General features: G+C 34.0%; 115 protein-coding genes. 57 read left to right on the top strand and 58 right to left on the bottom strand.

Annotated elements, in window-relative coordinates:
* Nucleotides 1-141 precede the first annotated feature (141 nt).
* Together AA088_RS01375 and mfd are read right to left on the bottom strand one after the other, a co-directional pair.
* Complete coding sequence (locus AA088_RS01375; protein WP_052752738.1) at nt 142-1,470, bottom strand: thioredoxin-like domain-containing protein; 1,329 nt, start codon at nt 1,468-1,470, stop codon at nt 142-144.
* Between the two features lie 45 nt (nt 1,471-1,515).
* A complete protein-coding gene (gene mfd / locus AA088_RS01370; protein WP_046743130.1) occupies nt 1,516-4,857 on the bottom strand; it encodes a transcription-repair coupling factor in 3,342 nt (1,113 codons plus the stop codon).
* A 127-nt stretch (nt 4,858-4,984) separates the two neighbouring features.
* Here mfd and AA088_RS01365 point away from each other — a divergent pair, with 127 nt between their 5' ends.
* Nucleotides 4,985-5,416, top strand: a complete 432-nt coding sequence (locus AA088_RS01365) for a tellurite resistance TerB family protein (RefSeq protein WP_046743129.1) — start codon at nt 4,985-4,987, stop codon at nt 5,414-5,416.
* 118 nt (nt 5,417-5,534) lie between these two features.
* On the opposite strand, the gene AA088_RS01360 is transcribed toward AA088_RS01365, so the two are convergent.
* From AA088_RS01360 to fbp, 5 genes are all read right to left on the bottom strand, one after another.
* On the bottom strand, nt 5,535-7,070 hold the full coding sequence (locus AA088_RS01360; protein WP_052752737.1) for an ATP-binding response regulator: 1,536 nt from the start codon (nt 7,068-7,070) through the stop codon (nt 5,535-5,537).
* 2 nt (nt 7,071-7,072) lie between these two features.
* Complete coding sequence (locus AA088_RS01355; RefSeq protein ID WP_046743128.1) at nt 7,073-7,564, bottom strand: Rab family GTPase; 492 nt, start codon at nt 7,562-7,564, stop codon at nt 7,073-7,075.
* Nucleotides 7,551-8,384 carry a hypothetical protein gene (locus tag AA088_RS01350; RefSeq protein WP_046743127.1) on the bottom strand — a complete coding sequence of 278 codons (834 nt, stop codon included), beginning with the start codon at nt 8,382-8,384 and terminating at the stop codon, nt 7,551-7,553. The genes AA088_RS01355 and AA088_RS01350 overlap by 14 nt, the downstream gene beginning before the upstream one ends.
* 28 nt (nt 8,385-8,412) lie before the next feature.
* Nucleotides 8,413-8,781, bottom strand: a complete 369-nt coding sequence (locus AA088_RS01345; protein ID WP_174442394.1) for a fructose 1,6-bisphosphatase — start codon at nt 8,779-8,781, stop codon at nt 8,413-8,415.
* 69 nt (nt 8,782-8,850) lie between these two features.
* On the bottom strand, nt 8,851-9,855 hold the full coding sequence (gene fbp / locus AA088_RS01340; protein ID WP_046743126.1) for a class 1 fructose-bisphosphatase: 1,005 nt from the start codon (nt 9,853-9,855) through the stop codon (nt 8,851-8,853).
* A 113-nt stretch (nt 9,856-9,968) separates the two neighbouring features.
* On the opposite strand from fbp, the gene AA088_RS01335 reads away from it, so the two are divergent.
* The 5 genes from AA088_RS01335 to AA088_RS01315 all read left to right on the top strand — a co-directional run bounded on the left by AA088_RS01335 (nt 9,969) and on the right by AA088_RS01315 (nt 15,657).
* Nucleotides 9,969-10,451, top strand: a complete 483-nt coding sequence (locus AA088_RS01335; RefSeq protein WP_046743125.1) for a GNAT family N-acetyltransferase — start codon at nt 9,969-9,971, stop codon at nt 10,449-10,451.
* 81 nt (nt 10,452-10,532) lie between these two features.
* The gene (locus AA088_RS01330; RefSeq protein WP_046743124.1) at nt 10,533-11,783 is read left to right on the top strand and encodes an aspartate kinase; all 1,251 of its coding nucleotides are present in this window, start codon (nt 10,533-10,535) and stop codon (nt 11,781-11,783) included.
* Nucleotides 11,784-11,839: 56 nt separating this feature from the next.
* On the top strand, nt 11,840-13,645 hold the full coding sequence (locus AA088_RS01325; protein ID WP_046743123.1) for a GNAT family N-acyltransferase: 1,806 nt from the start codon (nt 11,840-11,842) through the stop codon (nt 13,643-13,645).
* A gap of 61 nt (nt 13,646-13,706) precedes the next feature.
* Nucleotides 13,707-14,468 carry an exodeoxyribonuclease III gene (locus AA088_RS01320; protein ID WP_046743122.1) on the top strand — a complete coding sequence of 254 codons (762 nt, stop codon included), beginning with the start codon at nt 13,707-13,709 and terminating at the stop codon, nt 14,466-14,468.
* Nucleotides 14,469-14,622: 154 nt separating this feature from the next.
* Nucleotides 14,623-15,657: an NADP(H)-dependent aldo-keto reductase gene (locus AA088_RS01315; protein WP_046743121.1), complete on the top strand. Its 1,035-nt coding sequence runs from the start codon at nt 14,623-14,625 to the stop codon at nt 15,655-15,657.
* 79 nt (nt 15,658-15,736) lie between these two features.
* On the opposite strand, the gene radA is transcribed toward AA088_RS01315, so the two are convergent.
* The 5 genes from radA to panC are packed head-to-tail and all read right to left on the bottom strand — an operon-like array spanning nt 15,737 to nt 20,469.
* A complete protein-coding gene (radA, locus tag AA088_RS01310) occupies nt 15,737-17,095 on the bottom strand; it encodes a DNA repair protein RadA (RefSeq protein ID WP_046743120.1) in 1,359 nt (452 codons plus the stop codon).
* A gap of 1 nt (nt 17,096) precedes the next feature.
* Nucleotides 17,097-18,248, bottom strand: coding sequence for an alpha/beta hydrolase (locus AA088_RS01305; protein WP_046743119.1), 1,152 nt, complete (start codon nt 18,246-18,248; stop codon nt 17,097-17,099).
* 37 nt (nt 18,249-18,285) lie between these two features.
* On the bottom strand, nt 18,286-19,242 hold the full coding sequence (locus tag AA088_RS01300; protein WP_164484229.1) for a lysylphosphatidylglycerol synthase transmembrane domain-containing protein: 957 nt from the start codon (nt 19,240-19,242) through the stop codon (nt 18,286-18,288).
* Nucleotides 19,243-19,593 carry an aspartate 1-decarboxylase gene (gene panD / locus AA088_RS01295; RefSeq protein ID WP_046743117.1) on the bottom strand — a complete coding sequence of 117 codons (351 nt, stop codon included), beginning with the start codon at nt 19,591-19,593 and terminating at the stop codon, nt 19,243-19,245.
* Between the two features lie 27 nt (nt 19,594-19,620).
* The gene (panC, locus tag AA088_RS01290) at nt 19,621-20,469 is read right to left on the bottom strand and encodes a pantoate--beta-alanine ligase (protein ID WP_046743116.1); all 849 of its coding nucleotides are present in this window, start codon (nt 20,467-20,469) and stop codon (nt 19,621-19,623) included.
* 107 nt (nt 20,470-20,576) lie between these two features.
* Between panC and AA088_RS01285 the strand changes: the two genes are divergently transcribed.
* From AA088_RS01285 to AA088_RS01270, 4 genes are all read left to right on the top strand, one after another.
* Nucleotides 20,577-21,392, top strand: a complete 816-nt coding sequence (locus tag AA088_RS01285) for a glycogen/starch synthase (protein ID WP_046743115.1) — start codon at nt 20,577-20,579, stop codon at nt 21,390-21,392.
* 15 nt (nt 21,393-21,407) lie between these two features.
* Nucleotides 21,408-23,048 carry a DUF4270 domain-containing protein gene (locus AA088_RS01280; RefSeq protein ID WP_046743114.1) on the top strand — a complete coding sequence of 547 codons (1,641 nt, stop codon included), beginning with the start codon at nt 21,408-21,410 and terminating at the stop codon, nt 23,046-23,048.
* Between the two features lie 22 nt (nt 23,049-23,070).
* The gene (gene glmS / locus AA088_RS01275) at nt 23,071-24,918 is read left to right on the top strand and encodes a glutamine--fructose-6-phosphate transaminase (isomerizing) (RefSeq protein WP_046743113.1); all 1,848 of its coding nucleotides are present in this window, start codon (nt 23,071-23,073) and stop codon (nt 24,916-24,918) included.
* 80 nt (nt 24,919-24,998) lie between these two features.
* Complete coding sequence (locus AA088_RS01270) at nt 24,999-27,842, top strand: TonB-dependent receptor (protein ID WP_046743112.1); 2,844 nt, start codon at nt 24,999-25,001, stop codon at nt 27,840-27,842.
* Between the two features lie 94 nt (nt 27,843-27,936).
* Here AA088_RS01270 and AA088_RS01265 read toward each other — a convergent pair whose 3' ends face one another.
* From AA088_RS01265 to AA088_RS01250, 5 genes are all read right to left on the bottom strand, one after another.
* Nucleotides 27,937-28,125, bottom strand: a complete 189-nt coding sequence (locus AA088_RS01265; protein ID WP_046743111.1) for a hypothetical protein — start codon at nt 28,123-28,125, stop codon at nt 27,937-27,939.
* Between the two features lie 446 nt (nt 28,126-28,571).
* Nucleotides 28,572-28,703: a hypothetical protein gene (locus AA088_RS18765; RefSeq protein ID WP_262494918.1), complete on the bottom strand. Its 132-nt coding sequence runs from the start codon at nt 28,701-28,703 to the stop codon at nt 28,572-28,574.
* Between the two features lie 139 nt (nt 28,704-28,842).
* Nucleotides 28,843-31,953: a CHAT domain-containing protein gene (locus tag AA088_RS01260; protein WP_046743110.1), complete on the bottom strand. Its 3,111-nt coding sequence runs from the start codon at nt 31,951-31,953 to the stop codon at nt 28,843-28,845.
* Complete coding sequence (locus AA088_RS01255; protein ID WP_046743109.1) at nt 31,954-32,748, bottom strand: hypothetical protein; 795 nt, start codon at nt 32,746-32,748, stop codon at nt 31,954-31,956.
* A complete protein-coding gene (locus tag AA088_RS01250; protein ID WP_046743108.1) occupies nt 32,745-33,311 on the bottom strand; it encodes an RNA polymerase sigma factor in 567 nt (188 codons plus the stop codon). The genes AA088_RS01255 and AA088_RS01250 overlap by 4 nt, the downstream gene beginning before the upstream one ends.
* Nucleotides 33,312-33,654: 343 nt before the next feature.
* On the opposite strand from AA088_RS01250, the gene atpD reads away from it, so the two are divergent.
* The 9 genes from atpD (at nt 33,655) to bioA (ending at nt 41,110) form a co-directional block, all read left to right on the top strand.
* On the top strand, nt 33,655-35,163 hold the full coding sequence (gene atpD, locus AA088_RS01245; RefSeq protein WP_046743107.1) for a F0F1 ATP synthase subunit beta: 1,509 nt from the start codon (nt 33,655-33,657) through the stop codon (nt 35,161-35,163).
* 80 nt (nt 35,164-35,243) lie between these two features.
* On the top strand, nt 35,244-35,537 hold the full coding sequence (locus AA088_RS01240; protein WP_046743106.1) for a FoF1 ATP synthase subunit delta/epsilon: 294 nt from the start codon (nt 35,244-35,246) through the stop codon (nt 35,535-35,537).
* A 176-nt stretch (nt 35,538-35,713) separates the two neighbouring features.
* The gene (locus tag AA088_RS01235; RefSeq protein WP_156168344.1) at nt 35,714-36,430 is read left to right on the top strand and encodes a hypothetical protein; all 717 of its coding nucleotides are present in this window, start codon (nt 35,714-35,716) and stop codon (nt 36,428-36,430) included.
* A 98-nt stretch (nt 36,431-36,528) separates the two neighbouring features.
* Complete coding sequence (locus tag AA088_RS01230) at nt 36,529-37,161, top strand: SanA/YdcF family protein (RefSeq protein WP_046743104.1); 633 nt, start codon at nt 36,529-36,531, stop codon at nt 37,159-37,161.
* Nucleotides 37,162-37,209: 48 nt separating this feature from the next.
* Nucleotides 37,210-37,713, top strand: coding sequence for a hypothetical protein (locus AA088_RS01225; RefSeq protein ID WP_046743103.1), 504 nt, complete (start codon nt 37,210-37,212; stop codon nt 37,711-37,713).
* Nucleotides 37,710-38,858, top strand: coding sequence for an aminotransferase class I/II-fold pyridoxal phosphate-dependent enzyme (locus AA088_RS01220; RefSeq protein ID WP_046743102.1), 1,149 nt, complete (start codon nt 37,710-37,712; stop codon nt 38,856-38,858). Before AA088_RS01225 ends, AA088_RS01220 begins: the two co-directional genes overlap by 4 nt.
* Nucleotides 38,848-39,225 carry a putative signal transducing protein gene (locus AA088_RS01215; RefSeq protein ID WP_046743101.1) on the top strand — a complete coding sequence of 126 codons (378 nt, stop codon included), beginning with the start codon at nt 38,848-38,850 and terminating at the stop codon, nt 39,223-39,225. Before AA088_RS01220 ends, AA088_RS01215 begins: the two co-directional genes overlap by 11 nt.
* 8 nt (nt 39,226-39,233) lie before the next feature.
* A complete protein-coding gene (gene bioD, locus AA088_RS01210) occupies nt 39,234-39,848 on the top strand; it encodes a dethiobiotin synthase (RefSeq protein WP_046743100.1) in 615 nt (204 codons plus the stop codon).
* Nucleotides 39,845-41,110 (top strand): adenosylmethionine--8-amino-7-oxononanoate transaminase, encoded by a 1,266-nt coding sequence (bioA, locus tag AA088_RS01205; protein ID WP_046743099.1) that lies wholly within the window; start codon nt 39,845-39,847, stop codon nt 41,108-41,110. The genes bioD and bioA overlap by 4 nt, the downstream gene beginning before the upstream one ends.
* A gap of 8 nt (nt 41,111-41,118) precedes the next feature.
* On the opposite strand, the gene AA088_RS01200 is transcribed toward bioA, so the two are convergent.
* On the bottom strand, nt 41,119-41,547 hold the full coding sequence (locus tag AA088_RS01200) for a cytochrome c oxidase assembly factor Coa1 family protein (protein ID WP_046743098.1): 429 nt from the start codon (nt 41,545-41,547) through the stop codon (nt 41,119-41,121).
* 142 nt (nt 41,548-41,689) lie between these two features.
* Here AA088_RS01200 and AA088_RS01195 point away from each other — a divergent pair, with 142 nt between their 5' ends.
* The 6 genes from AA088_RS01195 to AA088_RS01170 all read left to right on the top strand — a co-directional run bounded on the left by AA088_RS01195 (nt 41,690) and on the right by AA088_RS01170 (nt 47,591).
* Entirely contained in the window at nt 41,690-42,871 is a 1,182-nt protein-coding gene (locus tag AA088_RS01195; protein WP_046743097.1) for a beta-ketoacyl synthase N-terminal-like domain-containing protein, read from the top strand.
* Nucleotides 42,872-42,890: 19 nt separating this feature from the next.
* Nucleotides 42,891-43,511, top strand: coding sequence for a hypothetical protein (locus tag AA088_RS01190; protein ID WP_046743096.1), 621 nt, complete (start codon nt 42,891-42,893; stop codon nt 43,509-43,511).
* 25 nt (nt 43,512-43,536) lie between these two features.
* Nucleotides 43,537-44,931, top strand: a complete 1,395-nt coding sequence (locus AA088_RS01185; RefSeq protein WP_046743197.1) for a flotillin family protein — start codon at nt 43,537-43,539, stop codon at nt 44,929-44,931.
* Between the two features lie 62 nt (nt 44,932-44,993).
* A complete protein-coding gene (locus tag AA088_RS01180; protein WP_046743095.1) occupies nt 44,994-45,476 on the top strand; it encodes a hypothetical protein in 483 nt (160 codons plus the stop codon).
* A gap of 28 nt (nt 45,477-45,504) precedes the next feature.
* Nucleotides 45,505-46,614: a biotin synthase BioB gene (gene bioB, locus AA088_RS01175; RefSeq protein ID WP_046743094.1), complete on the top strand. Its 1,110-nt coding sequence runs from the start codon at nt 45,505-45,507 to the stop codon at nt 46,612-46,614.
* 107 nt (nt 46,615-46,721) lie between these two features.
* Nucleotides 46,722-47,591: a cupin-like domain-containing protein gene (locus AA088_RS01170; protein WP_046743093.1), complete on the top strand. Its 870-nt coding sequence runs from the start codon at nt 46,722-46,724 to the stop codon at nt 47,589-47,591.
* On the opposite strand, the gene AA088_RS01165 is transcribed toward AA088_RS01170, so the two are convergent.
* Nucleotides 47,592-48,068 (bottom strand): regulatory protein RecX, encoded by a 477-nt coding sequence (locus AA088_RS01165; RefSeq protein WP_046743092.1) that lies wholly within the window; start codon nt 48,066-48,068, stop codon nt 47,592-47,594.
* A gap of 101 nt (nt 48,069-48,169) precedes the next feature.
* Between AA088_RS01165 and AA088_RS01160 the strand changes: the two genes are divergently transcribed.
* A complete protein-coding gene (locus AA088_RS01160) occupies nt 48,170-51,778 on the top strand; it encodes a T9SS type A sorting domain-containing protein (protein ID WP_156168342.1) in 3,609 nt (1,202 codons plus the stop codon).
* A 169-nt stretch (nt 51,779-51,947) separates the two neighbouring features.
* Here AA088_RS01160 and AA088_RS01155 read toward each other — a convergent pair whose 3' ends face one another.
* Nucleotides 51,948-53,495, bottom strand: coding sequence for an Rne/Rng family ribonuclease (locus AA088_RS01155; RefSeq protein ID WP_046743090.1), 1,548 nt, complete (start codon nt 53,493-53,495; stop codon nt 51,948-51,950).
* 320 nt (nt 53,496-53,815) lie between these two features.
* Nucleotides 53,816-54,106 (bottom strand): HU family DNA-binding protein, encoded by a 291-nt coding sequence (locus tag AA088_RS01150; protein ID WP_007095511.1) that lies wholly within the window; start codon nt 54,104-54,106, stop codon nt 53,816-53,818.
* Between the two features lie 130 nt (nt 54,107-54,236).
* On the opposite strand from AA088_RS01150, the gene mutY reads away from it, so the two are divergent.
* The 4 genes from mutY to gldD are packed head-to-tail and all read left to right on the top strand — an operon-like array spanning nt 54,237 to nt 57,671.
* The gene (mutY, locus tag AA088_RS01145; RefSeq protein ID WP_046743089.1) at nt 54,237-55,274 is read left to right on the top strand and encodes an A/G-specific adenine glycosylase; all 1,038 of its coding nucleotides are present in this window, start codon (nt 54,237-54,239) and stop codon (nt 55,272-55,274) included.
* Nucleotides 55,275-55,315: 41 nt separating this feature from the next.
* Nucleotides 55,316-55,780 carry a single-stranded DNA-binding protein gene (locus AA088_RS01140; RefSeq protein ID WP_046743088.1) on the top strand — a complete coding sequence of 155 codons (465 nt, stop codon included), beginning with the start codon at nt 55,316-55,318 and terminating at the stop codon, nt 55,778-55,780.
* 26 nt (nt 55,781-55,806) lie between these two features.
* Entirely contained in the window at nt 55,807-57,111 is a 1,305-nt protein-coding gene (locus tag AA088_RS01135; RefSeq protein ID WP_046743087.1) for a gliding motility-associated protein GldE, read from the top strand.
* Nucleotides 57,108-57,671 (top strand): gliding motility lipoprotein GldD, encoded by a 564-nt coding sequence (gene gldD / locus AA088_RS01130; protein WP_046743086.1) that lies wholly within the window; start codon nt 57,108-57,110, stop codon nt 57,669-57,671. Before AA088_RS01135 ends, gldD begins: the two co-directional genes overlap by 4 nt.
* A 75-nt stretch (nt 57,672-57,746) precedes the next feature.
* Here gldD and AA088_RS01125 read toward each other — a convergent pair whose 3' ends face one another.
* On the bottom strand, nt 57,747-58,235 hold the full coding sequence (locus tag AA088_RS01125) for a heavy-metal-associated domain-containing protein (RefSeq protein ID WP_052752743.1): 489 nt from the start codon (nt 58,233-58,235) through the stop codon (nt 57,747-57,749).
* Nucleotides 58,236-58,357: 122 nt separating this feature from the next.
* On the opposite strand from AA088_RS01125, the gene AA088_RS01120 reads away from it, so the two are divergent.
* On the top strand, nt 58,358-59,239 hold the full coding sequence (locus AA088_RS01120; RefSeq protein WP_046743085.1) for a DMT family transporter: 882 nt from the start codon (nt 58,358-58,360) through the stop codon (nt 59,237-59,239).
* Between the two features lie 61 nt (nt 59,240-59,300).
* On the opposite strand, the gene AA088_RS01115 is transcribed toward AA088_RS01120, so the two are convergent.
* Both AA088_RS01115 and AA088_RS01110 read right to left on the bottom strand, forming a co-directional pair.
* Complete coding sequence (locus AA088_RS01115; protein WP_046743084.1) at nt 59,301-61,391, bottom strand: insulinase family protein; 2,091 nt, start codon at nt 61,389-61,391, stop codon at nt 59,301-59,303.
* Between the two features lie 7 nt (nt 61,392-61,398).
* Nucleotides 61,399-62,736 (bottom strand): M16 family metallopeptidase, encoded by a 1,338-nt coding sequence (locus tag AA088_RS01110; protein WP_046743083.1) that lies wholly within the window; start codon nt 62,734-62,736, stop codon nt 61,399-61,401.
* A 183-nt stretch (nt 62,737-62,919) separates the two neighbouring features.
* On the opposite strand from AA088_RS01110, the gene AA088_RS01105 reads away from it, so the two are divergent.
* The 3 genes from AA088_RS01105 to rpmA all read left to right on the top strand — a co-directional run bounded on the left by AA088_RS01105 (nt 62,920) and on the right by rpmA (nt 64,386).
* Nucleotides 62,920-63,369 carry a DUF4199 domain-containing protein gene (locus AA088_RS01105; RefSeq protein ID WP_046743082.1) on the top strand — a complete coding sequence of 150 codons (450 nt, stop codon included), beginning with the start codon at nt 62,920-62,922 and terminating at the stop codon, nt 63,367-63,369.
* Nucleotides 63,370-63,447: 78 nt separating this feature from the next.
* The gene (rplU, locus tag AA088_RS01100; protein ID WP_046743081.1) at nt 63,448-64,083 is read left to right on the top strand and encodes a 50S ribosomal protein L21; all 636 of its coding nucleotides are present in this window, start codon (nt 63,448-63,450) and stop codon (nt 64,081-64,083) included.
* A 42-nt stretch (nt 64,084-64,125) separates the two neighbouring features.
* Nucleotides 64,126-64,386 (top strand): 50S ribosomal protein L27, encoded by a 261-nt coding sequence (gene rpmA, locus AA088_RS01095; RefSeq protein ID WP_046743080.1) that lies wholly within the window; start codon nt 64,126-64,128, stop codon nt 64,384-64,386.
* 51 nt (nt 64,387-64,437) lie between these two features.
* On the opposite strand, the gene AA088_RS01090 is transcribed toward rpmA, so the two are convergent.
* The 3 genes from AA088_RS01090 to AA088_RS01080 form a co-directional block, all read right to left on the bottom strand.
* Nucleotides 64,438-64,881 (bottom strand): DUF6265 family protein, encoded by a 444-nt coding sequence (locus tag AA088_RS01090; RefSeq protein WP_046743195.1) that lies wholly within the window; start codon nt 64,879-64,881, stop codon nt 64,438-64,440.
* A gap of 70 nt (nt 64,882-64,951) precedes the next feature.
* Complete coding sequence (locus AA088_RS01085; protein WP_046743079.1) at nt 64,952-65,755, bottom strand: helix-turn-helix domain-containing protein; 804 nt, start codon at nt 65,753-65,755, stop codon at nt 64,952-64,954.
* Between the two features lie 64 nt (nt 65,756-65,819).
* Entirely contained in the window at nt 65,820-67,952 is a 2,133-nt protein-coding gene (locus AA088_RS01080) for a M3 family metallopeptidase (protein WP_046743078.1), read from the bottom strand.
* A 121-nt stretch (nt 67,953-68,073) separates the two neighbouring features.
* Between AA088_RS01080 and AA088_RS01075 the strand changes: the two genes are divergently transcribed.
* Nucleotides 68,074-68,829 (top strand): hypothetical protein, encoded by a 756-nt coding sequence (locus AA088_RS01075; RefSeq protein WP_046743077.1) that lies wholly within the window; start codon nt 68,074-68,076, stop codon nt 68,827-68,829.
* A 96-nt stretch (nt 68,830-68,925) separates the two neighbouring features.
* On the opposite strand, the gene AA088_RS01070 is transcribed toward AA088_RS01075, so the two are convergent.
* The 4 genes from AA088_RS01070 to ahcY all read right to left on the bottom strand — a co-directional run bounded on the left by AA088_RS01070 (nt 68,926) and on the right by ahcY (nt 72,797).
* Nucleotides 68,926-69,141 carry a hypothetical protein gene (locus tag AA088_RS01070; protein ID WP_046743076.1) on the bottom strand — a complete coding sequence of 72 codons (216 nt, stop codon included), beginning with the start codon at nt 69,139-69,141 and terminating at the stop codon, nt 68,926-68,928.
* A 98-nt stretch (nt 69,142-69,239) separates the two neighbouring features.
* Nucleotides 69,240-69,437 (bottom strand): hypothetical protein, encoded by a 198-nt coding sequence (locus AA088_RS18515; protein WP_046743075.1) that lies wholly within the window; start codon nt 69,435-69,437, stop codon nt 69,240-69,242.
* A 78-nt stretch (nt 69,438-69,515) separates the two neighbouring features.
* Complete coding sequence (locus AA088_RS01060; RefSeq protein WP_046743074.1) at nt 69,516-71,210, bottom strand: helix-turn-helix domain-containing protein; 1,695 nt, start codon at nt 71,208-71,210, stop codon at nt 69,516-69,518.
* Between the two features lie 270 nt (nt 71,211-71,480).
* On the bottom strand, nt 71,481-72,797 hold the full coding sequence (gene ahcY, locus AA088_RS01055) for an adenosylhomocysteinase (protein ID WP_046743073.1): 1,317 nt from the start codon (nt 72,795-72,797) through the stop codon (nt 71,481-71,483).
* Nucleotides 72,798-72,932: 135 nt separating this feature from the next.
* Here ahcY and AA088_RS01050 point away from each other — a divergent pair, with 135 nt between their 5' ends.
* The 6 genes from AA088_RS01050 to AA088_RS01025 are packed head-to-tail and all read left to right on the top strand — an operon-like array spanning nt 72,933 to nt 77,381.
* Nucleotides 72,933-73,571 (top strand): 4'-phosphopantetheinyl transferase family protein, encoded by a 639-nt coding sequence (locus AA088_RS01050; protein ID WP_046743072.1) that lies wholly within the window; start codon nt 72,933-72,935, stop codon nt 73,569-73,571.
* Nucleotide 73,572: 1 nt separating this feature from the next.
* On the top strand, nt 73,573-74,304 hold the full coding sequence (locus AA088_RS01045; protein ID WP_046743071.1) for a geranylgeranylglyceryl/heptaprenylglyceryl phosphate synthase: 732 nt from the start codon (nt 73,573-73,575) through the stop codon (nt 74,302-74,304).
* A gap of 57 nt (nt 74,305-74,361) precedes the next feature.
* Nucleotides 74,362-74,622, top strand: a complete 261-nt coding sequence (locus AA088_RS01040) for a YkoF family thiamine/hydroxymethylpyrimidine-binding protein (RefSeq protein WP_046743070.1) — start codon at nt 74,362-74,364, stop codon at nt 74,620-74,622.
* Nucleotides 74,606-75,322, top strand: coding sequence for a nicotinamide riboside transporter PnuC (gene pnuC / locus AA088_RS01035; RefSeq protein WP_046743069.1), 717 nt, complete (start codon nt 74,606-74,608; stop codon nt 75,320-75,322). The genes AA088_RS01040 and pnuC overlap by 17 nt, the downstream gene beginning before the upstream one ends.
* Nucleotides 75,265-75,834 carry an AAA family ATPase gene (locus AA088_RS01030; RefSeq protein WP_046743068.1) on the top strand — a complete coding sequence of 190 codons (570 nt, stop codon included), beginning with the start codon at nt 75,265-75,267 and terminating at the stop codon, nt 75,832-75,834. The genes pnuC and AA088_RS01030 overlap by 58 nt, the downstream gene beginning before the upstream one ends.
* Complete coding sequence (locus AA088_RS01025) at nt 75,831-77,381, top strand: DUF4301 family protein (protein WP_046743067.1); 1,551 nt, start codon at nt 75,831-75,833, stop codon at nt 77,379-77,381. Before AA088_RS01030 ends, AA088_RS01025 begins: the two co-directional genes overlap by 4 nt.
* A gap of 68 nt (nt 77,382-77,449) precedes the next feature.
* Here AA088_RS01025 and AA088_RS01020 read toward each other — a convergent pair whose 3' ends face one another.
* Nucleotides 77,450-77,686 carry a hypothetical protein gene (locus tag AA088_RS01020; RefSeq protein ID WP_046743066.1) on the bottom strand — a complete coding sequence of 79 codons (237 nt, stop codon included), beginning with the start codon at nt 77,684-77,686 and terminating at the stop codon, nt 77,450-77,452.
* Nucleotides 77,687-78,073: 387 nt separating this feature from the next.
* Between AA088_RS01020 and AA088_RS01015 the strand changes: the two genes are divergently transcribed.
* The gene (locus AA088_RS01015; RefSeq protein ID WP_082106498.1) at nt 78,074-80,464 is read left to right on the top strand and encodes a TonB-dependent receptor; all 2,391 of its coding nucleotides are present in this window, start codon (nt 78,074-78,076) and stop codon (nt 80,462-80,464) included.
* Nucleotides 80,465-80,535: 71 nt separating this feature from the next.
* Here AA088_RS01015 and AA088_RS01010 read toward each other — a convergent pair whose 3' ends face one another.
* A complete protein-coding gene (locus AA088_RS01010; RefSeq protein WP_046743193.1) occupies nt 80,536-80,979 on the bottom strand; it encodes a Rieske (2Fe-2S) protein in 444 nt (147 codons plus the stop codon).
* Nucleotides 80,980-81,168: 189 nt separating this feature from the next.
* On the opposite strand from AA088_RS01010, the gene greA reads away from it, so the two are divergent.
* Entirely contained in the window at nt 81,169-81,645 is a 477-nt protein-coding gene (greA, locus tag AA088_RS01005; RefSeq protein WP_046743192.1) for a transcription elongation factor GreA, read from the top strand.
* A 109-nt stretch (nt 81,646-81,754) separates the two neighbouring features.
* Nucleotides 81,755-82,144, top strand: a complete 390-nt coding sequence (locus AA088_RS01000; RefSeq protein ID WP_046743065.1) for an HIT family protein — start codon at nt 81,755-81,757, stop codon at nt 82,142-82,144.
* On the opposite strand, the gene AA088_RS00995 is transcribed toward AA088_RS01000, so the two are convergent.
* Nucleotides 82,141-83,319 (bottom strand): sensor histidine kinase, encoded by a 1,179-nt coding sequence (locus AA088_RS00995; RefSeq protein ID WP_046743064.1) that lies wholly within the window; start codon nt 83,317-83,319, stop codon nt 82,141-82,143. The genes AA088_RS01000 and AA088_RS00995 overlap by 4 nt on opposite strands.
* A gap of 157 nt (nt 83,320-83,476) precedes the next feature.
* A complete protein-coding gene (locus AA088_RS00990; protein WP_046743063.1) occupies nt 83,477-83,698 on the bottom strand; it encodes a hypothetical protein in 222 nt (73 codons plus the stop codon).
* 161 nt (nt 83,699-83,859) lie between these two features.
* Between AA088_RS00990 and AA088_RS00985 the strand changes: the two genes are divergently transcribed.
* The 5 genes from AA088_RS00985 (at nt 83,860) to AA088_RS00965 (ending at nt 87,745) form a co-directional block, all read left to right on the top strand.
* Complete coding sequence (locus tag AA088_RS00985; RefSeq protein ID WP_046743062.1) at nt 83,860-84,720, top strand: flavin reductase family protein; 861 nt, start codon at nt 83,860-83,862, stop codon at nt 84,718-84,720.
* A 5-nt stretch (nt 84,721-84,725) separates the two neighbouring features.
* On the top strand, nt 84,726-85,100 hold the full coding sequence (locus AA088_RS00980) for a DUF3127 domain-containing protein (RefSeq protein WP_046743191.1): 375 nt from the start codon (nt 84,726-84,728) through the stop codon (nt 85,098-85,100).
* Nucleotides 85,101-85,267: 167 nt separating this feature from the next.
* Nucleotides 85,268-86,659 (top strand): short-chain fatty acid transporter, encoded by a 1,392-nt coding sequence (locus AA088_RS00975; RefSeq protein WP_046743061.1) that lies wholly within the window; start codon nt 85,268-85,270, stop codon nt 86,657-86,659.
* A 190-nt stretch (nt 86,660-86,849) separates the two neighbouring features.
* Complete coding sequence (aat, locus tag AA088_RS00970) at nt 86,850-87,482, top strand: leucyl/phenylalanyl-tRNA--protein transferase (RefSeq protein ID WP_046743060.1); 633 nt, start codon at nt 86,850-86,852, stop codon at nt 87,480-87,482.
* A 68-nt stretch (nt 87,483-87,550) separates the two neighbouring features.
* Nucleotides 87,551-87,745 (top strand): hypothetical protein, encoded by a 195-nt coding sequence (locus tag AA088_RS00965; protein ID WP_046743059.1) that lies wholly within the window; start codon nt 87,551-87,553, stop codon nt 87,743-87,745.
* 73 nt (nt 87,746-87,818) lie between these two features.
* On the opposite strand, the gene AA088_RS00960 is transcribed toward AA088_RS00965, so the two are convergent.
* Genes AA088_RS00960 through AA088_RS00950 form a run of 3 tightly spaced genes read right to left on the bottom strand, consistent with a single transcriptional unit; the run spans nt 87,819 to nt 89,654 of the window.
* Entirely contained in the window at nt 87,819-88,505 is a 687-nt protein-coding gene (locus AA088_RS00960) for a DUF2490 domain-containing protein (protein ID WP_046743058.1), read from the bottom strand.
* Nucleotides 88,486-89,073: a hypothetical protein gene (locus AA088_RS00955; RefSeq protein WP_046743057.1), complete on the bottom strand. Its 588-nt coding sequence runs from the start codon at nt 89,071-89,073 to the stop codon at nt 88,486-88,488. Before AA088_RS00955 ends, AA088_RS00960 begins: the two co-directional genes overlap by 20 nt.
* A complete protein-coding gene (locus AA088_RS00950) occupies nt 89,070-89,654 on the bottom strand; it encodes a DNA-3-methyladenine glycosylase I (RefSeq protein WP_046743056.1) in 585 nt (194 codons plus the stop codon). The genes AA088_RS00955 and AA088_RS00950 overlap by 4 nt, the downstream gene beginning before the upstream one ends.
* A 120-nt stretch (nt 89,655-89,774) precedes the next feature.
* On the opposite strand from AA088_RS00950, the gene AA088_RS00945 reads away from it, so the two are divergent.
* Nucleotides 89,775-90,386, top strand: a complete 612-nt coding sequence (locus tag AA088_RS00945) for a thioredoxin family protein (RefSeq protein WP_046743055.1) — start codon at nt 89,775-89,777, stop codon at nt 90,384-90,386.
* Nucleotides 90,387-90,403: 17 nt separating this feature from the next.
* Here AA088_RS00945 and truB read toward each other — a convergent pair whose 3' ends face one another.
* From truB to AA088_RS00910, 8 genes are all read right to left on the bottom strand, one after another.
* A complete protein-coding gene (truB, locus tag AA088_RS00940) occupies nt 90,404-91,090 on the bottom strand; it encodes a tRNA pseudouridine(55) synthase TruB (RefSeq protein ID WP_046743054.1) in 687 nt (228 codons plus the stop codon).
* The gene (locus tag AA088_RS00935) at nt 91,090-91,887 is read right to left on the bottom strand and encodes an undecaprenyl-diphosphate phosphatase (RefSeq protein WP_046743053.1); all 798 of its coding nucleotides are present in this window, start codon (nt 91,885-91,887) and stop codon (nt 91,090-91,092) included. Before AA088_RS00935 ends, truB begins: the two co-directional genes overlap by 1 nt.
* A 3-nt stretch (nt 91,888-91,890) precedes the next feature.
* Nucleotides 91,891-92,169 carry a DUF3098 domain-containing protein gene (locus AA088_RS00930; protein ID WP_046743052.1) on the bottom strand — a complete coding sequence of 93 codons (279 nt, stop codon included), beginning with the start codon at nt 92,167-92,169 and terminating at the stop codon, nt 91,891-91,893.
* Nucleotides 92,170-92,228: 59 nt separating this feature from the next.
* Entirely contained in the window at nt 92,229-92,588 is a 360-nt protein-coding gene (locus tag AA088_RS00925; protein ID WP_046743051.1) for a hypothetical protein, read from the bottom strand.
* Between the two features lie 192 nt (nt 92,589-92,780).
* Complete coding sequence (locus AA088_RS00920) at nt 92,781-93,386, bottom strand: MarC family protein (RefSeq protein WP_046743050.1); 606 nt, start codon at nt 93,384-93,386, stop codon at nt 92,781-92,783.
* 5 nt (nt 93,387-93,391) lie between these two features.
* Complete coding sequence (locus AA088_RS00915; RefSeq protein WP_046743049.1) at nt 93,392-93,916, bottom strand: DUF3124 domain-containing protein; 525 nt, start codon at nt 93,914-93,916, stop codon at nt 93,392-93,394.
* Nucleotides 93,917-93,964: 48 nt separating this feature from the next.
* Nucleotides 93,965-94,141: a hypothetical protein gene (locus AA088_RS18125; RefSeq protein WP_156168340.1), complete on the bottom strand. Its 177-nt coding sequence runs from the start codon at nt 94,139-94,141 to the stop codon at nt 93,965-93,967.
* Between the two features lie 19 nt (nt 94,142-94,160).
* Nucleotides 94,161-95,039, bottom strand: a complete 879-nt coding sequence (locus tag AA088_RS00910; protein ID WP_046743048.1) for a cell division protein FtsX — start codon at nt 95,037-95,039, stop codon at nt 94,161-94,163.
* Between the two features lie 208 nt (nt 95,040-95,247).
* Between AA088_RS00910 and AA088_RS00905 the strand changes: the two genes are divergently transcribed.
* The 3 genes from AA088_RS00905 to AA088_RS00895 all read left to right on the top strand — a co-directional run bounded on the left by AA088_RS00905 (nt 95,248) and on the right by AA088_RS00895 (nt 99,618).
* The gene (locus tag AA088_RS00905) at nt 95,248-98,223 is read left to right on the top strand and encodes a leucine--tRNA ligase (protein WP_046743047.1); all 2,976 of its coding nucleotides are present in this window, start codon (nt 95,248-95,250) and stop codon (nt 98,221-98,223) included.
* Between the two features lie 23 nt (nt 98,224-98,246).
* Complete coding sequence (locus tag AA088_RS00900) at nt 98,247-98,825, top strand: hypothetical protein (protein WP_156168338.1); 579 nt, start codon at nt 98,247-98,249, stop codon at nt 98,823-98,825.
* Nucleotides 98,826-98,922: 97 nt separating this feature from the next.
* Nucleotides 98,923-99,618, top strand: coding sequence for a zinc metallopeptidase (locus tag AA088_RS00895; RefSeq protein ID WP_046743045.1), 696 nt, complete (start codon nt 98,923-98,925; stop codon nt 99,616-99,618).
* A 70-nt stretch (nt 99,619-99,688) separates the two neighbouring features.
* On the opposite strand, the gene AA088_RS00890 is transcribed toward AA088_RS00895, so the two are convergent.
* Together AA088_RS00890 and AA088_RS00885 are read right to left on the bottom strand one after the other, a co-directional pair.
* Nucleotides 99,689-100,159: an Lrp/AsnC ligand binding domain-containing protein gene (locus tag AA088_RS00890; protein WP_046743044.1), complete on the bottom strand. Its 471-nt coding sequence runs from the start codon at nt 100,157-100,159 to the stop codon at nt 99,689-99,691.
* Nucleotides 100,160-100,289: 130 nt separating this feature from the next.
* The gene (locus tag AA088_RS00885) at nt 100,290-101,654 is read right to left on the bottom strand and encodes a saccharopine dehydrogenase family protein (RefSeq protein WP_046743043.1); all 1,365 of its coding nucleotides are present in this window, start codon (nt 101,652-101,654) and stop codon (nt 100,290-100,292) included.
* A 90-nt stretch (nt 101,655-101,744) separates the two neighbouring features.
* Here AA088_RS00885 and AA088_RS00880 point away from each other — a divergent pair, with 90 nt between their 5' ends.
* Nucleotides 101,745-102,143 carry a DUF423 domain-containing protein gene (locus AA088_RS00880; RefSeq protein ID WP_046743042.1) on the top strand — a complete coding sequence of 133 codons (399 nt, stop codon included), beginning with the start codon at nt 101,745-101,747 and terminating at the stop codon, nt 102,141-102,143.
* 68 nt (nt 102,144-102,211) lie between these two features.
* Nucleotides 102,212-103,810 (top strand): phosphoenolpyruvate carboxykinase (ATP), encoded by a 1,599-nt coding sequence (pckA, locus tag AA088_RS00875; RefSeq protein ID WP_046743041.1) that lies wholly within the window; start codon nt 102,212-102,214, stop codon nt 103,808-103,810.
* Between the two features lie 83 nt (nt 103,811-103,893).
* On the opposite strand, the gene AA088_RS00870 is transcribed toward pckA, so the two are convergent.
* Nucleotides 103,894-106,275 (bottom strand): GAF domain-containing protein, encoded by a 2,382-nt coding sequence (locus tag AA088_RS00870; RefSeq protein ID WP_046743040.1) that lies wholly within the window; start codon nt 106,273-106,275, stop codon nt 103,894-103,896.
* A 271-nt stretch (nt 106,276-106,546) separates the two neighbouring features.
* On the opposite strand from AA088_RS00870, the gene AA088_RS00865 reads away from it, so the two are divergent.
* Nucleotides 106,547-107,446: a metallophosphoesterase family protein gene (locus AA088_RS00865; protein ID WP_046743039.1), complete on the top strand. Its 900-nt coding sequence runs from the start codon at nt 106,547-106,549 to the stop codon at nt 107,444-107,446.
* 75 nt (nt 107,447-107,521) lie between these two features.
* Here the strand turns inward: AA088_RS00865 and AA088_RS00860 are convergent, their stop codons facing one another.
* From AA088_RS00860 to trmB, 7 genes are all read right to left on the bottom strand, one after another.
* On the bottom strand, nt 107,522-107,854 hold the full coding sequence (locus tag AA088_RS00860) for a 2Fe-2S iron-sulfur cluster-binding protein (RefSeq protein ID WP_046743038.1): 333 nt from the start codon (nt 107,852-107,854) through the stop codon (nt 107,522-107,524).
* 106 nt (nt 107,855-107,960) lie between these two features.
* Nucleotides 107,961-109,016 carry an NAD(P)/FAD-dependent oxidoreductase gene (locus tag AA088_RS00855; protein WP_046743037.1) on the bottom strand — a complete coding sequence of 352 codons (1,056 nt, stop codon included), beginning with the start codon at nt 109,014-109,016 and terminating at the stop codon, nt 107,961-107,963.
* A 70-nt stretch (nt 109,017-109,086) separates the two neighbouring features.
* Entirely contained in the window at nt 109,087-109,326 is a 240-nt protein-coding gene (locus AA088_RS00850; RefSeq protein WP_046743036.1) for a NifU family protein, read from the bottom strand.
* A 22-nt stretch (nt 109,327-109,348) separates the two neighbouring features.
* Entirely contained in the window at nt 109,349-110,476 is a 1,128-nt protein-coding gene (locus AA088_RS00845) for an Mrp/NBP35 family ATP-binding protein (RefSeq protein WP_046743190.1), read from the bottom strand.
* Nucleotides 110,477-110,671: 195 nt separating this feature from the next.
* On the bottom strand, nt 110,672-111,007 hold the full coding sequence (locus AA088_RS00840; protein WP_046743035.1) for an MGMT family protein: 336 nt from the start codon (nt 111,005-111,007) through the stop codon (nt 110,672-110,674).
* On the bottom strand, nt 111,004-111,648 hold the full coding sequence (locus AA088_RS00835; protein ID WP_046743034.1) for a LysE family translocator: 645 nt from the start codon (nt 111,646-111,648) through the stop codon (nt 111,004-111,006). Before AA088_RS00835 ends, AA088_RS00840 begins: the two co-directional genes overlap by 4 nt.
* Nucleotides 111,648-112,322 carry a tRNA (guanosine(46)-N7)-methyltransferase TrmB gene (gene trmB, locus AA088_RS00830; protein WP_046743033.1) on the bottom strand — a complete coding sequence of 225 codons (675 nt, stop codon included), beginning with the start codon at nt 112,320-112,322 and terminating at the stop codon, nt 111,648-111,650. Before trmB ends, AA088_RS00835 begins: the two co-directional genes overlap by 1 nt.
* A 71-nt stretch (nt 112,323-112,393) precedes the next feature.
* Between trmB and AA088_RS00825 the strand changes: the two genes are divergently transcribed.
* The gene (locus tag AA088_RS00825; protein ID WP_046743032.1) at nt 112,394-113,464 is read left to right on the top strand and encodes a glycosyltransferase; all 1,071 of its coding nucleotides are present in this window, start codon (nt 112,394-112,396) and stop codon (nt 113,462-113,464) included.
* Here AA088_RS00825 and AA088_RS00820 read toward each other — a convergent pair.
* Together AA088_RS00820 and AA088_RS00815 are read right to left on the bottom strand one after the other, a co-directional pair.
* Nucleotides 113,429-114,472: a sensor histidine kinase gene (locus AA088_RS00820; protein WP_046743031.1), complete on the bottom strand. Its 1,044-nt coding sequence runs from the start codon at nt 114,470-114,472 to the stop codon at nt 113,429-113,431. The two genes, AA088_RS00825 and AA088_RS00820, sit on opposite strands and share 36 nt — an antisense overlap.
* A gap of 3 nt (nt 114,473-114,475) precedes the next feature.
* The gene (locus AA088_RS00815; RefSeq protein WP_046743030.1) at nt 114,476-115,159 is read right to left on the bottom strand and encodes a response regulator transcription factor; all 684 of its coding nucleotides are present in this window, start codon (nt 115,157-115,159) and stop codon (nt 114,476-114,478) included.
* Nucleotides 115,160-115,343 lie beyond the last annotated feature (184 nt).

Below are 115,343 nucleotides of genomic sequence, written 5' to 3'. Positions count from 1 at the left end.
AGTTACTAGGTAGATCTTAAGGGTAATTTTTCTAAAGGAAAATTGATTTATCAGATTTGAAATTCAACCTCTAAAGCGTAATTTTAGTTTTACGAGAAATCCCGCTCATTGAGCGGGATTTTATTATTATTCTAAATATTTTTATTCTTCTTCGGTATAAAATTCAACCAATTCTTTTACTCCATAAGGCTTTCCTATAATTCGCTTTTCTTTATTGAGCACAAAAAATGTTGGTGTAGCGCTAACATCATAGATGTTTCCAATCTCGTTATCCCATTTTTCTAATCCTAAAATATGAATAAAGTCAGGATAAAAAGAACTTTCGTTTGCCCAATTGGCGCGTTCATCTTCTAAACCAATTGCGATGACTTGAAACTTTCCTTTTTCTTGTGTTGCTATAAATTCTTTTAGTTTAGGTAATTCTTCTAGACAGTGCGAGCATGTACTACTCCAAAAAACAATAACATAATTTTCTGCAGTATCCAATTCACTTAATTTATGAGTTTTATTGTCTTTAATCCAAGTAATTTCGGGAGCTACTTCTCCAAAAGAAAGTCTTTTATATTTTTTCAATTTTTCTACAAGAGCGGAGTCATTTTCTTGAGATGCAAGTTCAATCAAATAGGTATCTGCTATATAATTGGCAATGTCTTGATTTTCCAATACAACCATTTGTTCCCATAGAACACCTAAGAGTGTTTTTTGATAGTCTTTTGCTACAGGTTTTATTTTTTCAATGATTGTAGCAATGTTTATTTTATATTCTTTTTCTAGCTCTTCACCAGTAAATTCTTTCATTGGTAAAGCTGTAAACACATAATTAGAAATTTTGTTTGCAATAAAATCAGAGTTTTGTAATACAGGGTCTGAAAAGTTTACATAATCAAAGTAATGCTTTTTAATATGATTTACCATTACTTCTGGAGTTTCGTAACTCGTTGGAATATATGTTTTGCTAGCTTTGATGAAATGACTTGCGATAGTGCCTTCTGCTTCTTTTTCAAAAACCGTTTGTGTTTCTTTAAGTGTATTGAAAATTGTTAAAAACATGTTTTCGTCGGCTTCTCCGTTTTGGTAGAAGGTGTTGATTTGCCGTTTTACTGTATTGACACTAGAAAAGTAGGAAGTATATAATTTATTTTCTTTCGAAATTGTGAAGTCAACATTACCTTCTTCAAAAGTAAATACAATGTCTTCGTCTCCACTGTATATAAAATCAAAGTTTTCTGACTCTTGCGGCAATCCATAAACAAGTCGATACATTCCTTTTTCTGCCGTAGGCGAAAATGTATAACTCATTTTGCCTTCGGTTAATTTCCCATTACCTATATATTTTTGAAATGTAGGAGTAAGTTTATAGATGATAAACCACTCATATTTCTCTGCAGGAGAAAATGTACCTGAAATAGTTTTCTGCGCCTGAAGAAACAAAGGTGTCGCTAACAGGATAAGAAGTATTTTTTTTATCATTTGATTGTTTTTTTAAAACTATTCAATAATTAAGCCAAAGCCAAATTACACAATTTTTTCCATCACTTCTAGAGCTCGCTTCACAGTTGTGATTTTATCAAAAGTTAATAATAAACGCAATCCATTGCGAGTTTGTTTTTCTTTCATTTTACACAAAGATGGATTTTGTTGTACAAACTGTAACACCTTTGTAAACATTGAACTTTGGTAAAATTCAGATTGTTGATCGGCAATAAAGTACCCTATTAGTTTCCCTTTTTTCATAAGAATTTTTTCAAGTCCGATTTTGGTGGCAATCCATTTAATGCGGACAGAATCCAATAAGGCTAAAGCAGGCTCTGGAAGCGGACCAAATCTGTCAATTAATTCGCTTTCGTAGATTTGTAGCTCTTCTTCTGTCTTGAGTTCACTCAATTTATTATACAAAACCAAACGTTCAGAAACAGTATTGATGTATTCATCTGGGAACAAAAGTTCAAAGTCAGTATCAATTTGAGTTTCTTTCAAGAAAACCTTTTCTTTCTTATTTTCTTGTTCTTCATAAAGCTCTTTGAATTCGTTTTCTTTGAGTTCTTCAATAGCTTCACTTAATATTTTTTGATAGGTATCAAACCCAATTTCATTGATAAAACCACTTTGTTCACCACCCAAAAGATCACCAGCACCTCGTATTTCTAAATCTTTCATAGCAATATTAAAGCCGCTTCCTAAAGTGGAAAATTGCTCTAAAGCACTGATTCTTTTACGAGCATCTTCTGTCATTGCCGAATATGGAGGTGTAATAAAGTAACAAAAAGCTTTTTTATTGCTTCTACCTACACGACCACGCATTTGATGTAGGTCGCTCAACCCAAAATTGTTGGCATTGTTGATAAAAATAGTATTCGCATTTGGTACGTCCAAACCACTTTCAATAATAGTAGTTGATACCAATACATCAAATTCACCATTCATAAATGAAAGCATTAATTTTTCTAGCTTTTTACCTTCCATTTGTCCGTGCCCAATACCAATTTTTGCATCAGGAACTAACCGTTGAATCATGCCAGCAACTTCCTTGATATTCTCTATTCGGTTGTGAATAAAAAACACTTGTCCACCACGTTGAATCTCATAACTTACAGCATCTCTTATGACTTCCTCGCTAAAACGAATTACATTGGTTTCAATAGGATAACGGTTTGGTGGAGGTGTATTAATAACAGATAAATCACGTGCAGCCATTAAGCTAAATTGCAGAGTTCTTGGAATTGGCGTGGCAGTAAGTGTTAGAGTATCAACATTTGCTTTAATAGTTTTGAGTTTATCTTTAACTGCAACACCAAACTTTTGTTCTTCATCAACAATCAATAAGCCAAGATCTTTAAATTTTACGGCTTTATTAACCAATTGATGTGTTCCTATGACGATATCAATAGTACCTTCTGCAAGTCCTTTCAATGCCTCATTTTTCTGTTTTGTAGTTCTGAAACGATTTAAATAATCGATGGTTACAGGCATTTCACTCAATCGTTCACTAAAGGTTTGATAATGTTGAAACGCTAAGATTGTGGTAGGAACTAAGATGGCTACTTGCTTGCCATTATCAACCGCTTTAAAAGCAGCTCGAATTGCAATTTCTGTCTTTCCAAATCCAACATCTCCACAAACCAAACGATCCATTGGACGTTCGCTTTCCATGTCTTCTTTGACATCTTGTGTAGCTTTGGATTGATCAGGCGTATCTTCATACATGAAAGATGCTTCCAATTCGTGTTGCATGTAGGTGTCAGGACCATATTGAAATCCTTTTTGTAAGCGTCGTTTTGCATATAATTCAATTAAATTATACGCTATATGTTTAACACGAGCTTTGGTTTTTTGTTTTAGTTTTTTCCAAGCGTTAGAACCTAACTTATAAATCTTGGGAGGTTTTCCGTCTTTTCCGTTATATTTTGAAATTTTATGGAGTGAATGTATGCTTAGATATAAGATATCACGTTCGCCATAAATTAGTTTGATGGCTTCCTGTTTTTTTCCTTCGACATCAATTTTTTTAAGACCTCCAAATTTACCAATCCCATGATCAATATGTGTTACATAATCCCCAACTTCAAGATTTGTTAATTCTTTAAGCGTGATAGCTTGCTTTTTTGCATAGCCATTTTTTAGATGGAATTTGTGATAACGCTCAAAAATTTGATGATCTGTATAACAAACAATTTTTTGTTCATGATCTACAAATCCTTGATACAAAGGGAGTACAATTGTTTCGTAAGTTACTTTTCGTTTAACTTCCGTAAAAATATCGTCAAAACGTTTAGCTTGTTGCTCGCTGGTACAGGTAATAATGTTGCGATATCCTTTTGCATGAGTTTCGTTCAAGTTTTCAACAAGCAATTCAAATTGACGATTGAATGAAGGTTGAGGAGCCGTTTGATAATGAATATAAGTGTCTGCTTTTAGCAAAGAATTGGAGGCTAGTTCAACAACTGTATAATCTAATAATTGACGTTGTAGTAGCTCTTTTGTGCAGAATAACTCTTCAGGAGTATTATGCTTGATTTCTGTAGATAGCTCTTGAAAAGCTTTGGTAGCTTTTACAAATAACTTGTCTACACGGCTCAGTAATAATTCTATGTTTTTAGCAAAGACAATTGTTTTACCGGGAATGTATTTTAAAAAACTTTCCCGCGATTCCTGCAACGCTTTATTTTCAACATTTGGGATAATGCTGATTTTTTTAATTCGCTCTGTAGAGAGTTGAGTTTCTACATCAAACGTACGAATACTGTCTACTTCATCACCAAAAAACTCTATTCGATATGGTTCGTCGTTGGAAAAGGAATATACATCTACAATTCCACCACGTACTGAAAATTCACCAGGCTCGGTTACGAAATCTACGCGATGAAAATTGTATTCAAACAAAGTTTCATTAACAAAGTCGATAGATAGTTTATCATTAACCGATATTTTAAGCGTATTTTTTTCTAATTCTTTTCGCGTTACAACTTTTTCGAATAAAGCATCTGGATATGTAACAATTAAAGAAGGTTTTTTTCGAGAATTGATTCGATTTAATACTTCTGCTCGAAGCAATACATTGGCATTGTCAGTTTCTTCAATTTGGTATGGCCTCCGATAGCTACCAGGATAAAAAAGCACATCTTTATCATTTAACAGATGCTCTAAGTCATTCAAATAATAAGCCGCTTCTTCTTTATCATCTAAAACGATAATAAAAGGCATTTCACTTGCTTTAAATGCTGCAGAAATAGCAAAAGACAGACTAGATCCTGTTAAGCCTTTAAGGTGTATTTTTTCTTGATTTTTGGCAATAGCTTGTTGCAATTTCCCAAGTTCGGGAGATTGTGAAAATAGTTGCGAGATTTCAGATATACTCACGGTTTAGCAAATTTTGTCACAAATATACTATGCTACCGCTAGATATCATAATCTATGGAAAATCAGATGAGAAATTTGTTTAAAAAGACGATAGAATACGTATATTTGCAACACAAAAAAATAACAAATGTCTATATCAGATTTATATTCAAGTGGATTTCGTGAGCGAAATCAAGATCACTTTGCGGCAATCGTTCGCGTTGCAATGAGTGACGGCATAATCACAGATGAAGAGAAGGCCTTTTTAGATAGAATGGCTAATAATTTAGATATCTCTGAGAGCGATTATAAGGAAATTTTAAAAGATTATAAAAATCACCCTATAAATCCACCATCAATGTATAATGAGCGTTTGGATCGTTTGTATGACCTAGCTCGTATGGTATATGCAGATCATGATTTAGGGCCTAAGCAAACTGTTATGTTAGAGCGTTTGGGAATCGGATTAGGATTTTCTCCAGAAAATGTATCGTACATTGTACATAAAGCATTGATGTTAGTTGGAAAAGGAGTAGACTCTGACGATTTTAAGGATGAAATTAAAAATATGAATCGTTAACAAGAAACGATTTTGTAGAGAATATAAAAAAACCGAGCTTAATTGCTCGGTTTTTTTATTCGTTATTTTTCTATCTTACTAATAAAAAGGTCACATGCGCATGAAAAATGACACGACATTATTTTAAATGCTTGTATATCTTTTTTAATAGCGTTTTTTCGTCAAATGGTTTTTCTATAATATCATTCATGCCCATTTTCTTATAACGTTTTTTATCATCGTCGTATAAGTTGGCAGTAATAGCTAAGATTGGAATTGTTTTGCAATTCTGCACTGGTAGAGAGCGTATCATTTTTGTAAGTTCATCTCCATGTGTTCCAGGCATACGAATGTCCATCAATATTAAATCATATTCATTGTGAATTACACTTTCAATGACATCTTCACCATTGCTAATGATGTCTAAGAAAAAATGTCCTTCCTGTGCTAAAATCTTCAATACAGCCATTTGTGCCAATTCAGAGTCTTCTGCAAGAAGTATATTGTATTTTTCCTTAGATAAAAAGTTTTTATGTTCAATATCTGATTTATCTTCCAGAGAAATACTTTCTTGATTAATTGGGTATTTAAAACTTACGTTTAGCTTAAAAGTGGTTCCTTCTTTTTCTTTACTTTCCACATAAATTTTCCCTTCCATTAATTCTACCAATCCTTTAACAATTGATAAGCCAAGACCTGTGCCAGAGTATTTCTGCGGATTGTTAAGTTGTGTGAAACTGTTAAAAATAGTGTCAATTTTATCAGCAGGAATTCCAATCCCAGTGTCGCTAATACGAATGTTTAGGTTTACTTTTCGCGCTCGTCGTTGATTTTCTTTAATGTTGAGCGTTACTTTCCCTTTGGAAGTAAATTTAAGAGCATTTTCAATTAAATTTTCCAATACTTGTTTGATGCGTGTTTTATCGCTTTCAATATATTTTGGAATTTTAGGATCTAAATCTACGTCAAATTCTATATTTTTTTGTCTCGCTTTTACACTATATGTAAAGTTCAACATTTCGATTAGTTCATGAAAGTTGAAAAGTTCTTCTTCTATAGACAGTTTGCCGACTTCAATTTTAGACATTTCTAAAATGTCACCAATCATGTTTTTTAGATGATCTGCAGATGATTTAATGACTTCCACATAATCTTGTTGCTCTGTAGTCATGTCGGTTTTTTGTAAAACCGAACAAAAAGAAGTAACACCTGTGAGCGGATTGCGAAGTTCATGACTAAAATTAGCAATGAACGTATTTTTAAAATCTTCTTTTTCCTTCAGGTATTTATTTTTTAATTCTAGTACTTGTGAATTAATCACAGATTCGTTTCTACTTTGCGCTACTTCTTGATAGTATGTGTAGTGGTCGGAAAAGTCGTGAATTATAATTAAAGTAGGTTGCCCGTTGGCAAATGTTTTAAATTCAATATCACAAGTATATTCTTGTGCATCTGTATTTTCAAGATGTACACAAGTAAATTTTATATCATTGTCTTCTTGTATGTCAAAATAAGCCGCAAGACCTTCAAAAAAAGGACTTACGGAGGCAATTTCATCCCCTTTTTTAAGTGAAAACAATACGTCGTCACTTTCTAATACCTTTCCTAGATTATCAATCGTAATAAATTGCGTTCTAGGATGAAAATATTTTCCTCTGTAGGTTTCTAACATCATAATTATTTTACGAGTTCTTTAGCTAAAGCAATAAACATGTCATCTACTTTGTCACCAGTTTTAGCACTTGTAAAAAAGTTAGGTGATACACTGAAGATGTCTTTATTTTCTTTTAAATAGCTTTTCGTAACTAAGTCTGCTTTGTTCCCAACAACTTTGAGGGGCGTGTTAGGATATTGATCGGTTAGATAGGTTATATCGTCTTTAAGGTTTTCAAAAGTTGCTGGGCGAGTTACATCAAAAACGTAAATAAATCCGTGCGTTCCTAATAAATAAGAAGCTCTAGTTTTTCTTATATCATCGTATCCTTCTAAATCCCAAATGATAAGAGAGATAGTCTCGTCAGCGGCAATTTTAATTTCTTTTTTTAAAATATGTACTCCGATGGTTACTTTATAATCAGACGTAAATGTATTTTCGACAAACTGTCGAATTAAGGAAGATTTTCCCACGCCAAAGTGACCAAGTAGGATTATTTTTTTAGAGGCTTTCATTCGTACTAAAGTAGAATTCTAATTCGTTAGTAATGTCTTTTTCTTTGATCTCGCTCAAGTCGTCAAATAAATTCAAAAAGTTATCGGTAAAATTAAAGATAATATCTTGAATTTTATTTTTAAAGATAAGATTATATTCGCCAGAAATCGCAACTGCGATGTAAAAAGATACAAAGTTCTGAATATGAATGTGATACAATTCGTATTCAATCAATTCTAAATTTTGACCTTTTTCATTGAAAGCATCCTCCACAAAACTTTTGATAGCAGTTAGCATACCAGAAATCATATCTTTGTCAATAGTTTCAGTTTTAGCATATTGACCAATTAGCAAGCCAGAATTTTTTTCAATTACAAGTACTTGTTCTACTTGTGATATGGAAGATAACTCACTCAACAACAGTTCTTCTTCTCGTACACCACCAAACCATGATTTGAATTTCCGCTTCCAACTTTTCGCAGAAAAACTATCTTCCAATTGCTTGTTGATGCGCTCTGTTAATAAACTAATTTCTTGCGAAATATACTTTTTAATCATTTTTCCCATAATGGGATACAATGCTTCAACAACCTGATCTTTTGAGTTTTTTATTTGTTCAGCAAGCGCTTCTGTGATGGTAGGACCAAGCGTTTCTGGAATTTCTTCAATAAACTCTTCTAATCGTTGGTCAATAATAGGATCAACTTTATGAGACAGTTTTTTTTGCTCGTTGATAATCTCTTCAAGCGCTTTGATTTTTTTGTGTATTGATTCCGCATACGCACGATCATCCGTGAGTAATAAGTCTTTTAATAACGCTAATTTATCAGCTTCCGTCATAAATACACATACAAATGTCTATTGAAATTTACTCTTTTCCTATCTTTTCTCCAAGATTGATTAACAGTTGTCCTAATTGTCGACGATCTACTTTTTTCTCGTCTAAATCATCCAACTTGTTTTCAATGTTAGATTCCAATTCTGTAATACGAATATTCAGGTCAGTACTTAGATTATCAATGTTTTGAATTAATTCTGATCGGACTTCTTCTATTAAGTTTTCCAATGCCTTCTTCTTGGCAAGGATGTCACTTTTGATATTGTCAAACTCAGAATTATAGGCTTGGATATTTTCTCCAAAAATTAAATTCTTTATCGCTTCAATCTTAGTAGATGGATCAGAAATGCTTGGATTTGTGAGATCAGCATCATTGGTATTTTTACCTTTTGTAGCCATGTAGAAGTATTTTATTATACAAGGGTTCTACAACAAAAGTAACAATTTTTAATAAAGTGAATACTTTTCCTATGAGTTCTTCATGAAGTCCTTTGCTTTTTCTACCATTTTTCTGCTTCCACAAAAAATAGGAACACGCTGATGAAGCTCTGTTGGTTGGATATCCATAATGCGTTGAAAGCCGTCAGAAGCAAGGCCGTTAGCTTGCTCAGCCAAAAACGCCATTGGATTACATTCGTATAACAATCGAAGTTTTCCATTAGGAGCTTTGGAAGTTTGAGGATATATATAAATACCTCCTTTAATTAAATTTCGGTGAAAGTCTGAAACCAATGATCCAATGTACCTTGAAGTATACGGGCGATCTTCTTTTTCTTCTTGACAATATTTTATGTAATTTTTTACACCTTGAGGGAAATGCGCATAGTTTCCTTCGTTGATAGAGTAAATAGAACCTGTTTCAGGAAATTGCATATTTGGATGCGATAAGTAAAATGTACCAATAGCAGGATTTAAAGTAAACCCGTTTACACCATGTCCCGTCGTGTAAACCAACATGGTTGAGGTACCGTAAATTACATAGCCAGCAGCTACTTGTTGGTTTCCTTTTTGAAGAAAATCATCAATTGTTACGGGTGTTCCAACTGGTGTAACTCTTCGGTATACCGAAAAAATTGTTCCAACCGATACATTTACATCAATATTAGAAGAGCCGTCGAGCGGATCAATTAAAACAACATATTTATTTTGGTTATTTTCATCTAAACTATTAATTGCAATAAAGTCATCGTTCTCTTCAGATCCAATTCCGCATACAATATTTCTATTGATTAAAGTTTGAATAAATTTATCATTCGCATATACATCCAGCTTTTGTTGATCTTCACCTTGGATATTTGTTTCTCCAGCAGCACCAATAATATCAACCAATCCGGCTTTGTTTACTTCGTGGTTTACAACTTTTGCTGCCAATCGGATAGAGTTGATTAATCGTGAAAGTTCACCCGAAGAATATTTAAACTCTGCTTGATTTTCAATGATAAATTCTCCTAAGGTTTGATTTTTTTTAGCCATTTTGTATACTTTGTTTCTCAAATCACAAATATCGATAATTTTGTAAAACTATAACGTTTTCGTAAAAATTATAATTTTTGCCTTGTTACCTTTGCGTAAACATTTCAAATTCTATGAACTATACGATTCGAAAAGCGGTTGAAACAGATGTAGATGCTATTTTTCGCTTAATTACTGAACTTGCTATTTTTGAAAAAGAACCTGAGGCTGTAATCATCACACCAGAAATGTTGCGAAATGATGGCTTTGGTAATATTCCTAAATTTCATTGTTTTATTGCAGAAACTCCCGAAAAAGTTGTTGGAATTGCTTTAGTATATATGCGGTATTCAACATGGAAAGGAGAAGTACTTCACTTAGAAGACTTAATTGTAAATGAGGAAGCGCGAGGAAATGGAATAGGAGGAGCTTTGCTAAAAGAAGTAATTATGTATGGGCACGAATTAGGCGTGAAACGTATTGGTTGGGAAGTGTTGGATTGGAATACTCCTGCGATAGAATTTTATGAACATATTGGAGCGAATGTTATGAGAGATTGGCATGTTGTACAATTAGATGAAAAAGGGATTCAAAAATACATAGAAAAAAATAGGTAAGGTTTTATTGTCATTTCATAAAAGGCATGAATATGAAAAGATATGAATGACAAATAAATGCGATTGAAATTATAGAATACAATGAAAATATTCAAATTTGGTGGTGCTTCTGTCAAAGATGCTCAGGGAGTTAAAAACGTAGTTAATGTGTTGCAAACTGTAGGGTATGAAGATACCCTTATCGTTATTTCGGCAATGGGGAAAACTACAAACGCATTAGAAGTGGTCATTAAAAATTACTTCGATAAAAGCAATGAATTACAAGCGTCAATTCAAGAAATTGTCAAGTATCATAATGAAATACTTTTAGAGTTATTTCCTAATGAAAATCACCCAATATTTAAAAAAGTAACAAGTTTTTTTGAAGAACTTAAAGGTTTTTTAGGCAGAAACAAATCGCCTGATTACAATTATGTATACGATCAATTGGTGTCGTTTGGTGAATTGATTTCTACAACCATTGTCAGTGCTTATCTAAATACGGTTTCTATTGAAAACATGTGGCTAGATGTACGCGAAATGATAAAGACCGATGCAAATTATCGTGATGCTAAAGTTAACTGGGAACAAACTCAACAAAATATCAAGCAAAACGTGCAAAAAACTAAGTTGCACATTACCCAAGGATTTTTAGGAAGTGATCCAAATAACTTCACGACAACGTTGGGTAGAGAAGGTTCTGATTATACTGCGGCAATATTTGCCTATTGTTTAAATGCAGAAAGTGTAACCATTTGGAAAGATGTGCCAGGAGTTTTAAATGCTGACCCAAGGTACTTTGAAAATGCGCAATTATTGCATAATATTTCGTATCGCGAAGCAATCGAGCTGGCATTTTATGGAGCTTCAGTAATTCATCCAAAAACATTGCAGCCATTGCAGCGTAAAGAAATTCCGCTATATGTAAAATCTTTTATCAATCCAACCGATAATGGAACTGCTGTGGCAAAAGGAACAGGAATAGAACCTAATATTCCTTGTTTTATTGTAAAAAAGAATCAAGTACTCATTTCTTTGTCATCATTAGATTTTTCATTCATTGTTGAAAATAATATCAGTGAAATTTTTAAGCTGTTGCATGATTGTAAAATGAAAGTAGATGTTATTCAAAATTCAGCCATAAGCTTTTCCGTTTGTGTAGATAATAAATTTAACAATTTAGAAAAATTACTTAGTGCTTTGCGTTCAAAGTTTAAAGTAACGCATTATGAAAATGTATCATTATATACAATTCGACATTTTACAGGTTTGGCAATTGAAACACTTAAAAAAGATAAGGAAATTCTATTAGAGCAACGTGCAGAAAAAACGATTCAGCTAGTTGTTAAATAAAGTCGGGCAAATTAAGGTTGTTTTCCTATATTTGTAATTCGCCTTAAAAAAAATATATGGGATTGGTAACTGCAAAAGAAGTTGCAAAAGCAATCAAATTAGATAAGTACGGTTTCATTGGAACCTTCATTGGTTGGATTCTAATGAAAGTGTTGCGTATCTCCGATTTGAATAAAATTTACGACAAGCATAAACATTTGGATGATCTTGAGTTTTTGAATGCCTTGTTGGACGAATTCCAGATAAAATTTGAAATTCCTGATGAAGATTTAAAACGTCTTCCTAAAGATGGTGCATATATTACGATTTCAAATCATCCGTTAGGAGGAATTGATGGGATTTTGCTGCTAAAACTCATGATTGAACAGCGACCAGATTATAAGATTATTGCTAATTTTTTATTACATCGCATCGATCCGTTGAAGCCGTATGTAATGCCTGTTAATCCTTTTGAAGATCATAAAGAAGCCAAGTCGAGTATTGCAGGATTCAAGCAATCTATTAAGCATTTAAGAGAAGGAAAGCCATTGGGAATTTTTCCTGCTGGAGAAGTTTCAACATATAAAGATGGACGATTGATTGTAGATAAACCTTGGGAAGAAGCGGCGATGAAATTGGTTCAAAAGGCAAAAGTTCCTGTTGTGCCGATCTATTTTCACGCAAAAAACAGTCGTATTTTTTATCGTTTGTCAAAAATTAGCGACACATTCAGAACAGCAAAATTACCTTCTGAGTTATTGACTCAAAAAAACAGAGTAATCAAAGTTCGTATTGGAAAACCAATTCCTGTAAAAGCACAAGATGAGCATGAAAATCTTTCCGATTTTACTGAATTTTTACGCAAAAAAACATACATGCTTTCCAATACTTATGAAAAGCAAAATTTATTGAGTAAAGTTCCTACATCTCTTAAAATTCCTAAACAACCCAAAAAAATAATTACGCCAGTTTCTGCCAAACTTATTGAGCAGGAAGTTCAGGAGTTAACACAAAAGCATCATCTACTAACTAGTAAAAATTACCAAGTATATTTAGCTGAAGCTGCTGAAATTCCAAACGTATTACGTGAGTTAGGACGATTGAGAGAAATTACTTTTCGCGAAATTGGAGAAGGAACAAATCAAGCGATTGATTTAGATCAATTTGATCATTACTATCATCATATGTTTTTATGGGATAGTGATGCAAAATGTATTGTGGGAGCATATAGAATGGGATTAGGAAACCAAATTTATTCTCAATACGGAATTGATGGATTTTATTTACAAGACTTATTTCGTTTTGAACCAGAGTTGCATAAAATGATGAGTGAATCAATCGAAATGGGTAGAGCATTCATCATTAAAGAATATCAACAAAAACCAATGCCGCTATTTTTACTATGGAAAGGAATTGTACATACTACATTGCGCTATCCAGAACATAAATACTTGATTGGTGGTGTAAGTATTAGTAATCAGTTTTCGAACTTCTCTAAATCGTTGATGATTGAATTCATGAAATCTCATTACTATGATCCATACATTGCACAATATATTCATCCTAAAAAAGAATTTAAAGTCAAATTAAAAGATGCTGATAAAGACTTTATTTTTGATGAAACGGAGGCAGATTTGAATAAGTTTGATAAGATTATTGATGAACTTGAGCCAGGGAGTTTGCGTTTGCCAGTATTAATCAAAAAATATGTAAAACAAAATGCTAAAGTAATCGCCTTTAATGTTGATCCATTATTCAATAATGCGGTAGATGGACTTATGTATATTCGTATAGCGGATCTTCCAGAAAGTACAGTAAAACCAGTGATGGAAGAGTTTCAGGCGGAACTAGAACAACGATTAAACGAGCAAGAAGAAGAATAAATCTGAACGCTTCTTTATATAACTACATAAACGTTCATACACGTTAAAAATAGAAAACTACATGAAAATCATTTCGTATAATGTAAACGGAATTCGTGCTGCAATTAAAAAAGGTTTTTTAGAATGGTTGCAACATGCTAGTCCAGATGTGCTTTGTATTCAAGAAACCAAAGCTCATAAAGAACAATTAGATCTTGAAGCTTTTGAAAATGCGGGCTATCCTTATCATTATTGGTACAGTGCGCAAAAAAAAGGATATAGCGGCGTGGCTATACTCTGTAAAGAAAAGCCTAACCATATACAATACGGAACAGGTATAAAATATATGGATGAAGAAGGAAGAAATTTACGTGTTGATTATGATGATATCTCAATAATGAGTATGTATTTGCCATCTGGAACCAATGATGCTCGCTTGAGTTTTAAATTTCAATACATGGACGAAATTAAAGAATATTTAACCAGTTTGAGAGCGGAAATTCCAAACCTTGTAGTTTGTGGAGATTATAATATTTGTCATGAAGAAATTGATATCCACAATCCGAAAATGAAAGGTGTTTCAGGGTTTTTGCCTGAAGAACGTGCTTGGATTGGAAGTTTGATTGATAGTGGTTTTATTGATTCATTTCGTCACCTCAATAAAGAACCACATCACTACAGTTGGTGGAGTTATCGTGCCAATGCGCGGGCAAATAACAAAGGCTGGAGAATTGATTATAACATGGTGGCTGAACCTCTAAAAGAAAATATTACTAGAGCGGCCATTTTGCCTGAAGCAAAACATTCAGATCATTGCCCTATTTTAGTAGAAGTTAGCGTGTAAACTTGTAAAATTTGACATTTCCTTCTACACGTAGATGGTAAGGTATCGATACTCGCTTTTTAAAAATTGTCATTTCTGCGTAAACAAAAGCCTATTTTGTAAAAGAACTTAAACTATTGTCTTTATTCTTAATGTAAAATCATTAAAACTGAAAATGAAATACACAAAAATCCCTCATACCGATATAAAAGTTAGTAAAATTTGCTTAGGAACCATGACATGGGGAAATCAAAACACCGAAGCCGAAGGTCATGAGCAAATGGACTATGCACTAGAGCAAGGAGTAAATTTCTTTGATACTGCAGAGTTGTATCCTGTGCCTGCGACAGCAGAAACCTATGCGGAAACAGAACGTATTATAGGAACATGGTTCAAAAAATCGGGAAACAGAGATAAAATAGTGCTAGCAAGTAAAATTGCAGGACCAGGCGATTACACAGCACATATCAGAACGAATGGGTTTAAACCAGCAGCAATAAAAGATGCAGTAGAACAAAGCTTAAAACGCTTGCAAACAGATTATATAGATTTATATCAATTGCACTGGCCAGAGCGAAATACAAACACATTTGGACAACGTAATTATGAACACGATCCTAATGATGCTTGGGAATATAATTTCCATGTAAGTTTGGCAACTTTAGAGGAATTAATCAAAGAAGGAAAAATTCGTCAAGTAGGAGTTTCTAATGAAACACCTTGGGGAACAATGCGCTATTTGCAAGAAGCCGATAAAGGTTTACCAAGAATGGTTACAATCCAAAATGCATATTCGTTGTTGTGTAGAGGTTTTGAAACAGGTTTGTCTGAAATATCTATGCGTGAAGGAATAGGTTTATTAGCGTATTCACCAATGGCGTTTGGTGTGCTTTCTGGAAAATACTTAGGAGGAAAACAACCTGAAGATGCGCGTTTGACTTTATTTCCACGATTCGCACGTTATAGTAGTGCAGAGGCTACGCAAGCAACGGAACGTTATCAAGTACTGGCGCAGAAGCACGGATTAAGTCTTGCGCAAATGTCGTTGGCATTTGTAAATCAGCAGCCATTTGTGACAGGAAATATTATTGGAGCTACGAAAATGGAACAGCTTAAGGAAAATATAGCGAGTATTGATATCGAATTGTCACAAGAAGTGATTGATGGGATTAATGAAATTCATAGTAGTATTCCGAATCCAGCATCGTAAATAGGTTGTCAATTAGTTGTTTCTGTTGAATTAATTTCAGTAGACTGTAATAGCTTCAGGATTTTTTAGGAGTATAATGCTAAAACAAATGTGCTACTAATTCCTCAATTTGAGAAATCAATACGATGCGAATTTTGGTGTTTTTTAAAGAAATTTTGTTGTGCTTGGAAGCAAAAAAAGTAGTAAAACCGAGTTTTTCAGCTTCCAAAATTCGCTGATCAATTCGATTTACAGGGCGAATTTCTCCAGCGAGACCAATCTCAGCAGCAAAACAATTTGTTTTGGAAATTTCCTCATCTTCATTGCTTGATAAAATAGCAGCTATGACAGCCAAGTCTATTGCGGGGTCATCAATGCTAATTCCTCCTGTGATGTTTAAAAAAACGTCTTTGGCGGCGAGTTTAAATCCAGCTCGTTTTTCCAAAACTGCCAACAACATATTCAATCGTTTGGCATTATAACCAGTCGTACTTCGTTGAGGTGTTCCGTATACAGCAGTGCTAACCAAAGCTTGGATTTCAATCATCAATGGTCGTGCGCCTTCTAAAGTAGCAGCAATTGCCGTTCCGCTGAGTTCGTCAGCATTTTTAGAAATGAGTATTTCGGAAGGATTGCTCACTTCGCGTAAACCATCCGAAAGCATTTCATAAATACCTAATTCAGAAGTTGAACCAAAACGATTTTTTAGTGATCGTAAAATACGATATACATGATTGCGATCGCCTTCAAACTGTAAAACGGTATCAACCATATGTTCTAAAATCTTTGGTCCCGCAATATTTCCATCTTTAGTAATATGACCTATCAAAAAGACAGGAATACCACTTTCTTTGGCAAACTTAATCAGTTCTGTCGTGCATTCTCTAATTTGTGATATACTACCTGCTGACGATTCTATATAATCTGAGTGTAATGTTTGGATAGAGTCTATAATGACAATATCTGGCTTTACTTCGGCAATTTGCTTGAATATATTCTGAGTTTTTGTTTCTGTTAGCACAAAACAATTTGAGTTGTGATGGTGGATGCGCTCCGCGCGCATTTTTATTTGCTTTTGACTTTCTTCTCCAGAAACATAAAGCGTTTTGTATGGTAGCTTTAAAGATATTTGCAATAAAAGTGTGCTTTTTCCAATGCCTGGTTCGCCTCCAAGTAAAATAAGAGATCCAGGAACAATACCGCCTCCCAGAACTCGGTCAAGCTCATAATCTGAAGTAGGTAAGCGTTTTTCATTGGAAGCACTGATTTCATGAATCAAGGTTGGCTTAGCCACTCTTGAGGTGCTTTTTTCTTTTGTTTGCCAATTAATCTTTTCTTCCTTTTGAACAACTTCTTCAACGATTGTATTCCACTGTTTACAAGAAGAACATTGTCCTTGCCATTTAGTAAATTGTGTTCCGCAGTTTTGACAGAAAAAAGAGGTTTTTACTTTTGCCATATTACCACCCGAAATCTTGTTTAAGTTTATCTGCTTTATCAAGCATAAGATCTTTAGTAATAAAATCGATAGGATTCATACTAAACCCATTTTGATACATGCGCAATGCTTTTTTAGGAGCTTCGGTTTTTTCGTAATATTCTCCCATAAAAAAGTGAAATAATGCTGTGTCAGGATATTCTTTTTTTCCAAGTTTTGCCAACAATTTCAAGTCTTCTGTGTTTTTTTCGTCCCTGCGTACAGCAGAATAAATAGCCATAAAATCGTTAACGGTAACGCGTTTTTCAAAGCCAAAAAGATTTTTAATAGTTTCGTATTTATCATTCAAATACAAATAAGGAGAAGTTGTTAAGTTAAGAATTTTTTCCTTGTATTCTTTTACGCTAATAGGGCGATACATTGAAAAAATTTGGCTCATAGCTCTAGGAATTGCTTGTACGGCTAAAGAGTTGTGGTTGGCCTCTGTAAAATCATCGTAATAATAGAAAATATTTTCGTTTTTGAGGTTTTTAAGCGTAGCATTAAATGCTCTAATTTTGGTAGCTGATTTTTTAGTATCTTCTTCTGCTGTGGCTAAGTAATAAAATTTTTTCTTTTCAAATTCTTCCAAACGTTTTGCAATGCGTTCTTCCATTTTTGGAGCGAATGATGGGCTCAAGTTAATGTAGGCGTCAAAAAGAGGAGCTTCTTTCAATAGGTAGTAATTAGCAAAATTTGCTGTTAAATCGTGCCCTATAATCATTTTAAAGTTTGCAGTATTGTAATTTTTTTCCACAAACGGAATCAATTCCATGCCAATGAATTCAAAAAACTGATTTCCTTTGTCTTTGGGTAACCCATTGTCATCATCATATGCTACGTCTTTTTCACGGTCTTCGGTTTTGTATTGGTTTATGCCAACAACAATTGATTCGGGCATTTCGTCCCAATAGCTATAAAAGCGTGTATTGGCAACAACACTTTCAAAGAGATAATGTGCGTCAAGAACAACAATAATTGGATATACTTTTTCTTCAGAATACCCTTCAGGAATGTACAATTGGATATCGCGAGTTTCGTTTAATTTTTTTGAACTGAATTGCTCAACTTTGACTTGTGCTGTTGCTAATGAAAAACTCATAAGCGCAACGAAGAACATTAAAAAATGTTTCATAGTGAAGATAGGTTAGTTTAGAATAGCAAGGTAAAAATTATTTTTTGCTATTGAAAATAGGCAGATAAAGAAATGACAATCCTCCAAGAATAATTATCATTAAAGTTTGTGACGCCCACATAATCCAACCAAAAGCTTCACTGGGAACTTTAGGGATGGCAAAAAGCGTAAAAGCACTAGCAACAGCGATTGGATATAAGCCAATTCCTCCGTTTGTAGCGGCAATGCTAAAGCTTCCAGCGATGAATCCAATGAGAATAGCTCCAGCAGATACTTTTCCATGTAATTCTTCTACAGATAGCATAGTAATGTAGAACATTAAGATGTACATAGCCCAAATGAATAATGTATGAAAAATAAATCCCCATTTATTTTTCATTTTTAAAATGCTTGTGGCGCCTTCATATATTCCCAAAACGAAGTTCTTAATCTTCAGGGCGATTCCTTTTTTTGCCTTTTTAATAAAAATGATGAATGCAATTCCACCAATTACTAGGGCACTAAGTAAAAGGGCAATTTTTGTAGGATCAAACTTTTTCATTAAGATGTTCCAAATAAAATCAAATTGCACAAAAAGCGTGACAATAATCACCAGAAGCATTATGATTAAATCGGCTACACGTTCAGCGACAATCGTTCCAAACCCTTTTTCAAAAGGAACATCTTCATAATTTGTCAATGTTAAAGCTCGTAAAGCTTCTCCAGATCTGGGAATTCCAAGATTGGCTAAATAAGCTATAAAAACAGCCATAACACTGTTTGGATATTTAGGTTTATAGCCTAAAGGGTCTAGCATGTACTGCCAGCGATATGCTCGTGATAAGTGACTTAAAATCCCGCAAAGAACGCCTAATGTTACCCAAGTATAATTGGCGTTTTTAAAATGTTTTATAAGCTCGTCAATAGGTGTTTTTGACAAAGAGTACCAAACTAAAAAAACTCCCAAAAAAAGTGGGAGTATTATTTTTAGTATTTTTATGGTAGATTTTTTCAACTATGTAAGTGTGTTATCTGCTTCGTTAGGGAATACCAATGAAGGTTTGAATTTTTTGGCTTCTTCGATATCCATCATGGCATACGTGATTAATATCAATACATCTCCTTTCGCTACTTTTCGAGCTGCAGCACCATTTAGCGTTATTTCACCACTTCCTCTTGGCCCAGGAATAGCGTACGTTTCAAGGCGTTCACCATTGTTATTGTTTACAATTTGAACTTTTTCTCCCTGAATAATATTAGCAGCGTCCATAAGGTCTTCGTCGATCGTGATGCTTCCGATATAGTTCAAGTCAGCTCCTGTGACTTTTACTCTGTGTATCTTCGATTTTACTACGTGTATTTGCATGGGGCAAAGTTAATGATTTTAAAGTTTTTAATTCAATGCAATATTGTCAATTAGTCGAATGTTTTCGATAAAAGCAGCAATGAATATGCGATATGTTTCGTTTTTTGATTTTCTTTTAACGGTTTTGAGATTTTTGCTATTAGCAATCTCAACATATTCCAGTGTTAAAAGAGGGTGTTTTTCAAACTGCTCTTGAACCCATTCTTTAACTTTAGTAGCACTTTTTGTGCCAAACTTTTCTTTAGCTTTTAAAAGAGTTTGATAGATAAAAGCACTTTCTTTTCTTGCTTCATCAGACAAGCGTTGATTTCGTGAGCTCATAGCAAGTCCAGAAGCTTCTCTGTAAATCTCACTTCCTACTACATTTACTGGAATGTGGTACTTTGAGACAAGCTTTTTGATAATCATTAATTGTTGGAAGTCTTTTTCGCCAAAATAAGCATTGTTAGGAGTAACAATTTCAAAAAGACGCTTTACAATTGTGCCAACACCATCAAAATGTCCAGTTCTAAATTTTCCTTCCATTTCAAACTCGAGTCCATCATAGCTGAAATTTTCGGCTTTAACCTCTTTTTTGTATATATCTTGTACATTTGGAGCATATACATATATATTTTCACCTACCGTTTTTAATAAGTCTACGTCGGCGTCTAATGTTCGAGGGTATTTTTCTAAATCTGAAGAATTGTCAAACTGTGTTGGGTTTACAAAAATACTGACAAATACAATATCATTATCAGTCATTGCGTTCTTTACCAGTGATAAATGTCCTTCGTGTAAGGCACCCATTGTAGGAACAAAACCAATCGTTTTATTTTTCAATTTTAGTGTTTGTACGAATGACTTTACGTCGTTTTGAGTATAAAATGTAGTCATTTTGGAAAAAATTAACAGCGTGCAAACTTAATATATTACTGTTAATCTGCATAATTTTTGTAATTTTGCATGTTTTACGCTGAATCTTAAAATGGAAAAGTATTTTTATGAATAATAAAAGAGTCTTATATGTTTCATCAGAAGTAGTACCTTATTTACCAGAAACGGAAATCTCATCCATGTCGTTTGAGGCTCCTAAAATGGTTAATAGTCAAGGTGGGCAAATTCGAATATTTATGCCGCGCTTCGGAAACATCAACGAGCGAAGACATCAACTACACGAAGTAATTCGTTTATCAGGAATGAATTTAGTAATTAATGATATGGATATGCCACTAATCATTAAAGTAGCTTCCATTCCTAAAGAGAGAATACAAGTATATTTTATTGATAACGAAGAATATTTTAAACGTAAAGCTACGTTTACCGACGAAGATGGAAATTTATTTCCAGATAATGATGAGCGTGCAATCTTCTTTGCTAAAGGAGTAATTGAAACTGTGAAAAAATTAAATTGGGCACCAGATATCATTCATGTTCACGGATGGATGGCTTCTTTATTGCCTTTGTATTTGAGAAAATACTACAAAGACGAACCATTGTTTACAGATAGTAAAATTGTTACTTCTGTATACAAACAAGAGTTTGAAGGAACTTTAGATAATGAAATGCTAAATAAAATCAAATTTGATAATATTGGTAATGGCAACGTAGAGATACTTGCTGAGCCAAACTACTCTAACCTTCTAAAAGTTGCGGTAGATCATTCAGATGCGGTTGTAGTTGCATCTGAAGAAATTCCTACTGATATTCAAGAATATCTCACCAGCCTTGACAAGCCAGTTCTTGAGTATAAAAACAGTGAAGAATTTGCCGAAGCATACACTGATTTTTACAAAACAAAAGTTTTAAATTTAGGTTAACAGATTATTACACTTATGAACAAATTTAAAAAGACACTTGCTAGTGGCTTATTGGTGCTTTTTACAGTGCTTGGCTTTGTTGCTTGCGATGATGATTTTAGTACAATTGGAGATGAAGTTATTGAAAACAATAACTTTTCCACAGAACTGTATGTTGATGCCAAAGTGCGTGCCTACAACAAACGGTTAAATCCTATTCAAACGAATGGACTTCCTGTGTATCAATTAGGTAAAAATGTAGATCCTGTTTATGGTACTACATTTTCTAGTTTAACAGTGCAAGCGAGTTTGATTGATGGATCCGAAAACCCTGAGTTTGGAGATAAAAGTCAAGCAGAGGAAGATGAAGATCTTACTGATTTTGAAGAAAATGAATTGGTAACAGAAGTATGGCTAAACATTCCGTATTTTAGTTCGAGTACAATCAATGATGATGGAGAAACAGAAGTTGAAGTAGATTCATTATATGGAAACATAACGCAGCCTTTTACATTACGTGTTCAAGAGCTTACCTATTATTTGCGTGGAACTGACGAAAATGGTGATCCACAGGCATACTTTTCAGATGAAGATTATTCAGGTTCTTTAGGAGTTACTCTTTTTGAAGATACTGCTTATACAATTGATACAGATCCAATCGAAGTGATTGAGGTAGATGCTAGCGGACAAATTGTGCGCGATGAAAATGATGAGCCAGTTATAGAGGAAACGTTGTCGCCGCGTATTCGAGTGCCACTAGATACCGATTTTTTCCAACAACGTATTATTAATAACGAAGGGAGTATAGATTTATCTAATAATAATGTGTTTAGAGCTTCTGATTTATTCAGAGGAATTCATATTACCGCCGAAAATACAGATGCATTGATGTTATTGGATTTTCAAAATGCTACTATTCAGATTAAATACGTGTATCAAAAAGTAAATACACAAGGAAATGATGACCCTTCAGATGATCAAGTTGAGCCAGAAAAAGCTTTTTTTAATTTAAGTTTATCTTCTGCAAATATTATTAATACGTTTAACACGCCAACTTTTACGCAGGATGTTACTGCAAGTGAAGAAAATCTATTTTTAAAAGGTGGTGAAGGATCTATGTCTGTAATTGAGCTTTTCGGACCAGATACAGATGGAAACGGTATTGCAGATCAGTTGGAAGAAATTCGTGAAAACGGTTGGATTATCAATGATGCAAATTTGGTGTTTTATGTAAATAATACCATTCAGGTTGATAATGCGCAAGATCCACAGCGTATTTACCTTTATAATATGAATGACAATGTTCCTTTGGAAGATTATATTGTTGATCAAACTGTAAACCCTTCTTCTCCATCCTTGTCAAAAGCAATACATGGAGGAATTTTGGAGCGTGATGAAAATGGAAATGCACTTCGTTATAAAATTAGATTAACGGAGCATATGAATAATGTAATACGTAAGGATTCAACTAACGTAACACTTGGGTTGGTTTCTTCTTCAGATATTCGTGTAGCTACGAGTGGGCAAATAAAAACAGGAACATCTCAAAAAGAATTCATTCCTACAGTTTCTAATATGAATCCATTTGGAACTGTTTTGCATGGAAGTACATTGGCAACGCCAGAAGAAAAAAGGTTAAAACTGGAAATATTTTATTCAATACCAGAAAGCAATTAATATCAATAAGTAATAAGAAATTATGTGCGGAATCGTAGGTTATATAGGTCACAGAGAAGCATATCCTGTGGTGCTAAAAGGATTAAAAAGACTTGAGTACAGAGGATATGATAGTGCAGGTGTTGCTATATATGATGGAAAAAACATCAAACTGTCCAAGACTAAAGGAAAAGTTGCCGATTTAGAAGATCGTGTAAAAAAAGAAATCACTGTGGATGGTTCCTTGGCGATTGGGCACACACGATGGGCGACTCACGGAGAGCCAAATGACGTTAACTCTCACCCACATTACTCAAATTCTGGAGATTTGGTAATTATTCATAATGGGATTATAGAAAATTATGATCCTTTAAAACAAGAGTTAAAAAATAGAGGATACACATTTAAATCAGATACAGATACGGAAGTATTAGTAAATCTAATAGAAGATGTAAAGAAAAACGAAAATGTTAAGCTTGGAAAGGCGGTTCAAATTGCTTTAAATCAAGTAGTAGGAGCTTATGCAATTGCTGTTTTTGATAGAAATAAACCAGACGAAATTGTAGTTGCTCGTTTAGGAAGTCCGTTGGTGATTGGTGTAGGTGAGGAAGAATTTTTTATAGCGTCTGATGCTTCTCCTTTTATCGAATACACGAACAATGCAATCTATTTAGAAGATGAAGAAATGGCCATTGTTCGTAGAGGAAAAAAAGTAAAAGTTCGCAAAATCAAAGATGATTCTTTGGTAGATCCATATGTGCAAGAATTGCAATTGAATCTTGAGCAAATTGAAAAAGGTGGTTATGATCACTTTATGCTGAAAGAAATTTATGAGCAGCCGCGTGCAATTTTAGATACCTTCAGAGGAAGAATGCTTTCAAATGAAGGAATTATCCGTATGGCTGGAGTGGATGATAATATTGAGAAATTTTTAAATGCCAATCGAATCCTAATTGTAGCTTGTGGAACATCTTGGCATGCAGGATTGGTAGCAGAATATGTTTTTGAGGAACTAACTAGAACTCCTGTAGAAGTAGAATATGCTTCTGAATTTAGATACAGAAACCCTGTTATCACAGAAAAAGATGTAGTGATTGCTATCTCACAGTCTGGAGAAACAGCAGATACATTGGCAGCAATCAAATTGGCCAAAAGTAAAGGAGCTTTTGTGTTTGGAGTATGTAATGTGGTAGGTTCTTCTATTTCAAGAGAAACACATGCTGGAGCTTATACGCATGCTGGTCCTGAAATTGGTGTAGCTTCAACAAAAGCATTCACCACGCAAATTACTGTATTAACATTAATTGCGCTAAAACTAGCACACAAAAAAGGAACAATATCTACTTCTGAATTTCATACGTACCTATCGGAAATGGATGCTATTCCTGCAAAAGTTGAAAAAACATTGGAATCGGACAATCATGTCAAAACTATTGCAAACATCTATAAAGATGCAACCAATTTCTTGTATTTAGGGCGTGGATTTAACTTTCCAGTGGCACTTGAAGGGGCATTAAAGCTTAAAGAAATCTCTTATATTCATGCGGAAGGATATCCTGCTGCTGAAATGAAACATGGTCCTATTGCTTTAATCGATGAACAAATGCCTGTAGTAGTTATTGCAACGCGTAAAGGGCACTATGATAAGGTGGTAAGTAACATTCAGGAAATAAAATCGAGAAAAGGAAAAATTATTGCTGTTGTTATGCAGGGAGATCAAACCATCAAGAAAATTGCAGATTATGTGATTGAAATTCCTGAAACTTTAGAGTCGTTAACGCCTTTATTAACAACAATTCCTTTACAATTATTGTCATATTATATTGCGGTAATGCGTAATTGTAATGTAGATCAGCCTAGAAACTTGGCAAAATCGGTAACAGTAGAATAACGATAATTTATTAACACTTTTTTTAGAGATACTTCAAAAAAAGTGTATATTGTTCTCATAATAACTAAACCAAAAGACTTATGAGAACCTTTTTATCAATTATGGCGATGTTGGTTTGCGTAGTGATGTGTGCGCAAACCAATGTTAGCGGAAAAGTTGTTGATGAGAATAACCTTCCAATTCCTGGAGCGAATGTTGTCGTTGTAGGTACATCCTCAGGAACAATTACCGATTTTGATGGAAAATTTAAACTTACTACATCGTTACAACCTCCTTTTAAACTTCAGGCTAGTGTTGTAGGATATGAAACTGCTACGGTAGACATTACCTCAAATAATCAAGAAGTAACAATCACTATAAAAGAAGGAACTCAGCTTGATGAGATTGTTCTTTCTGCTTCTAGAACACCTGAAAGGATTAGAGAGTCACCAGTGTCTATTGAGCGCATGGATGCTCGTGAAATTAAAAATGCTGCAGCACCAACGTATTATGATGCTTTAGAAAACCTGAAAGGTGTTGACGTAAATACAAACAGTTTAACGTTTAAATCGGTAAATACTAGAGGTTTTGCTACGTTTGCTAACACGCGTTTTATGCAGTTAGTTGATGGAATGGACAATTCTTCCCCAGCATTAAACTTTGCCTTAGGGAACTTATTAGGAATGTCTGAGTTGGATGTAGCAACTGTAGAATTACTACCAGGAGCTTCTTCTGCATTATATGGAGCAAATGCTTTCAACGGAATTATGTTTATGCGTAGTAAAGATCCGTTCCAAGAGCAAGGAATCAGTTTTTATGCAAAAACAGGAATGACTTCATCTGAAAATGCAGGGGATAACAATTTTGTTGATTTTGGATTAAGAGCGGCACATGCTTTTAATGATAAAATAGCGATGAAGGCTTCGTTCTCCTTTTTAAAAGGGACAGAATGGTTTGCTACAGATTATACCAATTACAATGCTTCAACAGGAGATGCAATTGCAGGAACAAGAGCTTCTGATCCGAACTATAATGGATTAAATATCTATGGAGATGAAGTGTCGACAACCTTAAACTTTGATGCGATTGCTATGACACCAGCAGGAACTTTTGGTTCTTCTGCAGTATCTAGAACAGGTTACGAAGAGCGTAATTTAATGGATTATGATGCGGAAAGTGTGAAAGCTGATTTAGCATTACATTACAAACCTTGGGCTAATGACTTTACTGTAATATGGAATTCTAAATTTGGTAGAGGAAATACAATCTATCAAGGAGCAAATAGATATTCTATCAAGAATTTCTTCATGCAACAGCATAAATTAGAAATTCGCAACGACAATTTCTTTATCAGAGGGTATGTAACAGCAGAAAAAGCTGGAGATTCATACGATACACGTTTTGCTGCAATCAATGTAAATAGAAGATGGAAATCTGACCAGCAATGGTTTACAGAATATGCAACAGGATATTTGGGAGCAATTACAGGGGCAATTCCTGGTGTAACTCCTGGAGATCCTGCGGTAGCACATGCATTTGCTAGAGGATTGGCTGATACAGGACGTTTTGAACCTGGAACGCAGCAATTCAGAAATGCATTAAACAGTGTAACTGCTGATGGAGATTTGTTAACAGGGGCAAAATTCATTGACAACACAAAATTATATCACTCGGATGTGAATTATAACTTTTCTCACTTAATTGATTTTGCTGATATTCAAATAGGAGGTTCGTATAGAGAATATGTGTTAAACTCTGAGGGAACTATCTTTACCGATTATGACGGACCAATTCGTTATGATGAATACGGAGCATATTTACAGGTGCAGAAAAAATTTATGGAAGATAAATTAAAATTCACAGGGTCTATCCGTTATGACAAAGCTCAAAATTTTGATGGAAACTTCTCTCCAAGAGTATCGTTGGTATTTTCTCCTGACGAAGCTAAAAAGCATAATTTTAGAGCTTCTTTCCAAACAGGATTCCGTAACCCAACTACACAAGATCAATACATCGGATTAGATGTAGGAAATGCAATTTTAGTAGGTTCGGCACCTGATAATTTAGCTCGTTACACTACCAGACCAATCACTAATAATTTCCCAGCAGGATTGGAAGCTTTTGGTTTAGATAGAACTGTTACATTAACAGGAAATGATGCGTACAACAATTCATATACATTAGCTTCTTTTCGAGCTTTTGGTGCGAGTGCAGCTGCAGGAGCTCCAAACCCAGCATTGCTACAAAAGGCAAATGTAGAATTTGTAAAGCCAGAAAAAGTATCAGCTTTTGAAGTGGGATATCGTGGAATTGTTTTTGACAATGTTTCTGTAGATGTAAGTGCATACTATAACCAATACAAAGATTTCATTGCGAACAGAACTGTAATTGTTCCAAATTATGGTAATGTAGATTTATCTGATATTACAGATTTAACTCCAGTTGGTGGAGGACCAACACCAAATGCGTTAATAGCAGCGGCAAATGGTGATTTTACTCCTTTCCAATTATACTCTAACTCGAATGCAGATATCAGCTCTTATGGTGCTGCAATAGGAATCAACACAAAAGTATTTGATGACTTTGATTTCGGAATTAACTATACATATGCAAAATTAGATTTTGATCAAGCAAGTGATCCTGATTTCGAAACAAACTTCAATACACCAGAACACAGAGTAAAAGCTTCATTTGGAAATGCAAATTTATTCAACAACTTTGGATTTAATGTTAATTGGAGATGGAACGATGCTTTTATGTGGGAATCTACTTTTGCAGACGGAATGGTAACAGCACGTTCTATATTTGATGCGCAGATTAACTATCGCTATAAAAAATCTACTTTCAAGCTAGGAGCGGCAAACGTTCTTGGGCATGAGTACGAAAGTGCTCCAGGAGTTGGTACTATTGGTTCTCAATACTACATTTCATGGATAATCAACTAATAGAAATATAATAATAATGAAAAAGCTGCCATTTGGCAGCTTTTTTTTATGAACAATACAGCGTAAACTGTTTACTATTGTTTCCTTATTCTGATTAGCATTGTGCAGTTGCACAGTCACATGCTGAATAATCAGATGGACGAGAAAAGCAAATAGGCTTTACAATGATAGATGGACATTCAAAAACGTTTGTAACTAGAGTTCCACCAACTAATTCGTTTGTGTCAAAGTTAGAAATTGATTTTTTGTTTAAGTTTAACGATTTAAGATTTCTTTTTTTCATAATGTATGATTTCTAAAATAATATTAAAAGTGAACACTTAAAGACGCTCACTAATACGTCTATTCTTCGCGAAAGAATATTGTTTAAAAAACATCAGTTTTAATAGGTAATGATGCTTTTTGTTTCGGTTTTAATGTTTTTTATATAAAATGCTTGTTTGATATTGAATTCAAGAAGAGAAAAATATTTTTTGTACAAAGTGAAATCATAAAAGAAGTCTTGTAAAAATGTGTTTACAAACATCGTGTTTTTATATTTCGATATACAATATAAAGTCCCCATATCTTATAGTTCAAAAAAAAGAGATTTGTTACCCAATATTTTTCTATTTTTTTGAAAAAATAAATAAAAAACAAGATGAGGTTGATTGTGAGATATTTATATATTGAAAGATAAGAGCAAAAAAAATGCGAACTCGAGTTCGCATTTTATAGAAGTTTATTGGTTTATCCTTTCTTGAATACACAGCAATTAGAAAAGACTGGACTAGAAGTTTCTCCTCCTTTTATTTTTTCAACATTCAAGTTAGAAATTGACTTTTTGTTTAAGTGTAAAGATGCAATACTTCTTTTTTTCATAATTTTTGAATTAGTATGTTATTTTTCGATTCTGTACAAGAATCCCCCATAATTTATAGTTCAAAAAAAATGATTTTGTTACCCTATATTTTTCACTTTTTTTTAAAAATAAAAAGGTAAAGTTTAATTTTTTAAGGTCTTAAATCGTACTCTGAAGATGCTTTCTTTTTCTATAAATAAATACTAATAGTAATAGCGCACCCAAAACAATACCGATAATCCAGTACGTGTAATTGAATAATGAGAATACAATAGGTTGCGTGTCTCCTAGCACATAAAAACTTCCCCAATAAAAAGGAGCATTGGTAAACGAATCTGTTTGTGCTAAAAAATCAATTTTTGCTTGTTGTAAAGCTTTGTGTTTAGGCAATCCAGCTTTGATATGCTTGTAGAAATAACGCATAAATTCAGGAGTCGTTTTATCTGAAATTTCCCATCGACTCAACAATAAACTTTTGGCGCCTGCATATTGAAAAGCATTTCCTAAACTTTGAATGCCTTCCGCTTTGTTGACTTTTCCGTTTCCTGTATTGCAAGCACTTAAAACCACCAAACTAGCAGGAATATGAAGATTGTACAATTCATGCACAAATAAGGTGTCATCTTCTTCATCGCTTCCTTTAGAAAAATAGATTTTCAAATTATTGGAATTTTGGTTGTCAATATCACCGTGAAGCGCTAAGTGAATAATTTTAAACTTTGCGGCTTGTTCCTTAAAATTTGCTTCATTTGCCTTTGTTCCGTAAAAATAGGAGCCTTCTAAAATTTTTGAAATCTCAGCAATTTCTTTTCGTGTGCCTGGCAAATCTATTTGAGAGTTTCGCAAATCTGATAATGAAATTGCAGAAGAAACCACATGAATACTGTCTCTGCTGGTAAATGAAAATGCAATACAATCATTTTGTATGCTTTTAACATTCTTACTTTCAGTACTTTCAAACAATAAGCTTGCAGAATTTGCATAACTAATCGCGTAGTCGTGCAAAAGATAAGCATCTGTATTTGACTCTTGGGTTAGCAATAGGTCAAACTGTAAATGCCAAAGTGATTCATCAGGAATGATAAGAAGTTCGTCGCCAACAAAATAATTCCGAATAGGAGCAAGCAGTTGTTTGTATAAATGCACTGAACGTTCAGTAAATTTTTTAGTGTCTTTTTGTACGATTGCGTTATTGAATTCATTAATTTGATTGTCCAAATCTTCAATTTCCAATTTTTCAACTCGAAACGTATTTTTTGTGACGATAAATACATACAGCATGTTATGGTTTTTAAAAAACTCTAACAAGGTGGTTTGGTCGTTTAATTTTTCTTGAAGATTTTGAAGCGTAATTACACGATCTTCATATTTGAGTTTATAGTACTTTGGCAACGTGTGTTCAATGCTTTTTTCGAGGGAATCTTTTCGTTTGGAAAGATCAAAAAATGCACCTTCTAATGTATATAGTAATATGCTATCAGCGTCTTTTTTGGTAGATTCAACAAGAATTTTAGACTGCAACACTGCAAGTTCGTCGTTGATGTTTTTTTCTAAATTTAAAATATCTTCGTGAAGATGAATTTGGCGCTTTTGTTCTGTGTTTTTCAGCAACGATCGCAATACATACGCTTTGCTTTGTTCTGAAGCTGTAAAAGCAGTTTTTAAAGAAGAATCATCTTGGTATAATTCGTAATGCGCTAACGAAGTGTAAATATTTTTTGCATACAATGCCTTTATCGTTTCCGAAAACTTAATTTTATCTGCATAATTGCGCTTTGATGAACGTGTTAATTTGATAAGAGAAATCGCTTCTGTGTAATATTGAATACTTTCTTCTAAATACTTTTTGTCTTTTGTGTTTTCATAAAGATGTAATAAAATATCCGCTTTCGTTTTTGTGTTTTCTAGCGGCATGTCGGTGTCCACATAGCTTTTAGCAGAAAAACGATTGGTGTCCGTAATTTGCACCAATTGATTGCCTTGAATGGCTTTTTGATTATACGCCAAAGCTTCCTCAAAATTTTGTAATCCAGTATAAATTTTGGCAATATTATTATATATTTTAATGGTGCTTGTATTCTGCGTTCCGTAAATTCGCTCTCTAATCTCCAGCGATTTTTGATAATAATGCAACGCTTGTTGTAAGTCTTCTATTCTATAATTAATGTGTCCAAGATATTCATACAAATACGACACTATTACATAATTTACTTTTGGAGCATTCAAGCTAATGGCAAGCGCTTTTTCAAGATACGGAATTCCGCGTTCGTCTCCGTAAATATTTCCAAGTTGGCTGTACGGAAAAAACATTTTTGGATGTGATGCACCGTAAAAATGTGTGCCTAACTCTAAGGTTTTTTTCGTATGAAATAAGGCTTTTTCAATTAAATTTTGATTAAAATATACCGTGCCAATATTAAAATGAATTCGTACTTGTTCGTCATGATTATCTATACCGTAATTTTGAATGCTTAAACTCAGTGCTTTTTTATAATATTCTAAGCTTTCGCCAAATTCCTCTCTAATCGAATAAATCAATCCTATTTCATTATACACCTTTCCAAAATACGGATGCTCTTTTTCATAAACTTGCTGAGCCAACTGCAATGTTTTTTCAAAATACGACAACGCTTCACCGTTTTCACCTAAATCGTACTTAATCTGCCCTTTCAATTCCATAATATCTGCATGCAAAATGGTGAGCTGAGGCGACTTTTCGGCTGTAATAGAAATAGCAATGTCCAAATTTTCTACTGCTTCGGGCAACTTTCGGTTGGTGTGTAATGCAATAGCATAATTCAAATATGAATTTACCAACGCAAGTTTTTCCTCTTTAAAATGTGTTTGTCGAATTTCCAATGCTTCCAAAGCATTTTTAAGAGCCTCTTTAGGTTTTCCAATAATGCTTTCAATAGTAGCTAAGTTTTCCAAAGCGGTTGCTTTTTCCCTTTTTCCAACCTCTTTTGCTTTTTCACTATATACCAAAGCTTGTTGTGCATACGAATACGATTGCATTAACTGCGATTGCGAAAAAAAGGCTTTTGCTAAGGCATTGTAGGAAGCTGCAATGTGTAGAAAATCTTGCGTTTCTTCTGAAGTCTTCAATGCTTTTTGAAACAGTTGAGTCGCATCGAGATACTTTCCGTAAAACAACAAGTGGTTTCCTTCATTTATATAATCGGAAGCAGTTGCTAGTTTCTCTTGCGCTTGTAAAAAAGTGTTTGTTCCAAATAAAAGGAATGCGCACGCCAAAAAAATAATTTTTCGCATTTATTCTTTAAGTTTAATTTCTTGAGTTGCTTCAGAAGGGAGTTTTAAAAGAAGTGAAGCTTCTTCAGTTTTATGTTGATCCAAAAATATAAGACCGCGATACCATTTTGCAATTTTAGGTGCGGTTGTTGCCACAGAATCTAAAGTTGCCAATGCAGTTTCCGTGTGATGCAATCGATAATGCGCCAACGCACGCATTAGCAAAATATCTTTATATTGATTATTAGTTGTGCGATATGGTTTCAACGTGCTTAACACGCTATCATACTCTTGATGCGAATAATAATACAAAGCTTTTTCTAAAGAAATCTTAACAGTATCCGTAGCATTGCTTCGCAAAGCAAAATCCAATCCTATATTTTTATCCCAAGCTCTTTTTGATGCCGCAGCATAATCAATAGCTGTATTGCTTGAAAAATACCAAAATGCAGAGATACAGAAAATCAACAATAAGGAAGCAACTTTTAAAATAAACGACAAACTAAAAGTGTGTTTTCCTGATGATTTCGAGGCTTGTTGTTTGTGATGTTCAATAGTTTCGGCAATCGTTGTTTTTAATTGTTGAGTTTCTTTGCTCTCAAGTATTTTTTTATAGGCAACTACTCTCGCATTTTTTTCATTGGTTGCAAAACTCCAATAGGAATCACCTAAAACTTCAAATAATTGTTGTTCTAAGATAACATGTTCTTTAAAAGACGCATCAGAAGCCATTCTTGTCATAAAAGAAGTGCGTTCTTTGTCAGAGAGCGTATTTTTTAAAAATTTTTCAATCAATATATCATCTTCGATTTTCATACATCTTTTAAATTATCATAACGATTGTCCTTTTTAATAAGCTCAACCAACCGATTTTTGCACTTAAAGATACGTTGTCTTACGACACTTTCAGAATTATAGTTAAACATACGCATTAAAACATCATACGGAGTTTTTTTAAAAAATAATTGTAGTAGTTGTTTGCAGTTACTGGAGAGCGCTGCTAGTTTTTCAGTAAAAAGATCATGTCTTTCCTGTTCAACAATTGCAAAGGCATTGTCAGTTTCATCAGGTAGATTATTTAGCAATTCTGGGTTATGGGTTATGAGTTTATTGGTATTCAATTCTCTTCGCCATAAATTTTTACATACCATAAAAAAATAGTTCTCAAAAGAGGTATGAATATCAAACGGTTCTTTCTTGTAACGAACAATAAGTTGTAACAATGCTTTTTGAAAAATATCGTCTGCATCGCCCAAGCGGCCATTATTATTCAATACATAACGTTCAATTTTTGGAAAAACTTTTTGGTACAACAAAATAATCTCTTCTTGTTTTCCGTGAGACAGGTTTTCTAAAAAAAGAATCGTTTTTTGTGACATTAGTGGCTATCAATTTTTATCGTTCAAGTATTAAATGAATACTATTAGTAGCGTATCAATGGCTTGATTTTTTTGGGAGGCGAAATATAAAAAGAAAATCATAGATTTTTGGGACAATAGTTTTTAAAATTAAGTGCATTTTATCAATTTAAAAACCCGAGAAGACTTATGAAAATGCGTAGAAACAAAAGGTTTTTAAGTAATTTTGAAAAATCATTACAAAACACTACTTATTTTAATTAATAAAATATATCTTTGCACCGCGAAAAAAGGTCATGTTTTAGTAGAAAAATAGAAAACCGTTTTTCAGTATTTAATAACCTAAACATTAAACACTTAAGTAATGTCAAAAGTTACAGGTAAAGTTGCACAAATTATAGGTCCTGTTGTTGATGTAGAATTCAGCGCTGGGAACGAACTTCCAAGAATTTATGATTCATTAGAAATAGCAAGAGAAGATGGTACTAAATTAGTATTAGAGGTACAATCGCATGTAGGAGAAAACACAGTGCGTACCATTTCTATGGATTCGACAGATGGTCTTAGTAGAGGTACTAATGTATTAACTACAGGAGACTCTATTAAAATGCCTATTGGCGACGATGTATACGGTAGATTATTTAACGTTATCGGAGACGCTATCGACGGATTAGGAGATTTGCCTAGAGATGGAGAAAACGGACTTTCTATTCACAGAGAAGCACCAAAGTTTGAAGATTTATCAACTTCTACAGAAGTTTTATTTACAGGTATCAAAGTAATCGATTTGATTGAGCCTTATGCAAAAGGTGGTAAAATTGGATTATTTGGTGGTGCTGGTGTAGGTAAAACAGTATTAATTCAGGAGTTGATTAACAATATTGCAAAAGGTCACGGTGGACTTTCAGTATTCGCAGGAGTAGGAGAAAGAACACGTGAAGGAAATGACCTTTTACGTGAAATGTTAGAATCTGGAATTATCAAATACGGAGATGATTTCATGCATTCTATGGAAGAAGGTGGATGGGATCTTTCAAAAGTAGATAAAGCTGCGATGAAAGATTCGAAAGCAACTTTCGTATTTGGACAGATGAATGAGCCACCAGGAGCTCGTGCGCGTGTAGCATTATCTGGATTGACCATTGCAGAATATTTCCGTGATGGAGCAGGTGATGGACAAGGAAAAGACGTACTTTTCTTCGTTGACAACATCTTCCGTTTTACACAAGCAGGTTCTGAGGTATCAGCACTTTTAGGACGTATGCCATCAGCGGTAGGATACCAACCTACATTAGCAACTGAAATGGGGGCAATGCAGGAGCGTATTACATCTACTAAAAAAGGTTCTATTACTTCTGTACAAGCGGTATATGTACCTGCGGATGACCTTACCGATCCAGCGCCAGCAACAACGTTTGCCCACTTGGATGCAACAACGGTATTGTCTCGTAAAATTGCAGAGCTTGGTATTTATCCAGCAGTAGATCCATTAGATTCTACTTCTAGGATTTTAACAGCCGAAATTTTAGGAAAAGAGCATTACGACTGTGCGCAACGTGTAAAAGAGTTATTACAACGTTACAAAGAGCTACAAGATATTATTGCGATTCTTGGTATGGAAGAATTATCTGAAGAAGATAAAATGGCGGTAGGACGTGCACGTCGTGTACAACGTTTCTTATCACAACCATTCCACGTTGCAGAGCAATTTACGGGAATTCCAGGAGTATTAGTAGATATTAAAGAAACGATCAAAGGATTCAACATGATTATGGATGGAGAATTAGATCACTTGCCAGAAGCTGCTTTCAACCTTAAAGGAACTATTGAAGAAGCAATTGAAGCTGGAGAGAAAATGCTTGCTGAAGCTTAATAAGTACTGAGAAATGAGGTTATAGCCGTGAAAAGCTGCAAAAACTCATCACTCGTTACTCAATACTAGAAGAATTAATTATGTATTTAGAAATTGTTACACCAGAAGCTACATTATTTAGTTCAGAAGTTGATTCTGTAGCTGTGCCAGGAATTAATGGAGAATTTCAAATGTTGAACAATCACGCACCGATTGTATCTCTTTTGAAAGAAGGAATTGTTAAAATCCATACGCATACACAAAGTCATCTTGAATTGGATGATTTGCATGGTAAAATTGTTCCTCACAATGATGATGATAAAGTTCTGACACTACACATTAATTCTGGAACTGTAGAAATGAAGGATAATAAAGTAATTGTATTGGCTGATTAATTATTAAATCAAGCAAACACGATATAAAGCATCAAACGCACGTTTGGTGCTTTTTTTATGCAACAAATTCAACAATCAAAAAAAATGGACTAATATTTGATGCTATGAAAAGTAGTCTATTTATTTGGAACAAATCAAATTCAATTCGTACATTAACCAATAAAAAATTATAAGTTATGAAACTATCTATCAAACAATTTGTATCATTTGCGGTCTGCATGCTAATCGCTGGAGTTGCTTTTTCTCAATCTGCAAGATCAGCTGTTCAAGCTTCTATGTTTCACAACGATTTAACGCTTCAAGCACAAATGCAAAAAAACTTCAAATCGATTTTAGAGGCAAATATCAACGGAACACCGTACTATGATGACAGTTTTAATTCGGCTAAAATTATGCCGATTGACAAGGTGTATATGATACGCTACAATGCAGCTTTGGATGATATGGAAGTCATTCAAAGTACGGATACACTTATCATGAACAAGAACAATAGAAGTTATGTGATTAAGCAAAATAAAGGGAACATTACCTATAAAATTTTAGAATATGATGAAAGTGATGGCGATCGATTAGGCTATTATGTACAGCTTACTGATGATTCAAAAATAACGCTTTATCGAAAAGATAGAAAGAAGTTTGTAGAAGAGAAAAAAGCTTCCTACAATGGAAATCTTGGAGGTGTTTCTGCTAAATTCAAAAGTGAAAGAAGTGAATTTTTTATCGAAATCGATGGAAGCGGAAGTGCAATCTTAGTGCCTAGAAGAAAGAAAGATGTAATTAAACTATTTCCTGGAAAAGAAAAAGAAGTAGAGAAATTTATCAAAGAAAAAAAGATTAAAACAACAAAAGAAGAAGATTTGATAAAGCTTATAAATTATATCAATACGCTTTAAAAAAAACGATCTTACATTATAAAGAAAAAGATTTGGAAGCATCAAGTAGTACTTGGTGCTTTTTTGTAAATTATAAACTAATAAAGGAATTTCATTAAATGAAAAAAATAGCAAAACGAATAGTTTTATTATTTGTATTACTCATAGTCGCAATTATTTTTTGCAATTTGTATGTTGAAATCATTGCAAAAGAAAAAGTGTATAATGAAGTTTCTGAAATTCCATCAAACAAAGTAGGTTTGTTGTTAGGAACAAGCAAATATCTTAAAAATGGAATGGTAAATTTATTTTACGCATACAGGATTCATGCGGCAGTTCAATTGTATAAAGAAGGAAAAATCGAATACATTTTAGTAAGTGGAGACAATGGAAGTCAATACTATGATGAACCTACTACTTTTAAAGAAGATTTGATTGCGGAAGGAATACCTGAAGATAAAATATTTTTAGACTATGCAGGGTTCAGAACGTTGGACTCTGTAGTGCGTAGTAAAGAAATATTTCAACAAGAAAGTATCACAATAATTTCACAACAGTTTCATAATGAACGAGCAATTGCCATAGCCAATGCTAAAGGAATTAAAGCGATAGGATTCAATGCAAAGGATGTGCGTGGAAACAGCGGAATAAAAGTCAAAATCAGAGAAGTGCTAGCAAGAGTTGCGATGTGTTTAGACCTTGTTATTGGGACACAACCCAAATTTTTAGGGGAAAAAATAACCATACAATAGGCTGGTATTTTACAATCATTTCCATAGAATTATCCCTATTTTTGCGTTATGGAAGGTCAAATAATCATCTCTCAAGAAAAAAGATCAATTACGCATTTAGTCTTTGCGGCATTTTTTTATACGGTGACGATATTTTTAATCGGATGGTTTTTATGGGAATTCAAACTGTCTCTCGAAAGGAATTATGCATTAAGAGAAGTGAATAAACTGGAAATTGCTATATTTTCATTAAGTGCCGCAATTTACTACTCTGTAATTCACACTTTCTACTTCGATTTTGATAAAAAATTATTTAAAAAAGAACGTAAATATGTCTTTGTAAAACTGGGGAAATGGCAAGAATTACCAGCTTTAGAATATATTTCTGTCTTTAAAAAAGAGGCAAGTTTCTATGAGATTAATCTTTGGCATGTTGGAAACAAGCATTTTAAAATATCTCATGCAGAAGAAAAAGAAGAAGCCTTAGCAATAGGAAAACAATTGGCTAAAAAACTAAAAATTGATTTGCTTGATGCAACGGTTGCTAACGATTCAAAATGGATTGAACTTTGAAAATTCCTCAAAAAATATCAGCAAAACTACAACATCGCACGCAAAACAATAGTCTGCGATTACTTTCGATTTCTCAGAATCATGTAGACTTTTCTTCCAATGACTATTTGGGATTTGCGGTTTCAGAAACAATATTTCAAAAAGTGCATCAATATCTAGTAGAAACAAACCTACAGCTAAATGGCGCTACAGGTTCGCGGTTACTTACAGGAAATCACGAATTATATGAAGAAGTTGAAATGCAGCTAAGTAATTTTCATAATGGAGAAGCTGGTTTACTTTTCAATTCTGGATATGATGCTAATATCGGTTTTTTTTCGTCGGTACCGCAACGCGGAGATGTAATTTTGTTTGATGAATACATTCATGCGTCCATTCGAGATGGAATTGGGATGAGCCATGCAAAATCATATAAATTTAAACATAACGATTTAATAGATTTAGAAAAAAAAATTGAAAAAGCACAACAAACACTCACCGAAAATGATGTTATCTATGTAGTGACGGAGTCTGTTTTTTCGATGGATGGAGATTCTCCTGATTTGCATGCTATTGTAAAACTGTGTCATAACAAACAAGTATATCTTGTCGTTGACGAAGCACATGCAATTGGCGTTTTCGGAAAAAAAGGACAAGGTTTATTGCAAGAATTAGCGCTAGAAAAAAAAGTATTTGCAAGAATTTATACGTTTGGCAAAGCTTTAGGCTGTCATGGATCTGTCATTATTGGAAGTAAAGAATTAAAAAACTACTTGGTTAATTTCTCAAGAAGTTTTATCTATACGACGGCTTTGTCACCGCATGCTGTAGCAACAATCAAAATTGCTTACGACGAACTTATACAAACAAAGGCTGTTGCCAAATTACACCAAAACATTCAGGCATTTCAACAAGCTACGAAAGAGCTAAAATTTATTGAGGGAAATGCAGCGATTCATTGTTGTGTGATTGCAGGAAATCAAAAAGTAAAACATATTGCAAAAACACTGCAAAGCAAAGGTTTTGATGTCAAAGCCATTCTGTCGCCAACTGTACCAAAAGGAGCAGAGCGTCTTCGTTTTTGCTTGCATGCATATAATACAAAAGACGAAATACAGAATGTTGTTAACTTATTAAAAGAGAGTTTTATTAACTATGAAGAATGATTTTTACACTGTAGCAGCCTTTGAATATACGGCTGACGCACAAGTCATGAAAGGAAAATTTCAATCCGAAGGAATAGAAGTATTTTTAAAAGATGAACATACTGTAGATGTAGACCCTTTGGTAAGTCATGCAATTGGAGGTGTCAAGTTACAAGTACACTTACAAGACAAAGAAAAAGCTATAGCATTGTACAATGAATTACGTGAATACGAAGTAGACCCTAAAGGACAACGAATAATTTGTCCAGCATGCAATGAAAATCGTGTCTTAATAGCAGCGCCCAAAAAGAGTTTATGGTATTTACTCTTTCCTTTTTTTGAGCCAAAACGTTATGAGTGTGCTAATTGTGGAGAAATTTTCAAATAAAATAGCGAATGCGAAAAAAAATATTTGTGACAGGAATCTCAACTGAAGTTGGAAAAACAGTCGCTTCAGCAATCTTGACAGAAGCGCTCGAAGCAGATTATTGGAAACCAATACAGGCTGGCGATTTAGATAATTCTGATAGTCATAAAATAAAGCGATATATATCCAATTCTACAACGAAGATTCATAAAAACAGCTATGCGTTACATACTCCAATGAGTCCGCATGCTTCTGCAGAAATTGATAATATAACGATTGATATTAATCAGATTCAAGAACCTGTTACTGACAATCATTTGATTATAGAAGGAGCTGGTGGAGTTCTTGTTCCATTAAATGATACAAATACAATTTTGGATATTATCAAGCCAGATTATGAAGTAGTGGTTGTTTCTCGTCATTATTTAGGGAGTATCAATCATACATTATTATCGGTTAATATGCTAAAGGAAAAAGGATACAAGGTTTCTATTATTTTTAGCGGAAAAGAACATCCAACTACAGAAAGTATCATTGAGAAGATGACCAATGTTCCAATCATTGGACGAATTGATGAAGAACCATATATTGATCAAAACGTAATCAGCGAATACGCCGCATTATTCAAAGAAAAACTTACATGAATTTACAAGAAAGAGATAAAAAACATCTTTGGCATCCATTAACGCAGCATAAAACGCATTCAGATCATATTGCGATTACGAAAGCAAAAGGTGCCGTATTATACGATGAAAATGGTCATGAGTACATTGATGGAATTGCTTCATGGTATACATGTGTATATGGGCATTGCAATCCATATATCATTGAAAAAATGCGCTCACAAATGGAAACGCTAGATCATGTTGTATTTACAGGATTTACACATCGACCAGCAATTGAACTTTCCGAAAAACTCATCAGTATATTGCCAGAAAATCAAGAAAAACTTTTCTTTTCAGATAATGGGTCTACGGCAATTGATGTTGCTATCAAAATGGCTTTGCAATATCATTATAACAATAATGAAAAAAGAGGCAAAATTATTGCATTAGAAAATGGTTTTCATGGAGATACCTTTGGAGCAATGTCAGTCTCTGGACTTTCAGTATACAATGGTCCTTTTGAGGAGTTCTTTATAGATGTGTCTAGAATTCCTGTGCCAAATTCAACAAACTTAACTGAAGTCAAGGAGCAATTTATAAAACTCATTAAAGAAGAAAAAGTAGCGGCATTTGTATATGAACCGTTAGTGCAAGGTGCTGCAGCAATGCAAATGCATGAGGCAAAACATATCAACGAAATTCTTAAAATTGCACAAGAGAATAATGTAGTGACTATCGCCGATGAAGTAATGACAGGCTTTGGTAAAACCGGCAAAAACTTTGCGTCAGATTATATTGAGACAAAGCCAAATATTATGTGTCTGTCAAAAGCCTTATCAGCAGGAATGGTTCCAATGGCAATCACGAGTTGCAGTCAAAAAATATATAATGCGTTTTATGCAGATGATATCCAGAAAGGATTCTTTCATGGGCATACATATTCAGGAAATCCCATAGCGTGTAGCGCAGCTCTTGCAGGGATAGAACTGTTAGTGTCTGATGAAATACAACAAAATCTAGTGCGAATTCAGCAATCGCATGAAAGATTTAATGAAGAAATTAAACACCATCCAAAAGTAGCTTCTACACGACAACAAGGACAAATTTTTGCACTTGATCTTAATATACAGATGGAGCGATATGGAAACTTACGCGATCAACTTTTTCAGTCGTTTATGAAAAAGGGAGTGTGTTTACGTCCGCTTGGGAACACAATTTACATTTTGGCACCTTACATCACAACAGATTTACAATTACAAAAAATATATCAAGCAATTAGAGAAACTATTAATGAATTGTAATAACTAAATTATTTATCAATCAAATTAATCTTTTCTTGTGTAGTTTCTACTAAAACAGTAATTGTTTCGTAGTGCCATTGGTCATTTTTCTTATAAGCGACAACATGAAGTGTTGCTTTAGATTTAGAACCTTTCAGAGGAATTTGTAAATCAGCTTCTCCATCATCATTGGAAATAGAAATAGTTCCTTGTAACATACCACTTTGCTCAATAGGCTCTCCAAGTTGTTCTATTATATATGAATCAGTGACTACTTTCTGAAGAGCTTCTGTATACGGAGTAGATTCTTTGATTACGGAAGTAACCATCGTAAAAATACCATAAACTACAATGCTAAATATAACCAGCAAACTCAAACAACCTGTTGGAACAAACCATTTCCAGTTGCGTTGCCACCAATTTTTTCTAGGCTCATGGATTGTATTGTCATATTGCATGGAAAAAGTCTTAAAAAAGTGAATAAGTAAGTATAGACTTAAAGATACTAAAAATTAGAAAACAAAAACCTGAAACAGCTTATCAAATGTTGGTTAATCAATACATTTCTTACGATATTTGTCAACTCAAATTAAAGCTGATATGTTGCATGATTGTATTTCGATAGTAGGGTTAGGATCTTTGTCTCCTTTAGGGAATGAACCTGATAAAATATGGAAACAATATACAAATGACTCTCATTGTTTTACCATTCAAAAGCAGCAACAGCAAGAAGTTTATGTTGCATCACTTTCTAAAGATGCATTGGATGAAATAAGCAATCTAAAAAAAGTAAATACTAAATATAAAAACCTTGATAACAGTGTTTTATATGCTATACTAGCATCGCAAAAGGCAATTAAAAACGCAGGTTGGCTTCCTGAGAGTGACTTTGGAGTGAATATTGGTTCTTCGCGAGGAGCTACGTCACTTTTTGAAAAATATCATGCAGATTTTCTTCAAAATCAATATGCTGAAACATTAAGTTCTCCAACCACAACTTTAGGAAATATCTCATCGTGGGTAGCACACGATTTACAAACGGCAGGACCACAAATATCACATTCAATAACATGTTCAACAGCATTGCATGCCGTATTGAACGGAATTGCGTGGTTGCAGTCTGGAATGACCGATAAATTTTTAGTAGGAGGCAGTGAAGCACCATTAACCCCTTTTACAATTGCCCAAATGCAAGCATTACACATTTATGCTAAAGAAAAAAAGAGCTATCCATGTTTGTCTTTAGATTTGAAAAAAAGGCAAAACACTATGATTTTGGGGGAAGGCGCTGCTTCAATCTGTTTAGAAAAAGGTAGAAAGGAAAATGCACTTGCTTATATCTGTGGAATTGGATATGCTACTGAAACATTACAGCACAATACATCTATTTCAACTAATGGGATATGTTTTGAAAAATCCATGCGTATGGCTTTGGGGAACACTGCTGTAGAAAAAATAGATGCAATTATCTTACATGCACCTGGAACTATAAAAGGAGATCAAGCAGAATATAATGCTATCAAAAAAATATTTTGTAACAAAATTCCAAATCTTACTACGAATAAATGGAAAATAGGGCACACATTTGGAGCTTCTGGAATGTTGAGTATTGAATTGGCAATCCTGATGATGCAACAACAACAACTCGTGTCAATTCCCTATCTTGAAAAAGAAAAACAGCCGAAACAACTAAACAAAATTTTAGTCAACGCGGTAGGATTTGGAGGAAATGCCGTATCGGTATTATTAACCAAAAACGAAAATTCTAATAATAGTAAATAACACATTAAAATCGCATATCATGGGAGATTGGTTTTCAGCATTAACGACTTTTGAAAAATCGTATTGGATTATTGCAGCCATAGCATCGACGATTTTTGTATTTGTTTTAATTACCACTTTTTTGGTAGGTGATACAGATGGTATTGATGGTGATGTAGATGCTGAAATTGAAAACGATACTGGTATTGGGTTTCAGTTTTTTACATTTAAAAATTTGGTAGCGTTCTTTACCATTTTTAGTTGGGCAGGAATTTCATGTATCAATGCAGGTTTTGGAAAAGGTGTAACTATTTTAATATCAGTGTTAGCTGGATTGGTAATGATGTTTGTAATGGCGACCCTTATATACTACATTAACAAACTCGTAAGTAGCGGAACACTCAAACTTGAAAATGCTATAGGAAATGTAGGAGAAGTATATTTAACGATTGGAGCTAATCGTTCTAAAATCGGAAAAGTTCATATCAATGTGCAAGGTGCTTTGCGCGAATTAGAAGCGCTTGCTGATAGTGATGAGGCACTTAAAACAGGAACTGTGGTAAAAGTTATAGACATTACAGGAACAGGAATATTAATCGTTCAACCAATAAACAACACAAATTATGACAAAAGCACTTCTCTTATTGCAAACGCAGAATAGTGGTGATAGTTCAGCGTTAGGCGAAATGTCAGGACTCATTCTGATAATTGCTGCAGGACTCTTTATCTTTTTGCTAATCACGGTATTTATCCGTAGATACAAACGCTGTCCTTCCGACAGAATCTTAGTAGTTTATGGAAAAGTGGGTGGCGGACAATCTGCCAAATGTATTCATGGAGGTGCCGCATTTATTTTACCGGTTATTCAAGATTATGAATACTTAGATTTAACGCCAATTTCCATAGAAGTTAACTTGGTAAATGCGTTAAGTAAACAAAACATTCGTGTCAATGTTCCTTCCCGATTTACCATAGGTATTTCTACGGAACCTGGAATTATGCAAAATGCAGCAGAACGACTTCTTGGATTAGGACAACATGAAATTCAAGAACTGGCACAAGAAATCATTTTTGGACAATTACGTTTGGTAGTTGCTTCTATGGATATTGAAGAAATTAACTCTGATAGAGATAAATTCTTAACAAACATTTCTGAAAGTGTCGAGTCGGAATTAAAAAAAGTGGGTCTTAAATTAATCAACGTAAACATTACAGATATTGTTGACGAGTCAGGCTATATTGAGGCATTAGGTAAAGAAGCTGCGGCACATGCTATCAATGCGGCTCGTAAATCGGTTGCTGAGAAAAACAGAGATGGAGCTATTGGAGAAGCAAACGCATCACAAGATGAACGTACACAAGTAGCAGCAGCCAATGCCAAAGCGGTTGATGGAGAAAACAAAGCAAAAATTGAAGTGGCAAACTCTGATTCCTTGCGTAGACAACGCGAAGCTGAGGCAGAACGTGTGGCAATTGCAGCAGAAAAAGTGCAAGCAGCCAAAGCTTTGGAAGAATCATATGCTGCAGAACGTGAAGCAGAAGAAGCAAGAGCGGAAAGAGAGCGTTCTTCGCAACAAGCAGACATTATCGTTCCTGCAGAAATTGACAAACGTAAAGTAGAAATTGATGCTGAGGCGGAGGCAGAACGCATTCGTAGAAGAGCCAAAGGAGAAGCAGATGCAATTCTTTTCAAAGCGCAAGCAGAAGCACAAGGGTTGTATGAAGTCTTAACCAAGCAAGCACAAGGGTTGGATCAAATAGTTGCTGCTGCTGGAAACAATGCAAAAGATGCGGTATTATTGTTAATTGCCGATAAATTGCCAGAACTGGTTAAAACACAAGCAGAAGCCATCAAAAATATAAAAATTGATAAAGTGACTGTTTGGGAAAATGGCGGAGGAAAAGATGGTAAAACGTCTACATCCAACTTTATCTCAGGCATGTACAAAGCAGTACCACCATTACAAGAAATGTTCAACATGGCAGGAATGGAATTGCCAGAATATTTAAAGGGAAAAGACATTACTGCTAACAATGCAGCTTCAGAAACAACAACTTCAGAAGATTCAGAAGAAAAATAACATAAAAATGTACTGTTAAAAATCCGCATTGTGCGGATTTTTTGATTACTCCAATCCTAAGTATGAATAAAAATAAAATTAGCTACAAAAGAGAGATTCATTTGTTGAGGTACGTTTTTGGTGTGGGATTTTTTTTAGTTGGCGTCATAGCAACGTTTACAGGAAATTTTTTAGGATTAATTTTTTGTGTTGTATCAATCTTATTTTTTATAAAAGAAGGAACAGAAGTAGAGCTAAACAAACGACAATATAGGGCATTTACAGATGTTCTAGGAATTCGTTTTGGGCAATGGGAAGATTTGCCTGAAATAGATTATATTTCAGTGTTCATTGCAACAGAAAGAGCGATTATAAGAGATTTTGTTCATGAAACAGAAATAAAAAATGATGTTATTGTACTAAACTTATTCTACAACGGAAATCATCGCATCAAAGCTTACAATACGAAAGATAAAAAAGATGCGTTTGCTGTAGCAAAACAAATTGCGGATATATTAAAAATTGATATTTTAGATGCAACAGGCACAGAATCTAAATGGATATAACTATTTTTGTCACCAAACTAACTAATTTATGAGCAACATCCGACACAATTGGACGAAAGAAGAAATCATTGCGATTTACAACAAACCAATGATGGAATTGTTATATGAAGCAGCAACTGTACACAGATTACATCATGATCCAAATACAGTGCAAGTATCTACTTTACTATCTATAAAAACGGGTGGCTGTCCTGAGGACTGCGGATACTGTCCGCAAGCAGCACGTTATCATACAGATATTGAAGGAAATGATTTGATGTCTGTTTCTCAAGTAAAAGCGCAAGCATTACGTGCAAAAGCTTCTGGGAGTTCTCGCGTTTGTATGGGAGCAGCATGGAGAAATGTAAAAGATGGGCCAGAGTTTGATCAAGTTTTGGAAATGGTACGTACCATTAACAAATTAGACATGGAAGTTTGCTGTACCTTGGGAATGGTTACCGAAAATCAAGCAAAACGTTTGGCTGAAGCGGGATTGTATGCCTACAATCACAATTTAGATTCTTCGGAAGAATATTATAAAGAAGTTATTTCTACTAGAGGATATGAAGATCGTCTAGAAACAATTGATAATGTTCGTAAAACCAACGTAACTGTTTGTAGTGGAGGTATTATAGGAATGGGCGAGTCTATAGAAGATCGTGCAGGAATGTTGGTTGCATTGGCAACTTTAAACCCTCAACCCGAATCAGTGCCAATAAATGCATTAGTTGCAGTAGAAGGAACGCCATTAGAAAATGAAAAACCAGTGGAAATCTGGGAAATGATTCGTATGGTTGCCACAACTCGAATCGTAATGCCTGAAACACAAGTACGCTTATCTGCTGGAAGAACAAATATGAGCAGAGAAGGACAAGCGATGTGTTTCTTTGCTGGAGCAAATTCAATCTTTGCTGGAGACAAATTACTAACAACGCCAAATCCTGACGTTAATGAAGATATGAAAATGTTTGAGATGCTTGGGTTGAATCCACAAAAACCATTTACAAAAAAAGTGCAGCCACAAACGGTGGAAGCAAAAGACTCTAAATATCAGGCATTAGGAGAAAAACCAAAATGGTCAAGACCAGAACATACTATTGAAAGAAACGAGCAGGCAAAAGAGAAAATGAAAGCGGCTGTGCTAGAGAAAAAGCAATAATGAGTACTATATAAACAACATAAAAGGGCTCAGTAATGAGCTCTTTTTTACTTTACGATTAATTTTACATAACAATTTATTAACTTAGCTAGATAAACGTTAGAATTTTGAAATTGAATCTGCAACAAATTCCAAGAGTTAAAACGATTACAAAAGAAGAATTCATTAAGAATTACTTTAAACCACAAAAGCCAGTGGTTATAGAACGTTTTATTGAAGACTGGCCAGCGTATTCAAAATGGAGTTTGGACTACATGAAAGACATAGCAGGTGATAAAGTTGTGCCATTGTATGATGATAGACCTGTAGATTATAAAGATGGTTTTAACGAGCCACATGCAAAGATGAAAATGTCTGAATATGTGGATTTGCTAAAAAAAGAACCTACAAAGTATCGTATCTTTCTTTGGAATATTCTCAAAGAAGTTCCTTCGTTGCAAAAAGATTTCTCTTATCCTGATTTTGGGTTAAAATTAATGAAATCACTCCCAATGTTGTTTTTTGGAGGCGCAAACTCGCATACGTTTATGCACTACGATATTGATTTGGCAAATATTTTTCATTTTCATTTTGAAGGAAAAAAGCAATGCATTTTATTTGATCAAAAACAAAGCAATTTTCTATATAAAATTCCACATTCTCTTATTGTAAGAGAAGATATTGATTTCTCAAATCCAGACTTTGAAAAATGGCCAGCTTTAAAAAAAGCGGAAGGCTATATAACAGAATTAGAGCATGGAAATATTTTGTATATGCCTGAAGGGTATTGGCACTATATGAAATATGTAACGCCAGGTTTTTCAATGAGTTTACGGTCTATTGCAAAAAAACCTAAGAATCTTGGGAAAGCAATTTATAATGTGTTTATCATGCGTCATTATGACAATTTAATGAGAAAAATAAAAGGACAAAAATGGATTGATTGGAAAAATGAACAAGCAATTGTAAGAACTCATCGAAAAAACCACATTCTTTAGCTATTTTACTAGTTCGTTTATTTTTTCATACACCAAATGGGGTTCCCAACCTCTGTAGAATAAATAATCTGCTATTTTTTTCTTTCGCTTATACGGATTGTCTTCTTTTATAGAATCATTGCGTTTTTTTGCAAGAGTGTCAAGTGTAGTCAAATAAGCATTGTCTTCAATTTCTTGCAATGCAATGTCAATATTGTATTTTGAGATTTCTCTCTGTTTTAATTCCCTAACTATACGTAGCTTCCCCCATTTTTTAATGCGAAATTTTCCTCTGGCAAAACTTTTAGCAAAACGTTCTTCATTCAAAAAATCATCTTTAATTAATTCTGCGATAATCATATCAATTGCATCAGGAATCATGTTCATATTTTGTAATTTTTCGATTACTTCTTTATGACAACGATCTTGATATACGCAAAATTGTTGTATTTTTACAACAGCTTCAGTAAGAGAATACGATTTTTTATGCAAAGTCATTTACAAAAGAATAACTATTTATTTACACGAGCAAAAAATAATCAGTTTTGATTATTAGATAATTATCTAGTATATTAGTAGGTACATTTAAATGTAGTGGTATGAAAAGAAAAATAGCCCCCGTTTTCTTTTTTCTAATGTGTTTTTTGGGACAAGCTCAAATCTTAACATTCGATTTTAACGGACTAGCAGGAAACGAAGCATCTGCAGTATCAAACTTCAATGATGCAAATTTATCAACTTCCACAATTACCAGAGGTAGTGGACTTACAGCCGCTAATAATGGCGACAGGTTTAATGCTACATCATGGGCAACCACTAGTATAGCCAATGCAGTTTCTGGAAATGATTATATGGAATTTACCATAACACCTAATGGTGGTTATGAATTTGATGTAACGACAATGGTTTTCAACGTACAGCGTTCTGGAACAGGACTACGTGGAATTGCCTTGCGAAGTTCTTTAGACGGTTATGCAGCAAATATTGACACAGAAATGGCTATTGCTGATAATACAAGTACTCAGGTCATTACATTTACAGTAAATCAAACTGGAAATACAGCAGCTGTAACGTATAGAATTTATGGTTGGGCAGAAGCTACTGGTGGTTCAGGAGGATTTGAAGGTACTGGGAACGATATAATAGTTAATGGTGCTGTTTCTTCTAGTTGTGTAGATGCTATGGATTTTGTAAATATACAATTCCCTACTACATCGCAAACCATTACTGTTGGAGATAGTTTTACTGTATATGCTCAAGGATACGAGCCTGGAGTTACAGAAGCGGCGGGAGCAGGCGTAGGAGTAGAAGCTTGGATTGGGTACAACACTGTAAATGATGACCCAAGTGTTGGTGCTGGTTGGACATGGGTTGCAGCAACTTTCAATGTACAATCGGGAAACAATGATGAATTTAGCGCAGAAATAGGGTCAAGTTTGCCAACAGGAACCTACTATTATGCAAGCCGTTTTCGACTGAATTCTTGTAATTTTACATATGGTGGTTCTGGCGGAGTTTGGAGTAATGATTCTGTTCAACTTACTGTAAATCCTGATGTAGCTGATTTTTGTAATGTTGATTTTCCTAAATCTGCAACAATAACACAAGGAGCTACTTTTAATGTATATGCACAAATATATGAGCCAGGTATTACCGATGCGGCAGGACAAGGTGCCAATGTAGAAGCTTGGATAGGATATAACACAACAGATAATGATCCACGAACCGATCCAGGTTGGACTTGGGTAGTAGCTTCATACGATTCAGATTCTGGTAATAATGACCAATATACTGCTGAAATTGGTTCAGCATTAACTGCTGGAACATATTACTATGCGAGCCGTTTTAGAATTAATAGTAGCGATTTTACATATGGAGGAATTTTAGCTGACAATATGGGTAGCTTTTGGGATCCGGTTACGTATAATTCAGGAATCCTTACCATAAATGCGCTTACAGCTACCGATATAATGATTACCCAATACTATGAAGGGTCGTCCACAAATAAATGGATAGAAGTAAAAAATGTGAGCGGTGCAATTATTCCTGCAAACACTTATTATATTGTAGTATTAAATAATGCTGATGCGGATAACCCAGCTTCCGCTGATCCATCTAATGCTAGTTCTCCTTCATTCAACAATAATATTTTAATTGCTACAGACATGGCAGTTGACGAAGTACGTCGTTACAAGCATGATACGGCAGTATTGCCAGCCTATGCTTCTCCAGGAGAAGTTGGTTATGATGGAAATCCTACTTTTGAGTTTCCTCTGGGAGCAAGTTTATTTAGTGGAGATGATATTGTTATAATCACGACAACTGTAGACAGTAGTTCTTGGGCTAATAGAGTTGATGTTATTGGAGATGGAACGGTATGGGGTGATCGAAGATGTTTTGTTAGAAATTCATGTGTAGCTTCAGGGCCTTCTATTACTTGGGACATTAATGATTGGGTAGAGTTTACTGATACTGAGGTTGAAAATCCAGTAGCTGGTACAAATCCATATTTAGGAGAGCATGAAGAAGGAATTACAAGTTGGAATGGAAGTGCATGGAGTAATGGCACACCCGATAGATCTCGTATAGTTACTCTGGCAGGAAATTATGATACGAATACCAATGGAGATTTGACGGTTTGTTCTTTAACAGTTAATACGGGAATTACACTAACCATTCCCAGTAATACTTATGTAGATATACAAAATGATTTGACTGTAAATGATACCGGAGTTGTTGATGTAAATCATCAAGGTTCATTGGTTATGGTGGACGATTCAGGAAATGTTACGCTTAATGGAACTGGAATTGTTAATGTGGAGAAAACAACTACTTCGTTTGAGCAATATGACTATACATATTGGTCTTCTCCTATCACTAATGCTAATCTTGGAACAGTATTAAGTGGCTGGCGTTTGGATCATGCATATGATTTTATAGCTGCCAATTTTGAAGATTTGGATGGAGATGAGATTGATGATAACGATGATGCTTGGGCTAACACGTCAGGAACAATGACGTCAGGAGTAGGGTATGCTGTTATGGGGCCGACTTCAGGAAGCTTTCCGCGAACAGAAACGATTACCTTTAGTGGAGCAATCAATAATGGAGTAATAACTGTACCTGTTAGTTTAAGTGCAGATGCAACTGATGCTGATGATGATTGGAACTTTGTAGGAAATCCGTATCCATCAGCTATAAGTGCTGACGATTTTGTGACTTTCAATACAAACATTACAGGAACTCTATATTTTTGGACGCATGTAGATGATGCATCTATTTCAAATCCTGGTCCAGATGCTTATAATTATAGTACAGACGATTATGCTATGTATAATGCTACTGGTGGAGTAGGAACAGGATCCACTAGTGGAAGTTCTGCGCCAACAGGATTTATTGCTTCTGGACAAGGTTTTTTCTTAGAAGCATTGACCGCAGGAACAGTAACTTTTAATAATAGTATGCGTAGTAATGCTCATGATAATACAAATTTTTATAGATCTAGTAATGAGAGTTTAAATGCATCTGAATCTACAGTTGAGCCAGATAGAATTTGGTTAAACTTAACGAATCCTGACGGAGCTTATAGTCAAATATTGATTGGATTTTTTCCTGATGCTACTTTGCAGAAAGATCGATTATACGACGGGATAAGATTAGGAGCGTCTAATTATCTTAAATTTTACTCAAAAGATGCAACTCATCAATATGGAATTCAAGGGCGTCCAGCTTTTACAGGGAGCGATATTGTTCCTTTGGGTTATGATGCTAGCATTTTAGGAGATTTAACTATAAGTATTCATGATCTTGATGGAATTCTTCAAACTACGGATGTTTACTTAAAAGATTTGACATTAAACATCACTCATGACTTAAAGCAATCTGCTTATACATTTACGACAATTGATGGGAGTTTTGCGGATAGATTTCAATTGCAATTTACAAATAGTGCATTACTTGGTATAGAAGAACACGTAATAGGAGCAGATGATTTAATTGTGTACCTCAATTCAAATCAAGAATTAGAAATAAAACAGCGAACTAGAACAGAAATTCAAAAGGTCGAAATATATTCATTAATAGGACAGGCTATTTCCGTAACTACAGACATGAGTAAAAAGATGTCGTTGAGAGATGCTGCCTCAGGTGTGTATATTGTGGTGATTGATACAGAAAAGGGAAGACTCGTTAAGAAAATTACCCGTTAATATAACACATTGTTGGGATGTTATTTTTGTTTCACCTAAGTGTGTAATGCCCTTTTTTATAAAAGACACTCTACTATAGTTCTGTTAAGAAAAGTAAAATAAAGAGTAATATTGTTTTGAAAACAATGCGTATCAATAAAAAAAGCGACCAAACTTGGTCGCTTTTCTTTTAAGTGTAAACTTCATCGTTTTTATCTTTAAAACGATATTCTAAATACGTGTAAGCGTCTCTAGGTAATATTTTTACCCATTTTTTGTGTTCTAAGAACCACTTAAAACGGATTGATGGAAATCCTTTAGTAAGATACGCTGCAATAAACGGATGTGTGTTGAGCGTAATCCCATTGAAGCCTTCTTTTTTGGCTAAAATTCTTTCTAGATCAGCCGTAATTTTGTCAACAAGAACAATTGGAGCTTCCACTTCGCTGCCATTTCCGTTAGGATCTTTCTCTCTTGTTTTAATATTTACTTCTGGTCGTACTCGTTGTCGCGTAATTTGTACCAAGCCAAATTTACTTGGAGGTAATATTTTGTGTTTCGCTCTGTCATCTTTCATTTCTGCCTTCAAATGATCAAACAAAGTTTTTCGGTGTTCTGCATTAGTCATATCTATAAAATCAATCACGATAATTCCTCCCATATCTCGTAATCGAAGCTGTCTTGCTATTTCTTTAGCAGCGATAAGATTGACTTCAAGTGCAGTATCCTCTTGTGTTTTGGCTTTGTTAGAACGATTTCCACTGTTTACATCAATCACATGTAATGCTTCAGTGTGTTCTATTACTAAATAAGCGCCTTTACTCATGGAAACGGTTTTTCCAAAAGAGGTTTTGATTTGTCGTTCTACTCCATATTTTTCGAAGAGTGGAACTTTAGATTGGTACAATTTTACAATAGACTCTTTACTTGGTGCAATTTTTTGCACATAATCTTTAATCTCGTAATAAAGATCTTCATCGTCTACTTGTATTCCTGTGAATGTTTCATTAAAAATGTCTCTTAAAATAGAAGACGCTTTATTCATTTCACTCAATACTTTCGAAGGATGTTCAGCTTTATACAATTTTTTACACATTGTAGACCATTTGGTCAACAAATTTTGTAAGTCTTTGTCCAATTCAGCTACTTTTTTGCCTTCAGCTACTGTACGTACAATAACGCCAAAACCTTTAGGCTTGATACTGAGTACCAAACGTTTTAATCGGTCCTTTTCATCTTTACTTTCAATTTTTTGAGATATAGAAACACGTTCCGAAAATGGAACGAGTACAATATAACGTCCGGCAATAGAAAGTTCAGAACTAATTCTTGGACCTTTGGTTGAAATTGGCTCTTTCACTATTTGAACTAAAATAGATTGATTGGCTTTAACAGCATCCATAATGCTACCATTTTTATCTATATTGGGCTCAAAAGGAAAGTTTTTTAATGTATAATCTTTTAATTTACCTGTGCTTACACGTTTTATAAATTTAAGTAAGGAAGGAAGTTGAGGTCCTAAATCATGGTAATGTAAAAAGGCATCTTTTTCATAGCCTACATTTACAAAAGCTGCATTTAGCCCGGAAACAGGTTTTCTTATTTTGGCAAGAAAAACGTCTCCAACCGCAAAATCATTGTTGTCTTCTTCCTTATGTAATTCTATAAGTTTTCCATCTTTTAGCAAGGCAAAATCAACTTCAGAGGAATTGGATCTAATAATTAATTCTTTATTCACTCTGATTTAATTTTTATCCATACATGAATGTACAGATGGATTAAACAATTTTCTCACAGGTATTGTTTTTACCCAATAAAATATACATACCTCTACGTACACACAAGACAGAAGTGCTTACTAAGTATGTAATTTTTTTTCAAAGAACGTGTTGTTTTAGCTATAAAACAAAGAAGTAGTTTATATAAACTACTTCTTCTTTTTGTGACGATTAGCTCTTCTTCTTTTCTTACGCTTGTGCGTAGCTACCTTGTGTCTTTTTCTTTTTTTACCACTTGGCATAATGCTCTATGTTTTTAATTAATAAATATTTTCTTCAATTACTTTACTTCAACGTTGCTTTTTACTCCTTCTACAAAGACTTTAGCAGGTTTAAATGCAGGAATGTTGTGTGCAGGAATCTTGATAGTAGTATTTTTAGAGATGTTTCTTCCAGTTTTCTCTGCTCTTGTTTTAATAATAAAACTACCAAATCCTCGTAGATAAACATTGTCTCCACTCTCTAAAGAATTCTTTACTTCTTCCATGAAAGTTTCTACAGTTGCCTGTACATCACCTTTTTCCATTCCTAATTTCTCTGAAATCTTTGCTACGATGTCCGCTTTCGTCATTTTAATATATTTTGTTTATTCGTTATAAAATTAAGGGATGCAAATATATAATTAATTAGATAATATTTATATTCTAATTGATTAAAATTTAATGATATAAACATTTATTTTTGCATATTATTCAAAAATCATGAACTTTTCTAAAGAAATTATCCTTTGGTATCGTCAAAATAAACGCGATTTACCTTGGCGAAAAACAAAAGATCCCTATCGTATTTGGCTGTCTGAGATTATGTTACAACAAACACGAGTTGCTCAAGGGTTACCATATTATGAAAAGTTTATAGAAGCATTTCCAACTGTTTTCGACTTAGCAAATGCAGAAGAAACAGAAGTGTTAAAACTTTGGCAAGGACTCGGATACTATTCTCGAGCACGTAATTTACATTACACAGCAAAAGATATAGTGGAAAATTACAACGGTATATTTCCTAGTACATATAAAGAATTGTTACAATTAAAAGGTATTGGCGATTATACGGCTAGTGCTATTGCATCTATTTGCTTTAACGAAGTAACTCCAGTTGTAGATGGAAATGTGTACCGCGTATTGGCGCGTTACTTTAATATAGATATACCTATTAATAGTACAGAAGGTATCAAGGTATTTAAAAAACTAGCCCAAGAAGTAATTGATAAAGAAGATCCGGCAAACTTTAATCAAGCAATTATGGAATTCGGTGCTGTACAATGTAAGCCCCAAAGTCCGTACTGTATAGTATGTCCATTGCATACAAGTTGCGCAGGATTAGAAAAACAACGAGTGAATTCGTTGCCGGTAAAGCTTAGAAAAACAAAAATCAAAAATCGTTGGTTCAATTATTTAGTAGTTGTTTCAGATGAAAAAGAAACACTTTTGGAACAACGTAAAGGAAAAGGGATTTGGCAAGGACTGTATCAATTTCCATTACTAGAAACATCCGAACCTATACAAAATATCGTTTCTTTTGAAGAAAGGATAGAAAAAAAAATACGTATCAAGAAATTTTCTATTACACCATATAATAAGGAGATTAAAGTCCATAAGTTGTCACATCAACATTTGCATACTACATTTTGGATTGTAGAAACCAAGGAAAATTTAAAAAACGGAATACCTTTGCAAACAATTGAAAAATATCCAGTTCCTATTCTAATTGGAAACTTTATTGAAGAATTCAATTTTTAATGGTTTTTTAGTACATTTGATTATACACATAAATTTTTTATATGAGCGGAACACTAAATAAAGTAATGTTGATAGGACATTTGGGCGATGAAGTAAAAATGCATTACTTTGAAGGTGGCGGCTGTATAGGTCGTTTTCCCTTGGCTACAAATGATTCCTACACCAATAAGCAAACAGGTGAACGAGTTGTGAATACTGAATGGCATAATATTGTAGTGCGAAATAAAGCAGCCGAGATTTGTGAAAAATACCTTAGCAAAGGTGATAAAGTATATGTTGAAGGACGTTTGAAGAACAGGCAATGGCAGGGAGAAGATGGAAATACACGATATACAACTGAAATTCAGGTGACTGACTTTACGTTTTTGTCTACAAAACAAGAATCTCAGTCAAATGCAACGGTAAATCCGAGTGCACAACAAGCAGTGCAACCACCAGTACAGCCAATGCAACAATCTGCGCCACAAACTCATAGTGTTGATGATGACGATGATTTGCCATTTTAATCGAAGTTTAACTAATCATTGAGATTTTGGATCCAGAACCCAGTTTATTCCTCATGACCGCGTCCGTTGATGGACTTGTTATTTTTAAGATTATATTTTTCGGTATCTTATTGCTTTGTTCTGCATTAATTTCTGGTGCAGAAGTAGCTCTATTTTCCCTATCACAAACCGAAGTTAATGAAGCTTCCGATTCGGAGGTTGTACGCTTACGCTTAGCTGCAAGGCTTCTTCGTAATCCCAAAAAATTACTTGCAACAATTCTAGTTGCTAATAACTTTATCAATATTGCTACAGTTTTGTTATTTGCATCAATTAGTGATGTATTCTTTTCTGGAATTAGAGTCAATTGGATACGTTTGGTAATTGAAGTTGGAGTAGTCACCTTTCTGATTTTGCTTTTTGGAGAAATTCTACCAAAAGTATATGCGAGTCGAAATAAGCATAAATTTTCTGAAATGATGGCTTATCCCTTAATGGTTTTAGATAAACTATTTTCTCCATTAAGTGTGCCAATGAGCTTTATTTCGGAGTTAATTCAAAAAAAATTAGGAAAACAACGTTCTAACTTTTCTGTAGATCAATTATCACAAGCACTAGAATTAACTTCAGAAGATGAAACAACCAAAGAGGAACAAAAAATTTTACAAGGAATTGTTTCTTTTGGAAATACCGATACCAAACAGGTAATGCAGCCAAGAATGGACATTTTTGCGCTCAAGGAAGATATGATTTTCGAAGATGTGTTAAAAGAAATTACTAAAAATGGCTATTCTCGAATTCCTGTCTATAAAGAAAGTCTAGATGAAATTTCAGGGGTTTTGTATGTAAAAGACCTGATTCGACATATAGATGCCAAAAATTTTGAATGGACTCAGCTTTTAAGAGATGCTTATTTTGTGCCTGAAAATAAAAAGCTTGACGACTTGTTACGTGAATTTCAAGATAAAAAAATTCATCTAGCAATTGTGGTTGATGAATATGGCGGTACTTCGGGATTGGTTTCTCTTGAAGATGTGATTGAAGAAATTGTAGGTGATATAAGTGATGAATTTGACGATGAAGATGTGCATTTTTCAAAAATTGATGATAAAAACTTTGTTTTTGAAGGGAAAACAAACTTAAAAGATTTTTACAAAATCATAGGTTTGGAAGATAATACCGAATTTGAAAATCAAAAAGGAGAATCGGAGACTATTGCTGGTTTTGTTCTTGAAATTTTTAGAGGTTTTCCAAAAGTGAAAGACAAAATAAACTTTGGTAATTATACGTTTACAGTAGAAGTAATCGATAACAAACGATTAAAACAAGTAAAAGTTACACTCAAAGAATGACCTTTTTAAAATATATTCTATCAGCATTACTTATTTGTGTTTTATTAATTTCTTGTGGAGATGAAGTGTTGCCGAAACCTAAAGGTTTTTTGCGATTGGAATTTCCAGAAGCATTGTATGCAAAAGTGCAGTCAGATTGTCCTTATACATTTGAAAAAAATCAAATCGCGGTGATTAATCCAAAGCAAAATTGTTGGATAAATTTAGACTATCCCGCTTTAAAAGGAACATTGCATTTGTCATATGTGCCAGTTAATGGAAACTTAAGGCAATTATTAGAAGATGTGCAAAAACTCACGTATGAGCACGCCGTAAAAGCAGATGCTATTGAGCCAACTGTTTATGAAAATGCGGCTCAAAATGTATATGGAATGGTGTATGAAGTAGAAGGAAATGCAGCTTCACAAGCTCAATTTTATGTTACAGACAGTACTAAACACTTTTTAACAGGTTCTTTGTATTTTAATGTAAAGCCTAATTACGATTCTATTTATCCAGCAGTCATTTATATCAAAAAAGATATACGAACACTCATAGAATCGTTGCAATGGAAAGAGTAATTAAATAGTTTACTAGCTATAAAAAAACCCTCAACTTACATTAGTTGAGGGTTTTTAATTTTTGAATAAATTTCTTTACGCTTTTTTGGCACAACATGCTTTTTTGCAATCTTTCGCACACGCCATTTTTTCTTCTTCTTTCTTCGTGCAGCATTCTTTTTTACAATCTGATGGACAAGCTTTCTCAAAAGAGTCCACATTTTTCATGTCAGAAACTTTATAATCGCCAGGAACTTCAGAAACGGTTTGTATTAGCGCATCAAAATTTACTTTTTCTTCGTTATACTCAACCATAGCTAGTTTTTGGTCAAAGTCTACTTTGGCAGATTTTACACCTTCCATAGCAGCTAATTTGCCTTCAATGCGTTTTGCACAACCAACAGCGCAAGTCATGCCATCTATTTTAAATTGTGCTTTGTGATAATTGGCAGCAACTTCTTTTGTAGTAGCTTCTTGCGTTTCAGTTGTTACACCAGTATCAACAGTAATTGTTTTTGGTGTTGCGCTATCTTTACAGCTTACGATTGCAATTGCCATTGCGCAAATACATAATATTTTTTTCATACTAATTTTAATCAAAGAGTTCATATAATTTTCGCTTATAAGCATATCACAAAATTAAAGAATTATGAACTAAATATTAGAAATAATTGTCGGACTTTTGCAGGTATTTACATAAAACGGTTATGGATCACGCAAAATTAAAATGGGTATACTTAGTTGTTTTGTCTTTAATTTGGGGAAGTTCGTTTATTCTTATTGAACAAGGAATTAAAGGACTGACATCTGTTCAAGTTGGCGCTTTACGACTTACTATAACCGCAATTATTTTATTTTCTATTGGAATTCAAAAAGTAAAACTTATAAAGAAAGAGCATTGGAAGTGGATCTTTTTAACATCGCTTGCGGGTTCGTTTTTTCCTGTATTTCTGTTTGCTTTTGCGCAAGAACAATTGGATAGTGCTGTAGCAAGTATGTTAAATTCATTGACACCTTTATATACTGTTATTTTTGGAATTATACTGTTTGGAGTACAGACAACCAAACGTCAAATTTTAGGTGTGTTGATTGGTTTAGTTGGTGCATTAGTGTTAATATTTGCGGGTACTAACTTTAACCCAAATCAAAACTATTGGTACAGTATTTTTATCGCATTGGCGACTATTGGTTATGGATTGAATGTGAATATGGTGAAGAAATATTTGAATGATTTAAATGCACTTGCTATTGTTGTGGGAAATTTTGTTTTTTTAATTATCCCTGCATTAATCATTTTAGCATGGACAGGTTTTTTTAGCACCATTTTTGAAAACAGGGAAATGCAGATTTCTTTAGGATATGTAGCCATTTTATCATTATTTGGAACAGCTATTGCAAAAGTAATTTATAATCGGTTGGTACAAATTTCAAGTCCGGTATTTGCTTCTTCGGTAACATACACTATGCCTGTTGTAGCTATTTTTTGGGGAATTTTAGATGGAGAAGAATTAAGTTTATATCAACTCCTAGGAGGAATTATTATTTTGATAGGAGTGTATTTAGTAAATAAACGCTTGAAGAAAAAATAGTGGAATATAAAAAACCCGAAAGCCAAAACTTTCGGGTTTTATCTTTTTAAAAAAGAAAAATCTATTGGAAATCTTCTTTTTTTAATGGTTTGTTTACGTTTACAGAAATGGTTTTAAATTCAATTTTTTGTCCAGCCATTGGCACAACCATTTCATATGGAAATTTAATTCCATCAACTTCTTTGTAATCTCCATAAGTTGTTTCTTGTACAACTTCTTGTCCTCCAGGGCCTTTTGCTGTTTCTGCTTTTTTAACCTTTAATCCAGAAGTGGTGTCGTAATAGTTTGTTACTTTTTCACCTGAAGATTTTTCTACCTCAACTACATAGGCATCTTTTCCTTCTACAGATTCAATACCTTTTAATGTTAGTTTGCTATCACTGTAATTTAGTTCAGGGAATAATCCTTTTCTAGCTTTCATTTCGTCAATCATTTCTGCAGGCATGTCTCTTTTTTGTCCTTGTTGTGACATGTATCCTTTTTCGCCATCAAAAGCTTGTTTAAATACAGATCCCATTCCTACCATGCTCACATCAGTCATCATCATATTAGGACTTTTTTGCTTTAAAGTAGTAATCATAGACATTCCTTGAAAGGAAGCTTCCATTTCTTGAACAGTGGTAGTTACTTGCATTAATTTCTCTTTACCTCCAATTGCATTGATATAATTGTCAATCACAGTTTGAGCAGTTACGCCAGCAGGAATTGGTTTTTTGAAAACAGGTTTTTCTGTTGGTTCCCCAAATTCGTTGAAATATTTTACAGGAATCTTTTTTCCATCAAAAGTTAAATTTTCTAGTGCACCAATAACTTCGCTACCTTTTCCTGTAACCACAATACGTAAGTTATCTTTTTGGAAATATTTTTGAGCAGCACGCAATACATCTTCTTTTGTTACTGCTTCTATTTTTTCTAGATAAGTTTCGTAGAAGTTGGCAGGAAGATCTTCTGTAATAATATTTAAAGCATAATTAGCAATGGTTGACGGGCGCTCAACTCCAGTGACAAAACGACCAACATATTTTGCTTTTACATTTTTTAATTCTTCATCTGAAACCAGTTCAGTAGTAATCTTTTTGATTTCTTTTAAAATTTCTACTACAGCGCTATCTGTTACAGCATTACGAACACTAGCAGTAGCTTTAAAAGTTGAAATTGTTTTTCTGTTGTCTCCAATGCTTGAATACGAACCGTAAGTGAATTTTTTATCTTCACGTAAGTTGTTGAATAAGCGGGCTTCTCCACCACCACCTAAGATGTTGTTTGCAATCAATACAGGGAAATAATCTTCGTCTTTCATGGTTAATTTTACAGTGTTTTGAACACTCAATTCAGACTGAACAGCATTATCCGCATTGATAAAGTTAACCTCTGTACTGGTAGCATTTTTTGCCGTATCATAAGTATCTGCTACAATTGTGCCTTTTTCCCAATTTTTGAAAAGTTTCTTAACTAACTTTTTAACATCTTTAGTTTTAACATCTCCAATAATGATTAAATATGCATTATTTGGTCTAAAATACTTGTTGTGAAAAGCTTTAACATCTTCTAGTGTTACATTGTTTACGGTTTCTTCAGTAATAAACTCTCCGTATGGGTGATTTGCTCCGTAGGCTAAAACTGATTGTACTCTGCCTGCGATAGCACCTACATTTTTCTTTTGTGACTTTAGATTTTCTAAAATTTTAGCTCGTTCGCTTTCAAGTTCTTCTTGCGTAAAGTTTGGATTTAAAGCTCCATCAGCCATTAATTCCATAATTCGTGGAAAGTATTTGGATAGCGAGCTTGCAAAAGCACTTTGCGAACCAAAATTTAATGACGCTCCTAAATAGTCAACTTCTTCATTAAAAGCATCTTTTGAAATTGAGGTAGAGCCACTTCCTAGCAATGAACTTACCAAACTTGTAAGTCCAGCTTTATTACCTTCTACAATTAGTGGGTTATCAATTGTAAGCGTTGCTGATACTCGTGGTAATTTATTATTTTCTACTACCAATACGGTCAATCCATTTTTTAATGTAAAGGTATTTGGTTTTCCAATGTTAACTTTGGGTGCAGGTCCTGGTTTTGGTTGTTGAGACCTGTCTATTTGTGCTTGCATCGTTAGTGAAGTTACAAACAATACAAGAAGTGAAATTATTTTTGTTTTCATGCGATTTTTATTTTTTTTCTGTTTTTTCAGCAGGTTTGTATTCTAAAATTAAACGTTGGTTTGGTTTCAAATACTTGTTAGCTACTTCTCTAATTTCTTCTCTAGTGATTGATCTGTAAATATCAATTTCTGTATTAATCAAATTCGTATTTCCGTACATTACATTGTAACGAGCTAAAGAGTTAGCAATTCCTTGAACACTCGAATTTGAGTTTACAAAATTGTTTTCAAATTTATTTTGAAGTTTTTGGTAATCTTTCTCAGAAATCAATTCTGTTTGAAGCTTTTTGATTTCGTCGTCCATTTCCACTTTTAAGTCTTCCAAGGTATTTTCTCCTAAAGGAAGTGCAAATAAAGCATAGGTGCCGTAATCTTTTTGGCTAAAGTTTACAGCTTGTACAGCTAATGCCATTTTTTTATCATCTACCAATCGCTTGTATAGTTTAGAGCTTTTTCCGTTGCTTAAGTACGTAGAAATCATATCTAATACGCGCGCATCTCTCGTTGTAAATGAAGGAGTTCTGTACGCAGCGATGATTGCAGGAATTTGAATATTCGAGTCAAAATATTCTACTTTAAACTCTTCTGTAATTGGATCTTCTTTAGGAAAATTACGAACAATCTCTTCTCCTTTAGGAATAGGGCCGAAGTAATCTTTAATCATTTTTTTAGTTTTTGCGATATCTATATCGCCAGCTACAACTAAAGTCGCATTATTTGGAACGTAGAATTTCTTAAAATACGCTTTGAACTCATCTAAAGTTGCTGCGTCTAAGTGTTCCATTTCCCCAATGTTTTTGTATTTGTATGGGTGTTTTTTGAAGATATTTTCATTCACGACAAACAATAATTGCCCATAGGGTTGATTGTCATAACGTTGTCTCTTTTCTTCTTTTACGACTTCACTTTGGGTGTCCACACCTATTTGGTTGATTACGGGATGCATCATGCGTTCAGATTCCATCCACAATCCTAACTCTAAATTATTTGACGGAAACACTTCATAGTAATAAGTTCTATCTTGCGATGTGTTTGCATTGTTACTTCCTCCGTTGGAAGAGACAATTTTGAACCATTGTCCGCGATCAATATTTTCGGTGCCTTCAAATAAAAGATGCTCAAAGAAGTGAGCAAATCCAGTACGCTCTGGGTTGTTGTTTCCTCCTAAATCTTTTCCTCCAACGTCGTACATTACTGAAGTTGTGACTACAGGAGCAGAATTGTCTTGGTGAAGAATGACATGTAGACCATTATCTAAATCATATTCTTCAAATTTAACTTCTTGAGCTTGGGAAATAAATCCGAAAAGCAATAAAGAAGCTACTGAAAATAATCTTTTTTTCATTGCATTAAACTTTTTTTGACTTTACGTTATTTTACATAGGACGCAAGTTCTATAAAATTGTTACACCTTACAAGATTTATTGAAACTTTACAATAACTTTAATAGGTATTTTGGTTTTCTTGCTTCGCTTTTCGTCAAATAATTAGTATTTTTATAAGAGACTAATCCCAAAAAAAAATAATCATGGAAAGCAGATCTGTAAAATATGGAGTTTTTATTGCGGTAGGATTAATCGCCTATTTTTTACTTGTAAAATTGATTGGAATGCATGAAAATCCGTGGTTTCGAATATTTAATGGGTTTATTGTAGGCTATGGAATTTTCAAAGTAATAAAAGAGACAAAATATGCGAATGGGCGTAATTTTAACTATTTTGATGGTTTTAAAGCTGGACTGATTGCTGGATTTATAGCAACAATAGTATTTACACTATTTATGGCAGTTTACATATTTCATCTTAATCCTGAATTTGCTGAACGGATTATGGAAACAGGATTGGATAAATATTCTGAAGAACCAGGTCTTTTATTGTTTGTTATTATACTAGAAGGATTCGCTTCTGCGGTGATTTTGAGTCTGTTATTTATGCAAAAATTTAAACCAAGTAACAACATTAAACAGAAAGACTTATAGAAGTGTTTGTAGATTAATTAATTAGATGTATATTTGCATCCATTTTTGAATAAAATATAATTAATTAAACGATACGCTATGTATGCAATTGTAGAGATAGCAGGGCAGCAATTCAAGGTTGCGAAAGATCAAAAAGTATTTGTTCATCGTTTAGCTACAGAAGAAGGAAAGCAAGTGACTTTCGATAATGTTCTTTTGTTAGATGATAACGGACAAGTTACAATTGGCGCCCCAGCTATAAACGGAGCCGCAGTAGAGGCTAAAGTTTTAAAACACCTTAAAGGTGATAAAGTGATTGTTTTCAAAAAGAAAAGACGTAAAGGTTACCGTGTAAAAAATGGTCACCGTCAGTCATTAACTGAAATTGTAATTGAAAACATTGTTGCTTCTGGAGCTAAAAAAGCTGAACCAAAGAAGGAAGCAAAAAAAGAAGATGCGAAGCCAGTGGCAAAAAAAGCATCTAATAAAGGAGGAGATGATTTAAAAAAGATTGAAGGAATTGGTCCAAAAATCGCTTCTACTTTAAATGAAGCAGGTATCACAACGTATGCTGATTTAGCAAAAACGGATGCTGCTAAAATTTCTGAAATCATTGCAGATGTTCGTGGTAATCACGTAACTGACACTTGGCCAAAACAAGCACAATTAGCTGCTGATGGAAAGTGGGATGAATTGAAGAAATGGCAAGACGAATTAGATGGTGGGAAAGCATAATTGCTAAATCACTGAAGTATAACAAAATAAAACCTTACGAAGATGGCTCACAAAAAAGGAGTTGGTAGTTCGAAAAACGGTAGAGAATCAGAATCGAAACGATTAGGAGTTAAGATTTTTGGTGGACAAGCAGCAATTGCTGGAAATATCATCGTTAGACAAAGAGGTACAACTCACAACCCAGGAGAAAATGTATATATGGGAAAAGACCATACATTACATGCTAAAGTAGACGGTATTGTGAAATTCACAAAGAAAGCAAACAACAGATCTTACGTATCTATCGAACCTTTCGAAGCATAAGTAAAATCTTTGCAACAACTAAAAAAAGCCTGAACATTTGTTCAGGCTTTTTTATTGTTTTGTCATTTTATAAGCAAACCCTTGGTTGTTTTCTCCTAAAACATATACTTGAAGTTCTTTTTCATTTAACTTTTTATACTGGATTTTTTTAGGAAAATCATGAGAAAGGTTTTCAAACGATACCAATGAATCTACGCGCTGATTTAATATAAAACGAATCGCTTTTCCTTGGTTCTGATTGGAAACCAAAGCAGTATAAATAATTTCATTATTCTCTTTGTGAATTGAAAGCGTTTCAGATATATGCTTTTCACCATGAACTAATTTATAGGAGTGTCCTTCTAATTTCGTAAGAGAAACTTTTTCCCATACTTCGTATTGATTCTTATTTTCAATCTTCCATGTTCCTTCAAGAAAGGAAATTTGATCTTGTTTACATGAAAATAATGTCATCAAACTTAAAAATGCAATGCTTGCTACTGTACTAATTCTCATAATATTTGTTTTTTGAAAGGTAAAATTAGAAGAGAATTATTTGGGAAAATTGTAAAAAACCGACGAAGACTTATTTTTTAAGAAAAAAGTTAGCCATAGAATTTTCAAAAAAACCATATTTTGAAGGATCTTCTCCTGAAAACTCCTTGAAATTCTTTATAAAATGTGATTGATCATAAAATCCAGATTGATAAATAATATCTGCCCAATCAACATTTTCTTTTTGAACTAGCGAAAAGATATGCGCAAAGCGTATTATTCTGCTATAAAACTTTGGAGATAGTCCAATGTGGCTTTTAAAATATCGTTCTAAGCTGCGCTGTGTGATTCCTACTGTGTTTTCGAGTTGTTTGCTACTTATGTTTCCTTTAGCCTCAATGATAAGTTGTGTAGCATGCTCTCCTTTGGTTGTTTTAGTAGGAAGATTAAAGTTTTTTAAAAACCATTCTTCAATCATTACTACTTTTTCAGAAAATGAGTGTTGGGAAATAGCAATGTTTTTTAATTGTATTAAAATGGGGTGTGTTTCAAAATTTATATTTTCAACCTTATTGGTCAAAAAGGCGCTATTTATGCCAAATAAAGTATGTAGTGCCCATGGTTGAAATTTGATGGCAAACATGCCAATACTACCTGTGTTTTGAAGGAAAAAGTAGTTTGTAATTTGACCAGCAATAATGTCTTTGGATTGTAGTTTCCAAGTGCCATTTACATTGGATTGATACGGGTCGCCGTAGTGAAAAATCATCTCAGGATATCCATCAGGGATAATTTTTTCCTGCTTGGAATCAATAGCTTTTGAATCATTTATTGCCCAAAGCTCTTTAATAATACAATGTAATTTTTTTGTCGGATTTTGTTGAAAAAACTTCATAATTAAGATGATAAAAAGCCTCAATTCTATGTATTGAGGCTTTAAAGTTTAAAAAGAAAGTTTATTATTTTACAAACCCTTTTTTCTTTAATAAAGGTTCAATTTCTGGTTCAGAACCTCTGAAGGTTTTATAGAGTTTCATTCCGTTTTGTGAGCCGCCCATGCTTAACATTTTGCGGTAACGTTTTGCTGTTTCTGCGTCAAAGATATTCCCAGTGTCTTTGAATGCTTGAAAAGCATCTGCATCTAGTACTTCAGACCATAAGTAGCTATAATATCCTGAAGAATAGCCCACTGGACTAGAAAAGATATGACCAAAATAGGTGCTTCTATAGCGTGGAACAATTTCTTCGATTAATCCAAGATCATCCATAGCTTGTTTTTCAAAAGCATTTACATCTGTTGGGATGTCTTCCTTTTTCGAGTGCCATGCCATATCTAAATAGGCTGCTGCCATATATTCTACAGTCGCAAATCCTCCATTGAATGAATTGGCGTCTTTCATTTTCTTAATCATAGTGTCTGGTATTACTTCCCCTGTTTGATAATGTTTTGCAAACATACGAAGCACTCTTGGTTCACTCATCCAATTTTCCATTACCTGAGAAGGGAATTCAACAAAGTCTCTCGGGACATTAGTTCCTGATAAAGATTCGTATTTTACGTTTGAAAATAACCCATGTAGTGCGTGACCGAATTCATGAAATAAGGTTTCTGCTTCTGTAAATGATAATAATGATGGAGAATCTCCTGAAGGAGCTGGATAGTTAAAATTGTTTGTCACTATTGGAGTAACCATTCCATCAACATTCATTTGACTGCGTAAAGCATTCATCCATGCACCACCACGTTTACTTTCTCTAGCAAAGAAATCCATGTATATGATTCCCAAGTGTGTTCCATTTGCTTCTAAAACTTCAAATACTTGTTGATCTTCATGCCATTTAGGAATGTGATTCATTTCCTTAAAAGTAAGACCAAATAGTTCGCTTGCTAATGCAAAAACACCATCACGTACTGCATTTACTTCAAAGTATGGGCGTGTTTCTTCTTCGTCAAAATTATAGCGTTCTTTTCTGACTTTTTCTACGTAATATCTCCAATCACTACCTCTAAATTCACCGTTGATTCCTTCAGTAGCCATTTTTTTAGCCAAGGCTTCACGTTCAGATTTTGCCATTTCTAATGCAGAAGGCCATAACTTATCCATGAAGCCATATACAGCTTCGGGAGTTTCTGCCATATTATCAGATAAGATATAAGCGGCGTGGGAATCGTAGCCTAATAAATTGGCTTTTTCTAAACGCAGCGCAGCCATTTCACTCAAAATAGCTTTATTGTCATTTTCGTTATCATTGTTGGCGCGCATCGCATAGCCATCAAATAAAATTTTTCGAGCATCTCTATTGGGAGATGTTTGTAAGAATGGATTAATGCTTGGACGTTGTAGTGTAAATGACCAGCCTTCTTTATGTCCTCTTTTTTTTGCTTCAGCAGCAGCGAGAGATACTAGACTTTGCGGAAGATTTCCTAAGTCATTTTTGTCTGTTGTATGATACTCAAAATTATTGGTTTCGTCTAAAAGATTTTCGCCAAAATCACTGCTTAGCTTTGCTAGTTGTGTATTGATTTCCCGAAGACGATTTTGATCTTTTCCTTCAAGGCTGATTCCAGCACGAACAAAGTTTTTATGTGTTTCTTCTAATAAACGTTCTTCCTCAGGAGTAAGAGATAAATCTTCTTTTTGATCATACACAGCTTTTACACGTTCATATAGTGTAGCATTCAAATTGATAAAATCGTTATGAGCTGCGATGGCAGGTGTAATTTCTTTGGCGGCAACTTTTAGTGTATCATCTGTATTGGCAGAGTTAACAGCGTAAAAAATACGCTGCAATCTTTTAAGATTTTTTCCGCTAAATTCTAATGCTTCAATTGTATTTTGAAAAGTAGGCGTTTCAGTATTTTCACTGATGGCTTTGATTTCGTTCTCGTTTTCTTTTAATGCAATTTTAAAAGCAGGTAAATAATCACTACTTTTTATTTTGTCGAAAGGTGGTACGCCATGAGGTGTATTCCATTCAATCAATAAAGGATTTTCTGTCATAGATGTTTCAGAGTTTTTTTGGGGCGTAGCATCTTTACATGAAGTAAATAACAAAATGCCGCTCATAATTGCTATGGAGGTTCGTTTCATAGGTTTGTTGGTTTAAACAAACAAGATACCGTTTTTTTAAATGTTAAAACACTATTTTAACATTCTATGCGATTGTATATTTTTTTTCGTTATATACATATTACTCTGATTTTTAATTTCCATGAAAAAATTCATTTTTAGTATTGTATTTAGTATCAGTCTAGTTGCTTTTGGGCAAAAGAAAATTCATGTATTTGTTGCTCTGTGTGATAATATCAACCAAGGTATTGTTCCAGTTTCAAAGTCTCTCGGAAATGGGCAAAATCCGCAAACAAATTTATATTGGGGTGCTTTATATGGTGTGAAAACATATTTAAAACAAAGCAAAGAATGGAATCTTGTGAAAGTTATTCCTTCCAAAAATGCTAAAATATTAGAGAGCTTGCTTTTTAAACACACAAATTCTGACACATACTTACTAGCACAAGCGTATGATGGGAAATATATTAAAGAGACAACAATTGATTTTCTGCAAGCAAGTAGTGGAAAAAATTCTGTTGAAATACAAATTAAGAATAAAAAATTGAGCTTTGGCGGCAATGCAGATTTGATAGCTTATGTAGGTCATGATGGATTAATGGAATTTGATTTGGATATGAAGTTTAATCCGCAAAACAAGAAGAAACGCGATGTAATTATATTGGCTTGTGTAAGCAAAGCGTATTTTACACCATACATTCAACAAACTGGGGCAAATCCATTGGTTTGGACTACTGGATTAATGTCTCCTGAAGCTTATACGTTGAAATCGGCTATAGAAGGTTGGATAAAAAATGAATCAGATGCAGAAATACGAGAACGTGCTGTAAAGGCTTATCATCAATATCAGAAATGTGGTATGCGTGGCGCACGTGGTTTGTTGGTGACGGGATACTAGATTTTTATTTTAAAAACCCTATTGTATCAGTTAAAGTATAAAAATCACAGCTAGAGGTGACTTCTAACTGTGATTTTAGAGCATATTCGTTATATACTATCTTGCAGCTTTAGGATTTCCAACTGCTTGTGAGGCTGCTGTACAGCTAATTATGTGTCCATTCCCATAATCGCCGCTAATATCATCTTCAGAATGATACGTTCCTGACATAATGGTAGATGTACATAAATAGCCTGCGCCACCATTAATAGCCTGTTGCTCTTTTTTACTTAACTCTCTTACGGAGTGTAACGCTGAAATTTTTTTTAACATAATTAAAAAATTTTAATGATTAATGTTGTGAAATTAGAATGCATTTTCAGCGTATACAATTAATGCAAAATTCATTTTATAAAAGAGAGGTTGGTTTTTTACTTCGAATCTTTCTTTTTTTCATCAGTGGTCATACTATCCGGTCTGGTAGTGAGCGTAGGATGACATACGATTGGGTCAGTACAACAAAAGGTTTCATTTGTTTCAACATTATCTCCACCTTTTAAAACTTGAAGATTTGCAACACGTACTTTTGTAAGTTTTAACGAACTAAGGGTTAATTTTTGTTTTTTCATACTAATCTAAATATTAATGTTTATATGCCTCGAATATAGTCCATACGTGGGTTTGACAAAAATACAAATGCCTTCGTTTTATGAAATAGAGGTTAAATTTTTGATGTAATAGGAAGGGTAAATACCCGTTTGTTTTTTAAAAGCTCTTGAAAATGCGCCTTCACTTTTAAAACCTAATTCTTCAGCAATTGCTTTTATGGTATACGATTGCATGATTTTATCATTTTTTAATTTGCGAATCACATAATTAATGCGTAGTTCGGTTATGTAATTTTTAAAGGTCATTCCTTTTTGTTCGTTGATAATTTGCGACAAATACGTTGTGTTAGTATTGAGTTTTTTAGCTACGGTAATCAAACTTGTTTTTTGATCTAAAAATGCATGAGACTTTTCAAACTTTTGAAGTCCATTTAAAATTTTGGTAATTTTTTCGTCTGAAATTTGGTATTTACTGTTAGTCTCTGAGGTTTCTGTAGTTTCTTTTTCGATAGCTTCCACATTTAATTTTTGAACTAACGCATCAAACTTTTTTCGGTTGTCTTGTTGTTGTTGTTTGTAAATCCAAAATAAAATAAGCAATGCTAGTAGCAATCCAACAGAAACCATCCATAACGATATGTTTTGTTTTTCCTTTTGATTCGATTTGAGCTGTAAAGTTTTTATTTTGCTCTCCAGTGTTTTTTTATCGTACTCTTTTAAAATAGTGTACCGAATTGCTTCCTGAATGGTGTCTGTATATGAATAATTATGTGCCAAACGATAATTTTCTAAAGCTTTTTTGGCACTGTCAATTTGCTCATAACTGTTAGCAAGTAATGAAAGGACTTCTCTAAATTGAAAATCATCAAATTCAATTTTTCTTTGCAGGGTTTTAATCGCTTCAAATTCTACAATTGCTTCAGGAAACATCTTCTTTTCATAATATGTTTTTCCACGAAAGCGATATACGGGATATAGGTTTCGCTGTATTCCTAAAGAAGAAACTAAGCTATCTGCTTTATTTAGAGAGAGTAGTGCTTCGTCGTATTCTTTTTGCATGTAATTCACAATTCCCTGTAAAGAGTAATAATAGCTCAGTGCATCTGTGTCATTATGCTCGATGCTCATTGTTTTCAAGGTAGGTAAATAATTTGCGGCAGCATCAACATCAAAATAGGAATAGGCAGAGATGAGTCCAATCAACATATTTATATATAAAGTATGATAGTTTTTTTCTTCCATAATTGGCGCAATAATTTCTTTATTTTTAAGAAATAACTCGGTAGCCCCTTTATGATCTCCCATAATATTTTTGATGGAACCAATACTGTGATTTGAGTAGATTTGATAACGTACGTTTTGAGTGCTTCTTGCCAGCGAATCCATTTGTAAATAATAGGTGATAGCGTCATTATATTTTCCAAACGTATAATACGTTTTTCCTTTGTGGCTTATTGCTTTAATGAGCAAAGCATTGTCTTTTTGAGTGTTTGCATAGGTAATGCACGAATCGATATACGCTAACGATGATTGCATATTTCCAAAATAATTTTCAGAAGAAGCATTCAATAAATACGCAATATTTTTTTCTTGAGAATTGTTTTCTTGTGTGGCTTTTTTCAATAACACTTTGGCATACTGTTGTGCCAACGTAGGATTGGTATATTCTAATTTGGTGTATTGTTTTTTAAGTTCTCGATAGGATATTTTTTGAAGTGAATCTGCTTGTTGTGCAACGCTTATATTTACGAAGCAGAAAAGTGAAATACAAAGAAAACGAATATATGTATTCATGAATGAAGGAATTTGTGGGATAAAAAATACTATCAAATATAACGCCAGTCTTAAGCAATATTATACACAACATATAATTTCTCTAATAAAATGCATTGTTTTGCTTTTAAAGGAAAATAAACCTAACTGTTTAAAGAACTAGTGATTATAGTGGCATACATTTTACAATGTAGATACGCAACGGTACGATAGGTTGTTTAAAAATGATCAAAAAAGAAAGCCTTTCATCTTTCGACAAAAGGCTTTAACCATATTTATATAGATATATTCTTAGTATCTGTAGTATTCTGGTTTGAATGGTCCTTCAACCGTTACTCCAATGTACTCAGCTTGCTCGTGAGAAAGCTCTTCTAATTCAACACCAATTTTAGCTAAATGCAAACGTGCTACTTTTTCGTCTAAGTGTTTTGGTAGCATGTATACTTTGTTTTCATATTTATCAGAATGATTCCAAAGTTCGATTTGAGCCAATGTTTGGTTAGTAAATGAGTTACTCATTACAAAACTTGGGTGACCAGTTGCGCAACCTAAGTTTACCAAACGTCCTTCAGCCAACAAGATAATGTCTTTTCCATTAATTGTATACTTGTCAACTTGAGGTTTAATTTCCACTTTCGTATTACCGTAATTTTTGTTCAACCAAGCAACTGCAATTTCGTTGTCAAAGTGACCAATATTACATACGATAGTTTTATCTTTCATTGCTTCAAAGTGCTTTCCAGTAACGATATCTTTGTTTCCAGTCGTAGTAATTACGATATCAGCATTTCCAACAACTGTGTCTAATTTTTTAACTTCAAAACCGTCCATAGCAGCTTGTAATGCGCAAATTGGATCGATTTCTGTTACTGTTACAATACTTCCAGCACCTTTAAAAGAAGCAGCAGTTCCTTTACCTACATCTCCGTATCCACAAACAACCACTCTTTTTCCTGCTAGCATTACATCTGTAGCTCTACGAATAGCGTCTACAGCACTTTCTCTACATCCGTATTTATTGTCAAATTTAGATTTTGTTACAGAATCATTAATGTTGATTGCTGGCATTGGTAACGTACCATTCTTCATTCTTTCGTATAATCTGTGAACACCGGTTGTTGTTTCTTCAGACAATCCTTTAATTCCTTCAACTAATTCTGGATATTTATCTAACACCATATTTGTTAAATCACCTCCGTCGTCTAGGATCATATTCAATGGTTTGCGATCTTCTCCGAAGAAAAGCGTTTGCTCAATACACCAGTCAAACTCTTCTTCATTCATTCCTTTCCAGGCGTATACAGGAATTCCTGCTTCTGCGATTGCAGCAGCAGCTTGATCTTGAGTTGAGAAGATGTTACAAGAACTCCAAGTAACTTCAGCTCCAAGAGCTACTAAAGTTTCAATTAAAACGGCAGTTTGGATTGTCATGTGTAAACAACCTGCAATTCTAGCTCCTTTTAAAGGTTGTTCGTCTTTATATTCTTCACGAAGACTCATTAATCCTGGCATTTCTGCTTCGGCTAATTCGATTTCTTTTCTTCCCCAAGCTGCTAAAGAAATATCTTTAACTTTATACGCTACATAAGGAACTGATTTTGTACTCATGTTTTCTTTTTTTATAGTTTAATAATTTATGGCTAAAAAAACCAAAATATGCTTAAATTCGCTCTGTAACTTTACAATGTGCTCGGCACGTTAAAAGTTTGCGAGTGCAAAGGTACTAAATAACTTTTTAATATAATGGCTCTTTACAAAACTATAACAGTAAATACACATACTAAAGTATTGATTTGGAAGATAGAAGAGTCTTTTGAGGAGTTGAATCGACATGTAAAACTCACAAAACATTGTCAACAACGACTAGATGGCATGCGTTCAGAAATTCACCAACGAGGATTTCTAAGTGTTCGTCATTTATTGGCAGAACTTGGATATAGTGATTTTGATTTGTTTTATGATGAACGAGGAAAACCACACCTAAAGGATGGGAAACATATTTCAATTACTCATTCATTCATTTTTTCAGCAATTATAGTGAGTGATACAATTCCTGTAGGAATAGATATCGAAAAACAACGTGATAAAATATTGCGGATTGCTCATAAGTTTACACCTTTAGAAGAGTATAATACCATAGCCAATCATGAAGCCTTGGTGCGGAAAGTAACAATTGTTTGGGGAGGAAAAGAATCTATCTATAAAGTATATGCCGAAAAAGGATTAAGCTTTTTGAAGCATATTGATATTGACGATTTTTCTATGGATGCATCTCATACCAAAGGCACAGTGTATTATGGAAATGATACGGCTACATATTCACTTGATTTTTTAGAGTTTGAAGGATTTACATGCGTATATGCATTAGAAGAAAATCGATAAAATGATGAGGCAAGCGTTGTATCAAGAAATCATTCAAGCAAAAGAAAATAATCAGAAATTAGTGGCAGTTCTAATTGATCCTGAAAAAATAGCTATTTCACATATTCCTCATTTTTTTGAAAAAGTACATCAATCAATTATTACACATGTGTTGGTAGGAGGAAGTACAGATGTAGATAAAAAAATGCATCGTGTTGTAGAAAAAATAAAAAAAACGACACAATTACCGGTGTTAATTTTTCCAGGAAGTCATGAGCAAATTACAGAAGCGGCAGATGGTATTTTGTTTTTATCATTGCTTTCAGGGCGGAATCCAGTCTATTTAATTGAACAACAAATACAATCAGTTGAAAAGTTAATTGATACGCAATTAGAGATTATTCCGACAGGTTATATTTTAATTGATGGAGACACAGAAACGGCGGTTCAACGTGTGAGTCAAACACAACCGATTTCACAAAAAAATCACAAAGAAATTATTCATACAGCATTGGCAGGGCAATTTTCAGGAAAACAACTTATATATTTAGAAGCAGGAAGCGGTGCTAAAAAAATGGTTGCTTCAGCTATCATTAAAAAAGTTGCACATCAATTAAAAATTCCATTAATTATTGGAGGAGGAATTCGCTCAAAAAAACAACTCAATGCCGCTTTTGAAGCTGGAGCGAATATGGTAGTGATTGGAACTGCTTTTGAAGAAAATGAAGCTTTTTTGGAAGAGCTAAAAAAGTGATAAAATATTAGTTTGTATGTATGCAAAATCAAACGAACAAAAAATGAATATTAATTAATGGACATATCTGTAGAATTAACACTGACACCGTTGCAAAACGATTTTGAAAAACCAATCATCAATTTTATCAAAAAGCTGAGAGCATCAAAATTTACAGTCTTAGAAAATCCTTTGAGCACACAAGTTTATGGAGATTATGATGGTGTCATGAAACTATTGACTGAAGAAGTTCGAACTGCGTTTGAAAACGAAGAACACATTCTACTCACAATGAAAATCGTAAAATCTGACCGAAGCAACCATGAGCCAACTTATTGATTTTTTAACAAAACCGTATGAAGGAGCTGCTTGGACAACAATTATGTTGGAAATTCTCGCTGCTGGATTTGGAGTTTTAAGCGTTTGGTTTGCCAAAAAAGAAAAAATTTGGGTATATCCTACAGGGATTATTAGTACGTTGATATACATGTATATCTGTTATCAATTCATTTTATATGGAGATTTCATCGTTAATGCGTATTACACAATCATGAGTTTATACGGTTGGTATATGTGGGCACGCGTGCGAAATGATTCGAAGCTTGAAATTTCACGGACAAATTTTTGGGACAAAATCAAAACTGCCTTCATATTTGTATTTACAGCCGCTTTCACGTATGTTGTTTATGTTCAATTTAATATGATTGATATACATTTAGGTGTTTCTGAAACCATCGATTTGATATTTTCTAGCTTTGGCTCGATAGAAGAAATAAGAGGAATTAAAGAATACTTAGACATCTTTACCACGGGTGTTTTCTTTTCTGGAATGTGGTTAATGGCAAATAAAAAAATTGAAAATTGGCTATTTTGGATTTTTGGAAATCTTGTATCTATACCACTTTATTTTGTTAAAGGACTAGGATTTACAGCTATACAATTCACAATTTTCTTAATTTTAGCCATCTTTGGATATCTTGAATGGAGAAAAACACTGAAAGGCAAAGGAATCAGCCAACAAGCAAGCAAATCAAAATAGTTGTAATTGGTCCAGAATCTACTGGAAAAACAACACTGGTTAAGCAGTTAGCGACACATTATAAAGCTGTATGTGTACCTGAGTATTCTCGAATATTTGCTGAAGAAAAAAAACAAAAAGGGAAAACATTGACAAGTGACGATGTTTTGCCAATCGCAAAAGGACAATTAGCCTTAGAAGAAGAAGTTGCGTATCATCCATTCGTAATATGTGATACAGATATTTTAGCAACATTTACCTATGCTAAGATATATTATCCAGAATTCAATGGAGAAGCCCTTCAAAAATACATAGAAAAACACCACGCTGATTTCTATTTTTTAACTTATATTGATGTCCCTTGGGAAGCCGACGGAATCCGTGATTTGCCTCAAAAAAGGGAAATAGCGTTCTCCGAATTTGAGCAAACCTTAAAAACCTATAATCAACCCTATGCGTTGTTGAAAGGAGATCAAAAAACTCGTTTTCAAACGGCAACAGCGATCATAGATAAATTGCTACAAAAATCTTGAACTTTTCAAAAAAACATACCGAACAAATATATGCCAAAGGACTTACTACGTCAGCTATAGAAGTACAATTGCGGAAATTTGGAAAAAAAATACCGTATGTAGATATTACGGCACATGCTAGTGTAGGACATGGAATTATACAATTAAATACTGAAAAAGAAGAAGCATACATAAAAACATATGAAGAAAAACGGAATACTCTTGAAATTATTAAGTTTACTCCAGCTTCTGGCGCTGCCACTCGAATGTTCAAGTTCCTGTATAAATTCCTTGAAAGTTATAACCCTAAAAAAGAATCAATCAATTCATATATCAATAAAGAAAAAGAACCTGAAATTCGAATTTTCTTTATAGGACTTGAAAAATTTCCTTTTTATGAAGAAGTACTCAAAATGATGAATACTTCTGAAGAACAACGTACCAAAAACCCTGATCAATTTAACTACGATTTTGTACATACGTTATTGGCTGAAACAGGTCTTAATTATGGAAATTTTCCCAAAGGGCTGCTCCCTTTTCATAAATATAAAAATCACTTGTCTACACCGTTTCAAGAGCATTTATTTGAAGCAGCAAGTTATGCTTGCAAAGACAAAGTTGCTAAACTACATTTTACAATTTCCGAGCATCACTATCAGAAGTTTAAAACTACTGAAGAAAAAATACTGCCTCCTATTTCTCAAAAAACAGGATGTACTTTTGAAATATCATATTCATATCAATCTGAACAAACGGACACGATAGCTGTTGACTATAAAAACAAACCCGTATTAGATGCGAATGGAGATTTGATTTTTAGACCTGGCGGACATGGTGCATTAATTCAAAACTTGAATGCTATAGAAGCAGATCTTATCTTTATTAAAAATATAGACAATGTAGTCGTAAATACGTATGAATCAGAAATATCTCGTTACAAGAAAATATTGGCGGGAAAACTAATAACACTGCAACAAAAAGCATTTGAATTTATGAAAATGTTACATGCAGGAGTCACAAATGAAGAACTTACCGCAATCTTACACTTTTTGTACACAGAGCTAAATGTTCAAATTAGCGAAGAATTTGAAAAATATTCTCAAAAATACCAAATAGAGTATTTAATTGAAAAACTAGACAGACCTATTCGTGTGTGCGGAATGGTAAAAAATGAAGGAGAACCTGGCGGCGGGCCATTTTGGGTAAAACACGAAAACGGAGCAAACTCACTCCAAATTGTAGAATCTGCTCAGATTGATAAACGAAGCGAATATCATCAAAGCATTCAAAAACTAGCAACTCACTTCAATCCGGTTGATATGGTTTGCGGCGTTAGAAACTATCAAGGAAAAAAATATAATCTAACTAAATTTGTAGATAAGAAATCATACTTTATAGCATCCAAATCCAAAAGCGAGAAAAAAATAAAAGCACTTGAATTACCAGGACTTTGGAATGGAGGCATGGCATTTTGGAACACAGTTTTTGTTGAAGTGCCATTAGTTACTTTCAATCCAGTAAAAACTATTAATGACTTATTAAAACCTACACATCAAATCAAGTCGTGATTGCTTTTATACTTACATCAAAAACACCCTGAAAAAGGACATTTTTGATGTTTTTTAAATATTATAAATTAATAAGTACATGGGTTTCCGTTAATGTCCAAACCATTTCCTAGTGTGTGTGTACAACGAATGGCTTCTGTAATTTTAATAGGCTCTGTTTGGCAGGTTTCTACATCAGAAATAACACATGAGTTCTTAGTAAAGCGAACGGCATCTTGCCCGCCATAAATTAAATTCAAATTTGATAATTGAGAAATTCGTGTTACATGTAACGATAATTTTTGCTGTAAATTCTGTTTTTTCATTTGTATAAAGTTTTTGGTTAGATAGTAAAGTTACTGATTTTCAGGTGATATGTATTTTTAGAAAACTAAAATTCTTTCAGTTTGTCAAAGAGGTTTCTTTATTTTTAAATGTAATAACTGACAAAAAATAAATCGTATAAATGTGTTGAAAAACTGTGTAGAATTAAAAAACTGAATTATTTTTGCAGCATCTCAAAGGGGTGCAATTTGGAGCAATCCAAAACGCTGAGATTATACCCAATGAACCTGGGCAGGTAATGCTGCCAAGGGATGGACTAGGTCAGTTATGACCTAATATGCCGGCAGTCATAGTCTGTCAACAATCACAAATTAATTTAATCCAAAGAATAATTACCCCTTTTATTCGTAACAAAATGTTTTACGAATATGAAGAATTTATTCGCTTTTTTATGTCTTTTCACGCTATCAGTCAGTCTGCAAGCACAAAACTTTACGGTGTCAGGAACGGTAACTAACAAGGAAGGAAAACCTCTAGAAGGAGCAGTCGTAGCTTTAAAAAAGACTTCATTAGGAACTACTACCAGCGACAAAGGTCGGTATTCTATTAGTCTTTCAGATGGTTTATATGAAATTACTTGTTCTTTTGTCGGAATGAAATCCGAAACAAAAAAAATTTCAGTTTCTAGTAACCTTGTTATCAACTTCACCTTATCCGATACTTCGGAAGCGCTAGATGCGGTCTTAATTTCGGCTGTTCGAGTAAATGCCGATTCGCCAATTACCTATTCAAATATAGAAAAAGAAGAAATTGAAGAACGTAATTTAGGGCAAGACATTCCAATTTTAATGAACTTTATGCCTTCTGTTGTCACAACTTCTGATGCGGGCGCAGGTGTTGGTTACACAGGAATTCGCGTGCGTGGTAGTGATGCAACACGAGTAAATGTTACTATTAACGGAATTCCATACAATGACGCAGAAAGTCAAGGTACTTTTTGGGTTAATATGCCAGATTTAGCTTCATCTACAGAAAGTATTCAATTGCAACGAGGTGTCGGAACTTCAACCAACGGATCAGGAGCATTTGGGGCTAGTTTGAGTTTATTAACGGATGCAGTATCAGAAAAAGCAAACGGAGAAATTTCAAACTCTTTTGGAAGCTTCAATACTAGAAAACATACAGTAAAGTTTAGTACGGGAAAACTAGATGGTAATTTTGAGCTGGCAGGACGCTTATCAAAAATCAAGTCCGATGGGTATATTGATCGTGCTATTTCCGATTTAAGTGCCTATTTTTTACAAGCTTCGTATGTAGATGACAATACATTAATTAAAGCATTGACGTTTGGCGGACATGAAGTTACCTATCAAGCTTGGAACGGTATTGACAAACAAACACTAGAAACGAATAGGACTTTCAACCCTTCAGGACAATTTACTGACGAGAATGGTAATGAGCGTTTTTACGATAATGAAGTTGACAATTATAGGCAAGATCATTATCAATTTCATTGGAATCAAAAACTTTCTGATAGCTGGACAACAAATTTAGGTCTTAACTACACATTTGGGAGAGGATATTTTGAACAATATAAAGAAGATGAGCCTTTTGCAGAATACGGTTTTGATGAGATTGTCATTAATGGAACAACGATTAACAAAACAGATTTGATTCGACGACGTTGGTTAAAAAATGATTTTTATGTAATCAACGCAAATGCGAATTATAAAAAGAACGATTTGGAGATGGATTTTGGAGCGTTCTTAGGAGTTTACAATGGTGATCATTTTGGAGAAGTTATCTGGGCAAGATTTGCTAGTGACAGTGAAATTAGAGATCGCTACTACGAAGGGAATGGGAAGAAAAATGATTTGAGCTTTTTTACGAAAGCAACTATTCGTGTAAATGATAAAGTAACCTTGTTTGGAGATGTACAAGTGCGTAATGTGAGCTATGAAACCTCTGGAATTACTTCTGATTTGGTGTCTTTTAACATAGATGAAAACTATACATTCTTTAATCCAAAAGCCGGAATCAATTATCGAATTGATGTTAAAAACAGTTTATACTTTTCCTATGCAAGAGCAAATCGTGAGCCAAATCGTAGTGACTTTGAAAACAACAACAACGTAAAACCAGAACAATTAGATGACTTTGAGTTGGGATGGCGTTGGAATAACGAAAGTTTTACCGTAAATACCAATGCTTACTACATGTTATATAATAATCAATTGGTGCTCACTGGAGCGCTAGATGATACAGGGACACCATTGAGAACAAATAGTGGAAAAAGCTATCGTTTAGGACTTGAAGTCGATGCATCATTTAAAATAAACAATCAGTTTACAATTCGACCAAATATAGCTATTAGCACAAACAAAAATGTAGATTTCATAGCATCAAAAGACGGAAGTTTGGTTGATTTAGGGAACACAGACATCTCTTTTTCACCAAACTTTATAGCAGGAAACATATTTACCTATGCGCCTACTGAAAAATTCCAAGTATCGTTATTGTCTAAATTTGTGGGAGAACAGTATATGGGTAATATTGACTCGGGCACTTCTAAATTGGATAGTTATTTTGTGAACGATTTAAATTTGAACTATGAGATTGATATGAATTCATTTTTTGAATCAATAACTTTTACAGGGTTAATTAATAATATTTTTGGAGAAGAATATGTGTCAAATGGATACTTTTATACGTATGATGATACATGGTCAAACCCAGGAACTGTAACAACCATTGAAGGCGCAGGATTTTATCCACAAGCCACTAGAAACTTTCTAGTAGGAATGACATTAAAGTTTTAAAATAGAAATAAAGTATAAAGTAAAAAGCGACTCGTTTAGAGTCGCTTTTTTAGTAAATATTAAACTTTAAATTAGTTATTTGTAACACTTAATATATTTCCAGACTTTGTCACTCGATAATTAACCATCGGATAATTTTCACCTCCTTCAACTGGATTTAACAATTGTCCATTTGCCAAGCTATACTCAAAATCCTCGCAAGCACAAGTAGCCAACACACCTTCAATAGTCATTGTAGAGCAACTGCTTGGAAAATGATTAGGACAACTAGCTTCCCAAGCCAAAAATTGATCTCCAGATAAGTTAAATACAAAAAAGCCGCGTACACCACCACCATTCGAAATATAGGTTGAGCCGCCGGCAAAGCGTAAGTTATCAAAAAGTGGTAAGTCAAGATTGATTTGAAATTGAACTAATGTATTTGGAATATAAGGATTGTTGTTAATTCCGCCGTCATCAGAACTACAGGAAAATAGGCTAATTATAACAAGGCAGCTAAAAAATAAACGTTTCATCTCTTTCATATTTAATACGTTTCGCAATTTACGTAAAATCATTTTTTAAAATAGTACATTAAATATTTTCTTATATTTGTATTTAGAAATCCCGTGATCGATGGGATTTTTTTGCGTTATATAGTGTAGATTACACGTTTCTTGCGTGTAAAATAAATGAACTATGAACAGATAGAAAACGAAGAAATTATGAGTAAAGTATCTTATTATACAGCAGAAGGATTAAAAAAATTAAGAGACGAACTAGAACAGCTCAAAAATGTAGAGCGCCCAAAGGCTTCTCAGGCAATTGCGGAAGCTCGTGACAAAGGAGATCTAAGTGAAAATGCAGAATATGATGCTGCCAAAGAAGCACAAGGCTTATTAGAAATGCGCATTTCTAAAATGGAAGAAGTGTTGGCATATGCTCGCGTAATTGATGAAAGCCAATTGGATACGTCTAAAGTATTAGTTTTGTCAACAGTTCGCATCAAAAATACAACCAATGGTATGGAAGTAACTTACACATTGGTAGCGGAAAGTGAAGCTAATTTAGCAGCAGGAAAAATTTCTGTAACATCTCCTATTGGGAAAGGTCTATTAGGAAAATCTGTTGGAGATATTGCAGAAGTAAAAGTACCAAACGGTACAATGAATTTTGAAATATTAGAAATTACACGTAATTAATCTTAAAATAAAAATTACTTAGTTTGAATCCTTTTTTAACATATAAAAAAGGATTTTTTTATGCCTTTTCAAAAGAACTTTTTTATCTTACCATCAAATAAAACAACTTATGGCTTCTATTTTTACCAAAATAGTAAACGGAGAAATTCCATCATATAAAATTGCTGAAGATGAGCATTATTATGCTTTTTTAGATATCAATCCAAATACTGTTGGACATACTTTATGCATTCCCAAACAAGAAGTAAATAAAATTTTTGACCTATCGGAAGAATCATATATAGGATTGATGCGTTTTTCTCGAAAAATAGCTATTGCAATAGAAAAAGCAATACCATGTTTACGTGTTGGAATGACGGTAATTGGTCTAGAAGTGCCACATACACATGTGCATTTAATTCCACTTCATAATATGCAAAGCATGAATTTTGCTAATAAAGAAAAATTAACGCCAGAAGCGTTTGAAGAAGTAGCAACTAAAATACGAGCCGCACTTTAGGCTACTTTTTTTAAGGAAATTTGCATGGTGCTACCTTTTCCAAGTTCAGATTTCAATACTTTAATTTTTCCGTTGTGATAATTCTCAACAATACGTTTAGCTAGCGATAAACCTAAACCCCAACCTCGTTTTTTGCTTGTAAAACCTGGTTGAAAAATTTTTTTAAAATTGCGTTTAGGAATTCCCTTTCCTGTATCCGAAATTTGAATTTTAACCAATTTGTCAGATGGACTAATTTTCAATTCTAAATCTCCTTTTCCTTTCATCGCATCGATGGCGTTTTTGACCATATTTTCAATCGTCCAGCTATATAATTGTGAATTGAGCTCAGTGTAAATAGGTGTTTCGGGAGCTATAAATGTAAAATTGACCAACTTGGATGAACGTGACAATAAATAATCATATGAATCTTTGGTTTCTTGCACAATATCCAAGCGTGTGAGTGTTGGTATCGAACCAATTTTAGAAAAACGTTCGGTAATTGTTTGTAGACGATCAATATCCTTTTCGATTTCACATATATATTCTGGATCTACTTTTTCAGATTTTAAAATTTCGGTCCAACCTACCAACGAAGACAAAGGCGTTCCAATTTGATGCGCGGTTTCCTTTGCCATTCCTGCCCACAATTTATTTTGCTCAGATGCTTTCGAGGCACTGAAAAAGAAATACGCTACGGCGGCAAACAACACAATGATCAACAACAACGCTAATGGATAATATTTAAGTTTGTTCAATGCTTCTGAGTTTCCGTAATAAAGTGTAGCTACTTTTTCTTGCTTTCTGGAAATTGTATCATAATAAATTATATCGATTGGGTTGTTTTCTCTTGAAAATTGTTTGATTTTTCGATTTATATATGTCGTATCTTTAATTTTAGATTCTTCAATGTTTAAAACTTCAATTTCATCTTTTATAGTTTTTTTAATCATTGGATTCGTATATTCTTGAGCTTTCGTTATAATATCTAAAGGTAAATTCCCGATATCTTCACTCAAGTCTATACTTAAATTAATTTCTGATTGAGCTGCTGCCCAAATTTCCATTTTAGCACGCTCATCCTTTTTAAATTCTTGAAAGAAAATATAGGTATTCCATAAAATGCCAGAAACAATGGCAAAAGACGCAAGAATTAAAATCCAACGGATAAGAACAGGTTTGTTTTTAAAAATCATGCAAACAAAGTTTGAAAACACTAATATAAATGAAAACGAGTAGTTTTATTGTGAAATTCTTCTAGGTAATTTTATTTTATAAAAAGATTGCCTAAAACTTGATGTCAAACTGAATTCGGTTGAAACTTCATCAAAAAAGCTTTTTTTAGACAATCTTTTACAAAATTTCTGAATGGTTGTATATTTCATCACAATCAGAGAATCCTCCCGTCATATTAAAAATGACGTATGCTTCCTTATCAGTATCATAACACTCTATGTATCTGTTACCATTTACAGTAAATTTTTTACAGTTGATAAATTCTCCTCCCAAAATATGTAACTGTTCTTCTTTTGTCAACGTTTTTACACCATTGACATTCAAAATGTTTTTGATCATACTTAAAAATTTAGTGATTACTATTCAATGATAACGATTAAAAGTTGAGTAATAGTATTTAGACTTCAAATAATGTAAGTTTTGACGTATTTATGACGTTTGAAATCAAAGTTGTTTCCTCCGCTTTTTTACACTAATTTTGTGCGACTAAATTCATAAACATGCTATCTATAAATCCAAAAGAAATTCCAACTGCCAAATTGCATGGGTATTTGCTAGGTGCTGTAGCGCCAAGACCGATTGCTTTTGCAAGTACGGTTGATGCAGAAGGAAATCCGAATTTATCTCCGTATAGTTTTTTTAATGTATTTAGTGCAAATCCACCAATCATGATTTTTTCTCCAGCAAGGAGAGTTCGTGATAATACTACTAAGCATACTTTAGAGAATGCTTTGGCAACAAAAGAAGTGGTAATTAATGTGGTAAATCATGCCATTGTACAACAAATGTCACTAAGTAGTACGGAATATGCGGCTGGCGTGAATGAGTTTGAAAAGGCAGGATTAACGATGTTGCCTTCAGAGAAAGTAAAACCTTTTCGCGTGGCAGAATCGCCTGTACAATTTGAGTGTAAAGTACGTGAAGTAATTTCGCTTGGAGACGAAGGTGGAGCAGGAAACTTAATCATCTGTGAAGTTGTAAAATTACATATCAACGAAGATGTATTAAGTGATCAAGGAACGATTGACCATTATAAAATTGATTTGGTAGCTAGAGCAGGAGGCAATTTTTATAGTAGAGCTCGTGAAGGATTTTTTGAAATTCCTAAACCAATCGCTACCTTGGGAATTGGTGTAGATCAAATTCCGCAAGAAATTCGCAATAGTAAAGTATTGACAGGAAATGATTTGGGGATTTTAGGAAATGTTGAACAATTACCAACACCTGAAGAAATTTTAGCATTTACAAATACTACTGAAATTCAAATTTCAGATTCAATAGAAACAAATCATCAAGCGGCTCAAGAATATCTTGCAAAAGGAGACGTAATGACTGCTTGGAAAATCTTATTAGCAAAATAAATAACATGGAAGTACAGGGAAAAATTAAATTAATCGGAGAAACGCAGACGTTTGGGAATAATGGATTTAGAAAACGTGAAGTAGTAGTAACGACAGAAGAGCAATATCCGCAACACATAATGGTGGAGTTTGTACAAGACAAAACAGACTTATTAAATAATTTCCAAGTTGGACAACCTGTAAAAATTAGCATCAACCTTCGTGGTAGAGAATGGGTTAATCCTCAAGGTGAAACTAAATATTTTAATTCTATACAAGGGTGGAGAATTGAAAGTTTACAACAAGAAGCTCCTGCTGGAATGCCGCCAGTTCCTCCAGCAGATGCATTTGAGCCTGTAAATGATTTTAATGAAGAAGATCATGATGATCTACCATTCTAAATATTCTAAATGAGCACTTGATTACGGCTCAAGAGGTCTTAAAAAAACATAAAAACCTGTAATATTCTAATTGCAGGTTTTTTTATTTCATAAAAGCAAAAAGGAAGAGGTGAATTTATGCAAAAAGAAAAATCACAGAATTTTGTAAATTCACGCAAAAATTAACTATGCGTATTACCAAAACGATAGAGACTATTTTTAAAAAATATTTACCTTCACCATTTACTATTGCAATACTTCTTACCATTATTACAATAGTATTGGCTACTCTTTTTACAAGTTCTGAAACGTCTTCAATGGGACGTCGTTTTGTGGAAGTGCTTACGTTTTGGGAAAATGGACTTTGGAATACAAGTTTGCTTGAATTTGCCTATCAAATGATGCTAATTTTGGTATTAGGGCATGTGTTAGTTCTTAGCAAGCCTGTCAACTCATTGATACAAATAATTACAAAATCAGTTACAAACACCACTAATGCAGTAGTACTTGTAAGTGTAACAACAATGTTAGTTGCTTTTTTTAATTGGGGATTGGGACTAATTTTTGGAGCAATTTTAGCACGTAAAGTAGGAGAGCATGCGCAACAAAATCACATTCCCATTAACTATCCACTGGTTGGTGCATCTGGTTATGTCGGATTAATGGTTTGGCATGGAGGAATTAGTGGTTCAGCTCCTTCTAAAGTAGCAGAACAAGGTCACCTATTAGAGTTGATGAACGGTATACTTGATATTGATACTTATGGAAAAGTTCCTGAAGTTATTACTTCAAGTAGTACAATTTTTAGTTGGTGGAACTTACTTCTCTTCTCAGTATTACTTGTGGTAATACCTTTTACTCTACACATACTTTCTAAAAAAGCAATGCCCATAAAACTAGAACTTCCTGAATATCAATTTAACACTAAAGAGAAGAATGACTTAGAAGGTGCTGAAAAATTGGATTATGCTCCTGCACTTGCTATTATATTTGGTATTTTAATATTAATTGTTTTCTTTCTTCAGTATGCAGACAATTTGAATTCGCTTTCAACAATCAAAATATCTCCAAACATGTTAAACTTTTTCATGTTTGGATTGGCGATACTTTTGCATGGAAACTTTAAAAGTTTTCTCACTGCTGTAGAAGAAGCTATTAAAGGAACATCAGGGATTTTAATTCAATTTCCTTTGTATTTTGGAATTATGGGCATTATGAAAAGTTCTGGAATGGTTACAATGATTTCAGATAGTTTTGTATCTATTGCTACAGAAACAACACTGCCAATTTTTACTTTTTTTAGTGCTGGACTAGTAAATATTTTTGTGCCGAGTGGTGGTGGACAATGGGCTGTGCAAGGACCTATAGTAATCAAATCTGCACTAGAACTAGGTGTGCCGCTTCCAAAAGCAATTATGGCATTGGCATATGGTGATCAAATTACGAATATGCTTCAACCATTCTGGGCATTACCTTTACTGGGCATTACAAGACTTAAAGCCAAAGAAATATTGCCTTATACCATAATCCTAATGCTTGTCGGTACAGTAGTATATGTGTTAGGATTGCTTTTAGTATGAAAAAAGTCCCGAAAACGGGACTTAATATTGTGGTTTTAGGCTTTAGTCTTCATACACTAATTCAAAAAGCAATGATGAAAATAAATGTTTAGACGTATTAAGACTAATTACAAATTTGGCGAAAAAATACTAAAAATCAAAGTATTACCTTTTCTTTTCGAAAAGCAGTTATTTTACGTATAATTATTTCATGTATATTTTAACAGATCAAATAGCATTTCCACCTGTTCATAAAGCTTCTCCTGAAGGGATATTGGCTATAGGAGGCGATTTGCAACCTGAACGACTTTTATTAGCTTATAAAAGCGGAATTTTCCCTTGGTATGGTGAAGATGAACCTATTATTTGGTGGTCGCCTGACCCGAGAATGGTATTGTTTCCTGACGAATTAAAAGTATCAAAAAGCATGAAACAAGTTTTACGTCGTCAACCATTTTCCGTGACTTACAACACCGCTTTTAAAGAAGTAATTCAAACCTGCGCTTCCGTGAAACGTCCAGGACAAGACAGCACGTGGATTACGAACGAAATGCAAGAAGCGTATTTGGAATTATTCAACATGGGATATATCACTTCTGTAGAAGTGTGGCGCGATGAAAAGCTAGTGGGCGGCGTGTATGGCGTGAATTTAGGACGCGTGTTTTGTGGCGAAAGTATGTTTGCTTTTCAGAGCAATGCAAGTAAATTTGGCTTTATTCACTTAGTGCGAAAACTCCAAGCTGAAGGTTGTCAAATTATTGATTGTCAAATGCATACTAATCATTTGGAAAGTTTGGGTGCGTACGAAATTCCTAGAGAACTATTTTTGTCTTTTTTAAGTTAATTTTTTAATTCTGGGTAACATCTTTTCTTTTTTATGAACTGTAGTTTATAACTTTTAAATTTTATATTATGAAAAGACAAAACCTAAAAAGTTTAAAGTTAAACAAACAAGCAATTTCAAACTTTAAACAAGAAAAACTTGTTGGTGCGGCACCAAATTCAAAGACATATTGTAATTGTCAAGATGATCCTGCGGAACCTTTAAGTATTGAAACAATTTGTTGGGGACCATCTGGAATTTTACAATGTGGTGCAGATTACTAGCCTTTAACATGTTTTATGTAAAATAAAAGTTTGTAGAAAGTCAGGAGTATATGCTTCTGACTTTTTTTATTGCTTAAATCTTTAAAATCAACGACGTAAGAATGAATAAAATCTCTCGTGTCGTAGTATTATAACCTTCAAAACGATATTCCAAACCTGTTTGAAACTTTAAATTTTCTGTCCATTGCCAACCAATTTGCGTGGTAAAACGTTGGTCAATTTGTGGCGTATCAGTTTTTACAACGCTGAGTAATGCCTCTCCATTGGCAACAAAATAAGCTTCTCCAATATCTAGTTTTTCACCTTCTAAGGGAAAATCCAAAGTGAATCGGTAACGGAAACGATGTACTGTGTTTTCTGTGGTCATACGTTGTTCTGTTCGAAAACGATGACCAAAACGTACTACATTAGGTCGGTAGGCATAATTGTATTGTTGCGTAAAACGAAGTTCATTACTACTATCTTCAAAATTTTCTCGAAAGCGATACATAACGCCTGCGCTTACACTGTGATTTGAATTGAAGCTATATGTTGAAAAATGGACCAGTTGTACCTGTCGTATTGTAAATTCAGATGTGTTGTCACGATACATATAATTTCTAGATACAGTCGAAAAGTTTACTTTATAAGAGTCATTAACCTCATGATTCACAGCAAAAGAAGGCTCAAAAAAGAAAGTAAAATCTTTCTGCGCATACGAAGAAAACGAACAAAAAGCAATTAAAAGCAAATAGTTAAGTTTAGTATAAAATGTGGTCATACGAGCTTCCTATAATGGTTCTTACCAATTGAAAATCACCATGTTTGGAAAAGGTAATTTCAATAAAATAACGCTTCTTAGCTTTTTTAACTTCGGCAATAATCTCATACAAAAATGGATTTCCTATATGTTCTTGAAAAGCATCTTCAATAACTTTCTTGTCTGCTATTTGAGAAGTATTTCTATATTGACGCTGAATTTTTTTTATGCGAAATGAATCGTATTGATTGTTCAAATAGGATTTAATTTTATCATAGGTTTCTGTTGAAATCTCTCTTTTTTTGATGATAACTTCAACATCTTCCAATGTGCCATCTTTATCAAATTCAATACTAAACGAGTCTCCTTTAAACTTTAATTTGATTTCATAACTTATTTTTAGGCTATCTTGCTCTTTGTAGTACTTAACCTTTTTTGTCTTTTCGGGAAGTGTGTGTTGAAGAAGCTCCAAAGCTTTCTTAGGAAACATTTTAGCTTCAATTCGTTCTTCTTTTTCATGCTTATAGGAATTTTGAGCGGTGATAGGTAATGTCATTCCTAAAAAAAATATCCAGCAAATATATTTCATGACATATTTTTTATTTCTTCATAGCGAAAACAACTTGTTATATGATCATTTACCATTCCTGTTGCTTGCATGTGCGCATAGATTACTGTAGAACCTACAAACTTAAACCCTCTTTTCTTGAGGTCTTTGCTAAGCGCATCTGAGATTTCAGTGGTTGCAGGAACTTGTTTCTCATCTTTACACTCGTTATGAATAGGTTTTTCGTTGGTAAATTGCCAAATATAGGAGGAAAAACTCCCAAACTCTTCTTGAATCTTTATAAATGCTTGTGCATTGGTAATAGTTGCTTTTATTTTTAGCTTATTGCGAATGATGCCTGAATCTTGTAACAAATCGAGATACTTGTCTTCATCATATTGAGCAATTTTATGATAGTCAAAATAATCAAAAGCTTTTCTAAAATTTTCTCGCTTCCGCAGAATCGTAATCCAACTCAAACCCGCTTGGAAAGTCTCTAAAATGAGGAATTCAAATAAGGTAGCATCGTCACGAACAGGAACACCCCATTCTTGATCGTGATAAGCAGTATAAAGCGGATCGTTTCCGCACCAAGCACATCTTCTTTTTTCACTAAAATCCATGCGTTTTATTTTAAATATTTCATGACAATCATCAGTAAGCGTCGTTGGATTGTTTTGTAAATTTACAACACTGTAAGTTCAAGTCAAAAAAACGACTCATGTAAAGTAAAATAGAAAACCATGATTTCAACAGATATTTCAATAAAAAACATCATTCAAGAGAGCGAAGCAAAAGCAATTTCGTATAAAGAATACAGAGATTTAGTTCAAACTTTAGTCACAGAAGGAAAATCAACAGGAGAAGAACAAACAGAAGCATTAAGTAATTATACAATGCTTAATGACAAGCGAATGAAACGATTAGACAAGACTGTTAAACTCTCTGAAGAAGCAATTTCAAAAATAAAATCGTATAATGGCGATGTTACATGGTTAGTGTTAACAGAAAGTTGGTGTGGAGATGCGGCGCAAACAATGCCCGTAATCAATAAAGTGGCTGAGTTAAATGAAAACATCACACTTAAAATAGTATTGAGAGATGAAAATGAAGCACTGATGAATGAGTTTTTAACTAATGGAGGGAAAGCCATTCCTAAGTTAATTGCTATTGATGCTCCTTCTGGGAATGTGATTGGCGATTGGGGTCCGAGACCTACAAAAGCAACTCAAATGGTAAACGATTACAAAGCGACTTATGGCAAGCTAACACCCGAATTTAAAAAAGAATTACAAGTTTGGTATAACAAAGATAAAGGACAAAACACAGTTGAAGATTTACTAAAACTTGTTTAAGAGCACTCACTAGAAACCTATAGAGAGTTTCCAAATGCTTCAGGAGAAATGGCCTCTTTTACATCAAAATCACCAATTTTAGTACGACGCAAAGCAGAAAGATGCGCTCCCGATTGTAATGCTAGGCCAAAATCATGTGCTAAAGAGCGAATATAAGTTCCCTTACTACATACTACTCGAAAGTCAATTTCGGGTAGTTCAATGCGTGTAATTTCAAACTCGTGAATGGTAATTTTCCGAGAAGGAATTTCTACTTCTTCACCAGCACGAGCAAACTCATACAATCGTTTTCCGTCTTTTTTTAAAGCTGAAAAAACAGGTGGTTTTTGATCAATCTCTCCAATAAATTGTTCGGTTGTTTTATGAATAATATCATTTGTAATATGAGCTGTTGGAAAAGTTTGATTGATATCACTTTCTAAATCGTATGAAGGCGTAGTAGCACCAACAGTAATTGTACCAGTATATTCTTTGGTTTGCCCTTGATATTCAGCAATTTTTTTTGTGTTTTTCCCGACACAAATAATTAGTAAACCTGTTGCAAGCGGATCCAATGTTCCTGCATGTCCAACTTTTAACTTTTTTACTTTAAAAGTAGATTTTAATGCCCATTTGACTTTATTGACTGCTTGAAAAGAAGACCAGTTTAAAGGTTTGTCAATCAATAATGTTTGTCCCGCTTGATATTCTTCAAGTGTTTTCATTACAAGAAAGTGTCGTAAATTACATAGCCTATTGCAATCAATCCGACCACAAGGCAATAAATAGCAAAATAGGTAAGTTTGCTTTTCTTTACAAGATTTATCATCCATGTACAGGCAAATAATCCAGCAACAAAAGCGGCAACAAACCCAGCAGCGAGTGGAGCAATTTGCGAACTTTCTAATGCTAAATCACCACTTAAAATGTCTTTTCCTATTTTTCCAAGTATCAAAGGGACGACCATTAAAAAAGAAAAGCGTGCAGCTTTGGTTTTGTCATTACCAAGCAAAACAGAAGTGGAAATTGTTGCTCCAGAACGTGAAACTCCTGGTAAAATAGCAATAGCTTGAGCAATTCCAATGGTTACAGCATTTGAATAACTTACATTTTTTTCTGTGTTCTTAGCTTTATCAGCAAAATATAAAAGGAAAGCAGTAACGACTAACATGCAGCCTACTAGTAAAATGTTTCCTTCAAATAAAGCTTCTAGTTCATCTTCAAATAAAATACCAACTAAGGCAGCAGGAATCATTGATAAGATAATTTTTACAGAGAATTTTGCTTCATCATTCCAACGAAATTGGAATAAACCTTTAAAGATTGTAGCAATATCGTTTCGAAAAATAACGATAGTACTTAGTGCTGTTGCAAAATGCACAACTACCGTAAACAATAAATCTTCTTTAATTTCGGCATCAAGGATTGCTTTTCCAAGTTCTATATGTCCACTAGAAGAAACAGGTAAAAACTCTGTAAGTCCTTGAATAATTCCAAGGATAATAGCATTAATAATGTCCATAAACTAGGAATTCGGATTCAACAAAATAGCATATACTTCAATGGCAAACCCTAAGATTACCAACATTGGAGCTATGTGAATTCTTCTTACGCTGAACACGGCTTCGTTGAATACATTAGGATCGTTGCTTCCGCCACCTGCCATTAATATAAATCCAAGCGCAATAACTGCGAGCCCAATAAACATGAAGACATAATTTTTCTTCCCAAAAACAAAGCTTGGTTGTGAAGAGGAAATGTTTTCTTGTGAAGTTGTTTTTTTAGTTACTTTCTTATTTTTCATGCACTATTCAAATTTTAGAGGTGCCGACCGAAAGCATCATTATTGCATACAAACATTCATTAAAATTCACTGTATACCACACTAGTGCCTTTTTCCATTTTTGAAATCTGAGGTACAATACCATCAGGATTAACAATGGTCCATCGGTTTGGGCAATACAAAGTAACGGTTTTATTTAAAACTTTGGTACTTAATTGCTCTAAATTTACGCCTTTCTCCATGCCACGATCAATGTAATAATAGTGACTGTCATTTTCCAGTCGAATTTGTATATTGCTAGAAGTTCCTTCTTTTACCGAGATTACTTTTCCTGAGATTAAGATACAATCTTCTGAGTGCACGGTTGGAGCATTGGTAAATGAATATGCTAAAAAAACAACAAGTGCTATACCTAAAAATATAAATGTGAGTCTTCTCATAATCATAAAATTTTAAAAATTAAAATATCAGTACATGTTCACGTAAATATTTTTATCATATAAGTATTGGTTTACATTCTATTATAAAGATAACTCAATAATTTCCTAATTATTTTATAATGAAGGGTTAAAGTCTGTTAATGTTTTAGAGGAAAAAAGCACTAATTTATTAGTAATACAGTATGTAAAGAATCAATTAAAATAATTACTAATACCACTTAAAATGCTTTGTACTGCGTAGGAAGCCAAAATCAATCCCATGATTTTACTAATTACCGTAATTCCATAACTTCCAATACGTTCTTGTACTACGCTTGCTGCTAGAAGAATTAAACAAGTAATACCAATAACAACTAAAACTAATGCAGTTGTAATGGCTTGCTGTTGAATGGTATAAATGTGATTATCTGTCATTAAAACTACAGCCATAATTGCTCCAGGTGAAGCAATAGAAGGAATGGCTACAGGAAAAACAGTAACATGTTTATAATCAGTTATTTGGTTTTTTTCGCGTTCTGGTTTTCCATCACCAAAAATCATCGTTAACGCAAATAAAAATAGAATCACACCTCCAGAAATCTGAAAAGCATCTAAAGAAATGGACATACCTTCAAGAATGAGTTGTCCAATCACGATAAAGAACAACAAAATCATAAATGCAATAATAGAAGCTCTAATGGCAATTTTACGTTTGTGAACACTATCAAATTCTTTGGTGGCTTCCAAATATACAGGAACAGAACCTATGGGGTCAATTACAGCAATTAGAAAAAATATAGTAGTTAAAATGGCTGTCATATCGATTATTCAATACGTTTTCCTTGAGTTGTAAAAGACAATCCTTGTTGTCCCATAGTAGAACTCATAACAGCTTCAAATAAAGGTTCTACACCGTTTTTTGGAATTTTCCATTCAAAGATAAAGTTTGAACCTGTACCACCAGAAATATCACTTTCGTTAATAATAATTTCTGTAGTTTCTAGTGGAGCCAAATAAATAGGTTGATTGAAATAGGTGCGCACAAGTTCTCCTTTAGTGTCATAATAGGAAGCTCGCAAAATATAAATAGAATCGGTATCACTTGTGTTGCGTAAACCTACCATAGCTGTCAAATTGTGCTTGGTATGTTCTGAATAGCTATAAATCTGAGAATAGATGGAAAGATACGTTTTTCCATATTCAAGAGAATCCTTTTTGCTGATATCAATACTGCGATTTGCCCAATTTTCTTCATGCAAAGAACTATCTTGCGCTTTTTGTTCGCAACCTATACACAAAAGTAGTATGATGATTATTGGAAAAAAATAACTGAGGCGTGTTGATTTCATACAAGAAAGATAAAATATAAAAATGAAAATCTTCTTTTTTTAGTAAAACTATTTAGAGCTGCGTCGTTCGCTTCGAATGGTTAATACCATAGCAACAATTAATAAAACACTTGAAAGTATTCGCATCCAAAATCCACGATCAAAAGCTTCAGTAGTAATACTATTTACAACAATCAAAATGATACTTGCTACAATTAAAATAATTGGAAGAGTTGATTTTTTCATATACAAACAGTTCTCAAAATTAATAATACAACTGATCGGTTCTTAAATTCAAAAAACGTTGTGTTGCAAAGAAACTACTAACAAGTGTAATTAAAACACCAATCACTAAAATTCCCGCAAAAACAGCTCCAATCAATAATTGGTCGTTAGCTAATTGCAATTGCGGCAACGTTTTATGCGCATAATACAACACACCTGCCATTCCTGCCAAAGCTAAAATCGCTGCAATAATCCCCATTTTAATACTATTCCAAATAAAAGGCTTACGGATAAATCCTTTGGTGGCACCTACCATTTGCATAGTTTTAATCGTAAAACGCTTGGCATATACAGACAAACGGATTGAGCTATTAATTAACAATGCTGCTACGATTGCAAAAAAGATACACGCAATCAAAATTCCATATCCGATGCGTTTGATATTTGCATTCAACTTAGAAACTAAAGGCTTATCAAATGAAACTTCTTCGACAAAGTTCTTTTCAGTAATCTCTGCGGCGATAGAATCTAATTTTTCACCAGAAACAAAATCGGATTTAATATAAACATCAATTGAGTTCAGTAGTGGGTTTTCCCCCAAATATTCTACAAAATCTTCTCCGATATCTGCAGTCAAATTAGCAGCGGCAGTTTCCTTTGAAACAAACGCTGCCGATTTTGTATACGTTGCCAAGGCTAAAGTTTTTTGCAACTGTTCAATTTCAACGTCTTTAGCGCTATCTTTCAAATATACGGTCAGTGCAATTTTCTCCTTATAATAATCAGCTACTTTCTTAGTGTTTAATACTAATAAGCCTAAAATTCCTAGTAGGAATAATACGAGTGTAGTACTCAGTACCACAGAAAAATAAGAAGATATTAAACGTTTTTTTTGATACTTTTCAAAAGAAGAACTCATAAATAGTGCATTAGTCTGGTAAAATTATAAAATTATCCATGCAAAACGTCAAATTTTGGGTGAAAAAGTATTTTGATAATGGAGAAACTAAGGCTGCTCAAAAAAGTATATTACAGGTAACTATTGAGATACAATTAACAAACAACTCTCAAACTTTTGTCTTTCATACAATAACCGTTAAATTTGCGCTTCTCAAAAAAAGATTAAGATGAAGTACAATTTCAACGAAATTGAAGCCAAATGGCAAAAATATTGGGCAGAAAACGGAACATTTCATGCCGAAAATAATTCCGATAAACCAAAATATTATGTACTCGATATGTTTCCATATCCTTCGGGAGCAGGGTTGCACGTCGGACATCCATTAGGTTATATTGCTTCAGATATCTATGCACGTTACAAGCGTCATCAAGGCTTTAACGTGTTGCATCCGCAAGGCTATGATAGTTTCGGATTGCCAGCAGAACAATACGCTATTCAAACGGGACAGCATCCTGCTATTACAACCAAAACAAATATTGCGCGCTATCGTGAGCAATTAGACAAAATTGGTTTCTCGTTCGATTGGAGCAGAGAAGTGCGCACGTCTAATCCTGAATATTACAAATGGACACAGTGGATTTTTATCGAATTGTTCAACTCGTGGTATAATATCGAAACTGACAAAGCAGAACATATTGATACGCTCATCGCTAAATTTGAAGCGAATGGAAACATTGATGTTAAAGCAGTTTGTGATGATGATGTAGAAATGTTCGCTTCCGCAGATTGGATGCAGTATGATGAAAAAACAAAGCAAGAAATATTGCTAAAATATAGGCTTACGTATCTAGCCGAAACCGAAGTCAACTGGTGTCCTGCATTGGGAACAGTATTGGCGAATGACGAAATTGTCAACGGTGTGTCAGAACGTGGCGGTCATCCTGTGGTGCGTAAAAAAATGACACAATGGAGCATGCGAATTTCTGCGTATGCACAACGTTTGCTAGATGGCTTGAATATTATCGATTGGCCGCAACCATTAAAAGATTCTCAAACCAATTGGATTGGTCGCTCGCAAGGTGCGATGGTGACGTTTAAAGTAGATGGGCACGACGCAAACATTGATGTATTTACCACACGACCTGATACGATTTATGGTGTAAGTTTTATGACCTTGGCACCAGAACACGATTTGGTAGCACAAATAACAACTGCTGCACAAAAAGAAGCGGTTGAAAGCTATATAGAAGCAACCGCAAAACGCAGTGAGCGTGAACGTATGGCAGATGTAAAAACCATTTCAGGAGTTTTTACAGGGGCGTATGCAATTCATCCATTTACAGGAAAACAAATTCCAATTTGGATTGGCGATTATGTCTTAGCAAGTTACGGGACAGGCGCTGTCATGGCAGTTCCATGTGGCGATCAACGTGATTATGACTTTGCGAAGCATTTCAAATTGGACATTCCAAACATCTTTGAAAACGTAGACATTTCAGAAGAAGCATACAGCGAAAAAGAAGGTGTAAAAATCGCTAATTCTGACTTCTTAAATGGTTTGACCTATAAAAAAGCCATGAAAACCGTGATTTATGAAATGGAACAACGCGGTTTTGGAAAAGGAAAAATTAACTATCGTTTACGTGACGCGGTGTTCTCACGTCAACGCTATTGGGGTGAACCATTTCCAGTGTATTATGTAGACGGAATGCCACAAATGATTGACGTACAACATTTGCCAATCACTTTGCCAGAAGTTGAAAAATATTTACCAACTGAAACTGGCGAACCACCATTAGGAAACGCTGAGGTTTGGGCATGGGATACCAATACAAATACCATCGTTAGCAACGAACTTGTCAACAATGACGGAATTTATCCTCTGGAGTTAAACACCATGCCAGGTTGGGCAGGAAGTTCGTGGTATTTCTTCCGTTATATGGAAAAAACCTTGCGTGATGAAGATTTTGCTAGCAAAGAAGCATTAGACTATTGGCAAAATGTCGATTTATACATTGGTGGAAGTGAACATGCCACGGGACATTTATTATATGCACGTTTCTGGACCAAATTTTTATGTGATAGAGGTTTTGTAAATGTGGACGAACCGTTTAAAAAGTTGATTAACCAAGGAATGATCTTGGGGACTAGTGCTTTTATTTATGCCTATTTATTAGATTGTACAAATATAGCTGGAGGAAATATTTCTATTGATGTTCCTAGAAAACAACTCTTTTTAATCTCAAAGGAAGCTTATGAATCTATTTTAGAAGGTAACCCTGTTGAGGAAATAGACAATTGGCTTATTAATAAATATGGAAAAAAAGAAGAATGGACTTTTAAAGTAAATTATAACTCTAACCATATTTTAAAACGAAATGTTGATATAAGTTTACTGAAAGGAGTTAGTGATGAACTTGATCTTGAAGAATTCAAAAAAGACAATAGATATAAGGATTTTGAGTATGCTGTTGTTTTGTCTGAGGATGGAAGCTATATAACTCATCGCGAAGTCGAAAAAATGTCAAAATCCAAATACAACGTCGTCAATCCAGATGATATTTGTGAAGAATATGGGGCAGATAGTTTGCGTTTGTACGAAATGTTTCTCGGTCCGTTGGAGCAATCAAAACCGTGGAATACCGCGGGAATTTCAGGTGTTTTTGGTTTCCTAAAGAAATTATGGAAGTTGTATGTGGGTGACGAAGGAGTTTCAAAAGTAACTGAATCTGCGCCAAGCAAAGACAGCTTAAAAACATTGCATAAAACGATTAAAAAAGTGCAGGAAGACATTGAAAACTTCTCATTCAATACGTCGGTAAGTACATTTATGATTTGTGTCAACGAATTAACCGCACAAAAATGTACAAGTAAGGAAATTTTACAACCGTTAACGATTTTAATTTCGCCGTATGCGCCGCATATTGCAGAAGAATTATGGTCAAGATTGGGCAATGAAGGTTCTATTGCTACTGCAAAATTCCCTGTATTTGAAGAAAAACATTTGGTAGAAAGTTCCAAAGAATATCCAGTGTCTTTTAACGGCAAAATGCGTTTCAAAAAAGAATTGCCTTTAGATTTATCTAAAGAAGAAATCGAGAAAATAATTCTTGAAGACGAACGTACACAAGCACAATTAAATGGACGAACTCCGAAAAAAGTAATTGTAGTTCCGGGAAAAATTATTAATATCGTAGGGTAAAAATAAATTTTAAAAAGCTGAAAATGAAAAAACTCCTGTTTTTGATAGCACTCATTTCCATGTCTTCTTGTATCGCACAAAAAAAAGTGAAAGAACGAGATGGGAAACATTCAGAAGATAAAAAGTTTCCAACTGAATATGCGTTTCCAAAGGAATACGTTGGAACATATGCAGGGAATTTGAATGTCTCCGATGCGTCAGGAGTCTTGCAAAATGTTCCTATGGAACTGACAATCAAACCTACGGAAGACCCAAAAAAGTATGACTATATTTTGTCTTATATTGTCTCAAAGCAAAAAGATGAACGAAAGTATACACTAGTAGTGGTTGATCCTGAAAAAGGAATTTATGATTTAGATGAAAATAACGGAATCGTATTGCGTGCCAATTATATGCGACAAACATTGTTTAGTACGTTTGAGATTAACAACAAAATTTTGAACAGTCGTGTTGAATTTAGAAATGATGGACGTGTGTTTTTTTCAATCACAGTTACAGAAAAGGCAAATGCAAGAAAAACAGGCGACAAAAATACTTCGGTGGTTAGTTACCATACAACGGTGATTCAAAAAGCAGCTTTACGCAAGGTAGAGCGTGACTAGACTACTGACAAAAATTCATAAAATATATAAACCTCGCTTATTTGGCGAGGTTTTTGTATTTTAGGGTGTATTACAATTTAATAAATAAAAGAAGAATATGTTTGATTCAGGATATATGCTCTTAGCAGGAGCAATTATGTTGCTAAGTATGTTTGTGAGTTCTAAACTTAAAAGCAAGTTTGCACATTATTCAAAGTTACGCCTACGCAATGGAATGAGTGGAGCAGAGATTGCTGAAAAAATGTTGGCAGACCACGGAATTCATGATGTAAAAGTGATTTCTACCGAAGGAATGCTGACCGATCACTACAATCCGCAAAATAAAACAGTAAATTTAAGCGAAGGCGTTTTTCATCAACGAAATGCAGCAGCAGCAGCAGTTGCGGCGCATGAAGTTGGTCATGCAGTACAACATGCAAAAGGATATGAGTGGCTGCAAATGCGCTCCAAACTAGTGCCATTGGTAAGTATTGCGTCCAGATTTTCTCAATGGGTTATCTTTGGAGGAATTGCGTTAATGGCAAGTCAAGGACTTGGTTTTGGGCGTACCGTTTTGATTGTTGGATTAATTATGTTTGCAACAGGTACTTTGTTTAGTTTTATCACCTTACCGGTTGAATACGATGCTAGTAAACGTGCTTTGGTTTGGTTGCGCAATAAACATATGGTTACTCCAGAAGAATACGATGGTGCGCAAGATGCTTTGAAATGGGCAGCTCGAACTTATGTGGTTGCGGCACTTGGATCGTTGGCAACATTGCTCTATTTTATGCGATATTTGAACAGAGATTAAAAAATCTAGAAATAAAAAAACCGAATGTATACTAAACATTCGGTTTTTTTATGAGTGTATCTGTCAGTTATTAAACTTCTATCTGACGATCAATTTGTTGATCTAATGAAATAAAAGTTTCTGTTCGCGAAACTCCTTTAATAGCTTGTATTTTATGATTTAAAATATGCATCAAGTGTTCGTTGTCTTTACATAAAATTTTAATCAATAATGACCAATTTCCAGTAGTATAATGACATTCCATTACTTCGGGAATGCGTTCAAGTTCCTTTACAGCATCTGGATTGCGCATGGCTTTATCTAAATATACGCCAATAAATGCCATAGTTTTATAGCCTAATACTTTCGGATTGATGATAAATTTAGAGCCAGCAATTAATTTGGCATCTTCCAGCTTTCGTAATCGTTGATGAATTGCTGCCCCCGAAATCCCAATTTCGCGTGCAATACTCAAAATAGGTGTCCGAGCATCGTTCATCAATGCGCGAAGTATCTTTTTGTCAATTCCGTCAATCGTAATTTGTTCGTTTACTACTTTCATTACAATCGTATTTAGTATATGAAAGCTAAAGTTACGTGTTTTTGTTCGGTTTTAAAGGATTGAAGCAATTCTTCACATAGAATTGCTTCTTTTTTTATTGAAATAGTAATAAATCGTAAATCAATACATGTTACATATTGTCTGGATTATACCCAAAGTATGGAACTTCCTTTTCATGAAAAGCAATACCGTATTCTTTTAGCTCTTCTAAAATAGGTGTGTATACTTCTCTTGTAATAGGTAATTGTACGCCAGGTGTTGTAATTTTACCATTTAAGATTTTTAAAGCGGCAATCGCAACCGGCAATCCAACGGTTTTAGCCATGGCTGTATAAGTTTGGTCTTCTCCTAAAATTACCATTTTCGATTCTATTTGATGTTTTTTATCATCTAATTCATATCCAAATTTATGATACATCACAATCATATCTTTATCGTCAGGAGCTAGTGACCAACTATCCATTAATATTTTTTGAAGAATTTGGGCAGGTGTTGCATTTTCAAGACCTATTTTTTTATTTGGATTGAAAATATCTAATTCTAATAATTTTTCCCAAAGCGTATCATCTTGATCAATTTTCAAGTTGTGACGCATTTTAAGTTCAACGGAATCGGTAGGACTATATGGTAAAAATAAGTTTACGAAATCACGATAACTCATTTTTGCAGAGTTTTCGATGGTATAACTGTCGTCAGTCATTCCTAATACAACAAACATTTGCCATGCACGAGAAAACCCAACTCTTCGAATGGTTCCTCGATATAAAGTCAAAATGTCATCTAAGCCGTAAACACTTCTATATTTTAAAGAATCCCGATTGGCATACGCTTCAAATTTTCCATAGCCTTCTACGTTTAGAAATTCTGTACGACGGAATAATCGGTGGTAAGGAATGTATTTATAAGTGCCTTCTTGAATAAATTTAGCCGCACCACCTTGTCCCGCTAAAACTACGTTTCGAGGATTCCATGTAAACTTATAATTCCACAAGTTGGTATCACTTTCGGGAGCGACCAATCCACCTGTAAAAGATTCAAATAAAATCATTTTTCCACCATTGTCACGAATGCGATCAATGACTTCCATTGCACTCATGTGATCAATACCAGGATCTACTCCAATTTCGTTCATAAACACGAGCCCTTTTTCCTTTACAGCTTTGTCAAGCGCTTGCATTTCAGGACTTATGTATGAAGCGGTCACCATGTTTTTTCCAAAATGGACACAGTCTTTTGCAACTTCAATATGGAAGCGTGCAGGGAGCATAGAAATTACAATTGAAGCCTTTTGAATGGCTTCTTTTCGACTATCTTCTTGAAATACATCCAAGAATACTGCAGAAGCATTAGGATGATTTCCGACTAGTTTTTTTGCATTTTCGACGTTGATATCTCCAACAGTTATGTGTAAATTTTCGGTTTGGCTTTTATCTAGAAAATATTTGATGAGGTAAGAGGCAGATTTTCCTGCACCAATAATTAAAATGTTTCGCATAGTGGCTTTTGTTGCGTAATTTTGTAATGGACATTAATTTAACACGAATGTAGTGAAATGTTACATTTATAAAAATAACTTCATAAAAATATGAGAAAAAAAATTTTATACACAGGAGCTATTTTAGGATGTTTGGCAGTTATTTTAGGGGCTTTTGGAGCTCATGGGCTCAAAAATACGTTAAATTCAGATCAGCTAATTTCTTTTGAGACAGGAGTGCGTTATCAAATGTATCATGCACTTTTTTTATTGTTTCTTGGATCTTCTGCTTTTGTAGCTCCTAAAATGCAAAAACTAATATACATATTTATTCTTTGGGGAACTGTATTGTTCTCTGGGTCAATATATGTACTTGCAACAAATGATATGACCAGTTTTGACTTTAAAACAATAGCATTTGTAACACCAATTGGAGGAACTTTGTTAATTATTGGGTGGATTGTTCTAATCGTGAGTTTTTTTAGAACTAAAGTGGATAAAATGGCTTAAAAATCTGTTATCTATAAAAATATTTATACTTTTGCCCTTTACAAAAAACACAACAAGAGTTAAAAGTTATGACGAATAACACCTTCTCAACGAAAACGATTTCGTTAACTCCGTACGGAATCAAAGAAGCGAAAGCGCACTACCAACTTTCCTCAGACCAATTACATGAAGAAACTATAAAGAATGGACAAGGAGTTGAAACTTCTTTTGGAGCCATTGCTGTAAATACTGGAGAATTTACAGGAAGATCACCTAAAGATCGATTTATAGTAAAGGATAGTATTACAGAAGACAAGGTTTGGTGGGGAAACATTAACATTCCTTTTGAACCAACTGCTTTTGATAAACTATATGATAAAGTGGTTGATTATTTATCAGGAAAAGAAGTGTATGTGCGTGATGCATATGCTTGTGCAGATGATAACTACCGTTTAAATATTCGTGTAGTAAATGAATATCCTTGGAGTAACATGTTTGCTCATAATATGTTTTTACGTCCAACAGAAGATGAATTGGAAAATTTTGAAGAAGATTGGCTAATCGTAAATGCACCAGGATTTATGGCAGATCCAGCAATAGATGGAACACGTCAACATAACTTTGCAATTTTGAATTTTGAGAAGAAAATTGCTTTGATTGGAGGAACTGGTTATACAGGAGAGATTAAGAAAGGAATTTTCTCAGCATTAAATTTTATTTTGCCAGTATTCAAGAATACTTTACCGATGCACTGTAGTGCAAATGTTGGCAAAGATGGAGATACTGCTATCTTTTTTGGATTATCAGGAACTGGAAAAACTACATTATCAGCTGATCCAGAACGAAAATTGATTGGTGATGATGAGCACGGTTGGACAAACGAAAACACCGTCTTTAATTTTGAAGGTGGTTGTTATGCGAAAGTAATTGATTTAAGTGAAGAAAAAGAACCGGATATTTATCATGCAATCAAAAAAGGAGCAATCCTTGAAAATGTAATTTTAGACGAGAATAAGAATGTAGATTTTGAAGATACAAGCATTACACAAAATACACGTGTAAGTTATCCTATTTATCATATTGATAATATTCAAGAGCCTTCTATTGGAACCAATCCAAAGAATATATTCTTTTTAACAGCAGATGCTTTTGGAGTTTTGCCTCCAATTTCTAAGCTTACACCTGGACAAGCAGCTTATCACTTTATTTCAGGATATACAGCCAAAGTAGCAGGAACTGAAGCGGGAATTACTGAGCCTGTTCCTAGTTTCTCAGCATGTTTTGGAGCACCATTTATGCCGTTGCACCCAACAAAATACGCCGAAATGCTAAGTAAAAAAATGCAAGAAGCAGGTGTCAATGTTTGGTTAATCAATACAGGATGGACAGGCGGTCCTTATGGTATTGGTAATCGTATGAAATTGAAATATACACGTGCTATGATTAGTGCAGCACTGGAAGGAAAACTAAATGATGTGGACTATCAAATACATCCAGTTTTCGGATTGGCAATTCCTAAAGATTGTCCAAATGTGCCTAATGAAGTATTGAATCCTATTGATACTTGGGCTGATGCGGATGCATATAATACGAAGGCTACTGAACTGTCTAATTCATTTAAAAAGAATTTTGCGAAATTTGAAGAGTTTGCCAATGAAGAAATCATGGCTGGTGGACCAATCAAATAACATGATATAACTAGACCTAAAAAGGAAAAAAGCGTATGTCAATTTATAGATATACGCTTTTTTTATTATGTCAATTTATATGACTATTGTTTAGTTTCAAATCCTTGCATAAGTTCATCAATAGTCATCGCTGATTTTTCAGAGAAATCATCTTCATAAATTACTTCTACACGTAATGCACGTAATCCAGAAATACCTTGTAAATCTTCTAGCTCAAGCCTTTCTACTTTTCCAAAATAGTTTTTAGATTGCATGTATTTAATGTATTTTGTGTACTCACGCTCGTCTTTATCTTGCGAATATACAATAGCAATTTTACCGGGAACAGTTAGCCGTTCTGTAGTATTCTTAATACAAGCTTTATCGATTCGCTTTTTAATAATTTCATAGCGAATATTGTAAGCTCCATCTACATCAAACTGCTTTTCATCCATTCTAAATTTAATAGCCAATGGACTGCTATGTACTAAAATTAGAGAAGCCACCTCTAGCTTATTTTCCATTATTTTTTTAGCGTTATGGGCAATTTGTTCCATTTCATAAGTGTTTTGCAATTGCCACAAACGCAAATTGTATAGGTACAATTTATTAAATGGTTTATCTTTTACCAGTGATTGCCCAATGTACATGTTATATTCTACACCATCCGTTTTATAGCGTTCAAAATAATGCGGAAACATAGCTTGTGCTTCTTCTTGTTTCTTGTCTATATAATTGGCTAAACGCTTATTCAAAATATTTACACTGTCTTCGTATTCTTTTCGTTTATCGTAAACCACTTTTAGGTTTTTATCTAAACTGTTGATATACTCTGTGATGAGTAAAGCAAGTTTTGGATCTGTGGCTTTAAGGTGGTTAAATACCGGGTAAATATCTCTTTTCAAAAATTGTAAAATCCCCAATTCGTCGCCAGCTTTCAACCCTTCTTGTGTATCATTTAGATACGTAGAAATTCTAAAAATAAGTTCTTCATAAATAGGTAACTTATCTTGCTTTAGAGCTGCATCTAAAACTTTAATAGCTAGTTCTAATTGTGTTGTGAGATCTTCTTTTATCGCTTCATTTCTAGCTACTGATGACCCTTTGATATCACTTTGCCCGTATAGTGGGTATACTTCATCAAATACAATATCTTCAATCATTGGATCTTCCACTTGATTTGCCAATTGCTTTTGATAATTTTCCGCAGCATCATAAAATCGCCACTTTACAGAAGGATGTATAGAAGTATATTGCTCTTGAATGGTAGCTTCTAGTGTATTTTGGTAATCTTCAGAAGCACGTGAAACAGCCGCTTCAAAGACAGGAATAATATCTTGTAGTTTCTGTTGATTTACAGAATTTAACTCGTATGCGCGTGGCGAAGCAATCTCCAAAACTGCCAAATCTCGCCCTTTAGAAGCGACAATAGGTATTAAGATGATGCTTTGAATGTCTTGTGCTTTTAGTCGACTGTAAAAGCCATTTTTGCCAGAAAGTTCGCCATAGTGTTCCACATCAGAAATGGCAATTTCTTTTCTTTTTTTAAAAATGTTTTCTACGATTCCTTGACAAAAGAAATCGGAGCAGGCCACTTCATTTTCGTCAGAAAACAATAAACTTTCAGAACGCTTTATGCGACTAAAGTGTGTGTCTTTGTCAATACTACCGAAAACAGAAAAACCTAATTTTAAATCTTTTATATTGAAAAATTCACTTAGATTTTTTCGTAATTCTGGTACCAGATTGTCATCACTACGTAATAGGTTTTCACGAATTGAAGATAAAGTCTCATCAAAAGTTACATCAAAAAGATTCATGATTCCAAATCCTTTAAAAATGTAGCTGTCTAATGGAAATTTTTGTTTCCATACGTCTAAATTATCATAATTATCTAGTAGTAGACGAACATCTTCTTCTGTAATTTGGGGTGCTTTTTCCGTAGGAATGACTTGGCAAAAATCACCATTAAATGCAACGCGATAATGTTTGGTAACTCCTAGTTTTTTATCTGGAATATCAAAATAGAATGGACGTTTCAAATCAATTGAATATCCATAACAAACATTCAATATTAATACACATGCGTGTAAGTATAATTCTTTTTCTTCTAAATTTCGTGCTGTAAAATTGTACTCATCTCCCGCATTTTTCAAAATATTCTTTAACCTATTTGAATATTTGAACGATTGAAATGAAAAAGGAATTGTGGCTACTTTGATCTCATTGTCTGTAAGAATTTCGGGGAATAGACCTTCTAGTACTAAATCAATTTGGTCTTTATAGGTATCTAACTTGCAAAGATCAGAGAAACCTTCGCGAAGTTCAGGATAGTTTTCCAGATATTCTGTAATCTCAACAGCAGATTTGTGATAAGGATGCTCAGTATCTTCTATATATCGATCATAAAAAGAAATAACCTGATCAAAACTAATAATTAGTTGTAATGGTAAATTTAATTCCTGTTGTTCTTTTTTCTTGTCCATGATCCAAACTATTTGACTTACAAAGATACAAAATCCTATAATTTGAAAGGGTATGTACCTTTTTTTGTGTGTTAGTAACTATTAATTTGTCTGTAATTGTACAGATTGCTTACAAGAACGGACGTTTGTGTCAACTTTCTGTTACACAATTTGTTAAGTTGTTTATATAGTTTGCGTATTTGTAAAAAGTAATCGTGTTTAATTTCTACAAAGTTAATGCTGTGGTCACTTATTATTTTTTTACGATATTTAGCTAGAAAATCGCTTATGTATGTCTTCCAAAAAACGTCTCACTCGAGTGTATAAACAAGCACAAAGAGTTCCTTTTAATCAATCCTCAAAAATTATTTTATTTAGTGATTGTCATCGAGGTGATAATAGTTTTGCAGATGATTTTGCGAACAATAGAAATATCTATTTTCACGCCTTAAAGCAATATCATAAGCACGGATTTACGTATTGTGAATTAGGTGATGGCGATGAGTTATGGGAAAATATAAGTTTTCAATCTATTTTCTCTGCTCATAAGAATATTTATATGCTATTAAAAGACTTTCATGAGTCAAACCGACTACATCTTATTTGGGGAAATCATGATATGGTATATCGCAATGAAGCTTATGTGCAAAAGCATTTGTCTACATACTTTGATCCAAAAACAGGAACAGATAAACCTTTGTTTACAGATTTGAAATATCATGAAGGAATTGTGCTTAAAAATACGGAAACTGAGCAGGAAATCTTCTTAACGCATGGACATCAGGCAGATTGGTGGAACTATTTATTTTGGAAATGGAGTCGTTTTATGGTACGTGCTCTCTGGAAACCTTTACAAATAGTTGGAATTGCGGATCCTACAAGTCCGGCAAAAAATTATAAAAATTTAATCAAGGTAGAGCGCAGAATTAAAAAATGGATTATAGATAACGACAATTTAATTACTGTGGTAGGGCATACTCATCGTCCAAGATTTCCAAATCCAGATGAGATTTCTTTTTTCAATGATGGAAGTTGTGTGCATCCACGAAGTATTACAGGAATCGAGATTGAAAATAATGCAATTTCACTCATCAAGTGGTATACGTCTACTACCGATGATGGAATTTTGAAAATTGAGCGTGAGGTATTAGAAGGACCAAGAGATTTGAGTGATTACAAAAGTACTTTTTAGAAAAACCTTCAAAAATATATGATGACACTAACACACAAATACAAGGTGAAAATGTAAACAAATGTGCTAAAGGAATTAACTCTCTGGTGCTAGTTCTACTTCCAAACCGTCTAACTCAGGTGTCATTTGTATTTGGCAACCCAAACGGCTATTATCCTTTACATGAAAGGCTTCTGCAAGCATCATGTCTTCATCCATACTCATTTCTGGCAATTCATGATCTGAATTTACATAACATTGACAAGAAGCACACATTGCCATGCCACCACAAATTCCAATGGTTCCTTCTTCGGCAAGTTCGTACGAACGAACTATTTCCATTAGGTTCATTGCCATATCAGTGGGAGCTTGTACTTCGTGAGTAACGCCTTCTCTATCGGTTATTTTTATAGTAATGTCTTGTGACATGTTTTAATCAATAATTTTAGATTGTTGTAATTGATATTTTGGTTAAGCACATTGATGATTCTTTCTAGTGCAAAGGATAATATGTGATGAAATCTCAGCCAAATTATTAATTAATAGCTTTTACTACTGCTTTGGGAGCTTCTTTTCGCGTTCCGTCAAAGCCATCAATTCCGCTGACAGTTGTATATTTCATGACATATTTTTTATCAGGAAAGATTCGTTGGTATGCACTTTGACACATTAGTGTTGCTTCATGGAAACCACAAAGGATTAATTTTAATTTACCAGGATACGTATTCACATCACCAATTGCATAAATTCCTGGAATATTTGTTTGATAATCTAAGGTATTGTCAACTTTGATAGCATTTTTTTCAATTTCCAATCCCCAATCGGCAATAGGACCTAATTTTGGAGCCAACCCAAACAAAGGGATGAAATGATCAGTATCAACTGTAAATGGTTCTTCTCCTTTTTTAGTTACTTCTACAGCGGTAACATGACCTTCTCCTTGAATTCCTGTAATTTCTGCAGGAGTGATGAGGTTAATTTTACCTAAGTTTTTGAGTTCTTGTACTTTTTCAACAGAATCTAGCGCACCGCGAAATTCGTTACGTCTGTGTACCAAAGTAACTTCAGAAGCAACATCAGTTAAAAAGATACTCCAGTCTAACGCTGAATCGCCACCACCTGCAATCACAACTTTTTTATTTCGATACATTTCTGGATCACGGATAATATACTCAACTCCTTTATCTTCGTAGTTTGCCAAATTTTGAATAGGAGGTTTTCTCGGTTCGAAACTTCCCAATCCGCCAGCAATGGCAACAATAGGAGCGTGATGTTTGGTTCCTTTATTCGTAGTAACTATGAATGTTCCGTCTTCGAGTTTTTCAATAGTTTCAGCACGTTCTCCAAGTGTAAAAGTTGGCTCAAAAGGTTCAATTTGCTTCATCAAATTATCTACAAGGTCACCTGCCAGTACTTCGGGATATCCAGGAATATCATAAATAGGTTTTTTAGGATATATTTCGGCACATTGTCCGCCAGGTTGGGGAAGTGCATCTATAAGGTGACATTTTAGTTTGAGTAATCCAGCTTCAAATACGGCAAAAAGACCTGTAGGACCAGCGCCAATAATGAGTATATCGGTTTTAATCATTTTTTCTGTTCTAATAAAATCTGATACAAAAATACGATGTATAAGTTCTGACTTTTATGATATATATCAGTTAGTCTACACTAATGACTTTTTCAATTTGAGGAACGTGTTTTTTGATAGTCATTTCAACACCTGATTTCAGTGTCATTTGATTCACGCTACAACCTACACAGGCTCCTTCAAGTTGTACTTTTACAAGCGTATCGTTTTCTATATCTACAAGTCTGATATCGCCACCATCACTTTGTAAGAAAGGGCGAATTTCTTCTAGTGCCTTTTCAACATTAATTTTTATTTCTTCACTTGTCATCTCTAATCTGAATTTACGTGATTTATTTTTTAACTGCTGAACAACCAGCCATTGTTGTAATTTTTATGACTTCAGTAGCCGGCAAGCTTTCATTTCTATTTACTACTTCTTGAACTACGTTTTGTGTCAGTTTTTCAAAAGCAGCTTCTATGATTGTCGCTGTTTGCATAGCGGCTGGTCGGCCTACATCACCTGCTTCACGAATACTTTGTACTAATGGAATTTCCCCTAAGAAAGGAACTTCAATATCTTCAGCTAAATTTTGAGCACCTTGTTTTCCAAAAATGTAATACTTATTGTTTGGTAGTTCTTCTGGAGTAAAGTACGCCATATTTTCAACAATTCCCAATACAGGAACATTGATACTTTCTTGTTGGAACATTGCAACTCCTTTTTTAGCATCAGCTAGTGCAACATTTTGTGGAGTACTTACTACTACAGCACCAGTAATTGGTAAGGATTGCATAATACTTAAGTGAATATCGCCTGTTCCAGGAGGCAAATCAAGTAATAGAAAATCAAGCTCTCCCCAATCAGCATCAAATATCATTTGATTTAGCGCTTTACTTGCCATTGGTCCTCGCCAAACTACAGCTTGGTTCGGTTTTGTAAAGAATCCAATAGATAAAATTTTAATTCCGTAACTTTCTACAGGTTTCATTTTAGAAACACCATCTACGCGAACTGCCAATGGTTTTTCTCCTTCTACATCAAACATAATTGGCATAGATGGACCATATATGTCGGCATCTAAAATACCAACATTGAACCCCATTTTTGCTAGTGTTACAGCTAGATTAGCAGTTACGGTAGATTTTCCAACACCACCTTTACCAGAAGCCACAGCAATAATATTTTTGATATTTGGCAACGACTTTCCTTTAATTTCAGGTTTCTCTGGACGTTCAACTTTTATATTTACTTTTACTTTGGCGTCTGCGTATACTTTTTCGCGAAGAACCGTAGTAATTTCATTTTCAACTTTCTTTTTGGCTTGAAGGGAAGGATTTGTAATGACAATATCTACTACAATTTCATCTGCAAATGTCATAACATTTCGAACAGCACCACTAGCAATCATATTTGCACCTTCACCAGGAGCTGTGATTGTACTTAATGCTGCTTGTATTTCTTTTTTATCTATTTTCACGATACTACTTTTTGTGTTGTATTTCAATCAACGAATTACATCGTTTTGTTACTTCAATGTAAATTGATTCTAAATTGCAAAGATACAGCGAAATGTTTAGAAAGCGAAGTGGTTACATTGAAATGATTTATGATGCGATTTTATCTGATTATTGAAAAGATAAGAGAGTGTATTATTAGGAAAAAAATAGTAGCGTTATTTTAACTCTTTAGAAGGGTCCCAGAAATAGTTTTCAAGGTTTTGAATTTGATTGTCTATAACTTCAATACCTTCACTTTCTAAAAGTTGTTGCATTAAATTGGTTCCTTGAAAATGGTGTTTTCCAGTAAGTAATCCTTTTCTGTTTACGACTCTATGCGCCGCAATATCATCGTATTTTCCAGAGTTGTTCATTGCCCAACCAACCATGCGCGCACTTCGGGCAGCACCTAAATATTTTGCAATGGCACCATAACTAGTTACGCGTCCATAAGGAATCAACCTAGCTACTTCGTATACACGTTCAAAAAAGTTTTGGTTTTCTGGTTTCATTCAATGATTTCTTGATTGTAAAATATGCGAATTAGTGTGATGATGACTAATACAACCATTAAAACACTTAATATATAATCTGAATATTTAGAGAAATGACTTGATTTTGCTCGTGATTTGTCAAAATAGAAAACATACATATAGAGCATAGCAAATGTACCTAACCCAGCTGCTAATATAAAAATGATAATATCTTCAGGAGTAAATTCCATCAAGTCGGAGACATTCCATAAAGCATTAAGCCCTGCAAAGTAGGGAATTGGTAAAACATTGAGTGTCGCCAACAAAATTCCTTTTAAAAAACTTTTCTTCTTGGTTACTTTAACCATGCGAATTCTTTTTTCTTTTTTCTTTTGTGCGATGATAAAGAAATAAATTGCCAAAACACCAAAAATAATCAAGGCTATTTTGAGCAATGCATCTATAATTTCTTGATTGTGATACAAGTATTTAGAAATCATCACAGCCACAAATGCTTGAATCAACACAATTAGTGAAGCACCAATAGCAAAAATAATTCCGTTCATTTTCCCCTTTTGTGTACTTATTTTTGCAGCAGTGATGTTAATTAATCCAGGAGGAACTACTCCAAGAAGTGCCGCAGAAAAAGTGATAAAAAAGAGAATAATGAGATCGGTCATTACTTGATTTTGAAGTGAATATACGTAATCGCTTTGTTTATTTCCAAATATTGAGCTTCATAAAAAGTCTGAATATCAGTAACTTCTTTGGGACTTCCCTCGTTTTTGTATACATCGTGATTGGCGTATAATACTTCATGACCAGCACCATGTAATAATCCTAGTGTGTAGCCATGCATGAATTCGCTATCAGTTTTCAAATGCACGGTACCTTTAGGGTTCAGTATTTTTTTGTATCTAGCTAAAAAAGCTTCGTTGGTCAATCGGTGTTTGGTGCGTTTATATTTGATTTGCGGATCGGGAAAAGTAATCCAAATTTCTGAAACTTCATTTTCATCAAATAAACCTTCTATCAATTCAATTTGAGTTCTGATAAAAGCTACATTATTCAGGTTTTCTTCGATGGCTGTTTTGGCTCCGCGCCAAAAACGAGCCCCTTTTATATCTATACCAATAAAGTTTTTATTTGGAAATTGAGCCGCCAAAGCCACGCTGTATTCTCCTTTTCCACAGCCAAGTTCTAAGACGATTGGCGAATCATTTTTAAAGAAATCTTGATTCCATTTTCCTTTGTACGGAAATTTTCCTGTAACTATTTCTTCACGAGTTGGTTGAATGACATTGGTAAATGTATCGTTTTCTCTAAAACGCTTTAGTTTATTCTTGCTTCCCACAATAGTTTCTTAATATTTTGACAAAACTAAGGAAATCTTGCAGACCTTTGAATATTCTTATCTTTGAATTTATGAAGAATTCTAAAACCGTACTCGTTGCGCCTCTGAATTGGGGATTGGGTCATGCTACGCGATGTATCCCAATTATTCATGCGTTGCTTCAAGAGAATTTTGTTCCTGTGATTGCTTCTGATGGAATAGCTTTGCAATTATTGAAGAAAGAGTTTCCAAACTTGGAAACTTTGACACTTCCTGATTATCAGATAGAATATGCTAAAAAAGGAAAAAATTTTAAACTCAAAATGTTGAAAGATTCTCCAAAGATGCTGAAAGCAATCTCAAAAGAGAGAAAAATCATTAAAAAATTAGTCAAGGAACGTGATTTTTGCGGAATTATTTCTGATAATCGCTTAGGAGTGTATAGTAAAAAAGTCCCTTCGGTATTTATTACACATCAATTGAATGTGTTGAGTGGAACAACAACATGGTTTAGTAGTAAAATTCATCAAGTGATTATTAAGAAATTTGATGAATGTTGGGTGCCTGATGTTGAAGGAAAGCCTAATTTGTCAGGAAAGTTGGGACATTTAAAAAAGCATACATTGTCTCTTAAGTATATTGGGCCGTTAAGCCGTTTGAAGTTTCAGGAATTGCCAAAAGTGTATGACCTTATGGTTATTTTATCAGGGCCAGAACCGCAGCGTACCATGTTGGAAGAGAAATTATTTGAAGAGGTAAAACATTTTGATGGAAAAGTGCTGTTTGTTAGAGGAAAAATTGAAGCCAAGCAAGAATATGTTCAATTTTTGAATTGTGATGTGTATAATTTTATGCAAAGCGAGCAGCTTGAAAAAGCATTCAATGAAAGTGAACTGATTCTAAGTCGTTCAGGATATACAACGGTGATGGATTTAGCCAAATTAAATAAGAAAGCTTTTTTTATACCAACTCCAGGGCAGTTTGAGCAAGAGTACTTAGCAAAGCGTTTGCAAAAACAACAATTGGTGCCTACTACTACACAAGACAACTTTTTTATTGAGCAATTGGAACGCGTGAATGATTTTAAAGGGTTGAGTTGCTTTCATCATGAAGAGAATTACAAGGCATTATTCCACCTTTTCAAGCGTAAACGAAAACTCTGATCCTACATTAAATTCACTTTCTACATAAATTTTTTCGTTGTGTGCTTCAATGATGTGTTTTACAATAGAAAGTCCTAATCCAGAACCACCTTCTCGGCGTGAACCACTTTTATCAACACGATAAAAACGTTCAAATAAACGAGGAATATTTTCAGCTTCTATTCCTTCGCCATTATCAGTAACACGTACAATAACTTTGTTGCGAATTAAGTTTTCAATACTAATTTCAGTGGTTCCATTAGTGCGGCCGTATTTTATAGAGTTAACAATTAAATTGGTTAAAACTTGTTGTATACGCTCTTTATCTGCTTTGACCATAATAGGTTTTGAGTACTGCATATCAAAAGAAAGAGAAATACTTTTTTTGGCAGCTTTCATTTCCAATAGGTCAAATACATTTTGAACCAATTCAATAATATTGAAAACTTCTGTGTCAAGATGCAAATCACCAGCCTCAAGCTTAGTAATCATATCAAGATCTTTTACAATATATATCAAACGTTCTACGCCTTTTGCAGCACGACTTAGGTATTTTTTTCGGATGGTTTTATCTTTCATAGCACCATCAAGAAGAGTTAAAATATATCCTTGAACAGTAAATAATGGTGTTTTAAGCTCGTGTGATACATTTCCGATGAATTCTTTTCGATAGTTTTCTCGAATGCGCAAAGTTTCTATTTCCAATTTCTTATTAGTGGCAAACTTTTCAATTTCTTTTGTTAGTGTTGCCATATCAGTTGTAATTGGATAGCTGTGAAGATCCCTTGCATCTAGCAAGGTTACATCATCGTATATTTTTTTGACTCTTCGATAAATAAAACGTTCCACTCTAAATTGTAAAATAAAAAAGCAAAACGTATAGCAGATGCAAGTAAAAAGAATAAGAATGAAGATATTGTCAATCTCAAAAAAGTAAAGCATTACGGCCAAAACAATTGTCATGAATAATGTAATGTAAGCGGAGCCGCGCAACGCAAAGCGATACGATTTTTTGAGTTGTTGAGTCATAATTTATTGTACGTATTTATAACCTACGCCTTTAACAGTTTTAAAATGGTTTTCGCCTATTTTTTCTCGTAATTTACGGATATGAACATCAATAGTACGACCACCTACTATGACCTCATTTCCCCATACTTTATCTAGAATTTCTTCTCTTTTAAATACTTTTCCAGGGCGAGAAGCTAGTAATGAAAGTAGTTCAAATTCTTTTCGAGGTAAAATGATTTCATCACCATCTTTTTCTATTTTGTACTCTTCTCGATTAATGATGATACTTCCTACAGTTACTATTTGCGGATTTTCTTCATCACTTTTTAATCGGCGTAGTAGTGCTTTTACCTTGCTAACGAGTACTTTAGGTTTTATTGGCTTTGTGATGTAATCGTCTGCGCCAGCATCAAAACCAGCTACTTGCGAATAATCTTCGCCACGAGCCGTTAAAAAGGTAATGATAGTATTTGCTAAGTTGCTATCTTTTCGAATGTTCTCGCAAGCTTCAATACCATCCATTTCAGGCATCATAACATCCATGATGATTAAATGAGGTTTTACTTTTCTAGCTTTTGCCACCGCTTCAATACCATTACTTGCTGTCGTTAATTGGTAACCTTCTGAGGATAAATTATAACCGACAATTTCTAAAATATCCGGTTCATCATCTACCAATAATATTTTAATATCTTTTTTCTTCATTTTTGTGTTGTTGTGTTTAAGTAGTTGATTATGTTTCTGTTAGGTTGTGGTTAAAGTTCGGTTTAACTCCGCAAAAGTAAATATAAAATTAAATATTGAAAGAGGTTAACACTCTTTTAATATCATAACATTAAGCTAACATACATATTACAAAGGTTTAACTTGCAAATAACATCATCTTTAC

The organism is Kordia zhangzhouensis (assembly GCF_001005305.1).
Taxonomy (GTDB): Bacteria; Bacteroidota; Bacteroidia; order Flavobacteriales; family Flavobacteriaceae; genus Kordia; species Kordia zhangzhouensis.
Note: the sequence above shows the minus strand (reverse complement) of the source record. Positions and strands in the feature narration are given on the sequence as shown.

Excerpts from the sequence above, each read along its gene's own strand:
- AA088_RS01375 (WP_052752738.1), bottom strand. The coding sequence starts at position 1,470 with ATGATAAAAAAAATACTTCTTATCCTGTTAGCGACACCTTTGTTTCTT.
- AA088_RS01365 (WP_046743129.1), top strand. The coding sequence starts at position 4,985 with ATGTCTATATCAGATTTATATTCAAGTGGATTTCGTGAGCGAAATCAA.
- AA088_RS01360 (WP_052752737.1), bottom strand. The coding sequence starts at position 7,070 with ATGATGTTAGAAACCTACAGAGGAAAATATTTTCATCCTAGAACGCAA.
- AA088_RS01355 (WP_046743128.1), bottom strand. The coding sequence starts at position 7,564 with ATGAAAGCCTCTAAAAAAATAATCCTACTTGGTCACTTTGGCGTGGGA.
- AA088_RS01350 (WP_046743127.1), bottom strand. The coding sequence starts at position 8,384 with ATGACGGAAGCTGATAAATTAGCGTTATTAAAAGACTTATTACTCACG.
- AA088_RS01345 (WP_174442394.1), bottom strand. The coding sequence starts at position 8,781 with ATGGCTACAAAAGGTAAAAATACCAATGATGCTGATCTCACAAATCCA.
- fbp (WP_046743126.1), bottom strand. The coding sequence starts at position 9,855 with ATGGCTAAAAAAAATCAAACCTTAGGAGAATTTATCATTGAAAATCAA.
- AA088_RS01335 (WP_046743125.1), top strand. The coding sequence starts at position 9,969 with ATGAACTATACGATTCGAAAAGCGGTTGAAACAGATGTAGATGCTATT.
- AA088_RS01330 (WP_046743124.1), top strand. The coding sequence starts at position 10,533 with ATGAAAATATTCAAATTTGGTGGTGCTTCTGTCAAAGATGCTCAGGGA.
- AA088_RS01325 (WP_046743123.1), top strand. The coding sequence starts at position 11,840 with ATGGGATTGGTAACTGCAAAAGAAGTTGCAAAAGCAATCAAATTAGAT.
- AA088_RS01320 (WP_046743122.1), top strand. The coding sequence starts at position 13,707 with ATGAAAATCATTTCGTATAATGTAAACGGAATTCGTGCTGCAATTAAA.
- AA088_RS01315 (WP_046743121.1), top strand. The coding sequence starts at position 14,623 with ATGAAATACACAAAAATCCCTCATACCGATATAAAAGTTAGTAAAATT.
- radA (WP_046743120.1), bottom strand. The coding sequence starts at position 17,095 with ATGGCAAAAGTAAAAACCTCTTTTTTCTGTCAAAACTGCGGAACACAA.
- AA088_RS01305 (WP_046743119.1), bottom strand. The coding sequence starts at position 18,248 with ATGAAACATTTTTTAATGTTCTTCGTTGCGCTTATGAGTTTTTCATTA.
- panD (WP_046743117.1), bottom strand. The coding sequence starts at position 19,593 with ATGCAAATACACGTAGTAAAATCGAAGATACACAGAGTAAAAGTCACA.
- panC (WP_046743116.1), bottom strand. The coding sequence starts at position 20,469 with ATGACTACATTTTATACTCAAAACGACGTAAAGTCATTCGTACAAACA.
- AA088_RS01285 (WP_046743115.1), top strand. The coding sequence starts at position 20,577 with ATGAATAATAAAAGAGTCTTATATGTTTCATCAGAAGTAGTACCTTAT.
- AA088_RS01280 (WP_046743114.1), top strand. The coding sequence starts at position 21,408 with ATGAACAAATTTAAAAAGACACTTGCTAGTGGCTTATTGGTGCTTTTT.
- glmS (WP_046743113.1), top strand. The coding sequence starts at position 23,071 with ATGTGCGGAATCGTAGGTTATATAGGTCACAGAGAAGCATATCCTGTG.
- AA088_RS01270 (WP_046743112.1), top strand. The coding sequence starts at position 24,999 with ATGAGAACCTTTTTATCAATTATGGCGATGTTGGTTTGCGTAGTGATG.
- AA088_RS01265 (WP_046743111.1), bottom strand. The coding sequence starts at position 28,125 with ATGAAAAAAAGAAATCTTAAATCGTTAAACTTAAACAAAAAATCAATT.
- AA088_RS18765 (WP_262494918.1), bottom strand. The coding sequence starts at position 28,703 with ATGAAAAAAAGAAGTATTGCATCTTTACACTTAAACAAAAAGTCAATT.
- AA088_RS01260 (WP_046743110.1), bottom strand. The coding sequence starts at position 31,953 with ATGCGAAAAATTATTTTTTTGGCGTGCGCATTCCTTTTATTTGGAACA.
- AA088_RS01255 (WP_046743109.1), bottom strand. The coding sequence starts at position 32,748 with ATGAAAATCGAAGATGATATATTGATTGAAAAATTTTTAAAAAATACG.
- AA088_RS01250 (WP_046743108.1), bottom strand. The coding sequence starts at position 33,311 with ATGTCACAAAAAACGATTCTTTTTTTAGAAAACCTGTCTCACGGAAAA.
- atpD (WP_046743107.1), top strand. The coding sequence starts at position 33,655 with ATGTCAAAAGTTACAGGTAAAGTTGCACAAATTATAGGTCCTGTTGTT.
- AA088_RS01240 (WP_046743106.1), top strand. The coding sequence starts at position 35,244 with ATGTATTTAGAAATTGTTACACCAGAAGCTACATTATTTAGTTCAGAA.
- AA088_RS01235 (WP_156168344.1), top strand. The coding sequence starts at position 35,714 with ATGAAACTATCTATCAAACAATTTGTATCATTTGCGGTCTGCATGCTA.
- AA088_RS01230 (WP_046743104.1), top strand. The coding sequence starts at position 36,529 with ATGAAAAAAATAGCAAAACGAATAGTTTTATTATTTGTATTACTCATA.
- AA088_RS01225 (WP_046743103.1), top strand. The coding sequence starts at position 37,210 with ATGGAAGGTCAAATAATCATCTCTCAAGAAAAAAGATCAATTACGCAT.
- AA088_RS01215 (WP_046743101.1), top strand. The coding sequence starts at position 38,848 with ATGAAGAATGATTTTTACACTGTAGCAGCCTTTGAATATACGGCTGAC.
- bioD (WP_046743100.1), top strand. The coding sequence starts at position 39,234 with ATGCGAAAAAAAATATTTGTGACAGGAATCTCAACTGAAGTTGGAAAA.
- bioA (WP_046743099.1), top strand. The coding sequence starts at position 39,845 with ATGAATTTACAAGAAAGAGATAAAAAACATCTTTGGCATCCATTAACG.
- AA088_RS01200 (WP_046743098.1), bottom strand. The coding sequence starts at position 41,547 with ATGCAATATGACAATACAATCCATGAGCCTAGAAAAAATTGGTGGCAA.
- AA088_RS01195 (WP_046743097.1), top strand. The coding sequence starts at position 41,690 with ATGTTGCATGATTGTATTTCGATAGTAGGGTTAGGATCTTTGTCTCCT.
- AA088_RS01190 (WP_046743096.1), top strand. The coding sequence starts at position 42,891 with ATGGGAGATTGGTTTTCAGCATTAACGACTTTTGAAAAATCGTATTGG.
- AA088_RS01185 (WP_046743197.1), top strand. The coding sequence starts at position 43,537 with ATGTCAGGACTCATTCTGATAATTGCTGCAGGACTCTTTATCTTTTTG.
- AA088_RS01180 (WP_046743095.1), top strand. The coding sequence starts at position 44,994 with ATGAATAAAAATAAAATTAGCTACAAAAGAGAGATTCATTTGTTGAGG.
- bioB (WP_046743094.1), top strand. The coding sequence starts at position 45,505 with ATGAGCAACATCCGACACAATTGGACGAAAGAAGAAATCATTGCGATT.
- AA088_RS01165 (WP_046743092.1), bottom strand. The coding sequence starts at position 48,068 with ATGACTTTGCATAAAAAATCGTATTCTCTTACTGAAGCTGTTGTAAAA.
- AA088_RS01160 (WP_156168342.1), top strand. The coding sequence starts at position 48,170 with ATGAAAAGAAAAATAGCCCCCGTTTTCTTTTTTCTAATGTGTTTTTTG.
- AA088_RS01150 (WP_007095511.1), bottom strand. The coding sequence starts at position 54,106 with ATGACGAAAGCGGACATCGTAGCAAAGATTTCAGAGAAATTAGGAATG.
- mutY (WP_046743089.1), top strand. The coding sequence starts at position 54,237 with ATGAACTTTTCTAAAGAAATTATCCTTTGGTATCGTCAAAATAAACGC.
- AA088_RS01140 (WP_046743088.1), top strand. The coding sequence starts at position 55,316 with ATGAGCGGAACACTAAATAAAGTAATGTTGATAGGACATTTGGGCGAT.
- gldD (WP_046743086.1), top strand. The coding sequence starts at position 57,108 with ATGACCTTTTTAAAATATATTCTATCAGCATTACTTATTTGTGTTTTA.
- AA088_RS01125 (WP_052752743.1), bottom strand. The coding sequence starts at position 58,235 with ATGAAAAAAATATTATGTATTTGCGCAATGGCAATTGCAATCGTAAGC.
- AA088_RS01120 (WP_046743085.1), top strand. The coding sequence starts at position 58,358 with ATGGATCACGCAAAATTAAAATGGGTATACTTAGTTGTTTTGTCTTTA.
- AA088_RS01115 (WP_046743084.1), bottom strand. The coding sequence starts at position 61,391 with ATGAAAACAAAAATAATTTCACTTCTTGTATTGTTTGTAACTTCACTA.
- AA088_RS01110 (WP_046743083.1), bottom strand. The coding sequence starts at position 62,736 with ATGAAAAAAAGATTATTTTCAGTAGCTTCTTTATTGCTTTTCGGATTT.
- AA088_RS01105 (WP_046743082.1), top strand. The coding sequence starts at position 62,920 with ATGGAAAGCAGATCTGTAAAATATGGAGTTTTTATTGCGGTAGGATTA.
- rplU (WP_046743081.1), top strand. The coding sequence starts at position 63,448 with ATGTATGCAATTGTAGAGATAGCAGGGCAGCAATTCAAGGTTGCGAAA.
- rpmA (WP_046743080.1), top strand. The coding sequence starts at position 64,126 with ATGGCTCACAAAAAAGGAGTTGGTAGTTCGAAAAACGGTAGAGAATCA.
- AA088_RS01090 (WP_046743195.1), bottom strand. The coding sequence starts at position 64,881 with ATGAGAATTAGTACAGTAGCAAGCATTGCATTTTTAAGTTTGATGACA.
- AA088_RS01085 (WP_046743079.1), bottom strand. The coding sequence starts at position 65,755 with ATGAAGTTTTTTCAACAAAATCCGACAAAAAAATTACATTGTATTATT.
- AA088_RS01080 (WP_046743078.1), bottom strand. The coding sequence starts at position 67,952 with ATGAAACGAACCTCCATAGCAATTATGAGCGGCATTTTGTTATTTACT.
- AA088_RS01075 (WP_046743077.1), top strand. The coding sequence starts at position 68,074 with ATGAAAAAATTCATTTTTAGTATTGTATTTAGTATCAGTCTAGTTGCT.
- AA088_RS01070 (WP_046743076.1), bottom strand. The coding sequence starts at position 69,141 with ATGTTAAAAAAAATTTCAGCGTTACACTCCGTAAGAGAGTTAAGTAAA.
- AA088_RS18515 (WP_046743075.1), bottom strand. The coding sequence starts at position 69,437 with ATGAAAAAACAAAAATTAACCCTTAGTTCGTTAAAACTTACAAAAGTA.
- AA088_RS01060 (WP_046743074.1), bottom strand. The coding sequence starts at position 71,210 with ATGAATACATATATTCGTTTTCTTTGTATTTCACTTTTCTGCTTCGTA.
- ahcY (WP_046743073.1), bottom strand. The coding sequence starts at position 72,797 with ATGAGTACAAAATCAGTTCCTTATGTAGCGTATAAAGTTAAAGATATT.
- AA088_RS01050 (WP_046743072.1), top strand. The coding sequence starts at position 72,933 with ATGGCTCTTTACAAAACTATAACAGTAAATACACATACTAAAGTATTG.
- AA088_RS01045 (WP_046743071.1), top strand. The coding sequence starts at position 73,573 with ATGATGAGGCAAGCGTTGTATCAAGAAATCATTCAAGCAAAAGAAAAT.
- AA088_RS01040 (WP_046743070.1), top strand. The coding sequence starts at position 74,362 with ATGGACATATCTGTAGAATTAACACTGACACCGTTGCAAAACGATTTT.
- pnuC (WP_046743069.1), top strand. The coding sequence starts at position 74,606 with ATGAGCCAACTTATTGATTTTTTAACAAAACCGTATGAAGGAGCTGCT.
- AA088_RS01030 (WP_046743068.1), top strand. The coding sequence starts at position 75,265 with ATGGAGAAAAACACTGAAAGGCAAAGGAATCAGCCAACAAGCAAGCAA.
- AA088_RS01020 (WP_046743066.1), bottom strand. The coding sequence starts at position 77,686 with ATGAAAAAACAGAATTTACAGCAAAAATTATCGTTACATGTAACACGA.
- AA088_RS01015 (WP_082106498.1), top strand. The coding sequence starts at position 78,074 with ATGAAGAATTTATTCGCTTTTTTATGTCTTTTCACGCTATCAGTCAGT.
- AA088_RS01010 (WP_046743193.1), bottom strand. The coding sequence starts at position 80,979 with ATGAAACGTTTATTTTTTAGCTGCCTTGTTATAATTAGCCTATTTTCC.
- greA (WP_046743192.1), top strand. The coding sequence starts at position 81,169 with ATGAGTAAAGTATCTTATTATACAGCAGAAGGATTAAAAAAATTAAGA.
- AA088_RS01000 (WP_046743065.1), top strand. The coding sequence starts at position 81,755 with ATGGCTTCTATTTTTACCAAAATAGTAAACGGAGAAATTCCATCATAT.
- AA088_RS00995 (WP_046743064.1), bottom strand. The coding sequence starts at position 83,319 with ATGATTTTTAAAAACAAACCTGTTCTTATCCGTTGGATTTTAATTCTT.
- AA088_RS00990 (WP_046743063.1), bottom strand. The coding sequence starts at position 83,698 with ATGATCAAAAACATTTTGAATGTCAATGGTGTAAAAACGTTGACAAAA.
- AA088_RS00985 (WP_046743062.1), top strand. The coding sequence starts at position 83,860 with ATGCTATCTATAAATCCAAAAGAAATTCCAACTGCCAAATTGCATGGG.
- AA088_RS00980 (WP_046743191.1), top strand. The coding sequence starts at position 84,726 with ATGGAAGTACAGGGAAAAATTAAATTAATCGGAGAAACGCAGACGTTT.
- AA088_RS00975 (WP_046743061.1), top strand. The coding sequence starts at position 85,268 with ATGCGTATTACCAAAACGATAGAGACTATTTTTAAAAAATATTTACCT.
- aat (WP_046743060.1), top strand. The coding sequence starts at position 86,850 with ATGTATATTTTAACAGATCAAATAGCATTTCCACCTGTTCATAAAGCT.
- AA088_RS00965 (WP_046743059.1), top strand. The coding sequence starts at position 87,551 with ATGAAAAGACAAAACCTAAAAAGTTTAAAGTTAAACAAACAAGCAATT.
- AA088_RS00960 (WP_046743058.1), bottom strand. The coding sequence starts at position 88,505 with ATGACCACATTTTATACTAAACTTAACTATTTGCTTTTAATTGCTTTT.
- AA088_RS00955 (WP_046743057.1), bottom strand. The coding sequence starts at position 89,073 with ATGAAATATATTTGCTGGATATTTTTTTTAGGAATGACATTACCTATC.
- AA088_RS00950 (WP_046743056.1), bottom strand. The coding sequence starts at position 89,654 with ATGGATTTTAGTGAAAAAAGAAGATGTGCTTGGTGCGGAAACGATCCG.
- AA088_RS00945 (WP_046743055.1), top strand. The coding sequence starts at position 89,775 with ATGATTTCAACAGATATTTCAATAAAAAACATCATTCAAGAGAGCGAA.
- truB (WP_046743054.1), bottom strand. The coding sequence starts at position 91,090 with ATGAAAACACTTGAAGAATATCAAGCGGGACAAACATTATTGATTGAC.
- AA088_RS00935 (WP_046743053.1), bottom strand. The coding sequence starts at position 91,887 with ATGGACATTATTAATGCTATTATCCTTGGAATTATTCAAGGACTTACA.
- AA088_RS00930 (WP_046743052.1), bottom strand. The coding sequence starts at position 92,169 with ATGAAAAATAAGAAAGTAACTAAAAAAACAACTTCACAAGAAAACATT.
- AA088_RS00925 (WP_046743051.1), bottom strand. The coding sequence starts at position 92,588 with ATGAGAAGACTCACATTTATATTTTTAGGTATAGCACTTGTTGTTTTT.
- AA088_RS00920 (WP_046743050.1), bottom strand. The coding sequence starts at position 93,386 with ATGACAGCCATTTTAACTACTATATTTTTTCTAATTGCTGTAATTGAC.
- AA088_RS00915 (WP_046743049.1), bottom strand. The coding sequence starts at position 93,916 with ATGAAATCAACACGCCTCAGTTATTTTTTTCCAATAATCATCATACTA.
- AA088_RS18125 (WP_156168340.1), bottom strand. The coding sequence starts at position 94,141 with ATGAAAAAATCAACTCTTCCAATTATTTTAATTGTAGCAAGTATCATT.
- AA088_RS00910 (WP_046743048.1), bottom strand. The coding sequence starts at position 95,039 with ATGAGTTCTTCTTTTGAAAAGTATCAAAAAAAACGTTTAATATCTTCT.
- AA088_RS00905 (WP_046743047.1), top strand. The coding sequence starts at position 95,248 with ATGAAGTACAATTTCAACGAAATTGAAGCCAAATGGCAAAAATATTGG.
- AA088_RS00900 (WP_156168338.1), top strand. The coding sequence starts at position 98,247 with ATGAAAAAACTCCTGTTTTTGATAGCACTCATTTCCATGTCTTCTTGT.
- AA088_RS00895 (WP_046743045.1), top strand. The coding sequence starts at position 98,923 with ATGTTTGATTCAGGATATATGCTCTTAGCAGGAGCAATTATGTTGCTA.
- AA088_RS00890 (WP_046743044.1), bottom strand. The coding sequence starts at position 100,159 with ATGAAAGTAGTAAACGAACAAATTACGATTGACGGAATTGACAAAAAG.
- AA088_RS00885 (WP_046743043.1), bottom strand. The coding sequence starts at position 101,654 with ATGCGAAACATTTTAATTATTGGTGCAGGAAAATCTGCCTCTTACCTC.
- AA088_RS00880 (WP_046743042.1), top strand. The coding sequence starts at position 101,745 with ATGAGAAAAAAAATTTTATACACAGGAGCTATTTTAGGATGTTTGGCA.
- pckA (WP_046743041.1), top strand. The coding sequence starts at position 102,212 with ATGACGAATAACACCTTCTCAACGAAAACGATTTCGTTAACTCCGTAC.
- AA088_RS00870 (WP_046743040.1), bottom strand. The coding sequence starts at position 106,275 with ATGGACAAGAAAAAAGAACAACAGGAATTAAATTTACCATTACAACTA.
- AA088_RS00865 (WP_046743039.1), top strand. The coding sequence starts at position 106,547 with ATGTCTTCCAAAAAACGTCTCACTCGAGTGTATAAACAAGCACAAAGA.
- AA088_RS00860 (WP_046743038.1), bottom strand. The coding sequence starts at position 107,854 with ATGTCACAAGACATTACTATAAAAATAACCGATAGAGAAGGCGTTACT.
- AA088_RS00855 (WP_046743037.1), bottom strand. The coding sequence starts at position 109,016 with ATGATTAAAACCGATATACTCATTATTGGCGCTGGTCCTACAGGTCTT.
- AA088_RS00850 (WP_046743036.1), bottom strand. The coding sequence starts at position 109,326 with ATGACAAGTGAAGAAATAAAAATTAATGTTGAAAAGGCACTAGAAGAA.
- AA088_RS00840 (WP_046743035.1), bottom strand. The coding sequence starts at position 111,007 with ATGAAACCAGAAAACCAAAACTTTTTTGAACGTGTATACGAAGTAGCT.
- AA088_RS00835 (WP_046743034.1), bottom strand. The coding sequence starts at position 111,648 with ATGACCGATCTCATTATTCTCTTTTTTATCACTTTTTCTGCGGCACTT.
- AA088_RS00825 (WP_046743032.1), top strand. The coding sequence starts at position 112,394 with ATGAAGAATTCTAAAACCGTACTCGTTGCGCCTCTGAATTGGGGATTG.
- AA088_RS00820 (WP_046743031.1), bottom strand. The coding sequence starts at position 114,472 with ATGACTCAACAACTCAAAAAATCGTATCGCTTTGCGTTGCGCGGCTCC.
- AA088_RS00815 (WP_046743030.1), bottom strand. The coding sequence starts at position 115,159 with ATGAAGAAAAAAGATATTAAAATATTATTGGTAGATGATGAACCGGAT.